The organism is Microcoleus sp. PH2017_05_CCC_O_A, from assembly GCF_020738785.1.
In the GTDB taxonomy this organism is placed as follows: Bacteria; Cyanobacteriota; Cyanobacteriia; order Cyanobacteriales; family Microcoleaceae; genus Microcoleus.
Genome location: NZ_JAEQCB010000013.1, coordinates 511 through 115853, shown reverse-complemented (window position 1 = coordinate 115853; position 115343 = coordinate 511). Strand labels below are relative to the sequence as shown.

The window sequence follows — 115343 nt, the reverse complement described above, 5'->3', positions numbered from 1 at the left end:
AAAATTCATTACTCATATCAAGGTACGTTGTTGCGCTTCAGCGCTCTTGTGCACAATATAAGGAGCCCAAATTAAATAATTTACACATATTTTGTGGGATGGGCGTCCCGCCCGTCCTTTCTTGACGGGCGAGACGCCCATCCCACGATGATGTAAAATTTGTTACTCAAATTAAGGTACGTAGTTGCGCTTTAGCGCTCTTTTGAATATATAAAGAAAGAGCGCTGAAGCGCAACTACTTACCTTTGTTGCGTCCAGGGTTGGATGAATGACCACTAACCATTTTGGCTCATGAACTGTTCGACAAAGTTCGTGTAAACCTCGCCGCTGAGAAATTCCGGGCTATCGAGGATTTTTTGGTGGAAACTGAGGGTAGTGGGAACGCCGGTAATCGCGCATTCCCGCAATGCCCGTTTCATCCTGCGAATGGCTGAAGGTCGATCGCGCCCCCAGACAATCAATTTACCAATTAAAGAATCGTAGTAAGCAGGTATTTCGTAATCGGTGTAAACGTGAGAGTCCATCCGCACGCCAGGGCCGCCAGGAGGCAAAAAGCCGGTGATTCTGCCGGGATGGGGTCGGAAGTTGCGATCGGGGTCTTCAGCGTTGATCCGACACTCGATCGCGTGGCCGCTGAGAATTACTTGGTTTTGCTTAATTTGCAGTTTTTCTCCTTGGGCGATCCGAATTTGTTCGGCGATCAAGTCGAGCCCTGTAATCATCTCCGTGACGGTATGTTCGACCTGAATCCGGGTGTTCATTTCCATGAAGTAGAACTTGCCCGATTTGTCAAGCAAAAATTCAACAGTTCCAGCACCCGTGTAGTTAATGGATTTAGCCGCAGCAATCGCAGCGTGACCCATTTGATCTCGCAGTTTCTGGCTGAGGGCGGGGCTGGGCGCTTCTTCCAGGAGTTTCTGGTGTCGGCGCTGAATCGAACAATCTCTTTCGCCGAGGTGGATGACATTACCGTAGTTGTCGGCGAGGATTTGAATTTCGATGTGGCGCGGTTTTTCGATGAATTTTTCGAGGTAGACTCCGGGATTGCCGAAGGCTGCATCGGCTTCGCCTTGGGCTGCTGAGAAGAGTTTGGGGAGTTCGGATGGTTCTCGGACTAGCCTCATACCGCGGCCTCCACCGCCGGCGGTAGCTTTGATCATCACAGGATAGCCGATCTCGCGGGCTATTGCTAGAGCTTCGCGATCGTCCGCCAGCAATCCGACACTACCGGGGACTGTGGGAACTTTCACCCGCTGCATAGTTTCTTTGGCGGTGGATTTGTCGCCCATCGCCCGCATCGCAGCCGGACTTGGGCCGATGAAAGTAATTTGATGATCCGCACAGATTTCGGCAAATCGGGCATTCTCCGCGAGGAAGCCATAGCCAGGGTGAATCGCTGCGGCGTTGCGCGTCAGGGCGGCCGAGATGATGTTGGGGATGTTTAAATAGCTTTTGCTGCTGGTGGGGGGGCCGATGCAAACGGCTTCGTCTGCCAACTGAACGTGTAGGGCGTGTTTATCTACAGTGGAATGAACGGCGACTGTGGCAATCCCCATTTCCTCGCAGGTGCGTAGTATGCGGAGGGCGATTTCCCCCCGATTAGCGATTAAAATTTTCGAGAACCCCATCTTCGCTGCTTAATTCACTCAATATTCTGTAGAATAGTCCCTTTCGGTATGTTCTGGATAATGGTTTCCCATAAATTCTTAATAAAAATTTATTTTACAATTTGGTGGTAGTTGTGCTATGGTTTTAAATCGGTGGTCTAAAAGGGCTAGTCACAAGTTAAATTTCAGGAACCTCAACCTGTGAATCTTTAACTGGTAACGCAAAAAATCCCACAGATTGTCAGAAAGAGCGGATGTGGCGGAATTGGTATACGCGCACGCTTGAGGTGCGTGTGGCATTATGTCCTTGCGAGTTCGAGTCTCGCCATCCGCATTGAATATATGAAACAACTGTTGACAGTTTTGACTGTTGGCGGTTGTTTTGTTTTTGATGGGTGGGTAGTCAGAAACCGGGTTTTTGCGAGAATATTTGGTTACAGGCGAAGATTCGGGAAAAAACCCGGTTTCTTGGATTTTAGTTGCTATACTGTAGACACTCTGTATATACATCCTCAAAAAAGGGTGAAGTCCTCAGAATAATATCACTAGCTAGAGGATTGGGCTATGGTTGGGACGATCGCAAAGTGGGGAAACAGTCTTGCTGTTCGGATTCCACAGCATTTAGCTAAAGAGATTAACTTAGTGGAAGGTTCCCAAGTGCAGCTTGTCTTGATAGATGGTAGGCTGACGATCGAGCCGATAACTCGTCGGCGGTATTCGCTTGAGGAGTTGATTGAGGCCATTACCCCAGAAAATCTTCATACTGAGATTGACAGTGGAGTTGCTGTGGGGAATGAAGTTTGGTGACACAATCAAATCCCTACATTCCGAGTCGAGGCGATATTGTTTATTTAGACTTTGACCCCACTAAAGGACACGAACAAAAAGGACTTAGACCTGCTTTTGTGCTGTCGCCTCGTGCTTATAATCAGAAAAGTTCTTTAGCTTTATTTATGCCTATTACCAAGCAACAAAAAGGGTATCCTTTTGAAGTTGCTTTACCAATTGGATTAAAAGTTCAGGGAGTTATTCTTGCAGATCAAATCAAGTGTCTAGACTGGAAAGTTCGCGGTGTTCGATTTGTTGAATCTGTATCTGAAGATGTGATTGAGGAGGTACAGACCAAAATTGAGCCGTTGTTATTCTAAAAGTGGTGGCGAGAAACCGGGTTTTTGTGACAGACTTGGTGACAACTCCTAGATTTCGGGAAAAACCCGGTTTCTTAGATTTTGGATTGTGGGTGGGTGGCGAGAAACCGGGTTTTTGCGACAGACTTGGCGACAACTCCCAGCTTTCGGAAAAAACCCGGTTTCTGTGGTTTTGATGCGCCCACAAATATCAATTAAGAGGGAGGTAGACTTTCGCGACTAGATGAAATTGCCTCCACAGGTGATGATTTACTCTGGAGGTGGCGTTTAGTGAAAAACCAAGCCAACCATCCCAAGCCACCACCGCACAAACAACTCACCACAACCGCAATAACGAAGGGATGAGGCGGTAACACAGGATGTTGAGGAGAGGGAAAATCCCAAGGTTTTTCGATTAAGGGGTAGCCGGCGGCTAGGATTCCCGCAAAGCCGACTCCGACACCGATACCGGTACCGACTGCTTGAATCGTATTTTCTAATTCTCGATCGCGATTCTTCTCATTTATCTCCTTATCCTGTAAAGTTTGTTGTAATTGGCGATCGGACTTAGCTTGTTCAATTTCCACCAAACCCCGCAATGTACTGATAAATTCGCTAATTAAGTCTTTACCCGGTTGGATATAGCTAATATGGGTTTCTATCTGATCTAGGTAGCGCTTACAGGTAATTTCTTCAAACTTTAGCCAACTGGAAATATCGCCCGGTTGCGCTATTTTGTCTAAGTAGTTTCGATGGTTGATTTTATTGACTTTAATTGCGGTATAGTCTGCTTGCAAATTTCGGAGTTGCCGTTGATATTGCAGAGATATTTCTGGGATTGATTCAAGCAGTTTTTGCAGTTCCTCTAATGGCTTATTTTGCTTAAATTCTTTAATCTTTGCTTCTATGTTACTATAAGCTTCTCTGGCTCTAATATAACTTTCTCGCCCTTCTTGGTAGACATATTCAATTTTGTGGCGAGTCCAGAGTGACCCAAATAAAGCATCATAAACTGCGGGAATATCTGGAGATATTGCTTGATTATCGATCCAAACTAGAATCCGATAGAGTTTATTAAGTTGATTTCCTTGGCTAATTTCATATTCAAATAAGGGAACTTTGAGTAATTTGTCTTCATTGACTAATCTAGCTGTAAATTTAGTATTTTTCAGTAAACTTGCAACTAATTCATTAGCGATGCCTTGACATTCTGCATCACCTACTTCTGTTTCTCCATAAAGCCAGATGGTTTCACCGAGAGTGTTTTCTGAATAGTCTAAAAAGAGGCTGCTAGGTTCAAATAAATGAAGTTCTTCTAGTGTGATATCTTGGTCAGGATTTTCGAGAAATAAACTTAGATCGAAAGCATAGGTATCATTCAATAAAAACGGTTGTAAGTTCCCGCTAATCGCTAATCCATTGTGGCTGATAGTAGCAAAGTCGATCTGTTTTTGCTCTTCTGTTAGCCATTCGTTGATTAAATTTAAAGCTTTTGTCTGATGTTTGAAAATCTGTGATTGTTCATCTAATTCATAACAAACTAACTTTGCTTTCAAATCTTTTAGTTCAGTGAAAGGTAGTTTTTCACTGATTTTAATCAGATTTTCCCAAATCAAATCAGCTTGAGGTGAAACTCGATCGAGAGATTCACCTAAAGTCTGATTGAGATGGAAAAAACAAACACTGATACTAAAATTTTTCATGGAGAAGACGGTGTATCTGGCTTTGGTTCAGGAGGTTTTTCTTTAGCTATAATAGCATTCTCTATGCTTTCTTTCGTAATTTCACTTTGTTCTCCCGGCTTAGTCGATGATTTCCCTTTTCTGCCTAACTTCTCTATATTTAATTGATAATATTCATATTTTCCTCGTATCTTGTTTTTATCATTTCGTGGTAGTTCCTCTATCCATTTTTCAATGAGTTTGATATTATCTTCATCGTTACCTGTCCATTGCTCTTTAAGAGAAACTAGGGCATCTTTCAGATTGACAAATAAATCTAATTCAATTAGTTTCTGGAAGATTTCTAATTTTGTGATGCTATTACTCATATTTTTGCTCTCCTTTGCCAGCCGCACAGAACCCGGCCCAGTGATAGGGATTTTGATATATTTTATCATTGGTTCCCAGATTTTCCAATTCTATGTCCATATTACGTTGTAATATTCCTCGACATTCTTTGTTTAGGAGGTGACATTGCTCTATCCAGTCGAGGAAGCCTTGGATGTCGGTGTCTCGCATCCAGATTTGGGCTTGGTTTAATGACAGGGCGAATTTACCGGGTTGCTGGGAGAGGTTTTCGTAGGTTTTGATCATTAAAATTGCTGTGGAAAAGGCGTTTACTGACCACAGGGTGACGTATAAACTGGGACTACCTGCCAATAGGAAACCGCTGGTGAAGCTGATGTATTCGTCGGTGTCGTCGGGTTGAACTTGTCCGGTTTCGCAGGCGGAAAGGGTGACTAGGCTGCATTCGCTGAGGTTGAAATAGCGGATGATTTCTTCTAGGGTGAGAGTGCCGTCTGCTAGTTCTAAACCAGATTGTAGCGGATCGTTGGGGTTGAAGGAACCGTGACAGGAAAAGAACAGATGGTGGCTGTCGGCGACTCTTTCGGCTATTTCTAGTTTTGACTCTGATAGTTCGCCTTTTTTGGCATTTCCTTTAGCTAAAATTTCTGAGTTGAGGAAGATATTTTTGATGGTTTCTACTTCTATGTCGGCAGCTAACAAGTTATCTGTGGGGTTTTGGATGGCGAATAATTTATCGAATTTACTACGTTTGTATTTTTGGACTTGGTGTAATAGTTGACAACTGGGGGCGTAGGAAACTCCACCGGGAAAGGCATCTATCAAACATTTGGCGGTGTTGTTGGTGAGTGGGAGGGCGTGGAGAGGGAACAGGTGGAGGTGACGATGGGGAATCAGGATTAGTTTGTCGCAGGTTTTGGGAATGGCATTAACTATTTGATCAATATGCAGAATTTGGGCTAGTTTTTTGAGCTTATCACTTAAAGGTATCTCCCATTTTTCATCGCGGAGTTGCTTGAATTGTTCAATTTGTTCTTTTTCAGGTAAATGTCGATCGATATCTGCTGGATAATAATCTCCTAAATATTCCCTAGTCCAATCAATTAATTTATCTACATCAGACTCAGAAAATCGTAAAACTTGTGGTTGTGGGTTATGCTTAGTGATGATGAAAGCACAAAAACTATTACTCAAAATATACCATTCGACAATTGCTGTTTTTTTATCGGCTAACTGCTGAATTTCACCAAAATTGAGAGGTGTATAAGGATATTTTGCAGCCAAATCTTGGCGTAGTTGGTTGATGATGTCATAGTTTTTTTCTTCAGCTTGTTTTAACCGTTCATTTTCCTCAGCAATTCTCCGCGATAGCAACTCGATTAAGTTTTGCCCCTTAGAACGATCGGCATATTCCACAGCTTCGGTGTAGCGTTTCAGTTGGATGCAAACTTCTACCATACCCAGATAGAGTCTATTCCATTTTTCGGCTGATTTCTGTTTGCTTTCATCCCCAGATTGAATCTCACCCCGTAATAATTCTACTGTTTCAATTGCTAGGGCATAAGTATCGTAAGCGAGTTGCCATTGCTGGTTGCTTCGGTAAAGAGTACCTAAATTAGATAAAGTTTCTGTATAACCTTGCGGGAAAGCCTCACGAGTTCTGATAGTTAAAGCATTTCCATAACACTTTGTCGCCTGTTCGATATTCTCAGCTTTCTCTCCCCTGATTCTGTCACTGTAGGCTATTGCCAGATTATTTTGCGTCATTGCCCATTTTTCGGGAAAGGCATTGCGGGTGTAGATGGTTAATGCAGCAGTGCATGATGCGATCGCCAGTTCGATATTCTCAGCTTTCTCTCCCCTGATTCTGTTTCTGTAGGCTATTGCCAGATTATTTTGCGTCATCGCCCAATCTTCGGGAAAGGCATCGCGGGTGCGGATGGTTAATGCAGCAGTGTAAGATGCGATCGCCCGTTCCACATTATCCGCCCGCGAACCCTTGATTCTGTCTAAGTAGGCAGTAGCTAGGTTATTTTGAGTCATTGCCCATTTTTCACGGAAATCCTCAAGGGTATAAACTGTTAAAGCAGCGTCAAAAAAGCTGATCGCCTGTTCCAGATTTTGGGCCTGATCGCCTTTGATTCTTTCAATATAAGTACCAGCTAAGTTATTTTGAGTCTCTGCCCATTCTTCAGGGAAATCCTTAAGAGTACGAACTGTTAAAGCAGCGTTATAAAAGCTGATCGCCCATTCCAAATTTTCTGCCTGATCGCCGTTAAGTCTGTCACCGTAGGCATTGGCTAGGTTATTTTGAGTCATTGCCCAATCTTTAGGGAAATCCTTTAGGGTGCGAACTTTTAAAGCCTCGTTATAAAAGTTGATCGCTAGTTCCAGATTTTGGGCCCGCGAACCCTTGATTCTATCACTGTAGGTATTGGCTAAGTTATTTTGAGTCAATGCCCATTCTTCAGCGAAATCCTTTAGGGTATAAACTGTTAAAGCTGCGTTAAAAAAGTCGATCGCCAGTTCCAGATTTTTCACCCGATCACCGTTGATTCTGTTTTTGTAGGCAGTGGCTAGGTTGACTTGAGTCATTGCCCATTCTTCAGCGAAATTCTGAAGAGTGAAAACTGTTAAAGCTGTGTTAAAAAAGCAGATCGCCTGTTCCAGATTATCCGCGCGCGAACCGTTAATTCTGTATAAGTAGGCATTGGCTAGGTTGACTTGAGTCCTTGCCCAATCTTTGCTCCCCGGTTCCCGATAACTTAAAACTATTTGATAACCAGTAATGGCAATTTCAATATTGTTCGTTCTGTTTGCACGGGGAAATTGAAAAATACGAACACTTAAATTTTCAAAGATTCCGATAATTAAGCTAATTTCTTTTGTATTTTTGCTGATGACAATTAACTTCTTGACCACTTCCTGTAAAATCTCGCCAAAACGGGCATTGAGGAGATGTTGTCGTTGACCGAGGATGGAGTGAATTACTTTAATATCGCTACCGCTAGCTGCTGCTGCTTGCAATAATTCTAAGATAAACTTTACATATTCTTGGGAATTTTCACCTTCTGAGTCATCGCTATCTCCCTCATCCTTCCCATCCAAGAATTGCCCTACCTGACTGGCCAGATTTCGCAGGAAACTAGCTGGATTTTCCTGTCCTTGTTGTGTCAAGTTTTCTGCTACTGACTCGCAAGCTTGGAGAAATCCGCGATCCAATAATTCTAAGTTATCTTGTAATATCTGTGATTCGTCTCCGTTAGGGCAAGTCAGGAGAGTCTGAATTAGTTGTTGGTAGGCTTCGGCGCGGGTTTCGTCCATTGTGGGGAGTTATCAATAACACCGATGATTATTTTAGCATGATTGTACGATATTTTGTAGGGGCGGGTTCACCAACAATATATAACAATTATCAACAATCTGGATAAACCCGCCCTGTCACCACCGACAACCTACATCAACCTGAAATTTGCATCGCATAGAAAAATTGTACATGATGATTTATCGTTGGGTTGGGGCGGGTTTTTGAGATTGTTTGTTTCAGGCGATTATTGTTGGTGAACCCGCCCCTACAAAATACTGAACCGTATCAATTTCTACCCAATCTCGTGCAAGAAATCGAAATTACCGTCTCCCACAGACTTTTTAAGCGTATTGATAATTTTCGTTGTATTATCGTAAGGCCCTTCAACATAACAAGGTTCTCCATTGCGACCGAAATTCAAGCCGATTTCGCTGGTTGATTCTCCTAAATGAGCCTTCGACTGCTCGAAATCGCGATGCGGTTCAAAGCCTAATTTTTTGGCATAGGCGATCGCACCCCAAACCAAAGCTTGTGCTTGCTCTAAACTAATCTCCTCGTATCCCAGAAACTGCGAGTAAGCATTCTCAACAAGATTTTTATATTGGCTATCGTTGCAGTTACGTGGCGGCATGGCATCCTTCACTCCCAAGCACCAGTAGTCGATCAAATAAGAGGTTACAACAAAACGATTGTAGCCCTTGGAACGGGTAACCATCACTAAACCCAAACCGCTCATTTCAGAGGTTTCATTGCCCAACAATACCTTCGCAAAATTTACATCGACGAGACATTGAGCAACGGGCAATAACTCTCCTTTTTCGGCGCTAGCGAGGGCTGTTTGTTCTGCCTGAGATATCAGAAATGTACTGACTTCGGATGCTTTCAATCCTAACTTTCGGGCAATTTGTTTGGGCGTTAATTGGCGATCGCGCAGGGTGAGAATCTCTTGTTCTTGTTCGGGTTCCATGGTTTTTCTACTGCTGTTAGGGCACGGTTCGATCTGAGTAGATCATTGTATCGCGTTTTTGCGACAAACTTCTTAAAATTGCAAAGTTCCAGGAAAAACCCCGGTTTCTTTGATGGTATTATACGATATTTTGTAGGGGCGGGTTCACCAATAATATCTAACAATTACCAACCATCTATATAAACCCGTCCCCACACCACCGATCGCCCACGTCAACCTGAAATTTACATCGCATCACCAAAATTTATATGATGATTTATCGTTGGGTGGGGGCGGGTTTTTGAGATTGTTTGTTTTGGGCGATTATGGTTGGTGAACCCGCCCCTACGGGGATGTATGAAAGAACCTAGTTTTGTCCTAATTCTGGCGGCCGCCCCATCAAACCTGTCATCAAGCGCAATGCTAAAAACCTCACCGGCGGAATTGTCCGCAAACACCACAATCCGAAGCGACGAAATGCTACAATTGGCATCCAAGTATTGGAAAACAATCTATCGAGAAAATCGGTAAATCCCAACACGATTAAGTTTTCTTTTTTTCGCCAATTGTGATACCGTTTTAATACTCGCAAATCGCCGATGTCTTCGCCTTTCTGGTGGGCTTGCTGCAAGATTTGCCCGATCGCACCTGCGTCTCTAATACCCATGTTCAATCCCTGTCCACCCACGGGATGGCAGCAGTGGGCGGCGTCGCCAATGAGTGCTAGTCTGGGCAATACGTATCGATCGCTCTGCATTAACTGCACAGGAAACAAAAAGCGATCGCTCTCCAATTCCAAACGCCCCAAAAGCCCGCCCGTGCGCTGTTCCAACAAAGCTAAAAACTCTTTTTCGTCCATAGACTGCAAAGCTTTTGCTTCCGCGTGGGGTGCTGTCCAAACTACTTGACAGCGGTTCCCTGGTAATGGTAAGACTCCCATCGGGCCGCTCGGCCAAAAGCGCTCAAAAGCAATATCGTTGTGCGGCTTTTCAGCTTTAATAGTAATGGCAACGCAGGATTGCCAGTATTTCCAGCCGTGGGTGCCGATGTTGGCTTCGCTGCGGATGCGCGATCGCGAACCGTCAGCAGCAACTAATAATTTGGTGCGAATTGTGCGAGTTTCGCCCTGTTGTTTGATTTGGATTTCGGCGCAATTAGTTAAATATTTTACCTCGACTACTTCCGCAGGACAAACCCAACTAAAATTTGGGTTTTTTGCTAAGGATTCTTGCAAAGCTGACAGCATGACTCGATGCTCGCCAACATAACCTAATGCTGTTTTTGGTACGGGTAATTTGCCAGTATTTCCTAAATCCGGGCGGTGGAATTCGACGATACCGGGATAGTCGCCGTCGCAGAGGCTAATTTGCTCGAAGGTGGTGATTTGCGGCAAGATTTGCTCCCACACGCCGAGGCCTTCTAAGATCATTCCCGATAGCAGGGTGATTGCATAGGCTTGTTTTTTGGCTGCTGCTGCTGCGGGGAGTTGGGTTTCTATGATGGCTATTTTTAATCCTGAATCTTTGAGGGCGCACGCTAAGGTGGCGCCGACTATGCCGCCTCCGACGATCGCGATATCAAAGTCTAATTCCTGGGTTTGCGCGGAGGCTGTTGTTGCAGAAAGTTGGTTTATGGGCATTTTCAAGGGATTTTTTTAAGTGAATAATTATATTTACTCTTGTATTGTAAAGAATTATTTCGATTTTGGGCGATCGACTGAGACGGGGAGATGACTATTTTGCAAGGTGCGACGCTTGCTACTGCGGAGTGTTTTCTGTGGCGATCGCAATTACTGGGTATGTAGTTGGGCTTTAGCCCCAAGAGCGCTGAAGCGCAACTACGTACCTGGTTGGTATGTTGTTGGGCTTTAGCCCCAAGAGCGCTGAAGCGCAACTACGTGCCTCGGAGCGCTGAAGCGCAACTACGTACCTAAGAGCGCTGAAGCGCAACTACGTACCTAAGAGCGCTGAAGCGCAACTACGTGACACTCAGAAATTAATGACTGATGACTAATGACTGATTACTGCTCACCATTTCCTTTTCCTTGATGTTTTCCGTTGCTTGGGCTGATAGATTCTGGGAAATGGGAATCTCTATGATAAACTCTGCACCTTTCCCGGGTGCAGAAACACATTTCAATTTTCCTCGGTGTTTTTCAACTATAATTTGATAGCTGATTGATAGTCCTAAGCCAGTGCCTTTGCCGACGGGTTTGGTAGTAAAAAATGGATCGAACAATTTGCTCATAACTTCAGGATTGATTCCCATCCCGTTGTCGGCAATCCGAATGGTTACTGTGTCTGAATTTGCACTGGTCTTAATCTCAATGGTGTTGGGGCTAGCATATATTTCTGTTGGAGAACGCTTGCTGTTGTATTCTTCGAGGGCATCGATCGCATTTGCTAACAGATTCATAAATACTTGATTGAGCTGACCTGCATAGCACTCGACTTTGGAGAAGCTGCCGTAGTTTTTGATAATCTCGATCGCCGGACGAACTGCATTAGCTTTGAGCTTGTGCTGCAAAATTACTAAAGTGCTTTCGATTCCTTCGTGAATGTCTACTCGCTTCATCTGCGATTCGTCGAGTCGGGAAAAGTTACGCAAGGATACAACTAAGTCGCGGATGCGATCGGCTCCTACTTTCATTGATTCCAAAATCTTCGGAAAGTCTTCTATTAAGTAATCAATTTCTATCTCTTCGGCTGATAAAGCAATTTCCGTGACGGGATTTGGGTATTTTTCCTGGTAAAGGTTGAGCAGATTTAGCAAGTCTTTGGCGTATTGGCTGGCGTGGGTGATGTTGCCGTAGATGAAGTTAATCGGGTTGTTGATTTCGTGGGCGACTCCGGCGACTAGCTGGCCGAGTGAAGAGATTTTTTCGGTTTGGATTAGTTGCGCTTGGGTTTCGTGCAAGTCGCGGAAAGCTTTTTCGAGCTGGGCTGCTTGCGATCGATACTGTGCTGCTGATTGCTTGAGTGCTTCCAATACTTGGACGCGATCGCTAATATCCGTGTGCGTGCCCACCCATTCGCGAATGCTGCCGTCTGTTGCTAAAACTGGGACTGCGCGCACCCAAAAGTGCCTGTAGCTGCCGTCAGACGCCCGCAAGCGGTGTTCGACTTCATAGAGGTTTTTGGTTTCGACTGCGCGCATCCAAGCTTGCAGCGTGAGATCGCGATCGTCTGGGTGAATTGCCGAAAACCAGTTGTTTGTGGCTTCCTCCAAGCTTTGGCCTGTATATGCCATCCAGTCTGTGGGCGCGATCGGCTTTCCTTGTGCGTCTGTGATCCATACGAGTTGCGCGGTAGCAGCGATCAGCGATCGGTATCTTTGCTCGCTTAAACGCAGGGCTGTTTCGGCTTGGAAGCGATCGCTGATGTCGCGGGCGATGGTAGAAATATATGCGAGTTGGCCGTCTGGTGCTGAGTGGGAGATGATGACTTGGCTGACGGGAATTTCAACTCCCGAGGCTGACACGAAGGCTGTTTCTCCACTCCAAACACCGCCTGAGATTGCGGTGGCGATCGCTTGCTGGAAGGTGCTGCGGGCTGAGGCTGCGGCAAATTCTCCAACTTGTTTGTTCGATATATCTTCGTTTTCGTCGATACCCACCATTTTTCTGCCTGCTTTGTTCATGTAAACAGCGTGCCCGTCGAGATCGCAGATACCTACAAAATCCGGCGTTGCTTCGAGAATTGCTGCCAGACTTCTGTTGGCGACTTCTGCTTGTTTGCGATCGGTAATATCCCGCGCGATGCTAACTATACCGCTGATTTTTCCTTGCCCGTCTCGGTAAGCGTTTTTTGTCGAAAGAAATGTCCGTAATTTTCCTTGAACTGGCAATTCTTCTTCCATTACTTGCGTTTTTCCCGCTGTCACGATCTGGCGATCGGTTTTGGTAATATTGGCCGCAATTTCCGCAGGAAATAACTCGCTGTCATCTCGGCCGATAATGTCGTCAAAAGACTTGCCAATGATGCTAGCTCCCGCAGCGTTGAGCATCATGTAGCAGCCCTGAATGTCTTTGACAAATAGGGCGGTCGGCGTACTGTTAATGACTGTGAGCAACAGGTTGTAGTTTTTTTGGAGCGCCTGCTCTGTTGTGTGAGAATCGAGAATTTGCTGCTGCAATTGCTCGTTAGCAAGTTGGAGTTCAAGAGTCCGTTTCTCAACTTGACTTTCTAAGTCTGATTTAGCTTTGATCAGCCCCAGTTGGGTTCGATAGCGCCTTCGGTCTGCGGTGCAGAGACTTTTCGCATTCTGCCAAATCAGAACAGTAAAAACGATCGCGTTCAATACGCTTAACAGCGATATTCCTAGCTCCGGGGAGTAGGCTTGCAACCGCTCTCCCGAGATGATGAAGTAACCAGCCAAAGTCGGAATAACCATCGCCTGTGGCAACAACCGCCTTGCCATGATGCCGCCCGCGCGATCGCTCACAATTACTGCTATCAATCCTCGCTCTGGACTGGCAAATAAAATCCCCAGGCTCAGTAACATAAATGCTACGGAGGTGTGCAAAGCCATTCCTGTATAGCCAATTGTGTAAAAGAAAGGTTTGCCGTAGATGTAGCCGATCAAACCCAGATATGCAATTAAAAATGCACAACAGCTTAAGATTTGAACCCGCAGGTATTTGGGGCGGCGTAGAGACAGCAGCAGCAAGGCAGTTCCCTGCAATAAAAAAGCAGTGGCAGTATTCGGCGCCATCCGTCCCGGTGCTGAGATACTTGTGAGGTTAGAATTGTCTTTAAATAGCAGTTGGTCGATGCCTAAGTCTAAATTAGAGCTATATTGAATTAGGGTGAATAGACTGATTAATATAATTAAAAGTGAACTGGAAACAATTAAAGCTTTATCTATTTTTTGAGCTTTAATTGTTGTTGATTTGGCACGCCTGCGCTGTTGCAGAAACAGAGACAATCCGCTCAAAATAAAGCAGACCGCTGTGTTGGCTTTCATGCTCGGGAGTTCTGGAAAAATGCTCTTTAAGAGTTGCAGGTCGAAGATCCAACCCAACATGACTGTACAGCCGATCGCGATTACTGCAATACCAGCCTTTTTGGAAAAAGACTGGAGTGCTGCAATTGGGGTTGAGGGCGGCTGCACTTTTTGCGATCGTTCAAAAAATTCCAATTTCTCGCTCCCTCAAATTATGTGGGTTTCTAGGTGTTGAAGGTAACAATAAACACTCTACTTATATTGTTGCTAGATATACCAAGCTGCTTAAGAGATTGTTAAAACTGCGTAGATAGCACATAATACTAACTATGTTATCTAACTTGAGATAGAGTGTCAACTAAAGTAACAGGCTTTGATGTATAAGGCATTGGTCAGAATTCAATAATTTTTCTTGATTGTTAGTTAAAATAAAAAATTCTTTTTTCTTTCGGATTTGTCCTTATTGTTTGTTACTTATTCCTTGTTCCTGCGAGGTGGTAAAAAGTGCGATCGCCCGATTCATCTTCCGGGCAGAGTGTTTTTACTCACTCATTCGAGGGGTAATGGTAAAGGATTGTGCGATCGACTCCGCAGGGCGCTAACAACAAAAATAGCAGTCGGATTGTCAACCGGCTGCTGTGGCTGTGGTTCGTGTTCTGCTATCAGTTGGCTCCGCTAACCTCACAAAAGATAAAACTGTCCGCTTGAAACCAATCCTAAACAAACTTTCGTCCGCTTTCGCAGACTCAAGAGGGGGATATTCAAGCCGGATTTGGTATCAAATCTGACATCAACGGTGTTGGGTTTCCTTCTTTCATTAATGACTGTTGACTGTTGACTGCTGACTGCTGACTGTTGACTGTTGCTAGTAATTAGTTAACGGTTGTGTGTTGTTAGTAAGTAATTAACGATATTACTGGTTATTAGTTACTGGTTATTAGCACGAAATAACCAATAACTAATAACCAATAACCAATAACTAATAACTAACAACCAATAACCAATAACCAATAACCAATAACTAATGACTAATGACTACAGACCAAATTTTGAACTGCTTCCAAAGCTTCGGTTGCTGACTGGTAACGCTGGGGGAAAGAGTACAGCACCATCTGGTCTAAAATGCTAGCAAGCTCCGGCGTCACGGTTGCATTTTTCTGCCAAATAAGATTGCCTAAATTATCGACTTTGAGTTGTTTCGGGCGCATCCCTGTCAAGGCTTGAATCCCGATGATCCCAACAGCATAAATGTCGCTGCAAAATTTCGGTGCGCCGATGGCTTGTTCGGGAGGAATGTATTCTTGATGAGTGCCGCCGCCGCGCGATTTGGTTTGACCGTTGCTATTTTGGGAGGTATTAATTTCTTTGACGGCCCCAAAGTCAATTAATACAATCTTGTTATCTGGTGAGCGCTTGATTAAGTTTTGAGGGTGCAAATCGCGGTGAATTACATTTTCTTTGTGAACGAAGACTAGCACTTCTAAGATATCTTTCAACAAAGCAATAACTTGATGTTCTTTCCAGGGTTGACCTTCGATGAGTTCTTGATACAGTGGTTGTCCTTCGATGAATTGATAGACTAAATAAAAATATCCATCTTCTTCAAATCGAGCTAACAATTCTGGTATGCGATCGTGTTGGCCTAAGCGATATAACACTCGCGTTTCTAGATCGAATAGCTTGCTGGTTTTCTCTGACTGGCTTTTCAGGCGCTTGACGAGACACAAAGGTCGATCGGGCAAATTTTCATCTTCAGCGAGATATGTATCGCTGTACTCGGTGCTGACTAAGTGTTCTCGGATTCGGTAACGCATCCGCAGCAGCCTTTGCAAGATCGGATCGACAGATTTAACAGGTTTTGTGCCTTTTTCTAGAGATCTCATGATACAGTCCCAAAGATTTGCTCCGACTACTCTTTCTTCTGGTCGAATAATTTCTGCTTGCTTCAATACCTTGGTGAGGTCTTTCCACAATTTGTAGCCGACATATCGCCCCAGGTATCCCACTGTGTACCCGCGGGCGATCGGATCGTTTTGCTGAATTTCTTGGTACGTCAAACCAGTTAAAACTCCTTTAATTATCGACTGCTGCAACCGACTCAGGTTTTTTTCTGTTTGTTGGTATACCAGGTTGTCCAAAAAAATTATTGCTTCTTCTACCGTCATAGGCTTCATATTTTAAGTGATTTGTACGGGAGTCACGCATTTTTCTATGCTTAAGTTTCTGTTATACATGATTTGACTTAACTTTGATAGCTTTGTCTACTGATTGAAATATATTTTTATAAATATGACTTTTATGACTTTAAGTTATGACTTTTATGAATTGACATGATTCATAGTTGCGATTATTGTATCAAGTACAAGTTTTAAATAGAGAATATATTCCCAAATTAGCACGTTGCAATTTTGACTGTACCCAATTAAAAAAAATCCTTAGTTAGCTTTTTACCCAGAGCGAAGCCGAAGGGCTGTCTTCCTTCTATAACTACAGCAAAGTGCGATCGACTCGGTACCGATCGTAGCGTTACTTTAATCGGCGCCAGCGGTAACGATTTTATCAGCGGCAGATAATCAAGTGTTGGCAACGGTGACTGGGTTCAATAGTTTGGTTACTGCATCGGATTTCGTGTTGCTGTAGATTCATTTTTGAGATTCCCTACTTTTTTAAGAAGTGGGGAATCTCGCAACTACGATTTTTTCTGGATGATTTTACCGCAGAGGCCGCAGAGAGCGCAGAGAAGAAGAGAGAGATAATATTAAAAAGGCAGAAGGAAGTTCGGCAACGGATTGTGTAACGGATGTAACGGATGGAATTCCGATGGAAGAATGAATAAGGAAGAGGGAAGAAGGGAAGAATTGGACAATTGAAGAGAGGGAGAAACGGCTATTAATGCCCAATGCCCAATGCCCAATTCCCAATTCCCAATTCCCAATTCCCAATTCCCAACTACTTAATCTTGTTTACGTAGCCCCACAAACTGTAATCGCGACTCAGCCAACCCCGGAAAAAAGCCATTTGACTCGGATCTTCTTGCACTCGTTTGTAGCGGTAAATAATCCGTTCGTTAATCATTTGCAGCGCCGTATTTTTGTTATTAGCAGATTTTAGTGCATCCCTCGTGCGCGCATCAAAAACACCAGTTTGCGGCAATCCTAAAGCTTGCTGCAAAAATGTAATAGAATTGTTAATACCAAAATTAACAGCAGTGTCAAACATGACGATCGCCAAAGCAGGCTGCATCGTACCCGACAGGCTCGAATCCCAGTAATATTTATAAATTTCCATGAGCTCTGCTTCCGACATCTGCGTCACGTCGAGGGGTGGCAGCCCGCGACTGTAGCGGTAGGAGTTGTATTCCGTTTGCAGGATGCCCCGATAGGTTCTGCCGCCCTTATCTGCGGGGTGATTGCTGAATCCGCCCTCAAAATATAGGGTGAAATAAAGGGCTGTTTGAAATAGTCGCTGCCGAAAGTCGGCTGTCTGCTTTTGCGCGAGAGTCTTTTGGGCAAAGGGTAAGGGGATTGCTAAGGCTAACAAGAGTATCCCCAGCAGGAGGTTTGGTTTCCACTTGATGTGATGTTGGCGCTGTGTCGCTTGCTTCTCGCTCATAAATTATCTGTGACGATCGCCCGTAGTTCCGATAAAACTGCTACTCTGCAAAATAATCTAAATTCAACCTTTAACTTGATAGCACAGATAGGGCGCCAAATGAATTCCGATTTTCGCAACCAATCCGAAACACCCCAATTAGAAGATGCTGCATCGCTGACTGTCGTTGCAGAAACTTATTACTCTGAAGGCAATTTAGCAGCCGCCGTGGCTGCTTGTCGCCGAGCTCTGGAATTGCAACCGAATTGGGCGGCGGCTTACGTGACAATGGGCAATGTGCAGCAAGCAAGCGGCCAGATTCAGGAAGCAATGCGGTTTTATTCGGAGGCGATCGCCCTGAATCCCGATTTTGCTGAGGCTTATGCTAATTTGGGGAGTATGCTCTACAAACAAGGGCATTTCGTGGAGGCGATCGTCAATTACCAAAAGGCGATCGAACTTAAACCAACTTTGGCTGCTGCTTACTGGAATTTGGCAGGCGCACTGAAGCAGCAAGGGCAGTCGGATGCAGCCGTAGCCTACGAGCAAAAAGCCCTAGAACTCAATCCCCATCTAGCTCAGGTAGATTTTCACATAAATTTAGGCGATAAATTAGCGCGGCAAGGGAAGTTAGACGAGGCTGTGGCTGCATGGCAACAGGCGATCGCATTTAAACCCGATTTACCCGAAGCCTACTGTCAAATTGGCATAATTTTGCGCCACCAGGGCAAAGCAAAAGAAGCCATACCCAACCTGCAAAAAGCCCTAGAAATCAAACCAGATTTTATTGCCGCCCACCAACATTTGTGCGGCATCCTCAGAGATACTAGCGATTTAGCAGCCGCGCGGCAAGCCGTACACAAATACAGCCAAATGTGCGCCGAAACCGATCCAATTATGACGGCGATTTACTACGTCAGCACCTATCAAGTCTCGGGATTGAATCAAATTGCGCGCGATCGATTTTTAGAGTTAGAGTCGTACTTGCAACAAAACTTAGAAACGGCTAGCTCGGTAGAAATTAAATCGCTTTATGCAAACTTCTTATTCAGCACGCCCTACGTGCGAGATGACTTAGCAGCCAACTCTAAACTTTACAGATTAATTGCCCAAAAGTATATCGAAAAATGTATCAAACCTAATTTTTCTCAACCCGCAAATTACAGTTTTAAACCACAATCCCCAGCCAGCAAATTAAAAATAGGGTTTTTGTCCAATCACTTCAGCCGTCATTCTGTAGGTTGGTGCAGCGCTGACATCATTCGCGAATTGTCCGAGTTCACACCCAATTTATATCTGTACGCTTCCGAAAGAATTACTCCTGACGATCGCACTCAGCAATTTGATAGTTTGGGCAAACTCACTTTCCCCAAAACTTACCCAAACGGACTTGCCAATTCCGCAGAAATTATCAACCAAATTCAGCAAGATGAATTGGATATTTTAGTCGATTTAGATTCTCTCAGCGTCCCAATTCACGCTGAAATTCTTCACCAAAAACCCGCACCAGTTTGTGTCTCTTGGCTCGGATTTGACGCCCCTTACATATCCTCAGAAAATTACTTTCTTACCGACTGGCATTCGCACCCAGCAGGTAGGGAAAAATATTATGACGAGCAGCTAATTAGAATGCCGGATTCCTTTGTCGCAGTGTCAGGTTTTCAGAGGTATGGAGTCGATCCGGTGGCGTTGAGAAAGTCGAATCGCATCGGTTTAGATCAAATAGTTTACTTGTGCGTCACTCCCGGCAGAAAATTCAATTCCGACTTAGTAAAAGCACAAATTGCGATTCTCAAACAAGTGCCGAACAGTATTTTAATTCACAAAGCTTTGGGCGATGCTGCCGTATTTGAAGGTGCGTACCATCAAGCTTGTGAAGCTGAGGGAGTTAGCCGGCACAGAATTAAGTTTTTGCCCAGGTTTGCTACGGAGGAAGAACACAGAATTGTCTATTTGCTGGCCGATGTTTTGTTAGATTCTTATCCTTATAATGGAGGTACTCACACTTTAGAGGCTTTGTGGTTTAATTTGCCGGTGGTGACTCGCACCGGAGAACAGTTTTTGTCGAGAATGGGTTATTCGTTTTTGCAGGCTTTGGGAATTGAAACTGGTGTGGCTTGGTCTTGGGCTGAATATGTGGATATGGGTGTAAAATTGGGTAAAGATGGTGAATTAAGAAAGGCAATTCAAGCACAGTTGATGAAATCTAAAGACGCAGCCAATTTGTCGCCGTTGTGGAATCCGAAAAAGTTTGCTGGTGATATGTATGCGGTGTTTGAAAAGTTAGGTAAAGTCAATTCCCAGAAGTAGGAAAACGGCACAGTAGATTGTCCTCGGTTGCCTATCCTTACCGAGGCAAAAATAAACTAGATTGTATCAAATCTGGTCAATAGATCGTGATTGTTGTAGGGGCTGGTTCACCCTGATATTCAACACAAATCCTAAATCCAATAAACCCGCCCCGACCGGATATTACGATCGACCGGACATGATATCATATCAAATCAAATCCGGTTACATCGTCGGGCGTAGGGGCGGGGCGGGTTTATATAATTTGTCGATACTTATCTAATATTTCGGCGAACCCGCCCCTACAGAACTCGATCGAATACCAGGACGAATTAAACGGAAATGATCTAAAATCTCACATCTAAAATGTCAAATAATATGAGTTCAACACTGCCAACAATTAAGTTTTTGAAACAGCCGACTTCGCCAGCTTGGATCGAACAGGCGATCGCCCATTTGGATACAATCTCATTAGATCATTCCCACTGCGAGCGGAAAGCGGCCGGAGTAGCGTTAAATTTAATGTTTCGCTACCCAGCGCGGGAAAAATTGGTGCGGATGTTAACCGCCATCGCCCGCGAAGAATTGGAGCATTTCGAGCAAGTCAACCAGCGCTTAGAAGAGCGCGGGATCGCTTTGGGCCCTTTGGCTGCGCCTCCCTACGGTGGGGGTTTGTCCGCCCAAATTCGCAAGCAGGAACCGGAAAGACTTTTGGATTCTTTGTTGGTTTCTGGTTTGATTGAAGCGCGGAGTCACGAGCGGTTGGGGCTGCTAGGCGAACACTGTCCCGACGCAGAATTAGCTAAGTTTTACCGCAGTTTGATGGCTTCGGAAGCGCGCCATTACGGGGTATATTGGATTTTGGCAACAACTTATTTCGATCGCGCTCTTGTTATTGAGCGGCTGGAGCAATTATCATTGATAGAGAGCGAGTTGCTGGCAACTCTTTATCCTGAACCGAGAATTCATAGTTAAAAGTTGGGTGCATTTCCAGACTGTAAAACACTAATTATCAGTAAAATTACAGTTGCCAAAGTCCAAAAATAAGTATAATTAGTAACAACTAATGAGAACCCAACATCGGGATTTTTTAATTCGTTCGTGGGAAACGCGCGATCGGGCTGAGGCATTCCATTTAATTCAGAATGTTTTGGTAGAGTACGGTTTACAATGCGAAGTTCATGGCGCAGATCGAGATGTCTATGATGTAGAACTACACTATCAGAAGAAGGGCGGGGAATTTTGGGTAGTTGAAAAGCACGATCAAATAGTCGGTACGGCGGCTTACTATCCCATCGAGCGCGGGAAGAATGCTGTGGAAATTCGCAAAATGTATATTTTGCCAGCAGCAAGGGGACAAGGTTTGGGGAAATTTTTACTGCAAGAATTGGAAAGTAAAATAATGGCTCGCGGCTTTGATGAAATCTGGATCGAAACTGCTAGCGTTCTCAAAGAAGCTGTGAAAATGTACGAAACTAGCGGATATCTACCGACAACGGGTGTGGAAACAGCAAGGTGCGATCGGGTTTACGTAAAATCTCTCGGCGTCAACAAGCTAGAATAGAGATTCGCGATCGCTTGGAAATAGTAATAATGCTTTCAGTCATCTGAAACAACAAAAGCAGGATAAAAACCAATGACTATCCTCACAGAAAATTCTCAATCTCAAAATAACACTAGCAACAAATTGCTAGACGGCCCTAAACAGGGGAGATTTGTTCAGACAGTCCGGGGGATTTTAAATCCCCTCTATTATTTAGAGAAAAATTATAAGACATACGGCGACATTTTCACCACCCAATTCAGCAACTTTCCGCCCCAGGTAGTTATTAGCAATCCTCAAGCAATTCAAGAAATTTTCACAGCGGATAGTAAATTCTTTGAATCTGGTACGGGAAACCAAGTAACGTTACCTTTAGTAGGCCCCAATTCCTTATTGTTGTTAGATGGCGATCAACATTTGCAGCAGCGCAAGCTTTTAATGCCACCTTTGCACGGTGAACGTATGAAAGCTTACGGAGAAATCATCCGCGACATCACCGAAAAAGCAATTAATACTTGGACTCCTGGTAATACTTTCGTCGCCCAAGCAACCATGCAAAACATTTCTTTGGATGTGATTTTGCACGCAGTTTTTGGGCTGAGCGAAGGAGAACGCTACCAACAAATTCACCAATTAATGGTTGATATGTTCAGCGTGTTTAGTAATCCATTAAATGCTACCTTTTTGCTGGTAAAGTCACTGCAAAAAGATTTGGGCGCTTGGAGTCCTTGGGGACGGTTTTTGCGGCAGAGACAGCGTTTGGATGAACTGCTTTATCAAGAAATTCGCGATCGCAAAACTCAATCTCAACCCTTGGGCGAAGACATCCTCAGCTTGTTGGTTTCAGCCCGCGACGAAGCCGGAGAGCCGATGAGCGATGTTGAATTGCGCGATGAATTAATGACAATGTTATTCGCGGGACACGAAACTACAGCTACAGCTTTAGCCTGGGCTTTGTATTGGATTCACTATCTCCCGGAAGTTCGCGAAAAACTGCTGCAAGAACTCTCTTCTATTGATGTTGACAATTGCGATGGGATGGAAATTGCTAAACTGCCGTATTTGAATGCTGTCTGTTCGGAAACGCTGCGAATTTATCCGATCGTATTTTTTGCATTTCCGCGCGTTCCGCAAGCTCCGATGCAGTTAATGGGTTATGATATTCCTCAAGGAGTGATGCTTTCTACCTGCATTTATTTGGTTCATCACCGAGAGGATCTTTACCCCGAACCAAATCGTTTTAAACCAGAACGTTTTCTAGAAAGGCAATTTTCACCTTACGAATATTTGCCGTTTGGGGGAGGGAACCGTCGCTGTATTGGCGCGGCATTTGCGATGTTTGAAATGAAGTTAGTTTTGGCGAAAGTGCTGTCGCGATATTCTTTGGAACTTGCAGAAAATCGTCCGATTTTGCCAGTACGTCGCGGTTTGACAATGGCGCCCGCTGGCGGTGTGCGTCTGGTGGTAAAGGGTAGTTTGTCGTAGTGTCGTAGGGTGCGTCAGTATGCGCGATATTTGGTGATGTTGAGAAGCTAGTGGCTGACGCACCATAGTTTGTTGAAAGGTGCGTCAGCTTACAGGATTTTCTGGGGAGCATCTCAGTTTTGTATTTACAGTGCTGTCCCCGCTCGCGTGCTTACAAGCACGCGAGCGGGGACGCTCGCACTACAAGAAAAAATGCTTCTTGCAAAACTGAGATGCTCCCATTTTCTGTGCTATTTGAATCCCTAACTGACGCACCCTACGAATAACCAATAACCAATAACCAATAACCAATAACCAATAACCAATAACCAATAACCAATAACCAATAACTAATTTCTTTTTTGCCGCAGCGGAATCTCGATCGCAAATTCGGAACCTTCTCCCAATACAGAATTGCAGGTCAGCTCGCCTCCGTGTTTTTCTACGACAATAGAGTGCGAAATCGCCAATCCTAAGCCTGTGCCTTTGCCGATGGGTTTTGTGGTGAAAAATGGGTCAAACAAGCGCCGTTTCACGTTTTCGCTCATCCCGGGGCCTGTGTCAGCTATCCGCATCATTACGCAGTTATTGTCGGTTACTTCGGTGCGAATTCTAATTGCTAAATCCTTCCCTTCCTTGCATTCTGGTTTATTTGTCTCCATTTCCAATGCGTCGATCGCATTGCTCAACAAATTCATAAATACTTGATTTAACTGGCCGGGATAACATTCAACTAAAGGCAAGTTACCGTATTCTTTAATAATATTAATTTGCGGGCGATCGGCTTTATTCTTTAGGCGATTTTGCAAAATCATCAGCGTGCTTTCTATGCCTTCGTGAATGTCAACTTGCTTCATTTCGGCTTCGTCCAATCTTGAGAAAGTCCGCAGGCTCAAAACTATGTCGCGGATGCGATCGGCTCCGACTTTCATAGATGTGACAATTTTTGGTAAATCTTCAAAAATATAATCAATTTCCAAGGATTCTCTGGCATTTAAAATTGCTGCACTAGGCTCGGGGTATTCACGCTGGTAAAATTGCAGCATTTTTAGCAAGTTTTGAGTGTATTCGCTGACGTAGCTGAGATTACCGTAGATAAAGTTAACTGGGTTGTTGATTTCGTGGGCGACACCTGCTACTAATTGTCCCAAACTAGACATTTTTTCACTTTGAATTAATTGAGTTTGGGTGCGTTGAAGTTGGTGTAAAGTTTGTTCTAGCTGTTGAGTTTGAGCTTGAGCTAATCGAGCGGTTGTGCGGGTTTGGGTGTACAATTTTGCGTGGTCGATCGCGATCGCAATTTGAGCAATCACCGCTTGCATCAGTTCGACTTCTGAGTCGCTCCAATGTCGCACATACAAAGCCTGATAGCACGTAATCGCCCCAATATCGCCGGAAGCAGTGTGAATTGGTAGCGACAGCACTGAGTTAACTTCTATTGCCTGGAAAGCTTGGCGCAATTCTACATTGTCAAAAGTGCTAACATCATCAACTTGCAGAATTTCTCGGCGCAAAATTTGTTCTACTCCTGCACTAGATGTGTCCTCTACAACATAAGTACCTAGGAAACTTGGCAAAGCTACATTTTTGGCTTCGCAGACTATATTCCAAACCGGAGGATTGCTGTTGGGACGGTACCAAGTGAAGATGCACCAATCTGGCTGCATGAGATTGTGAATTTCTTGAACGGCGGTTGCTAAAATTGTGTCTAAATCTAAAGAAATGCGAATTTGGTTGGCTATTTGATTGAGTAGTTGTTCTCTCTGAGCTTGCTGTCTGAGGGCTTGTTCCGATCGCACTAATGTTTCTTCTGCAAGGAAGCGATCGGTTAAATCTTGGACGACTGCTTGAATAACGCTTTCATTTCCAACTTCGATGACTGTCAGCACGACTTCTGCGGGAAAATTCGTACCGTCTAAACGCTGGTGAACCCAATCAAAACGGTGATTACCACATTCAAAGGCGATCGCCATCATCTCATTCGCCATGCTCAAAGAGTCTCTGCCGTTGGGTTGGAAAGGAGGCGACAATTCGCCTGGATTCTTGCCGACAAACTGCCCTTGGCTAGTGGCTCCAAATAGTTCTATGGTGGCGTTGTTGACATTGCGGATACCGTTTTCATCTAACATTAAAACAGCCAAGCTGGTTGATTCGTAAAGTAATCGAAATTTGGCTTCTGACTGCTGTAATGCGGCTTCTGTTTGCTTGCGATCGGTAATGTCGGCAACCATTGCCAAAGCGCCGATATAGCGCCCTTCTTTGTCTGGCAATGGATTAGTAGAAAGCATCGCCCACAACTCGCTCCCGTCTCGGCGCAGGAACTTAAAATCGTGCTGTTCGCGAATTCCTTGACTGCGGCGGTTGAGATTGGCTTGGGCGATCGCGATGCCTTCTGCATCCATGAAAGCAAATAGTGACTGCCCGATCGCATCCTCTGCGGTGCAGCCTAGCATATCAGCCATTTTTTGGTTAACAAAAGTAGTTTTACCCTCCGCATCGATCATCCAAATGCCTTCATCGGCTGTTTCGACAATGCAGCGATATTTTTCTTCGCTTTCTCTGAGGGCTTCTTCTGCTAATTGGCGAGCCGTAATGTTTTGAGTCATTAGCAATCCGCCGGTGATTTCTTGCCGTTCGTTTCTGACTGGCAAAGTATAAGCGAGGTAAATGCGATCGCCATAGGTAAATTCTGTAACAACTGTTTCTCCAGCCAGGGCCGCCAGATAATTTGGCTCGACAGCAGCGCAAAAATCCGGCTGGAATACTTCCCAGATTGTCTTGCCTTCCATTAACTCTTTAGAAAGCCCCACTCCTGCTAATTCTGTGCCTTCTACCAGGGTAAAGCGCATTTCGCGATCGAACAGCATCACCGCACTGTTGGGAATGTTGCTTGCCATAGTGCGGTAGAGCTGTTCGCTTTTTTGGAGGGCTGCTTCTGCTTGTTTGCGATCGCTAATGTCAATAACCAGTGCACCCATGCCGATCGCCTCACCGTCTTTGTCGAGTAGAGGAAAATAAGAAGCTGTCATGTGTCGCATAATCCCCGGATTTCTGGGATTCTCAGCGCTCATTTCCATGTTAATTAGAGGTTGCTTGGTTCTCAATATTTGTTCGTATAAAGGCTCTACCATTGGAGCGATTTCCGGCAATATTTCGCGTAAAGTCTTGCCAATGTGTTCAGCAGGACTCAAGCCATTTATGTCGGCTAGAAATTGATTGATTTGCACGTACCGCAGTTGGGAATCAAAAATACAAAGTCCTGCCGGCGCTTCCTGCAAAAAGGAATCAAATAGTGCTTGTCTCTGTGCTAATTCTTGTTCTATTTTTTTGCGATCGCTAATGTCTCTGATGCAGCCGACACTTCCAATAATTTCGCCACGAACGTCTTTTAACAGAGAAAGTGACAAGTGCGAGTAAAAATTTTCTCCAGACTTGCGCTGCATGGTAATCTCTAGATCCGACTCGCCTGTTTCTTCTAGCTGTTGAGCCACTAATATAGATAGTAATTCTCGCTGTTCTTGCAGATAAAGTAGAGCAATATTTTGACCGATTACTTCACTATTCTCATATCCGTAGAGTCTTTGAGCCTGTTTATTCCAACTGGTGATTGAGCCGCCAGCATCCGTGCAAATTACGGCTTCGCGAATTTGCTCTAAAATCTGATTTTGGAGTTGCAGTTGCGATTTTGCAAGTTCGAGTTCGGCGATTTTTTCTTGGAGTAGTTCGTGAGTTTTTGCCAACTCAGTATTCTGGTTTTCCAGCAATTTTTCTAGATGACAATTGCAGTGCGACGGCGCTGATTCCAGCAGCTCGCTATTTTCAGGCTCCCAATTAACAACTTGTTCAGCACTCAACCAAATCGCCCACTCTCCGTCTGTTTCAATTGCCCGCTCCGACACTCGCACGGGTACGAGATGGTTGTTTTTATGTTTGTATGCTGCTGCACACGTGCCCGCGCACCTATTTTTGGTTGGAATTTCTAGATACTTGTCTCTGGCAGTACACTGTGTTTGCACAATTTCCCAGTAGTTGAGGTTGAGAGTTTCTACAACTGTCCGACCAATAATATTCGCAAAAGCTGGATTTACGTCAAGAAAAGTCCCGTCCGTCCGGCACAATGCCAGCCCGAGCGGGGACGGTTCTAATAATTTGCTGTTGCTGCGCTCTTCTCCTAACTGGCTTTGCATCTGACCTAGCTGGGCTTGGGATAATTAATTATATCTTTATTATGTCGATTATCTGGTTTATTGGTGTGATTTTTATCACTCAGCAAAAAAGCAGGAAGAAGGAAGTTCGGCAACGGATTGTATAACGGATTTCATTCAGTTGACAGTTGACAGTTGACAGTTGACAGTTGACCGCTTGAGGGCAACTTCTACCTGGAAGTCCGAGGATTGGAGTAATGAATCGTCTGATTTTAATTTATCCCTAAAACGGAGAGGCTTTCAACCAATGATTTCTGGTAAGGGATAGATGTTGAGGTTCGGGGGCAGAAGGAAGAGGTTAAAGGTTCGAGGTTCGAGGGAAGTTCGGCAACTAGCAGTGTACGGAATTTAATGCCGATCCGCTGAGGGAGGAGAGAGGGACAAAGAGAGGATGGGGAAGAAAAAAGGAGTAAGAATGAACGGGAAGGAGGAAACGGAGAATGAGAATAAACCAGAAAAATCCCAAAACAAGAAGTACAAAACTGCGACAAAGACCATGAATTTATACATGGTATCTTCCCCCTTCCTTCTTCCCTCTTCCCTCTTTTCTCCCTCAACTGTCAACTATTCTCGACTGTCAACTGCTTTCCTGCTTTCGGAGTCAACTGTCAACTGTCAACTGTCAACTGTCAACTGTCAACTGTTCCTTCTGTTAATCGCGGGCGATACCTTCGGATCGGGCGGCCAACTGCACTGCACCGGCGACAGCAATGGCAACTCGCTCGTCAAAAACTGAGGGTATAATGTGTTCTTTGTCAAGCTGCGAAGGACTGACTAAAGAGGCGATCGCGTAAGCTGCACCTAGATACATACTGGTCGTAATTGTGCGAGCTTTGCAGTCCAAAGCGCCTCGAAATATCCCCGGAAACGCCAAAACATTGTTAATTTGATTCGGGTAATCGCTGCGTCCGGTAGCAATAATCGCCGCATCCTCCATAATTAATTCTGGCTGAATTTCGGGAATGGGATTTGCCATGGCAAAAACGATCGGATTCTCGGCCATCGATCGCACCATCGATCGCGTGAGCACGCCAGGGGCGCTGACACCTAAAAATACATCCGCACCGGCGATCGCATCTTCCAAAGTACCGCTCGAAGCTACAGCAAATTCCAGTTTTTCTGGGTTCATATCCGTGCGATCTTTGGAAAGGACGCCTTTGGAGTCGCACATGATGATGTTTTCGGCACCTGCTTTCCGCAGCAAACGGGCGATCGCGACTCCGGCCGCACCGGCGCCGTTAATTACGATACACACTTCTGCCATTGTTTTTTTGACGAGTTTCAAGGCATTAATTAATGCTGCCAAACTAACAATCGCAGTTCCGTGTTGATCGTCGTGAAAAATCGGAATATTTAAGGTTTCCCGCAATCTTGCTTCAATTTCAAAGCAGCGAGGTGAAGAAATATCTTCGAGGTTAACACCACCAAAAACCGGGGCGATATTCTGCACTGTGCGAATAATTTCGTCAGTATCTTGGGTATTCAAACAGATAGGAAAGGCGTCAATTCCGGCAAATTCTTTAAATAGCATGGCTTTGCCTTCCATGACTGGCAGGGCGGCTTCGGGCCCCAGGTTTCCCAGTCCCAAAACTGCGCTACCGTCGGTAACAATGGCAACAGTATTTTGTTTGATTGTCAGGTTGTAAACTTGTTGGGGGTCATTGGCGATCGCGGTACAGATGCGAGCGACTCCTGGAGTGTAGGCCATTGCCAAATCTGACTGGCGTTTGAGGGAAATTTTGCTTTCTACGCTGATTTTACCGCCGCGGTGCAGGTTGAAAGTGCGATCGTACACGTCGATCACTTTGATATCCGCTAGCGCTTTCACTGCTTGGACTATTTCTTCGCTGTGCTCGGTGCTGTAAGCATCGACGGTGATATCGCGAACTGTAGTGGCGCGGGTTTGCTCGATCAAGTCGATTTGGCCGAAGTTGCCGCCCACAGAGCCGATCGCACTGGTGACGCTTGCTAGCATTCCCGGCTGGTTCGGCAGAGCAACGCGAATCGTTAAACTAAAGCTAGGGTTCGGTGTCAGTTTTACCATGATGGCTTGATTGGAGATTTGAGAATTGCAATCTTAGATTTTATCGCCAATGCTAGGCATAAAATTTAATAATTCAATTTTTCAACTTAAATTTTTAACAAATTCTATGAGCCTGGGATGCGATCGCACTATATATCCCCTTCAACAGTTGACAGTTGACAGTTGACAGTTGACAGTTTGAGATCGACCTCTACCTAGAAGTCCGAGTATTGAAGCAGTAAATAATTTTGTTTTATTTCCCCCTGCTTAAGGAGGAGGCTTTAAACCCATTCTTCTTGGTAAACTGCGTCAGTTTCTCTGTGTTTAAATTGTGTCAAAACTTGGGACTGATGGGGTGCATCTCACTTTTGAAGAGGGCGAAGCATGACCGCATATAAATTATTAGTTATCATCCCATATTTTCTGCGGTCATGCTTCGCCCCTACGGATGTATTCGCCAAACCCAGATGCACCCGACTGATGCACCCTACTAACTACTAACTATCTATTTTTTCCAATATTTCTGCTCGCTGCAAACTTAATGAATGTCAAGCAAAACTCTCTTTTGCAACGAGCAGTAAATGCACCTAATTCAACCTAAAATATCTCTTGTTAAAAAGCTTGCTGTGTATATCTTCTGCCCTCGAACCTCTTCCTTCTTTTGACGCGATCGCGTAGCCGAAGCAAGCCTTCTTCTCTCTTCCTTGACTTTTAAATCCGTTACATTCCGTACATTGCAAGTTCGGATGAACTTCCTTCTTCCTGATGACTGATGACTAAGACGGCGGGCCTGCACCATCCACCGCCCCTACCAACTAACTAACAGCTAACAACTGTCAACTGTCAACTGTCAACTGTCAACTGTTTGCTATCTTTTGAAGCGAGACACCGAGGAAAGTTAGTGCGGCTTTTTGGCGGCTTTGATTGGGGAGCTAAAAAGTAGATGCACGGCTGCTTGAGCCGGCAGGTAAAAATCAGATCGACTGATAAGCGGGCATGAAGGTATGTTAATTGTGCCTGCTTGTTGAACAATCTTTGATAGCGAGTGCAACCTTGCTTTCGATCGAATTACCTGCACGCTTTGCCCTGATGATTCCAGGGATTGTTACTAAGTAGGCAATGTCTCCCGCGCCGGTACTGGCACAGGTTCGGCGCAACACAGCAAGTTGCTGGTTGCTAAGTGTCAATTTTACCGATCGCTCGCAGCATCAGCACACATAATTGTAAAGAATTTGCAAGCGAGACAATCGGGGGGAACTTTTTCTAAGTTTTGCAGATCTACTTGTTCCTCGACCTCGCTGCCGGGGGGAACGATGCACAGGGCAACTTGTCCGACTCCAGCCATGAGTTCGGCAACTCGCTCTAAAATGTTGTCCATTTTGCCAATTAGTTGCTCGGCAGCCTCCAGACTCGGCGCGATAATGAAAAAGGTTTTGACTCCCTCGGGACAAGGGGCGAAACCGAGGGTACACTCTCGTAATAGTGCTTGAGTCGAAAGACTCAGAGGGTCATCGAAGCGATCGATTACAGCTTGATAAAAGGCTTGGGTCAGAGAACGATCGCCAAAAACAGGTTGAGATAACATAACTACTTCCTTGGGTAGAATTTTCGGGAGCATTAAAAAAATATTAACATACGTTAATGTAACTCATTTAAATAAATTATCTAGCGATCGCGATCGTTGACTAGATGTGATCTTTTTTGCTTTGTGTAGCGATCGCAACTGTGATAAAATGTACTATGTGTTAATGCGGTCAGTGATTTCGACTGCACCAGCAGCTCAAACCTAAGCACACAAAATTTTATTGGGAATCGGGAAAGAGGGGGAGAGGGAAAGAGGGGGAGAGGGAAATTGCCTGAGTTGTAAGAGTATTATTGACACAAAGTGCTTAATCTAGAGTTTAAAATAAGTATCCAATCAAAATATAAAAGATGAACTCGATCGCCCAACAGTTAAAAACAAGATTTGAAAAAGCCTTCACCTCCGCATTCGGCGAGAGTTATGCCGATACGGATCTGATGCTAGCGCCTGCGAATAATCCCAAGTTTGGGGATTTTCAGTGCAACGCGGCGATGAGTTTGGGCAAAAAGTTAGGCAAGCCACCGCGGGCGATCGCCTCTACGATCGTCGAAAATCTAGATATTGCCGACATCTGCGAAACTCCAGAAATCGCCGGCCCCGGTTTTATCAATTTGAAGCTGAAACCGGCTTATTTGGAAGCACAGATCAGCGCGATCGCCGCCGACACCCGTTTGGGGATTTCACCGACTCAAACGCCTCAGAGAATCGCGATCGACTTTTCGAGCCCGAATATCGCCAAAGAAATGCACGTCGGACATTTGCGATCGACAATCATCGGAGATGCGATCGCCCGCACCCTCGAATTTCAAGGCCACGACGTAATCAGAATCAACCACATCGGCGACTGGGGCACCCAATTCGGAATGCTAATCGCCTATTTGCGCGAAGTTCACCCCGAAGCTTTAACAACTGCTGACGCCCTAGACTTAGGCGATTTAGTTGCATTTTACCGCCAAGCAAAACAGCGCTTCGACGCAGACGAAATCTTCAAAGAAACCGCGAGACAAGAAGTCGTAAAACTGCAAGCCGGCGCCGAAGACACCAGACGCGCCTGGAAACTGCTGTGCGATCAATCCCGCCGCGAATTCCAAGTAATCTACGATTTGCTCGACATCAAATTAACCGAACGCGGCGAATCATTTTACAATCCATTATTGCCCGGAGTAGTCGAAGATTTAACCAATCTCGGTTTGCTAGTAGAAAGTGACGGCGCCAAATGCGTATTTGTAGACGGATTCACCAACAAAGAAGGCGAACCATTACCGCTAATCGTCCAAAAAACCGACGGCGGCTACAACTACGCCACAACAGACTTAGCTGCCATCCGCTACCGCATTCAAAACGACAAGGCAAAGCGCATAATTTACGTCACAGATTCCGGACAATCCAACCATTTCGCCCAAGTATTTGCAGTCGCCAGAAAAGCCAATTGGATTCCCGAAGATGTCGAGATTGTCCACATTCCCTTCGGTTTGGTATGCGGAGAAGATGGCAAAAGATTAAAAACTCGTTCTGGGGATGCAGTGCGGCTGCAAGATTTGCTCGATGAGGCGATCGTGCGAACCCGCGCAGATTTGGAAAAAAGATTAGCAGCAGAAGAAAGACAAGAAACAGAAGAGTTTATAGCCAACGTATCTCACGTAGTTGGTTTGAGCGCCGTTAAGTACGCCGATTTAAGTCAAAACCGGGCGAGCAACTATGTATTTAGTTACGACAAAATGCTCGCATTGCAAGGAAACACCGCACCTTATATGCTGTATGCTTACGTGCGCGTGCAGGGAATTCGTCGCAAAGGTGAGATTAATTTTGACAACTTAGATGCTAGTGCAAAAGTAATTTTGGAGTCGGATGCGGAGTTAGTTTTAGCCAAGCATTTATTGCAGTTGAATGAAGTTGTAAATGCTGTTGGCGGCGATTTGTTGCCGAATCGAATCTGTCAGTATTTGTTTGAATTAAGTCAAAAGTTCAATCAATTCTTTGAGCAATGTCCGGTGTTGAAAGCGGAGGAACCGTTACGGACTTCGCGGTTAATTTTGTGCGATTTGACGGCACGGACTTTGAAGTTAGGATTAGGATTGTTAGGGATTCAAGTGTTGGAGAGGATGTAATCTAAGGTTTGTAGTGAGGACTTTAGTCCTTATCTTGTATTTCTTCTGTCGTTTCTCCTGCGTCTTCAATCAACTCGTTAAATTCGCTGATAATTGCTAAAACTCGATCGGCGGCAATATCTGATTGTTCTGATTTTGAATAAATGGCAATCAAGATAACGATCGTCATTGTTTGAAGGTAGTAAATGAATCTATATCCACCGCTTTTTCCTTTTTGAACATCGCTGTTTTTAACACGCACCTTAAATATTTCGTAACCAATCCCAGGTATCGGAACTCCCAGCAACTCTCCAGCTTGCAGTTTTTCAATAATTGGCTGAACATCCGATCGGATATGGCGGTACTTTTTAGAAAGAGCGATTCTGCATCAATTCCATCCCACAGTTCAGAAAGCGGTATAGTCTGCCCTGTCATTGCTTCGTACCATCCTTGGCGAAAACACTCTTCTGCTGACTTCAACGTTTCGTCGCCAAGAACAATTTCTTGTTTGGCTTGTTGAGCAGCAGCCACAAGTTGCGGTTGCGTTTTCTCGAAAGATTCGTCCCATTGAAGCTCATCTTTTAATTGTGCGATATACTCTTTCAAGTATTCTGCTACTTGCTGCTGTAAATTTTCTGGCAGAGACTCCATCATCTCGATCGCTGCATCAATACCTTCCCACAGTTCCGATACAGGTCTAGTTTTTCCGGTCTTTATTTCCAGCCATGCTTGCCGAAAGCTCTCTTCTGGAGATGGGAGTGCTTCTTCGTCTTCGTTAGCAAGAAGGATGATGCGAACTCTGCGTCCAGCAAATTTTTCGGATAGGGCTACAATCTCTTCCCACGTACCCTCTACTTCTAATACTTGTCCTGTCATTATGTTTTCTTGTGTAATTGTTGGATTTAGTTAATTGTAGCGCATCTCTAAAATCGAACATTTACGGCTTTTGATTAATAGTCAAGCTCTCCAACATATCTTTAAACATCTTTACAGCAATCCGGCGATGATTATCTCTCACAAAAATCTCAAAATTAGGACTTGAATTAATTTCAATTAACCAATATTTCCCATTTGTATCTAGCGCAATATCAAACCCACCATAATTAATCCGAATCTCTTCAAAAACAGGGCGAACAAAATTTTCAATTTCCGAAATAATCTCTGAGTCGGTAATATGCTTAGCTTTTGCACCCTCCCAGTGCAGCGGGCTTAAATTCCCCGCAAATTTAGCGTCTGATTTATCTTTTTCATACAGCAAAACCAGCTTGTGATTGAAAAAAACCGCCCGATATTCGTGTCGGATATCAATGTACTCTTGAGCTAGACAAACATAGTCATAATCTTTGCTATTGACATTAAATACAAGTTCAATCGCTGCTTGAACTTGCTCTTTCGTTTCACACAGCAATACATTGTTTCCAGCCGAACCGCGATTTCTTTTCACAATCACGGGTAGCGAAAATGTTTTACTCACTTCGGCTGCAATTTCTGCACAATCTTTAAACTCTAAATATTTGTGATACTTTTCCTCGCAAAAAGGCGAGAGAAATCCTAGGGTGTGAGGAGTTTGAATCTTGCCTTTTAGCAAGTGATAGGTATATTCTTTGTCTTTAAATATGTGTACGATTTGCTCGTTGTTAAACGGCATACTGAAATTGACAAAATAATAGTCTTGACCGTTCAGTTTGATTCTAACTAAGTTTTGGTTTGGTGCGAGGATTTCATAACTGATATTTAACTCTTGACAAGCTTCGAGAATCAGACTGATATTTGTCTGCATAATTTGCACAGTATATTTGTTTATGAGTTGCGCGCGCCGCTCCAGAAACCGGGTTTCTTCGACTATTTTTCGTCACTCAACGTAAAAATTGTAGAAACCCGGTTTCTAGCCACCATGCTTCAACAGTTGACAGTTGACAGTTGACAGTTGACAGTTGACAGTTTGAGAGCGACCTCTACCTAGAAGGAAGAGGATTGGAGTAATGAATAGTCTAATTTTAATTTCTCCCCGCTCCGGCTTGGGGCTTTCAACCAATTCTTTCTGGTAAGCCCTGATTTTTTTCATTCATACTGTACCACAGTAGGAAGCAAGGAACCCAGAAGGGCGATCGCTCTTTGTGCACAAGGCTATGCCCCTCATGCTGCTACTGCTTCATCCGAGGCAGTCTCCTCTGGCAAAACATAAAAATCTACATCAATTGCCGCATTCAATTGATGTACCTTTTCAACGATACTTTTATCAAAATGAATCGCTGGCACACTGCCACTTCTGTAATAAATGACGCAAGCAATCTCCGCAGCATAAAACTTGCATAACTCTCGCAAAGGACTCCACCCAGGCTGAAGCTGTTCTAAAACCGAATTAATGTGTTCTTCTAAGTCGGCAGATTTTTCAATTTTAGAATACACACTCCAACCATTTTCTTTATGCCGTCTAGTACCCCTGGCACTAATTAAGTCCCCTTTCCTCCAACTTTCAGTTGGATTGATGCTTACCTTTGCAGTCACTTCGTCGGGATCGAATTCCATTCCAGTCAACATAAAGTAAGCGTAAATTTCTGACTCCATTTGCCCGCTCCTCTTTGATTAATTAAAAATCATTAATATTCAAATCAGTGAATTCACCTGTTCCAATACCACCTTTAGGTTTAACATAAATATTTCCTTCTGTGTCTTTGTAGAGGTCTCTTTTTGAAGCATTGCGTTTACCTTTGAGTAGATGAATATTTTCACCCCCTTTTTGAAGCCTCTCAATCTCATCAATAGTTAGCAGCTTGTCTTGTCTCCAGTTTCGCTCTTCTTCAGTATTCTCTAAATCTGTTTCCGTCATTCCTCACACCCTCAAAAGATGATAGAGATTTGAAATAAACTCTCAAATCCCATCGTACTTTATCCGAACAACCGCTGCTGACCGTTTGCTGCCTCTTTCCCGGCATAAATTTCGCGGGTTCCCTTGGGAATGTAAATCCAGCCAAACTCTTGCAAGCGGTTTGTCAAATTGGAAATGCTCACTCCCAATTCATCTCTCATTTTGTATAAATGCGACCACTTTGTTAAATCCCGTCCCTGTCTTTTATCTTCCAAAATACATCGAGGCATTAACAAGCAACTTGCAAAATATTGGGCTTGCCATTCGATCGACAAAACCTTATTATCCGCACCCGCGCCCCTACATACAAACGGTTCCTCGACATCCTGAGCGGTTTTTTCTGTATCGCCCAGGTTGAGTTCCAACTGTTTCACAGTCCCGTCTGCTTCGTCTTGATTGACGTGCAGCACCCAGTGGCCGATTTCGTGGGCGATCGTCGATTCGATGAACCCCGGCGGTTTTTCGAGAATCAATTCGTTGATTTCGATTAACCGCTGCTGGGGTAAAATTCTGGCGGCGATCGCACCTTCCTCATCGGGCTCAATGCAGTCCCAGACTACGCCCAAATCCAGGAAATCAGCCACCGTTGTCGCTTCAAAAGGCCATTTCGGAGCAAAATTTTGCGTTTTCTGCATCTGCATCAGGATGTCCGAAGCCAAACGCTCGATCGATTCTTTGGGATAGAAGCAATACGGTTTAAAAATACTCACTGTGATAGGCCTCTGTTACGCTTCAAAAGATTGTTTGAGCCAATCTGGATTTTCTTGCATCCGCCGGAAAAGAGCCTGCATTTCCTTCGGATTCTGCTTCAGCAGCGCTTCGTACTGCTGAGGCAGTCTCCCCGCCAGAAAAATCAATTCCTCTTCGTTGATATCGAGATTCCGCGCTAATGCTCGGATTACCTCCTCTTTTGGCGCATAATCGGCGCGATCGTTCTCCAGCTTCGACAAATAAGTAAAATCCACACTTAACATACCCGCTAGCTCACGTTGTGAGTAAGCTTTGTCCTTGCGAGCTTGACGGATCAGTCTTCCAAATGTTTGTTCCACGGTTTTTCGCCTCCTGACAGGCATTCTAGCCTGTTTTGATGAAAAGTTCAACAAAATACTTGACGGGAAAATCAACACAGGCTACCATAGGTTTAGTTGACGGTTTAATCAACCAACTTAACCGCACAGGTATGGTTGAGGGTGCAAAATATCCCAGACAAAACACTAGATATAGCACCATTAACTTTAGAGGAGCGATCGGCGCTGGGCGTCAAAACGCTTGTACGCAGCAAATTAAGGAGGAACAGATAGCAAATGCTGAGAACCTGGACAGACACGCATTACAAGCTCGAAGACGATGACTGGCTATACATCGCCACCCACGAAGAACAAAGCTCGGCCTCACTGGTTTGTCCGGGCTACGCACGGGATGGCGAAGGCTTCAGCATCCACTTCACCCCAGCGCACTTAGAAACGTTAGAGCATTTGCTCACCGCGCTGCGAATTATTCAAGCTCAACAAGAGGCGATGCTTGAGTACACATATCCAGAACCAAAAGCGACAACACATCTTATTCGGTAATCAATCGAAGGAAGAAGGAAGAGGGAAGAAGGAAGAAGGAAGAGGAAAGAGGGAAGAGAAATAATTAGATTTTTGTGACTTACCCATTACCAATTCCCCATTACCAATTACCCATTACCAATTACCAGCAAATAAATAACCAAGGAAAAACGAACAATGACTACTACAAAAGAAAGACCTACATTTTCAGTATTTGGTGCCAAACCGAGCAATGCTTTGCTAGTACCAGAAATTCCGATCGCAGTTCGCAACAACTGCCAAAGCGGCCAATGGGCGATCGGCGACACAGACTACGGTTCCAAGTGTTCGATCACCATCCTCAAATTTGCCAAATTCTTCGGTTCCCTCGGTCAAACTTCCCACACACTTTGGGGTCAACTTTGGTTCGTCGCAGAAACAGGCGAACTGCCCCAAGGAGTTGTGATGGTGACCTACATCAAAAACCGCAGCTTGAACGATTTTAACCGTTTAGTCGCATCAGTTCAATCGCGCGGCGTAGAGCCAGCAACCGGAATTTTTATCCCCGAATTTGTCAAACATTCCGGTCAAAAACCCGACGACAGCGGAGTAGTAAAACCGATTAATTACTACAGTTTAAAATGGTCGTGGATGGAGCGAAAAGACTGGGGAGTTATCGATCAAGCAGCAGCAGTTTTATCCGATCTGAGCAATCAATCGCGGATGATTGACTTGGAAGGAACCAGGGCTATGATTTGTTTAGATAACCTACCAGCAGCACAAGTTGCATCCTTGATGGCCGCTCACGCCAACGGTGAAAGCGATGCTATTGCTTTGAATTCCAACGGTAATATGTCGCTGCCATCAGCGGAAGACAGAGCAACTGCTGACTTGTTCTAATTTTGTGGAAAAGGCGCGATTAAATCGCGCCTTTTCCGTAACTGTGACAGCGAAAAGTAAAATGAAGAAATTAACGAAAATTAAAACCAAACCCAACCTGCAAGAAAGCCGTTTGCGAGAAAATTGCGAGCTACTCGACCAAATTCGGGCAGATACAATTAACGACATCGAAAGTCTCACCGAAGACTTCCAGCACATGAGTGTAGTTGCCGAATCTATCCGGCGAAATTACCAAGCTTTGCTCTCGGAAAATCAACTGCTTAAAGACACACTTGTAAGTATAGTTGACGATTGCGAGTGCTGGCAAGCCAATCGGTGCGCTCGCTGTAAAAAAATTCTCAAATCTCTTGAGAGCAATCATCCAAACTTCCCACCAAATGCAGCCAAAAAATATCGATCTATTCTCAGCCAACTCCGGAACTTAGGATAGTTCAACACGTCTTAGTAACAAGGTCTCGAAAAGTTTGAATCAGGAGCAACAAGCATTATGACACTAGCAAATGTTAAAGATAGCAAAGCCAAAATTTTGCAAAGTTTTCAGCAGATTTTAGCAGAAAAGAAAAAGATTGAATCTAAAGTCGAAACGAAAGAACAATCAGCCGAAAAAGCTAAAAACAAACAACTCCTCGAAGTCGCCTCTACCTACACAATTGACAGCATTGTCAAAGGCTTGGCCGACTTACAATTAGATTTCGGTAGCATCACCAGCGGACTTTCCGAAAAACTGAAGGCGGAATCTTCAAAATTAGATGAGTTAAAAAAGGCGATCGACATTGAAGCTCAACAATTACAGGAGTTGCAGCAAATTCGAGTTGTAGCAGATGCCCTCCACATTTTAACTCAAGAGCATCAAGAAAAATTGACTGTACTCGAACAAAATGCTGCGAACCAACGTGAAATTATCGAAAAAGACACGACCCAAAAACGCAAGACTTGGGGGAAAGAACAGCAAGAATTTGACACCGCAGTTTCCGAAAAAACTGCATTCACAACTAAACAGCGCCAGCAGGAAGCGGCAGATTATCAATACGAATTGCAGCGCGATCGCAAAATTGAAACCGACGAATACGAAGAAACGAAGCGCAAACTAGAACGGGAATTGCAAGAGTCTACCCGCGAAAAAGATAAAAACTGGGCAGAAAGAGAAAAAGTCCTCAGCGACAATCAAGCGGAGTTTGAAAAGAATCAGACCAAAGCTGCGGGATTTGAAGAAGAACTCAAACAGGCTTACATCAAAGCTAAAGAAGAAGCAATTCAAGAAGTTTCCCGCGAAGCTAAAGTCAAGGCAGATTTAGCGGATAAAGAATGGGAAGGAAGCAAGCAGGGATATGAGTTGAAAGTACAATCTTTACAGCAGACAATGCAGCGCCAAACTGAACAAATCGCCGAAATTTCTGCACAACTGCAAGCTACGATGAAGCAAGCACAAGATTTGGCAATGAAAGCTTTTGCGAGCAAAGCTTAAAACCCGGTTGGTAGTGAGGCTTTTAGTCCTTTCCCCGGTTCGCAGTGAGGACTTTATTCATTATTTTCTCAACACTTGAGGACTGAAGTCCTTACTACGAAACAAATTCCCAAATATTAACAAATGAAAAGCCATGAACAAAAAACTTACGGACAAAAGCACTAAGGCTGAAATCTTAGAAGCGTACAAGGAAGCCGCGCAAGAAAAAGCTGCGTTAGAATTGCAAATTAAACAGCTAAATGCTTCTCCAAAACAACCAGCAGCAGCAGCAGCAGCACCAGAAAAACCTATTGTGGAGGCACAAAAACCAATGGCTTTAACTCAATCTCAACAAAAAATGCAGTCCACAATTGATAATTTAATCTTGCTACAATTTGGCTTTGGTGGCGCTGTCAGCGAGTTGTCGGAAAAATTAACTTCGGAAGCTGCTAAACTGGAAGAATTGCGGCGCACAGTGGGCGACGAAATTCAACAACTGCAAGAGTTGCACAGTTTAGAAGATGTTGCGGAAGATACGCTGGATAATTTGATTCAGCAGTACGAAGAAAGTGCGAAAACTTTTACTAACGAACTCACCGAACAGCGCGATACTGTTGAACAGGAATTGCTGGAACAGCGTCTAGCTTGGGAAAAAGAGCAGGAGTTGCAAAAGTTGGCTGTTACAGAACGCAATGAGAATCAGCAAAAAAATTGCGATCGGGATGAAGAGTTGTATGATTACGATCTGAATCTTCAGCGAGATTTGGATATCGAAGGATACGAACAGCGTCAGAAAAGGCTGTATCAAGAAATTGAAGAGTTTCGTCAGGAACAGGAGAAACAGTGGGCGGAACGGGAAAAATCTATTTCGGAACGGGAAAAATTGTCTGCTGAAGTTAAGGCTAAGGTGGAAGCTTTCCCGAAGGAACTGGAAGCTAATATCAAGAATGGGAAAGATAATGGTCGCAATATTGGCAATTATCAAGCTAAGGTTAAGGCTGATTTGTCGGCTAAGGATATCGAGGGACAAAAGCAAAATTATGAATTGCAAATTCAAGGAATGTTGCAGACAATTCAAAATCAGGAATCGCGGATTGCGAGTTTGTCGAAACAGCTTGATTCTGCTTTGAAACAGGTTCAAGATTTGGCGGTGAAGGCGATTGAGGGTTCGTCGAATTTGAGTTCTTTCCAAGCTGTGAGGGAAATTGCGATCGAACAAGCCAAGACTCAGCAGAAAAATAAGTAATCCGCAGCGCTGTCAGCAGCTAAATAGGTTGCTTTAGATACCCGGTTTCTTGAAGAAGTCGGGTATCTGGGTATGGTCGGGAGAGATTTTTGCGATCGCCCGCGAACTGTGCAAAAATATAAGTATTTAGAATTAGGACAACTGCTATGGCTGATACTAACAACTTTGAACTGCGGGATATTCCGATATATTCTATCCCTCAAGCAGCACAATATCTCAGGCTGCGGAGAGATATGTTGCGACATTGGGTTGTTGGCTGGTACTCGCAAACAAAAACGGACAAGCACTTCTTTGAGCCGTTGATTGAGTTACCTCAACACAATAATCTTGAACTGCTGCCCCAGTCCAAAACTAGACTACTTTCTTTCACCAATTTGGTAGAGGCTCATGTGTTGATTGCTATTGTTAAGGCTACAGGCTTCTCCCGCCAGGAACTTAGTACGGCTCTCAAATGCGTCAACCGTAATTTTTCTAATCCTCACTTATACGCTCGAATTGAGTTTCAAGTCGAGGGAATTGCTCTTTTGTTTGAGAAATGCGGACAGAAGCTTGCAACATCGGACAGGAAGCAGGAAGCGAGGCAGATTCTAGACACTTATTTCGATCGCATTGTACGAGATGAAGCTGGATTACCTATCAAACTCTTCCCTTTCACGAAGCTACCAGGTTCCGACGAACCTAAAACAGTGATGATTGACCCCACAATCTCCTTTGGCCGCCCTGTTTTAGCTGGAACTGGCATTCCCACAGCTATGCTGGCAGAACGTTACAAGGCGGGTGATTCCATAGACGAACTTGCCGAGGACTACAATTGCTCGCGCCTCCAAATAGAGGAAGGTATTCGCTGCCAACTTCCGCTAGTAGCATGAATGAGATATTTTTTATTGACAGATGTTTAGGAAAAAAACTGGCAGATTCATTACGAAATTCGGGAGCTACAGTAGAAATTCACGACGATCATTTTAGTCAAGACCTCAATGATTAGGATTGGCTGAGGATAGTTGGAGAACACAATTGGGTGGTACTTACAAAGGACAAGAAAATTGCTAGTCGTCCTTTGGAGTTATTGGCTGTGGCTCAAAGTAATGTACGGCTGTTTGCATTTGTGGGTGGCGATGTTTCTGGAGTTGTAGTCGCACAAGCTTTTGTAAATGCCTTGGAAAATATGCAACGATTTATTCGTGGGAATCAATCACCTTTCATCGCTAAGGTGTACCAGTCGGGTTTGGTAAAGCCCTGCAAGAACCGAAAAGAACTTTTGAGAATGCTCTAAAACCAGTGAGTAAATCATCCCAAATCAATCTCCCTTAGTGCAGTTTCCTAACTGTCTACTCCCACCAAGTCTTTAGAGAGCCTTAAACCCTATCTACAGCGATCGCATTTTTACTAAAAATATCGATCGCCCTGTGCACTTATCCAAACTGTCCCTATCTCTCCCGATCGCTTCATTTATACTCTCTATTCTTAAAGTTAATGAACCAAAAGATATATTTTAGATAGAGGCATTATGCAGCAACAAATTGTACGTCAAAGAGATACTAATGCTTGGATTTTACAGTGCTGGGTTTCCTTTATTCTAGCTATTTCCACTACGGCTATAGGTGTCATTTATCTGCCCGTAGATATCTGGGTAAAAAGTTTCGTGGGTATGGGTTTAACTTTTTCGGTTGGTTCGTCTTTTACTTTAGCAAAAACGATTCGGGATAACAATGAGGCAACTAGATTGACTGCGAGAATTGATGAGGCTAGAGTTGAGAAAATTCTCGCGGATCACCATCCTTTGAAATAATCTGTTGTTCATAACTTGGGGGTTGACTCGGCGGTTGAAACCGCTGCTATACAAACGAAGTCCGCCTCCGCGGACTAAGAGTCGGAGAAAGTTATATTTTGTATAAAAAATGCCCGCGCAGGCGGGCTTTGTTTTTGTCGCTACAGGTTTCAAGCTGTGGATTTTGATTGTGGGTTTCAATGGTTGTGTTTGGAGTTACGATCGCCCTTAGCCTTCTGGCGCTGGCGAACACCCGCCTGAACTGTAGCCATATCCACGGGAAAACCAACTACGGGAATCACCTGATCCTTACGCTCTTCTTCGAGGTTCTTGAGTTCGGTGTAGTCAACCCAGTGAATGCAATTTACCGGACAAGTGTCGATCGCCTCAGCAATCAACTCTTCGGAATCTCCGTCTTGTCGGACTACGCGCGATCGCCCGTAATCCGGCTCAATGTAGAAAGTATTGCGAGCAACATGGGCGCAATGCTTGCAGCCGATGCAGGTAATCTCGTCAACATAGACGCCTTTTTGGCGCAAAAATCCGCCCAACTCCGGTTCTAAACCAGTGCGATCGGGCGCATCCCGCAAAAATCCGCCCAACTCCGGTTCTAAACCAGTGCGATCGCCTGCTGTATCTATTCCGAGTCCAGAAAGCTCAGACATTTAGATCCCTCACAATATTGACACTCCCCGACCTAAAGGTACGGGGATTCTTAAGACATTTCTGTCAAAATATCCCGCGCAAGCGTGGGTTCCCAGGCTGACTACGTTTGCACTCTCAAGTGCGTAGTCATATCTCCTCAAAAATGTTTTGGGCGTAGACTTTCCCCCAGTCCGGGGGTAGGTTTTTAAATCTTGTCTGATTTGTTTATCCTACCATATTCATTTTTAAACAGTTGACAGTTGACAGTTGACAGTTGACAGTTGACAGCGAAGTGATAAGAACGGAGATTTAAACTCCGTTCTTATCACAATCTGCCTAAAGGCAGGGGCTTCAAACCCCCGCTATTCGGTGAAGATGGATTTTTTCTTTTACTTAAAAATGGCAAAAAGCCGTGCTACAAGGACAGGGTTTTCAACCCAATTTTCTGATAATAAATAAGTCCGCACGGGCGGACTTGAGATGAGACTTGAATTGTAAAAATCTCAAACAACCCTTAAGCGCACCAGCGCTGAACCACCAAGCGGATCGAACCGTCTTGATTTTGCTTTTGCTCAGAAACTTGGAAACCCTGCTTAGCGCTTTCATTCACCACAGTATGGTAAGCGTAGCGCTGAGTCACCTTATTCAGAAAACGATCGACAGACCAAGCTTGCTGCCAAAATTGCAAATCCGCCACCAATTCATACTCAGTCCCGTTCCAGCTAAAACCTAAGTCATAGCCGTTTTTTTGCTCAATCACCACCTCAGCAGTGCTGGTGAGGCCGCGATAGCCGCGCACCTCAGTGGGGCCAGACTTCCAGTCGATACCCAAGTCAGTTAAAGCAGCTTCCAAAGAATTCAAATTGCGGATCTGGGTTTTAATTTGGCTAAAGTGTGACATGGTGGTTCCAAAAAAATTTAAGTGAACTGAACAAAAAAGATTACCAATCGCTAAAAGCCACTTGGGCCGTCGCTTCGGCTGACTGATGCAGCACTTGCGCGAAATATTCAGATGTTGACTCTTGATGAAGCACCACACCGAGCTGGGCTTCAATTGCTGCCGTTACCTCAGCGCAGGAAGCACCGACAATGCCGGTGACTGTTTCCTGTACGCGGCCATCTGGATAAATGACAAATTCTAGTGTTTCCATAATCCGGGCTGACTGAATAGGAACAATAATGACACCGACACCAGCAAGCCGGGGACGATGCCTCCTGAGGTCGCTTCTTAAGAGTTGGCGGACTCACAAACCGCTATATCAATTTTGACTAATTGATAGGTTTTGAGTCACAACTTAACAGAAGTTATTAATAGGTAGAAGCAATACATCAGTTGTATGTAAAGTTTCGCGTACATTGTGACACCAGTCAAGTTGATTTTAGATTTTAGATTTTAGATTTTAGATTTTGAAGCCAAAAGTATAAATTCTCCCACTGTCCGACTCTCCCCTTTAATTCCCCCTGGGGTCTAAAACGTCTCGCAGCCCGTCGCCTAAAAGGTTGAAACCCAGAACTGTCAAGGTAATCAACAAACCGGGAAACAAAATCGTCCAAGGAGACGAAAGAGCGTATCCGCCTTTGAAAGCATCGGAAAGCATCGTCCCCAACTCTGGGGCTGGCGGCTGCGCGCCCAAACCGAGAAAACCCAAACCAGCAGCTTCTAGCGTCGCTGTACCTGTGGAAAGAGTTGCTTGTACAACAAGCGGGGCGAGACTTCCCGGCAAAATGTGGCGAAAAATAATCCGCAAGTCGCTGGCGCCTAAGGCCTTGACAGCTAACACAAATTCTTGTTCTCGCAGGGATAGCACCATGCTGCGTGTGAGGCGGATGTAAATCGGAATTTGGACGACGCTGACGGCGATAATTACGCTTTGCAAGCTGGGCCCGGTGACGGTAACAATGGCGATCGCCAGTAAGATCGAAGGGAAAGCTAGCAAAATATCCGCCAAAATCCCGATCGCACCTTCCACCCATCCGCGAAAATATCCAGCCAAGAGCCCCAACAGAGAGCCCACAAATAATCCCGCACCCACAGAAACCAGGCTGACGAGCAAAGATATCCCCAATCCGTGCCATACCCGCACTAACAAATCCCGCCCCAAACCGTCGGTTCCGAACCAATGTTTGACGCTAGGAGCCACTAATCGGGATAAATAATCGCGATCGACCGCAGGATTGTAAGGGTAAATTAGGGGGGCTAACACTGCCACAACAATCAGCGCTACAGTCAAAATTAAGCCGATTTTCCCGGAGGTCGATCGCCCAAATCGCTGCCAAGCAGGCTGTGAAAATATTAAATTTTTATGCAATTTTCGATTGTCCATTGAGTGCTGTCACCAAAAAACTGAGGACTTTGCACAAATTATTAAAATAAATTAACGATCGCGATCGGCAACGACGGAGCAGCCATCGCAGAAATCTTAACAGGACTTCCGCCTAGGAGTGAGGAAAAAACCCGGTTTCTCGCAGAATATTCGGTTTGGTAACGAGGTATCTAGGAAGAAACCGGGTTTTTAGCCATTTGGTGCGTCCAAGAGTGAAAAACCAGAACGATCGCAGTTTTTATAGCCAATGGCAGATGCCAAATGCCCGATCCCTTCGTAAAAGACCCTTTAAGATATAGATAACAAGATAATTTTAAAAGCGCATGACATCAACCCTACTCAAAGCCTCCTCCAAATCGCCCCTCAACGCCCCAACAGTGCGCCATTTCCCCAACGGCCTCACAGTTATAGCCGAACACTTGCCGGTCGATGCCGTTAACCTCAGCGTGTGGATGAATTTAGGCTCAGCCGTTGAATCCGACGAAATCAACGGTATGGCGCACTTTTTAGAACACATGATTTTTAAGGGAACTCCCAGCATTCCGAGCGGAGAATTTGAGCGGGCGATCGAACAACGCGGCGCTGTCACCAATGCAGCTACCAGCCAAGATTACACGAACTATTACATCACTACAGCTCCTAAAGATTTTGCCGAACTAGCTCCCCTCCAAGTCGATGTCTTGCTCAACGCCAGCATTCCCGACGACGCCTTCGATCGCGAACGGCTGGTAGTATTGGAAGAAATTAGACGATCGGAAGACAATCCGCGCCGCCGCACCTATCAGCGATCGATGCAATTAGCCTTTGAAGTCCTGCCCTACAAACGACCCGTACTCGGCCCGACTTCCGTCATCGAAAATCTTACCGCCCAACAAATGCGGGATTTTCACAGCAGCAGATACCAGCCAGGGGCGATGACAGCAGTCGCTGTAGGTAACTTGCCGGTCGATCGACTAATTGAAATTGTCGCAGAAAGTTTTGCCACCAAAAGCACAGCACAAAACAGCACCATAAATCTGCCCGCCGTCAGCAGCTTTCACCCAGAATCGGAAATTCTCAACTACGGCCAAGAATCGCCATTTACCGAAACAGTCCGCCGCGAATTTGTAGACTCAGCCCTCCAGCAAGCTCGACTGATCGTCATGTGGCGGGTGCCCGGTTTCGTGGAAATGTCTGAAACCTATGCCCTCGACGTTTTGGCGACAGTCTTGGGCCACGGGCGCACAACTCGCTTGGTTAAGGATTTGCGCGAAGACAGAGGGCTAGTCTCGTCAATTTCTGTCAGCAACATGACTCAGCGACTCGGCGGTGTATTCTCGATTTCTGCTCAACTAGCGACAGAAAATATAGAAGAAGTGGAAGCAGCTATCGTCGGACACATCCGCACTCTACAAACCGAACTGGTGACAGATGCCGAAATTTCCCGCATCCGCACCCAAGTAGCAAATCGGTTTATCTTCGGTAACGAAACTCCGAGCGATCGAGCAAGTTTGTACGGTTACTATCAGTCGATGGTAGGAGATATCGCTCCCGCCCTCAACTACGCAGCCTGCATCCAAGCTCAAACTGCGGAGGATATCCGGGAAGCCGCCGTCAAATATCTGTCTCCCGACGCGATGGGTGTGGTGGTAATTCGCCCCAGCGAAGCATAAAATCGACTTTTTGCTAAACAGCGCGATCGTTTCATGGCTAAGCTAGGGAGACTTGCAACGGCACCAAAAAGTTAAATCACCGTCATGTTTAATTAGAGAATACTCCGTCAAGTCCGATCGGCTGTCGCCTTAAAGGTTTGTATCGAATCATGAATACAAAGCCCTTAAGGTGCGGACGATCGGTAAAATTGCCGTAAATTTCTGAGAGGATAAACTTGGAATCATTGAAGCGCGCAGGGAATCATGAAATTACAAAACTTTCTCAAGTCAAAAATTAGGTATGATTCTAGGGCGATCGCTGCGGACGACGAACTGAGCCGCCAAATTCAAAGTCGCCTCATTGACCTAGGTTTACTGAAACCTCCAGTAGACGGCATCTTTGGCCCTCTTTCTACCGCAGCCCTCCACCGATTTCAAACCCTGATGAAGTGCGGCGAGCCGGGTTTTTTGGGAGCAATCACAGCCCAAAAGCTGATCGAAACCAAACCGGCGGACATTCCCAAACCTCGCCCCATCCTGAAAATCCTCAAAGACACAATTTTTAAATCAAAACCGCTGGCGTCTTCTCAACTTCAGGAAGCGGAAAAACAAGTAATCCCAGCGGGAAAAGAGTTTGAACTGCTGGCTTTTGCTCCGATTCGCGGCCATATTAGAGTTGCTCTCCGCAACGAGTCTTTCAAAGGTTCAGGGATTTGGTATGTTTACGGAGGACACGCTCAAGTTACTCTAGACGGCGTTTTGCTGTATCCCAAACCGAATCCGCCGACTGTCAGACTGGGCATTCCTTATCGATCGCAAATGGATAACTTGTACAATCCTACAGGTTCTTGCAATGTTACTTCCATCGCGATGTGTTTGGACTTTTTGAGAGTTCCCCGGCGCCAAAAAACCGGACAATATGAAGATGAACTCTACCAATATGCGATCGACAAAGGTTACAGTCGCTGGGAACCGAGAGATTTAGCCAAAATTGTTAGAGATTACGGCGCTCAAGATTACTTTACCGAGAATGCAACGATTGATGACGTTCAAGATTGGCTCGCCAGCGGAAATCCCGCTGTCATCCACGGATACTTCACATCTTTCGGTCACATTATAGTTGCCACAGGCTACGACAGCGAAGGATTCTTCGTTCACGATCCCTATGGCGAATGGTTCCCCACGGGTTATGACACAACTGTCAGCGGTTCTTACTTGCACTATTCCTATCGCTTAATCCGCAGCGTTTGTATGGCTGATGGGAATTTTTGGGTGCATTTTATCTCGAAGTAGTTATTGGTTATTGGTTATTTGTTATTTGTTATTGGTAATAACTAACCAATAGAACCCTCCCAAAATGCCAATTTTGAACAGGCAGGATGCCTGTTCCACAACAATTATGGGAGATGTCTAATAATTGACTGTTAACAGTAGTCAGTTGATAGTTGTAAACCGGAGTATCTCATTTTTATAAAAAGCATTTGTCTTATTATAGTGCTGTCCCCGCTCGCGTATTGTACAATACGCGAGCGGGGACGCTCGCACTATAGATAAAAAACGCGAGCGGGGACGCTCGCACTATAGATAAAAAACTGAGATGCTCCCACTGACAACTGTCAACTGTCAACTGTCAACTGTCAACTGTCAACTGTCAACTGTCAACTGTCAACTGTCAACTGATTTTCATACTTAAATCCAGCCAAGTCGATCGCGTAATTGGAGCACTCGTAGAAATATAGTCAACTCCGGTTTCCGCCACACTCCGAATAGTTTCCAAAGTCACATTCCCGGAAGCTTCAATTTTTACCCGATCGCTCTTTTCGCGAATTATTGCCACAGCCTGCCGCATCAAATCGAAGGACATATTATCCAACATGATAATATCCGCCTTGTGCTGCAAAGCTGTCTCCACCTCCGCCAGAGTTTCCGTTTCAACTTCGATTGTCAGCGGATAGGGGATAGAATTGCGAATTAGGGCGATCGCCTCTGCAATTCCCCCAGCCGCCGCAATGTGATTATCTTTAATCATCACCGCATCATCTAATCCCATCCGGTGATTGCAAGCACCGCCGATTTGAGTCGCGTATTTTTCCAACAATCTCAATCCTGGTGTTGTCTTGCGGGTATCCACCAATTGCACGGGCAAATCGGCAATTTTGTCAACATATTTCTGAGTTAAAGTAGCGATGCCGCTCAAACGCATTGCCAAGTTTAATGCTACTCTTTCTCCCGTTAGCAGCGCATCGAAATTGCCGGAAATCTCGGCGATTACTTCTCCTTTTTCGCACAGTTTCCCTTCGGGTACTTGGGGGATGAAACTGAGGCTGCTGTCTAAAAGTTTAAATGTGCGATGTGCGATCGGCAATCCGGCTATGACTCCAGCTTCTTTGACTATCCATTTAGCAGTACCCTGGATGCTGGCTGCGGGAAATAAGGCCGATGTTGTGCGATCGCCCCTACCGATATCTTCTAGCAGCCAGTTGTGCAGTAGGGAGTCTAAAACTATCCAAGGTGGCAATATTGCTTTCATGTTTTCTTTCTATTAATTGACGCATCAAAACCAAAGAAACCGGGTTTTTGCCAGAGAATCTGGCTGTAACAAAGCATCTCGGAAAAAACCCGGTTTCTGACTACCCGTGCGTCTAGGACTGCTACTAGGAAGAATAGTCGATCGGGTAATTTTCGGCAAGTTGCAGAATGATGATGGTGTTAGTGCGATTTTGGGCGATCGGGCCAGATAATCGGCTATTCTGTTGCTGACATTGGGTTTTGGTGTTTTAATGGAGTAGAAAGGGCGATCGCGAGTAAAAACAATGATACAGCCAGTCATTTTAGAAAAATTAGCAGAACTCCCTGAGTCTCTTCAGACAGAAGTGCTTCATTATATTGAGTTTTTGCTCGAAAAACAGGCTAAAAACTCAACTCAAGAAAAGCCAACAAAGCGAGGTGGGCTTGGAATTTGGAAAGGTAAAATCTGGATGTCTGATGATTTTGATGAACCTCTCGAAGATTTAAAGGATTAATTGTTGTAATTGGTAATATGGTAAATGCGAACGTCTACTAAAAATAAAAACTATGTATTTCTCTGAAAAAGAAGTTACCTTAAATCTTACCTCTCGTCCCTTACGACTTGTTTATTTAGTTGGCAATCGAGAGGAGTTTCAAAATGCAGTAAAGCTTTATACTCATATCTGGGGAGGATTAACTAACACAATTATACCAATTCATGAAGAAGATCTAGATATTAATTTATTAAAAAATAAAATTATTTTGATTAATCCTGATTTTATTTTTAGATCAACCACAAATATTTCTGAAGCTATATCTACAAATCTTAAGGAAATTCTACCAGTCAAAATTATTAATATTGACACAGAAAAAATTCAGAAACATATTGAGGGAACAGAATTAATTAATTTGCCACATTATTCTGCTAGAGCTAGGCATTTTACAGCAAAATTATCTCATATTGTTTCTGTACTTCAAGAGATTTACGCTAACCCTCTACCTGACAGTCATATTTGGGGTATAGAACAAGGCAATAGTTTTGACTTTGAGCTATCAATTCAGTATGGAAAGATATCGACTATGTATAGAAAATATTTAACAGAACATTTAGCAGCTAATTTTTTAAGATTACCCCAAAATTTTGAAGAATTAGTTAAAAGTAGCTTGTTGCTTGCAAGCAGCTATAATCCTATTTGTTTAACAGAAATTAAAATTAGTAAAAAACAACCATTGGATAACCCAATTCAACAACTAATGGATTGTTCAAGCCTACTAACTATTTTTTTGGGTGATGACCAAGATATTGATATTGCTGCTGCTTATTGGAATACTCGTTCTTTCGGTCTAGAAAACACGAATAAGCTTTATTTGCCGAAATCAGAAGTGCTAGATAATATCGAGCGATTAACTGCACTAATTTTGGAATGTATGCCTTCGATAGCAGAAATATTAATTGTTATTAATACAGACCTAAAAGAGGCAGAAAATTTAGCACAGCAGGTATACCAAGCTTTTGTTAGAGTTGTTCCTCATTTCAGACTAGAAGTTATCTATCAAAATTTTCATTTAAATTTTTTCAGAGGTCAAGCTTACAGCGGGAATCCTATTAATACAACTTATATTAAATTTGAAGATGGTTCGATTCGCTTTAGTCCTCCAGTACCAATAGGGCATCAAAATAGAGAATTTTTGTTTGGCTGGGAAGCCGAAGTTCGTTTAGCATCAAGCAGGCGGTTATTGCTACCTATTAACAAATCGTCTGCCGTTTTTCTATCGAATAGTCAGCATCAAATCGAATGGGCAGATAAAAATCCTGATAGAAGCGAGCTTAAAGGACTATCAACCAGAGCGAGTAGTAAGGGAATTACTGGAACTATAAGCTATAAAAACGACTGCTGCCTTTATATTCCTACTGACGAAATGGTAATTAGCCAAAGATTTAAGGATGCTGGTTTAAAAATTGAAATTAATGAACATACCCGCTATGCGAAGGGGTTTATTAAACGTTTTGGAGGTTTCAGAAAAACAATTGCTTTTGTCAAAAATAATGGTTTAGGAATCAGCAAAGCATTAGAACGTCGAACACAGGAAAACAATCGACAAGTTAAGCAAGGAGGGGTGAAGTTAGGAGAAATTTATCGATGGTTGGCTGAAAATAGAAAGATAACCAACAAAGAAGTAAGACAAATTGTTAAACAACAACTTCCTTTATTACTATCAGCCGGATTAGTTCGTCGTGGTTATGATTTACCTTGTCCTCATTGTAATTTTAATGATTGGTATGCAATAGAACGAGTACAAGAATTTATTGACTGTGTGGGCTGTGCCGAATCTTTTCAGATTCCAGAACTGGAGAAGATAGACTTTACCTATAAGCTGAATGAATTAGCTTCACACTTTTTGAGGAGTGGAGGTGATGCTGTACTTATGACTGCTGCTGTTCTGTATCAACTAATGCCTTATAGCTGGATGCAGTTTGGAGGGAATATTCATCGCCAACGTGAAAAAAATGGTTTTGCCGAAATAGATGTAATTGGGTTAGAAGCAGATACTTTGGTATTAGCCGAGTCGAAATCTTATAGCCACATTGAACAACAGCATCTCGAACAAATTAAAGAGTCTTTGAAAAAGACAATAGAAGTAGCTGCTTTAGTCAAAGCACAGGTTGTTTTACTGAGTATTACTACAGCTTCATCCAACTCAGAGTTACATACTTTACATACTTTAGTAAGTGAAATTTCCGATGAAGCTAAAGATTCTGGAATTGGTGTACATTTAGCTATAAATGGAAAATTGCATCCTTGGGGGAAAGCAGTAGGAACTGAACCCTACAATTTTCGTGACTGTTTAGAGGAACTAAAAGTTGATATAGAAACTCCAGAAGAACAGGTATTAAGTGTTGTTGTAGGAGAATTACCAGCTCAGCGATCTTTTTTTAGCGAGCCATTATTTGATGATGAAGCTATGCAGCGTTGGTGTTTGGAATTAGGAGGTAATCAAGCCAATCCATAAATATTACCGATCGCACTTAAAGCAAAAAACTCATATCAACTTGGAAAAAATCAGCTAACTTTCTGGCTTCATCTATTTCGATCGCCCTTTCACTAACAAAAACTTTCTCAACCTCAGTTTCCGTTCCCAAAACAGGAATCAAATCAGATTTGTCCAAATCTCTCGCATCCATTAAATGTTGCAACATTGAAGCAGCATTTCCTGCGGGAATTGGATAATTTTCAGCTTCAAACTTTTCAATCAGCGTTATCAAAAGCTCCAGAAATAGCTCTTCCTCCAGCGATCGCATAGGGCCGTGTTCCAGTTCGCAAGCAAGAGCGATCGCGGCATCATTTTCTGCTTCATTTGCGATCGGTTTTGGTTGATACCGAACAAGTAAATCTGTATAAGATTTTGCATCAAAAGTACGGATCATTTTTCCACTCATCCTTACTTAGATTTGCATAGGTAGCGATCGCTCTTTCTATTTAAGCTACAGTAAAAGCTATATTTTCTAGCACTACATTAGGTACATTTCCACTACCTAAAACCTGTTTAGCATCTAAAACTTCTATCCCTACCAATAACTCATTTTCCCCAATATTTAAAGCAATTTCGTCAGTTAACTGTAAAGTTCGGCACTCATGCTTACCTTCTACAAGTCTAATGTATAGAGCGTCAATTTCGGAATCATAACTAATCTTCATAAAGTTTTACCTCTTATTCTTCAGTCCGCGAAGGCGGACTTCGTTTGTGTAGAAGCGGTTTCAACCGCCGAGTGATAAAGATAATGACTAACAACCGCCATAGCAACGTTTAACAACCGAGTTCGGGATGGATCGGAGTGGTTCCATTACATCATAAGCACCAGGAAAGCTTTGAAAACTTTGAATCCTGTGTCTGCGTTAAATTTGATGTTTTGCATCTCTTTCGCTCGACATCCATTACATTACCAAACTCCCCTAAGTTTGTCAACCCCTTTTTGAAAGATTTTTTGCTGAGATGTTGCACCTTTCTCACTGAACAGGCAAGATGCCTGTTCCACAAAGACACAAAGAGTAAATTTTCTTGTGGGGTGGGCATCCTGCCCGCCCATCAGTCCTATCACAAATCCAAAAACGCCGCATCCACACCCTGTTCTCTGCGAATCTTCCCATCCTTTACAAACCACGCCACAACCTGCTTAACTGTTAATTGCTCGATCGCCCCTCCAACTTCCACAGCAATTTGCCTCAAAGGCCGCAAAGACGCAACCACCAAATTCGTAAAAAAGTTTTCAAAACTAGCATCAACTTGAATTGACTGCTGAATACTCTCATCATTCTTAACCCAATCCATCACCTGCCCATTAGTCACCTCAGCCACCGGCAAACCAGTCTCCCCAGCAATTTGCTTCAACACCCTCAAAGCATAAATTGCCAGCCGCGCCGAAAACTTTTCCTTCGACGACAACAGCGCCATATCAACTTCCGCACACTCTTCCGGCTTTAAAAAATCAGCTAATGGTTCCATAGTTATTAGTTACTTGTTATTTGTTATTTGTTATTTGTTATTTGTTATTTGTTATTTGTTACTTGTTACTTGTTATTTGTTACTGCTAATCCATGACATCCGTGACATCCGTTAAATCCGTTACAAAATCCGTTACAAAATCCGTTGCCGAACTTCCTTCCTTGCAATAATCAAATAACCGCAGCGGTGTTCCCCATCAATAATCCAGTGAGTGCGCTCTATCGTACAATCCGGCAACACAGCAGCAAACATCTCCAACTCATTACCACAAACACTCGGAAAAGTTTCAGCCACATTAGAAATAGCACAATTGTGTTCCATAAACACAAATCGATCGCCCTTATCGCGATCGCACAAATCATCATCCACAGAATCTACAGGATACCACTCAGCCATGTAACCTTCATCCCTGCGAAGCTCCATCAACCTAGCCACCCGCTCTTGCAGCGAACCCGCACCCATCACCCTGCGGTACTCCATCGCCTTACCTTGCCACTGTTTTCGCAGGATAGAAATCACTTGCTCGCGGCCAACAGTCTCAGCCAAAGTATGCAGAAAAGAAACCGCAAAATCGCCATAACGATTCGGGAAGCGATCGCGCCCCAGACTGGTAAGCTCATAAATGTGCTGCGGTCGCCCCATCCCAGCCTGAACCGACCGATACTGAATCAGCCCCTCCCCCTCCAAATCCTTCAAATGACGGCGAATCGCCTGGGGGCTGACATCCAAAGACTCCGCCAACTGGAGAGCCGTCCCTTGACCCCCCTTGAGCAAAAACTGCAAGATGTCTTGTTTAGTGGAAGTCTGCTGAGTCTGCATCATCTTCACAAAAAAATATTTCTGAGACTTTGACAATATCACTATTGTTAATGTAGCTTAAAATATAGTAAAGCAACAGATTTGTTGTTTAACTCAACAGAGCAGTCCAGCAAAACTCGCTCAAGCCCAGACAGCCAACCAATTTTGGATTTACGATTTTGGATTTTAGATTTACTCCACCCGCTCAGTGTGAAGCTTAGAAATTTTAGATTTACTATTTACGATTGTTCCGTCCTTAAAGGACAGGGCTTGCACCAAGATTCCCCAATCCAAAATCCAAAATCTAAAATCTAAAATTCCGTTGATTGCCCGTCTGCCATCTTTGAGAGCATTATCTAGAACACTGAACACGCAAAATAATGAGTTCTACCACAGCCCAAACCCTAGTCAACCAGCCCTACAAATACGGTTTCGTCACCGACATCGAGTCAGACACCATCCCTCGCGGCTTGAGCGAAGATGTAGTGCGGCTGATTTCCTCCAAGAAAAACGAACCGGAATTCTTACTGCAATTCCGCCTCAAAGCATACCGCAAGTGGCTGACCATGACCGAGCCGACCTGGCCTCATGTCAACTATCCCGCGATCGACTACCAAAACATTATCTACTATTCCGCGCCCAAACAAAAGCCCAAAAAGCTCAACAGTTTGGACGAAGTTGATCCGACACTATTAGAAACCTTCGAGAAACTCGGCATTCCCCTATCCGAACAAAGACGGCTGGGAAATGTCGCCGTCGATGTTGTTTTCGACAGCGTTTCAATTGCCACAACCTTTAGAGAAAAACTAGCAAAAGACGGCGTTATCTTCTGTTCAATCACAGAAGCCGTCAAAGACTATCCCGAACTAATCGAAAAATATCTTGGCACTGTCGTACCAGTCGGCGACAACTTTTTCGCAGCCCTCAACTCCGCCGTATTCACCGACGGTTCCTTCGTTTACATTCCCAAAGGCGTCAAATGCCCAATGGAATTGTCAACCTATTTCCGCATCAACAACGAAGATTCCGGCCAGTTCGAGCGCACCCTAATTGTTGCAGAAGAAAACAGTTCTGTATCTTACCTGGAAGGCTGCACCGCACCGATGTTTGACACCAACCAACTGCACGCCGCCGTCGTCGAATTGGTAACAATGGATAATGCCGATATCAAATATTCAACAGTGCAAAACTGGTACGCCGGCGATGCTAATGGGAAAGGCGGCATTTACAACTTTGTGACAAAGCGCGGTTTGTGTCAAGGAGTCAATTCCAAGATTTCTTGGACACAAGTAGAAACCGGTTCCGCGATTACTTGGAAATATCCCAGTTGCGTGTTAGTTGGTGACAACTCGGTGGGCGAATTCTACTCGGTAGCGCTGACAAACAACAAGCAGCAAGCTGATACCGGCACCAAAATGATCCACGTCGGCAAAAACACTCGCAGCACGATTATTTCCAAAGGAATTTCGGCGGGGAATTCTTCTAACAGTTATCGCGGCTTAGTGAAAATGGGGCCGAGTGCGAAAGGCGCTCGCAATTATTCCCAGTGCGACTCGATGCTGATTGGCGATAACGCTCAAGCGAATACTTTCCCTTATATTCAAGTGCAGAACCATACTGCTAAAGTGGAACATGAAGCCTCGACTTCTAAGATTGGGGAAGAGCAATTGTTCTTCTTCGCGCAGCGGGGAATTTCCGCAGAAAATGCCATTTCGATGATGATTAGCGGTTTCTGCAAAGACGTTTTCAATCAGTTACCGATGGAATTTGCTGCGGAAGCTGATAAGCTGTTGAGCCTGAAACTCGAAGGAAGTGTCGGGTAGAACTCACATCTTGCACTATTATCAAAAAACCTGTAGGGGTGGGTTCACCAAAAACCTTAAAAGGTGCAAACAGGTTAAATAAACCCGCCCCCACCCACCAAAAAGCCCCTGATAGAACTCACATCTTGCGCCATATATCAAACACCTGTAGGGGCGGGTTCACCAAAAACCTTAAAAGGTGCAAACAGGTTAAATAAACCCGCCCCCACCCACCAAAAAGCCCCTGATAGAACTCACATCTTGCACCATTATCAAAAACTTGTAGGGGCGGGTTCACCAAAAACCTTAAACGGTGCAAACAGGTTAAATAAACCCGCCCCCACCCACTGTAAACTGCATTGAGGCCAAGGAAAAAAAGAGATGATTGTTGAAAATAGTCCAGTAATTCTATCCGTCCGCAATTTAACTGCGAATGTTGAAGATACCCAAATCCTGAAGGGTTTGAACCTAGAAATTAAATCCGGCGAAATTCACGCCATCATGGGCCCGAACGGTTCAGGGAAAAGCACATTATCCAAAATATTAGCCGGCCATCCCGCTTATACAGTAACAGGTGGAGAAGTGACATTTTTAGGGCAGAATCTACTGGAATTACCGCCAGAAGAACGCTCTCTGGCTGGTGTGTTTCTAGCATTCCAATATCCTTTAGAAATTCCCGGCGTTAGCAATGTCGATTTCTTGCGCGTGGCTTACAATGCTCACCGCAAACATCGTGAATTGGAAGAATTAGATGCTTTTGATTTCCAAGATTTAATCGAGGACAAGCTGGATATTGTTAAGATGAATCCGGCTTTCTTGAGCCGCAGCGTAAATGAGGGTTTTTCCGGTGGTGAGAAAAAGCGGAATGAGATTTTGCAAATGGCGCTGTTGGAACCGAAGTTAGCTATTTTGGATGAGACTGATTCTGGTTTGGATATCGATGCTCTCAAAATTGTTGCTGGCGGTGTGAATCAGTTGTCAAATGCTGAAAATTCGATGTTGGTGATTACTCACTATCAGCGGTTGTTGAATTACATTATCCCTGATTTCATTCACGTCATGGAAGCTGGTAGAATTATCTTAACTGGCCCGAAAGAGTTGGCGCTGGAATTGGAAGAGCGCGGTTATGACTGGGTTGTGGAAGAAGAAGCAGCAGGAGTTGGCGCGCGATGATAAATACTCAGGTTGCTACTAGGGAAATGTTTTTGGCTGATTTGGTTAATCAGTGCGGTAAGTTGGAGGTTGCTAATAGCGAAAGTTCGACTTACGGGTTGCAGGATTTGCGGGATGCGGCGACTGAATATGTGCTGGCTGCGAGTTTTCCAACTGTGAGGGATGAGGAATGGCGCTTTACTGATTTGTCGCCGGTTTTGCAAGTTCCTTTTCATGTACCGCAGAGCAATCAGTCAAATGTTAAGCTGACTGATATTATTATGCCTGTGAAAAATCGGGATGATTTACCATTAAGATTGGTATTTGTTAACGGTTTTTATGCGCCGGATTTGTCAACGGGGAATTTGCCGGACTTTTATGTAGGTAATCTATCCAATGTACCGGAAAAATATCGATCGCGCATCACCGATGTTTTGAGCAAGCACAAACAGCAAACTGAAGTGTTCACAGCCTTGAATACTGCGGGTTTGGTGGATGCTGCGGTGGTGTTCGTACCGGCTAATATGTCGATCGACCTTCCGATTCATTTGCTGTTCTTGACCGCACCAGGTGCATCTGGGACGATGTGTCAGCCGCACTGCTTAATCATAGCTGAGGCTGGCAGCAACATCACTGTCGTTGAGGATTACGCAACTATCGGCAATGTACCCGCTTTTACGAATGCTGTGACGGATGTTGTTGTCGGCGAAAACGCCACTGTGAATCATGTTCGGCTTCAGCGCGAAGGTTTGGATGTGGTGCATATTGGCAAAAGCGCGATCGAGCAAGCGCGCAATAGTCGTTATACTTGTCATGCTATCAGTTTGGGCGGCAAAATATCGCGGCACAATTTAGAAGTATTTCAGCGCGGCGAAGGCACCGAAACAACTTTAAACGGCTTAACCGTAGCCTTTGGCGAACAGTTGGCGGACACTCACAGTTTAATCGATTTCAATCATCCCCACGGCACAAGTCGGCAATTGCACAAGTGCATTGTCGGTAACAAAGCCCGCGCCGTATTTAACGGCAAAGTTTTTGTTCGCAAAGCCGCACAATTAACAGATGCCGGACAATTGAGTCGGAATTTGTTGCTGTCGCCGAGAGCACGTGTCGATACAAAACCGCAGTTGGAAATTGTGGCGGATAACGTTAAATGTTCCCACGGTGCAACTGTCAGCCAGTTGGAAGATGATGAACTTTTCTACTTGCAAAGCCGCGGCTTAGATTTAGAAAGAAGTCGCTATTTGCTGATTGATGCTTTTGCGGCGGAAATGCTCAATCAATTGCCGATTGTTGGAGTGGCAAAAATGCTTTCTACCTGCATGGCTATCCAAGAATAACTGATTGGTTAGCATACAAATTAGGACACAGCAATGCTGTGTCCCTACCCATAAATCTTGTACAATTTTCAACAAATCTGTAAGGGCGGGTTCACCAATCACATTTACTTCCCACAAACAATCTATATAAACCCGCCCCACCACCACAGACAACCTAGATAAACATAGATTTTTATTTAAATCAAAAATTGTGGTTGTCAATTTTTGATTTATTCAACTAAATGTAATCCCCGTCTGTTTTACCAGAAAGAATTGGTTTCAAGCCTCTCTCCCTTGTAGGAATAAACTAAAATCAGACTATTCATTGCTCCTATCTTTTTCCTTCTAGCTCAAGTGCTGTCAACTGTCAACTGTCAACTGTCAACTGTCAACTGTCAACTGTCAACTGAATGAAGGCGGGTATATGTGAAAAGATGAATTATCTTTTGAACACAAGTGAAGCTTTTTATTCACCGCATAAACGAACCGACAACACCGTTCAAATCTTCAGCCAAAGGATTTCCCAAGGCCTTAAATTTCCACTCGCCACCTTCTCGATAAACTTCTCCCATCAACATATTTAATTTGCCTTCATAGGAAGGATCGCTTGACAAGCGATAGCGAGCAATTTCTTTTCCGGCTGCATCTACAGCCCTCACAAAAGCATTTTCTACCATGCCAAAATGCTGTTTTCTGTTTTTTCCATCGTAAATATTTACGCCCAAGATAATTTTGTGATATTCTGCTGGTAAAGAGCTTAGTTTCACAAATATTTGTTCGTCATCTCCGTCTCCGGCTCCGGTGAGATTGTCGCCGGAATGAACAACTGTTTTATCCTTCGACTCTAAATGAGAGTAATAAATTACATCTTCTTTGTAAGTTTTTAATTTGCCATTTTCTCCCAGCAACAAAGCGTAGGCATCTAAGTCAAAATTTGCACCGCTGCTTCTACCGAAAAGACCTGTTTTAGCTTGCGCTACATCCCAGCCCAAAGCTAATGTTAATCGGGATAAGTCGAATTCACTTTTGCTGAGTACGATCGATTGTCCTTTTGTCAAGTTAATAGCCATATCTTTGTAATTGTGTAAGGTTTATCGTGCAATACAGTTCTGATCGGATTTAGATTGAAACCGCGCCTATACAAACAAAGCTCGATATCAGCGGGTTGAAGAACGGGCGATTGAAATTACCTGACTTTCTTCAGTCCGCCTCTGGGGACTTTGTTTTTTTAGACGAGGTTTCAATCCTACGTCTTCTCTATTTCCTTCTGATCAGGCGTACTTATCTACAAAGCTTTGCAAGCCGGAATTATAGCCTTGTCCGACAGCTTGGAACCTCCACTCGCCATCTTTCTTGTAAAGTCTGCCAAACTCCACCGCAGTCTCCCGAGAAAAATCCTCGTCCAAATCGTATTTCGTTACTTCTGTATTAGTAGTGGTGTCGTAAATCCTGATAAAAGCATTCCGCACTTGACCAAAATTTTGTCTTCTCGATTCCGCTTCGTGGATTGTCACGACAAACACAATCTCTTCTACCGCTGGATCGACTTTGGTTAAATCAACTGTAACGGTTTCATCGTCGCCAACTCCTTCTCCGGTTCTGCTATCTCCCAGATGTTTTACAGAAGAATCCGGCGACTCGTTGTTATTGTAGAAAACAAAGTATTTTTCGCTAGGAATTTTACCAGCAGCGCCCAGCATAAACACGGAAGCGTCTAAGTCAAATGCCCCTCCGGTGTCTGTAGCGTTGATATCCCATCCCAAACCGATCCCGGCATTTTTCAGCCCCGGTGCTTCTTTAGAAAGATTGATTCTTCCGCCTTTTTCCAAGTTAATTGACATTTGCTCTCCTGTTCGCGACATCACTGATGTTATTTAACAATTATACGACAAATTTTAAATGTCAAGGATCATATGTCTTCTCTTTAAACGATTGATTTAGGAGCGCGCATTCGGCACATAGCGATGTCAACTCACTGATTCATCTTGTAAATGTGCCAAAATCCGATCGACCGTTTCTGAAACCGTTAGATGGGTTGAATCCAGCCAATAACCGAGATGAGGGGTTTCGGTGCGGAGGATGCGATCGAATTCATAAACCATGGTTTCGTTGGCATATCCGGTCTTCAATCGTGCTGCATCCCTTGCCGCTACAACCTCTGCCGAGGGACACAGAACGATCGCACACAACGGCACATCATGAAACGAGGCAACTATCTCAGCAAGTGCCGAACCAATGATAATGTCTTGATAGACAACGGTAAAGCCAGCCTGGAGATATTGTCGCGCTGCCATTGCTGCCAGGTGATAGCGCAATTGAAGTTGCTGATATGCCTCTGCTGACAAATTTAACGTCATTTGGGCCTGCCCATTCACGATCGCGCGACGAAAGATATCCCCGCGCAGGTGAACGCTTTTGGGCAACCTTTCGGCAAGTGATTGGGCAACTGTTGATTTTCCAGCAGCCATATTTCCGGTAATTAAAATAATTTGTGGCTGATGATTTTCAGGTTGTTGATTGCTGTTCATAATGTTAAAAATTATACCACCAACTTTTAATATCAATAACAACTATACAAGAAAATGAGTGATAAAAATATTTTAAAACGTAAACGTTTGTGAATATTGTAGATACTTGCTTGCCATTATTTATTATGAGGGATATTCTAGTTACATCGATTAGAGAGCGAGTTGATTAGGGACTTCATTGAAAAGTTATGACCAATAATACTCGAAACATACTGGCAGTTTTAGCAGGGACAGCGATCTGCTACGGAGCAATTTCAATAGCCGATATGCCGATCGCCCGCTCGGCAGTTCTCACGTATAATTTGAAGGCGCCCGGATTTGCCAGCGGTTTGGTTAAGTTTAGCAACTCTGGGATTGCAGGAATAGGCATAGAAGAAGCTACAGTTTCTGAAGGGAGATTAAATACTGTATTTGTTGCCGGATTAGCTGGACCAAGTTCGCCAGAATATCGATTGCCACGCAGAGAATATTATGATTTAGCAGGAGCAATAGCTTTATTTTTTGAAGGGGAATTTCGCGGCATAAAAGCTAGGGGTTCAGACAGATTAACCGAAGTAGTTGACATTCCAGACACAGGATTTGGAGAGTATTACACGAGATACGAGTCAGGAGCAGCCTGGTCTTTGGATACCAATGGATTATCTAATCCCGGTCGGTGGATATCTGGATTTGAGGGATATACTGAAACTTATATCTACGCTCGCACTCATTTTCTTGGTGTTGAGCGATCGCCCTATCGCTCTGGTAACACTATGTTGTATGAACTGGCAGACACGGCAGCCGAACCAGTTCCCGAACCAATGACTGTTGCGGGAACTGCTTTAGCATTGGTTGGTTTTGCGGGTTTCAAGCAAACAAAAAAGATGGCATCTTGAGGATGCAATCGCCGTACTTATGTAATCTCAAAATCTCGAATTTACTACTTTGTATAGGTTGCACGAACAGTCTGCTCACCAGTACAATGAGTAACAATCGGCTAACAGTATTGCACAGCTAAAGTAATTTAACAAATTGCTTTTGGTACTCATCCTCTGTCATCAGTTCTGTCGTGCTTTCCACCCTGTCTAAAAACACGATCCCATCTAAATGGTCGTATTCGTGCTGAAAAATCCGAGCCACAAAGTCTGTCAATTCTTGTCTGTGGAGTTTCCCGTCTCTACAAGTGTATTCAATTTCGATCGCCCTACTTCTCGGCACCAATCCCCGAATCCCCGGAATACTCAAACAGCCTTCCCAGTCTTTGGCTGTATCTGTTGATGCAGCGACAATCCGGGGATTAATCATCGCTGTCGGTTCCATGTGCGGTGCTTGGGGATACCGCAGGTTGGGGCGGGATGCGACGATGAACAGCCGATCGCACATCGCAGCTTGAGGGGCGGCAATTCCCACTCCGTGCGCGTGTTGGACGGTAGAAATTAGGTTGTCGATTAGCTGTTGAATGCGATCGTCCTTCACATTCTCGACAACTTGCGACGGTTGGCGCAGTACCGGATTTCCTAATTGTGAAATTTGCAAGATTTCTGGCATAGTTATTGGTTAGTTGTTATTTGTTATTGGTTATTTGTTATTTGTTATTTGGTTATTGTTAAATAACTACTGCCAACTGCCAACTGCCAACTGACAACTGATTATCGAACTTGTTGAACGGGCAAACTCCCCGGTTTCACACTCAAATTAACTATTTGCCCGTTGCGGTTGATTTCCATTTGCAAATTGCCGCCAACCTTCGCATTTTGCACGAAGTCCTGAACAGCTTCCGACTGAATAATCGGCTGATTATTAATCTTTTGAATCACATCTCCAGCCCGCAAACCTGCGGCGGCTGCGGGAGAATTAGGAACAACACTCACAATCGCCACACCCCGATCGACTGCAACTCGCAAATTGCTGTTAGCATTGCCGTTAATTTGCTGCTTCACCTCCGGAGTCAGCGTCGCCATTTCAATACCCAGATAAGCGTGTTCGACTTTCCCCGTCGAAATCAGTTCCTGCGCCACCTCTTGCGCCGCCTGAATCGGAATCGCAAACCCCAATCCTTGAGCACCTTGAATAATCGCCGTATTCATCCCGATCACTTCACCCGAAGCATTCAGCAGCGGGCCGCCGGAATTTCCCGGATTGATTGCAGCGTCTGTTTGAATAAAACCAATGCGCTTGTCGGGTACGCCCACCTCGGTACTCGATCGCCCTGTAGCGCTAATAATCCCCGCTGTCACCGAATTGTCCAAACCCAAAGGATTGCCGATCGCGATCGCCCATTCCCCAGACAGCAGCTTATCAGAATTGCCGATCGTCACCACAGGCACATCATTCGCCTCAATCTTCACCACAGCAACATCCGTCACCTTATCCGCCCCCAACACCCGCCCCTGATAGCTGCGGCCGTCCTTGAGAGTGACATTTACCGTATCCGCGCCCTCCACAACGTGAGCGTTAGTGAGAATCACGCCGTCAGTCCCGATCGCAAAACCCGAACCAGTACCCCGTTCGATTCCGCCCCTGCCGCCCGAATTTGGTTGTCCACCAAAAAAATCCTCCGGCGAAACCCCTCTATTTCCTGGTTTCACCTTGCGCGAAGCATCGATCCGCACCACAGCCGGCCCCACTTTTGCCACCGCAGCCACAATAAAATTCACATTAGCCGCATCCCCCGACAAGGGAACAGGCGGCAAGACTTTGCTAGCTTGAGGCTTAGTATTAGCAGGCGGCACTTCCAATCTCGGTTGCAGGGTTCTTTGTCCCCCATCCCCCGAATTTGCACGCAATTGAGAAACCGACAGCCGATCGCCCAACATGGCGGCTCCTGCTCCCGTTACCAGCAGCAATATATAAATTGCCGGTTGCTTCCAAAATTTGCCAGTAGAACTCTTCATCGCTACGTTTTAAGGCTTTCGGGCCAAATTTAAATACTTGCCTAGCAGCTCTTTGATACCTGCTATATCCGCAGAGCCACAAACAAAATTTTTGGGCGATCGGCAGACTCCCTTAAACTCTAGCATTGACCGAAAGTAATTTGGTCAGCCGATTGTAGATTTTAGCTAAGGTTAATATTTCAGACAACTTGTTGATCTACACTCATGTTTCAAATTTTTTCTCATTTTTTTTCGTCTCCCGGCTCTACTTGGGGACATAAATCGATCGGCTCTACCTCCCGTGAATCAGACACAAGCGAGGAAGAGCCTGGGAAATAAGGGCTATTTGTGTTTTTTGTTCAGGGTTTTAGGCAGTTGCCAAAATACATAGGTTTGTCTAGGTTTTCTCAGAATTTGACGAAAACCAACAATAATTGTGATAAACTGGGGAAACGCTTGATTAGTGCGGGTTGCTAAAGCTTACTGGGTATGAAAACCACAGAAAAACACTTGGCTCAAACTGATCGTCAAAAAACCAAATATTTCAAGTCCTCTGCTAATCAAGGCAGTCTCTAACTGGGAAGAGTAGGCCAACCTGAGCAAAAAGGCAAGCATATAGCACTTGCTCTAGGCAAAACATAGACCGCTAAGTTTGATTTACAGATTTCTGTAGGTTTTTAGAAGCGGCATATAAACTCCTTGGTCTGTACAAAGACCATAAAAATGGGAAATTGACGAGCGTTTTTGGTGGCAGCCAGTCGCTCTGAAAAAAACAAGCGATCGAAAGCGTCTCTAGTAACAGCTAGGGGCGCTTGTTTGCTTGTTAAGGTGAGTCTAACACTGCTTTAGCGTGTATATAATTGTTACGGAAAATATTTTGGGCAATTGTTTTACTCCACTATCAACGAGGCAGAGCCTCTAGATATGGGTTCCCAAACAGATCCCAAGCCGACACCATGTCGCTCGATCGATCGACATTCAAAATCGCCACTTCGATTAAACTGAGTTCTGTGAGAATACAAATTGAATCTCTTGAATGCCGATCGGCAAAGGTAAGCAGTGGACATTACGCTCGAAAGTCTGTGGAATCAGATACTTGAACGTCTCCAGGTACAACTGAGCAGGCCTAGCTTTGAGACGTGGATCAAAACGGCCAGAGCCGAACAACTCGAAAATAACTGTTTGATCGTCAGCGCCCCCAACCCCTTTGCTCGCAATTGGTTGCAAAAATACTACGTCAAAACGATCGCCGACGCAGTTGAAGAAATTCTCGGCTATCCCGTAGAAATTTACTTGACAATTGCCGGGGGAAATGAAACAGGTGGTAGCAACGACTCCGCCATGATTTGGCCATCCCCGATCGCCGATAGCCCCGAAAGCCACTCCCTACACCCGCCGAAACCTGCCCATTTAAACCCCAAATACGTATTTTCCCGCTTTGTCGTCGGTTCCAACAACCGCATGGCCCACGCAGCAGCCCTCGCAGTAGCCGAGTCTCCGGGCCGAGAATTCAATCCCCTATTTTTGTGCGGCGGCGTTGGTTTGGGCAAAACTCATCTCATGCAGGCGATCGGTCATTATCGCTTAGAAATTGACCCCAGCGCCAAAGTTTTTTACGTTTCAACTGAAAAATTCACTAACGATTTAATCGCTGCCATTCGCAAAGATAGTATGCAAACTTTCCGCGATCACTATCGCGCAGCCGATGTTTTATTAATAGATGACATCCAATTTATCGAAGGCAAAGAATACACCCAAGAAGAATTTTTTCACACTTTTAATACATTGCACGAAGCCGGAAATCAGGTAGTTTTAGCTTCCGATCGCCCGCCGCAGCAGATTCCCCGCCTGCAAGAGCGCTTGTGTTCCAGATTTTCGATGGGATTAATTGCCGATATTCAATTGCCAGACTTGGAAACACGCATGGCAATTTTGCAGAAAAAAGCCGAGTATGAAAACATGAGGCTGCCGCGAGATGTCATAGAATACATTGCTTCTAGTTACACTTCCAACGTTCGGGAATTAGAAGGTGCTTTAATTCGAGCCGTAGCATATCTTTCTATTACCGGTTTGCCGATGACTGTGGAGAATATCACCCCGATTTTGAACCCGCAAACTGAAACCGTAGAGGCGACACCCGATGCAGTCATTGCAGTTGTGGCTGAGGTGTTTGATGTTTCTGTGGAAGACTTGAAGGGTGTTTCCCGCAGGCGAGAAATTAGCTTTGCCCGTCAAATCGGGATGTATTTAATTCGGCAGCATACCGATTTGAGTTTGCCGAAGGTTGGCGAAGTTTTCGGCGGCAAGGATCACACGACAGTGCTTTATAGTTGCGACAAAATTGCTCAGTTGCGGAATACCGATCCGACTTTAGCCCAAACTTTGCGTCAATTGAGCGATCGAATTAACGCTGTCAGCCGCAAAAGTTAAGAAGAAGAAAGAAGGAAGCCATGACAGGGATTCGGACGGGTGCATCTCAATGAGTGCAAATATATTCGTAGGGGCGAAGCATTTCGGTAGTCAATCTCTGGTTCTCACTAATAAATTGTCTACCGAAATGCTTCGCCCTTGTAATATCATGCGTGAAAAAATGTTGCAACAATAAAATTGTTGGGCGATGTGAAACGGAGGGTTGTTTCGTTCACCCAATGTGTAAGGTGCGTCGCCCCACCGATTTTCACTCTTTTTTAGAGATTGTTTAGGGCGACACACCCTACATATACTCTCAAACTGTCAACTGTCAACTGTCAACTGTCAACTGTTGAAAGCCTGCGGTAAAGACGCTAACCAATCTTCCCAGAACTTCGCTGCTTGAGCTGATAAATGTCCAGCATAACGAATTGTATCCTCTCGAAGTTTAGCGACTGTGATATCAGGCGTTGCTCCAATTTCACACGCATGACCAATGAACCACCGTTCTAATCCTTGAGCTGTGACTTCTGGATGAAACTGCAACGCCAATCCTCCTTTTTTCCATGAAAAAGCTTGGTTTTGATAAATCGCACTAGCCGCTAAATGAGTGCTATCAGTAGGCAGATCGAAGGTATCTCCATGCCAATGAAGAACGGCTGTTTTATCTCCTGCTAAGTGAGCAAGTGGTGTTTGCTGACCTGCTAGACTCAGGTTTAGAGGAGACCATCCAATCTCTTTTTGCAATCCAGGATAAACTTTCGCTCCTAAAGCACGAGCCATCAACTGTGCCCCCAAACAAATCCCTAGCGTAGGCAAATCGTTAGCAAGACGATATTCTAATAGACGTAACTCATCAATTAGAAACGGATAATCCTGCTCATCGTAAGCTCCAATTGGGCCTCCAAGAATTATCAGCAGACTTGTGTTGCGATCGATCTGAGTCAAATCATCCGATCCAGCTTCTAAATATCTGACTGTGTAGTTTTGCTGATTCAATGCTTCAGCTAAACTTCCCAGATCCTCAAAGGCAATATGTCTAATGACAGTGGCGTGTTTCAAAGTAGTCACCCTTAAATCAATTCGTAATCTGCGAAAACTTGCTCAATTGTACGATCGTCCAACACTCCAGCGGCTGCAAACATTTTTAAGGTTGGATTGGCAGCTTGTCGAACAAATTTAGCAATTTGGCTGGGTACGTAAACCTCTTCTAGAATTCCTTCCGAATCCTTTGCATTAAAGCCTAAGCGCCTCAGAATACTGTATTCGAGTTGGCGATCGGGGCCCAGAAATGCCCATACCAGTTGTGGCAGTAATTGTCCCATTTCCTCTTGCTCATAGGATCCAAGGCTTTGCCAAAGGATGGGGAACAAGCCACGAAAATAAACGCTGTGCAACGCTTCGTCAGCCGCATGATCGCCGATAACCGCACGGACAATAGGAGAGACTTGAGGATCGTGGGGAACATTGTTAAGAACCTTTGTCACCAGAGTTTCTGAGATTGTGACAAAAAACAGTTGAATGAGATGGGGCGACAGCCGAGTTTGATGTTCAGCAATAATTTTCTCGATGATGCGATCGAAGTGTGGACGACCAATAACCGATCGATCGAGTCCGAATGCCTCCTCCACCTGAGTTGAAAATAATTCAACAAAGAGAGCGTGTCCTCCTTCATCGCAATAAATTCGCAGAGCATCATTGCGCTGAAGCGTGCTTAAAAAAATGGGTGCATTTCCTTGAGCCAGACTGCTGCAAACAGGATTGACATGACTCAATTCCAACAAAGTTGTGAATTGTAAATGAGCAAGGAGTCGATAAGCTAGAACCGTTACCCGATGAGTTGAATCTGACGCAATGGCAGGATGATCGGCTAACGGGACGAGATCTGGAGAAAAGGGTAAACCTTCAATGTTACCTTCCCGAAGAGGTTTGTTCCGTATCCAACTTGATTCATTCCATCGGCCCAAAGGGCTTTTGTAGTTTTCCTGAAAGATAGATGCACCTAGCTTGTTCACTGTCATCATGAAAAAGTTCCTTGACATTAAGGGAAACAACGTTACAGGCAATAAATATTTACAATTCCTAATCAACTCCGTTTCATTAGTAACAAACATTTACTACTATATATGATGTGGCGTCATTGGAGCTAACTAATGCTCCAATTAAAGATATTTTGAGTGTACCATTGCTGGAATATTTCGTCTTGTATGATTTCTAACGAAAAAGGATACTAAAAATCTAGCGATACCAATCCTAGTATCAACACAACGCCCAAATATATGGTGCTTTGTATGGGCAAACCCTCTAGTGGTTACTATCCATAGGATGCTTACCCTTAGTCCTAAAAGTTTCGTTGAAAGTTCGAGAACGAGACTCGATCGCTACGTATAGCCTTTCTCAAAAAGATGAGGTATAACTGACAGCTTACATAACCGTTTAAACCAAGAGGGCCCAAGCCCAACAACGTCCGCGAATCTTTCTGATAACCGCTGTATTTACGAGAGTTGTTTCCAGAGTGGAGTTGGCAACTCCCTGGTGGTGGTATGCAGTTTTGGATTAAGCTTCCACCTAATCAGCCCGCAGACGAGATTGTGGATCTCGCAGCAGAACGAGGAGTGGGTTTGTGGTCAGGGGCAGCTTACTTTGAGCCTGATGCAAAAGAGGCAAATTATTATTTGGTACTTGGATATGGTGCAGTTACAGAATCTGATATTCATCAAGCATTCAATATACTTAAGGGTTTGAGGCTTTGACGGTAAACAATGATGTCCTCACTAGAATTAGCTGGATGCTTAAGTAGGGAGGCGACTTTTTTGTTAAACGGATTCTATGATATCGAGGTTTGGCGACTGTAATATCAGGCGTTGCTTCAATTTCAAATATATCTCGGCTGAATAAGCTGTTTCGCGTCTAAATTGTATTTTTCGGGCGGGCTTTCTGGCCCACCCCACAGAACTTTTTTTAAACTTGACTATACAATTTAAATGCACTTCAGCTTGTCTTGCTCGAATGTAACGATCGCCAATTGTAGGAAAACGGTACACCGTCGTGTCCTGACTGTGGGTAATCTCAAATCCGGTGGCATCGGATTTGAGATTAGCTGTGGAAAAACCTGTGGACAAATCACCGTAAGTTTGTGGAAAATATCACGGATGCTTTTAACCTGGACATTCTTCGATATCATCGACACCCTAAAGATCCTTAACTCTCTGGCTGAAAAAAGTTTTTGAGGATCGAGGGGCGGGCGATCGACTTTTTCCAGCTTTTCCACAAGTTTTCCACAGGCAAAAAGCAACTACAAGCCTTTTCAGACAAGCATTTAATTTTGTTTTCCACAGTTTACACAGAGCGAACCCCAGAAAAATAATTCAACAAATTAAAAATGAATCTGGTGCTGTGTGCACACCTACACACAGAAAAACCGAGCCACCGACTTTCTGTGATACGATTTGTTTCTATCTCAAATCCGGTTAATTAACCTTCATCTCATGAAATTGGTTTGCACCCAAAGTGACCTCAACGCCAACCTCTCGTTGGTAAGTCGGGCCGTTCCCTCCCGCCCGACACATCCCGTACTAGCCAACGTGCTCTTAGTAGCGGATGAGGAAAATCAGCGGGTTAGCTTAACAGCTTTCGATCTCAGTTTGGGTATTCGCACCAGCTTTGCAGCAGAAGTGACTGGCGGCGGTAGTTTTACCATACCCGCGAAATTGCTCAACGATATAGTTTCCAGACTCCCAAATGGAGAGATTACTTTAGAAGACGAAGCCGGAGATACCGTCGCTTGTCTCACTTGCAGTTCTGGCAGCTATCAAGTCAGAGGCATGGGCCCCGAAGAATTCCCAGAATTGCCGGCAATCGAAGCAGGAACAATCCTGAAATTGCCGCCCGAAGCCTTGATAGAAGGACTCAAAGGAACTTTATTTGCTACTAGCCCCGACGAAGCAAAACAGGTACTGGCAGGCGTGCATTTAAAGGTACTGAAAGATTGCCTAGAATTTGCAGCTACAGACGGCCACAGATTGGCAGTAGTTCAAACTGCCAACGAAAAAGCAGAAGGTGAAGAAACCGAAGAAGAATTTGAGGTGACTGTACCCGCTAAAGCATTGCGGGAAGTAGAAAGAATGCTGGTGATGCGACAGTGGACTGAACCAGTCACCCTACATTTTGAACACGGTCAAGTAGTGTTTGAATGGGCCGAGCAGCGCCTGACAACCCGCACCTTGGAAGGGCAATATCCCGCCTACCGACAGTTGATTCCGCCCTCTTTTGAGCGGCAAATTACTCTTGAGCGGCGATCGCTCTTAGCCGCAGTCGAAAGAATTGCTGTTTTTGCAGATCAAAAAAATAATATCCTCAAATGTAGCATCGACGAGGAAAATCAGGAAATTACTTTGTCAGTAGACGCCAAAGATGTCGGCTGCGGTAAAGAGTCAATGGCGGCACAGATTTCGGGAGAAAGCATAGATATTGCTTTCAACGTGAAATACTTAGTTGACATTTTGAAAACGGCTCAATCTCCCGAAATTCAACTGCAATTAAACGGTGCTCTTGCCCCTGTAATTTTTCAGCCTTTGGGCGGAGTCAATGCCACATTCTTAGTAATGCCTGTTCAGCTTCGACCTTAATTGCTGGAAGAAGATAGGATCCGGCGGTTGGAAACCGCGTCTACACAAACGATGTCCGCCTCCGCGGACTGAAGAATAAAACGTAATTTTAACAACTCGTTCTTCAACCCGCGGAGGCGGGTTTTGGTTGTATAGACGCGGTTTCAACCGCCGGGTATTCTTCATCCTCAACTGCCTTCAAATTAATGGCAACAATATCTCAAATTCCGTACCAGTACCGGGCGTTGAATGCAAGTTCAACTTACCTTTATGCTTCTCCGTAACAATTTGATGAGTAATTGCCAAACCCAAACCAGTACCTTTCCCCGCTGGTTTAGTAGTGAAAAATGTCTCAAAAATCCGCCGCTGAATTTCGGGCGCAATTCCCGGCCCGTTATCGGCAATTCTGATTGCTATCCAAGCATTATTGGGATTTTTTCCCGCTGCTTCTGGGCTGAAGTCTCCATTTTGGCTGGCGGACGATCGCAATTTTGCATTTTGTCGTAGCTTGCGGGGCGGGACGCCATCGCCCAAAACATAATTTTGCATTAATTCTGAACTTACGCAGTCTCCGTCAGCACTGTTTATTACCTCAGTTTGAATAGTAATCGCAGGTACAAAACCTTTGGTTCCTTTTAGCTCTTCCAAGGCGTCCATCGCATTGCTGACAATATTCATAAATACCTGGCTTAACTGACCAGAATAACACTTCACCAAAGGCAAATTTCCATAGCTTTTAACTACTTTAAACCCGTACTTGAGACGGTTTTTCATAATTAGTAGCGTACTGTCAATACACTCGTGGATATTAGATTCTTTCAAGTGGGTTTCGTCCATGTGAGAGAAGGTGTGCAGGCTGGTGACAAGTTCCGTCAGTCTCTCGGATGAAACCTTCATACTTTTGAGAATTTCCGCCCAATCTTCTTGTAAGAAATCAAATTCTATGTCTTCTTTGAGTTCGTCAATTTGTGCGCTAGGGCCGACAATTTGTTCGTAAGCAGTCAGCAATTGCAAGATGTCTTTTGAGTAGTTTGACAAAAAACCGAGATTTCCGCTGATGCAGGTGACGGGGTTTCTAATTTCGTGGGCAACTCCAGCAACCATCTGCCCCAAACTGGCTAGTTTTTCGGTTTGAATTAGTTGAGATTGAGTTTGCTGTCTCAGTAATTTTGTTGCTAGTTCGTGAATATTAGATTGGGCTACTAGCAGTTCGTGTACGTCTACCAAACTATAATTTTGAGGCGACACTTGAACGACAATTGGTTCATAAAGCAGTTCTTTCGATCGCAGCAGCGACTTCCGGGCTGCATCCACGATTAAAGTATTGCTGGGGAAAATTAAAGTCTCAGTTTGGGCAAAGCGGTACAAAGCCCTCACAGGTCGCTTTAAAAATAATTCTCGCCCAAAAGGACGGCTGAGAAATTCTAAAAATCTCCGCCTGGAAATCATCCCCGCAAATTCACCTCGATCGGTTAAAATGACTCCCGGTAACAGCGGATTGGCTTCTAACATCTGGGAAATTTGCATTCCCAAATCCGTAGCTTCTACGTTAAAAGCGTAAAGCGACAATTCCACGAGAGTAGAATCTAAAGAAAGTTCTCCTAAGTCAGCCTGGGAGAGCGGTTGGACTGGTCTTTCTATGCAGGAGGTATTTAACATAAATTCATCAGCACGCTTTTTTGGGGTTATATTTGCCAACAGATATTTAGCCACCAAAGCTCAGTCGATGAGTAGCTGAGTGCTTTGGCCGACATTCTCCTGGGAAACGGAATTTTAAATTACACAAAAAACTTACGGTGGTAAATGAGATTTTACCACTTCCAGTATTAGGCAAGTTCGAGTATGACCGAGATAGATGCGCCCTGGCAATTATGCCTGACTTTATTTTATATTGGCTTGAGGGGTATTAACGCTTTGTTCGAGTATTTAACTCTTAATTAACCTTGAGTTATAGTCTTAACCTATTGTTAACAATAACCTGAGAGGGCTGAAAAATAATTAATTAAATATGGGAACATAGAGATTGTAGGCGAGCATCTGTAGGGAAACGGCACTGCCGTGTCCTTACCAGAATCTGGAAATTCTAATGATTGCTATAAGATTGAGGACGATCGCAAAAAAGTTTTAACTGAATCTTAACTTAGCGCTGTGAAGAAGGTATGATCTACAGGGGCTCAGCCAAATACGTGTAACGAGATAGCAATTTACCAGTAGGCGATCGATGCAACCAGTCCTAACGAATCAGTTAAACAATGCTTTTACCCTGTTTCTCAGCTTGTTAGTAGAAGCAATACCTTTTCTGCTGCTGGGAGTTTTATTCTCAGGTTTGCTGCTGGGTTTTGTAGACGAACGCAAACTCGTATCCCGCATCCCGCGAAACCCGCTGCTGGCGGCTTTGATGGGTAGTTCGATCGGCTTTTTGTTTCCGGTGTGCGAGTGCGGTAACGTCCCCGTAGCCCGCAGGTTGCTAATGCAGGGAGTTCCCGCACCAGCCGCGATCGGCTTTTTACTCGCGGCCCCCACCATCAATCCCGTGGTAATTTGGGCGACTTGGACGGCATTTCGCGATCAGCCCGAAATTGTAGTTTTGCGGGTAGTCTTTTCTCTCTTGATAGCCACAATTATCGGCTGGGTGTTCAGCGTCCAAACAGATTTGCGACCTCTGTTACACCCTTCTGTAGCCCGCGCGATTCCTCTCCCAAAACCAGAGTTGTCCGAAACAGAACTCGCCCCAGCCGACACTCCGCTACTGTTGCAGTCGGGAACTTTTATGCTAGGTCAGGGCGGTGCAGTGCCGATCGAATCTTTGCTAAAAGACCAGCGGCAGCCCTTAAAAACAGGCAAAACTGACAAAACCTCGAAACGTTCCTCGATGTTCCACCGCGTTTCTAAAGAGCGCCTGCGCCTGCTTTTAGATACTATGGTACAGGAGTTGCGGGAATTGGGAGGAGTGTTGGTTGTCGGAAGTGCGATCGCCGCCATCATTCAAGTTGGCGCACCCCGCGAACTAATTCTCAACCTCGGCCAAGGCCCTGTTTCTTCGATTCTGGCGATGCTGCTATTAGGGGCAGTCGTATCGATTTGTTCTACAGTAGATGCTTTTTTTGCCCTTTCTTTTGCTTCCACATTTACCAGCGGTTCGCTGTTAGCATTTCTCATTTTCGGCCCGATGATTGACCTCAAAGGCATCGGTTTAATGCTATCTATTTTTAAAGGTCGCTCTGTAATTTACTTAATGGTCTTGGCAGCTCAGTTAACATTTTTAATGACCCTCGCTGTCAATTTGTATCTAGGTTAATAAATGAGCCTAGACGGAAAAATAACTAGAGATTCCCAATGACCAATAAACAATGACCAATAACCAATGACTAATGACCAATGACTAATGACCAATGACTAATGACTAATGACCAATGACTAATGACTCTTAAAAAATGAATTTCAAGAAAATTAGCCCCTGGCTGGACGCCCTAGCTATCTTAGCGTGGGGAATATTACTCCTCAAATATTGGATCACCGGGAAATTAAGCATTCTCATTCACCCGAATTACTTTGGGTTGACTGTAGCGGGAGGAATCGGCTTAATGATTATTGGCGGGTTAAAAACTTGGGAACTCTTAAAGGTCGATCGCGCCAAAAAGCAATCCCGGACATCGCCAGCAAATAAATCTCTCAGAAGTACAGAAGTTGAACACATTACTTTATTTCCCCCCAGTATCGGCAGCACCTTAATGTTGAGCGTCGCATTGATCGGTTTAGCAGTAACGCCACGCACATTTACCAGCCAGACAGCACTCGAACGAGGCCTCACCGAATCCCTGCCCATCACCAGACTGCAACCCCAAGAATTTCGCAATACTACAAAACCCGAAAGGCGATCGCTCATCGAATGGGTGCGGCTGTTAAATTTCAATCCCGAACCCGATACATATAGAGGTCAAAAAGTCAAGGTTCAAGGATTTGTGATTCACCCGCCCAAGGTAGCAGAACAATATATGTGGATCGGGCGTTTTATCATTACCTGCTGCGCGGCGGACGCCTATCCGATCGGGTTGCCGGTAAAATTACCGATCGGTCAAAGTCGCACCGCGTTCGCCCCAGACAGTTGGCTAGAAATAGAAGGAGAGACGATCGTAGAAGAACTGCAAGGCAAGCGCAAATTAATTATTCAAGCATCCTCCCTCCGATCGATTCCCGAGCCTAAAAACCCTTATGATTATTAGACAGCCAGCAAGTTGGAGATTAAATTTTACCTTGGCGATCGCGAGATGGGCATCCCGCCAGTGGGCAACTTTAATCTCGCGACTTGAAATCTGTTGTATTTGAGATTGTGGCATGGGCCAGAAGAGCCCGTCCTCCGTAGGACAATTAACATCAAGTAAAGTCAGCTATAAAAGTAGCAGCAACATCCTGTAGCAGTTGCCAACAGGAAATTCAGCAACTAGACTCGTAATTAGAAAATAAGTTCTCCCTATATGTCATCTGAATATGTCATCTGAAAAAAAATTAGCGCTTAAAGGTGCTTTCTGGACGATCGCCAGCTATGGAAGCAGTCAAATTATCCGATTCGGCAGCAACCTAATCCTGACGCGCCTGCTGTTACCAGAACTATTTGGTCTAATGGGTCTAGCCTACGTTTTTATCACAGGTGTCCACCTATTTACAGACATAGGTCTTGGCCCAAGTATCATCCAAAACAAGCGTGGAGAAGAACCAGAATTTCTCAACACCGCTTGGACAATGCAAGTTATTCGCAGTGTTTTTATTTGGTTTTGTTTAATTTTAATCACCTGGCCAGTCGCTACTTTTTATGGAGAACCCCGTCTCCTGTGGTTGATTCCGGTCATAAGTCTAACTACTCTCATAGGAGGATTTAAATCTACTTCCGTATCCATTCTCGAACGCAAAATGACAGTTAAGAACGTAGTAATGTTTGAATTGGCCATACAGGTCATTTCTACTACAGTCATGATTGTTTGGGCATGGTTCGATCGCAGTATCTGGGCTATCCTCGCAGGGGGTTTCGTAGGCTCTGTAGTGGAATTAGTATGGAGCCATTTTTTGATTCGCGGTCATAAAAACCGCTTTGCTTGGGAGCGAGAGGCAGTTAAAGAAATATTTTCGTATGGAAAATGGATATTTTTGTCTACAATTTTATATTTTCTGTGTTCTCAAGCCGATCGCCTAGTTCTCGGAAAAATATTTAGTTTAACAATGTTGGGCATTTACGGCATTGCTTTTACCCTCGGCGATATGCCCCGTCAAGTAATGATAGCCCTCGCAGGTAGGGTAATTTTTCCCTCGATTTCGATGCTAGCAGACTTACCTCGCGAGGAATTGCGCGCCAAAATCCTCAAAAACCGCAACTTGATTCTGATCCCTTTAGCCCTAGGCTTAGCAATTTTTGTGAGCTTTGGAGATCAGATAATTTTAACACTGTACAGGAAAGAGTATATGGCAGCATCTTGGATGATGCCAATCTTGGCTTTAGGTATTTGGCACACGACTATCCACAATTTGATGGGTTCTTGTTTGTTAGCTATCGGAAAATCTCAGTACGCAGCTATGGGCAATCTGGCAACTTTCTTGAGTATCGCTATCGGCATCCCAGTAGGATATCATTTTATGGGTAATTTAGGTGCTGTGATTGCTGTAGCTGTCGGTGACATTCCTACTTATTTAGTAGTTACCTACGGTCTTAGGAAAGAAGGGCTAACTTGTTTTTGGGAGGACATGAAGTTGACAGCAATGTTTTTAGGGACACTAGCAATCATACTTTTGGTGAGAAAGTCTCTGGGTGGCGGACTACCTATCGATAAAATATCACCCGAGGATCTGGTACGAACTCATGACATATTTAAATATAGGTAGATTTTTCATAGGTCTATTTTATTCAGTCCAAGACACACCACAACTTTCAAAAATGAGTTTTTTCTAACCAAAAAGAAGTAGCAGCCATTACTGTTGGTGAAAAAAATAGCTTTCTAAGAGTTGGAAGCGCGTCCTGGCCTGAATGAAATAGAAAAAATGGGCGGTTAATTTTACAGCAGGAAAAGGAGAGAAACATTTGTGAGTATTTTTAACAAAAAAATTAATCCTTCATCCTTCGCTATTGGGCAATTCAAACAGCCGATCGACCGGGTAGCGATTTTCCTCATCCTACTGCTGAGCGTCTTAATGGGACTGCTGCTGCTGAGTGGCGATCGCACAGCGCCCAGAGTGCGAGATTTTACTTGGGAGAACAAACAAATCGGCGCCGCAGATACCGGCTTTATTCTCAACTTCTTTCGGCCGATGAACCACTCCACCGTCGAGGAAAACTTAAAACTAGAACCGCCCCTCCCAGGTAAATTCAGTTGGGCCGGCAGGCGGATGGCTTACACCCTCAAAGATCCAGCACCCTACGGTGTTACCTACACCTTAAAACTCGCCGGCGCCACCGACAAGTATTTTGGAGAAAACAACCAAAACAAAGGAACGCCAATTCAACCGTTTAGCAGTTCCTTCCGCAGCCGCGATCGAGCTTTTGTTTACATCGGCGTTCAAGGCGAAACAGAAAGCAGATTAATGCTAGTCAATCTCAGCAGCAGCAACTCGAAACCGATACCGCTGACTCCCAAAGATTTAGTTGTCACCGATTTTAAACCGTATCCCGAGGGCGATCGCATTTTATTCTCCGCCACAGATCGATCGATCGCCCGCACAGGCGGCACCCTAAATCAAGAACTATTTACAGTCACCACCGGCCTCAATCCACAATCCCCCGGATCCCAAGCCCAACCAGCACAACCAGCAGGTAGAATCGACAAACTCTTAGACTCCAAAGACTACCAAAACCTCAAATTCGACCTCTCAGCCGACGGAAAAATCATCATTATCCAGCGCGTCAACCGCCGCAATCCCGGCGATTTCAGTCCTTGGATTTTGGAAGAAAAAGTCGCGCCCAAACCCTTGGAGAACCAACAAGGCGGAGATTTTATGATTCGCCCCGACAGCAAATCGATGGTAATATCTCAAAAACAAGGATTAGCGATCGTCCCCCTCAAACCAGAAGCAGATCCAGTAGAATTTTTGCCGAAATACGAACAAGTATTGGGGATGGCCCGCGACAACTCCGCCGCCGCCTACGTTAAATACAACAGCGACTACACTCGATCGCTCTTTATTTTAGACAACCAAGGCGCAGAACAAGAAATACTGCGGATTCCCGGTAGCATCATCGCCGTTTATTTCGATCCGCGCAAAGACAAAGACAACCAATTCCAGCGTCTCTACTGCTTGCTAGCCGAACGCCTCAAAACCGCAAGCTACAAAGAACAGCCTTTCATCGCCGCCATCGACCTCAAAAAAGAGGGCACTCGTTTGGTAGGAACCATCAAACCGCTGCTGGTTTTGCCAAACCAACTAGATACCCAAATCAGTTTATCTCCCGACGGGCTGGCATTAATTTTCGACCAATCAGTCACAACAGCAAAACCCACAGCAGCAGACACTCCCCGCAACGATAGCGGACAGTCGATCGCCACCAGTCGCCTCTGGCTGCTACCCTTATTAGAAATACCCGCAGACAACTCTCCCGCAAAAGTACAGCCAGAAGAACTTCCCTTTGCCGGCTATCACCCCCGCTGGCTGCCGTAAACAGATTTTAGATTTTAGATTTTAGATTTTAGATTCACTTGATACTAAGCCATACTTGAAGTATGTGGTAAACATCAAAAACTTTAAAAAGAACTCCCCAGCCTACAATCTCAAAGCTAAAATCTAAAATTACCATGACTCCCGAAGAAATTAGTAATACCCTTAAAGACTTATTTGGCGAAAATGTTGAGACGCCTGCTGCCACTTCTTGGCAAGTCCAAACCCCTAAATTTCGGCTTTTAGTCCTGCTTTCAGAAGACGGAAGTTGGTTGCGGATTTTGCTACCCATCGCCGATGCCCAAGAAGCTCAACCGTTTTTCGAGAAACTGCTAGAAGCTAACTTTGACACCACCCTCGAAACTCGCTACGCCATACATCAAAACGTTTTGTGGGGAGTGTTTCAGCACAGTTGCGCTACACTCGCCGCCGCCGATTTCTCGGCCGCCATCACCAGACTGCTAGCTTTGCAAGAACAAGGTTTGTCCGACTTTTTCGGCGGTTTAATCGAAAGCCGCATCCGTCAAATCATCAAAGCAGCCAAGATGCAGGGACAATCCATAGAAACCACCCTTCAGACTTTAGATCGTTTTTACGCAGAGGGATTGATGGGCGAAATGGAACTCGGGCGAGAGTCTCGCGAACAGACTCTCGGCGCTTGGCGCTATCAGCTAGAACGCCTCTGGCCCGAGGTGGAACCCTGAGAGGATTTTAGATTTTAGATTTTAGATTTTAGATTGCAGATTGCAGATTGCAGATTGCAGATTGTAAATTGCAAAAAATAAACGGTAGTAAGACGGTAATCGGAGTTGGGAAGTTCCCTAAAGTTGCATTTATTTAGAGTGGTAGGGCAGCAACGCCCGACGGTTAGGACTTTCTTAATTCCTGAAACCCTTGCATTTGATTGCTTCTTGTTTCTGGCTGATTCCGATTTTACCTTTGCCCTTAGGGCGCGGATTGGACGATCGCCATCCGCCCCCTAGATCCCTCGATCCATGCCCGTATATTCACCAATTGCCCGCTATCGCTGCTCTCCAATTCCCTACCATCACCCAAAAATGGTATAACGCATAACCAAAGTGCCTTAATGATTTTTTAAGATTTCCCAAAACAGGCGATCGCATGGTATATCATGGTAAAAAGTTAATAACAAAGCTCCGTAAGTTCCACAAAAGCTTCGATCGTTTAACATTAATTCAGAAACCAAATCTTTAGCAGACAATGCCAGGGCGATCGAGTTTTCCAATCCGGTGCTGCTGTAATTTTTTAAATTAATAATTACCCACCACCAATTACCAGTTACCAATAAATAGCAACTAAAGTTATCCATCATACAAAATTTAACAGGAGTTTCATCTATGTTGGCTGTGCATCAGATTAGCTCGGAGTTATCAGTGCTACACATACCTGCAATTTGTACTTGGAACATCTCCTTAGAATCAACTCTCCTCGACTTGCCTCTCTACAACTGCCAAATAGAATTAACTCAACAGGCAAAAGAAGTAGCCCAGGCTTTTGAAGAAAATTCCATGCTTCCAGGCGTCATGTTGACCAATATGGGTACTTTTGTCGGCATCATATCCAGGCGTCAATTTTTTGAAAAAGTTAACCGTCGCTACGGGTTAGAAATGTTTTTCAAGCGACCGATAGAGGTATTGTACAGATTTTCTAGGCAAGAGCTACTGGTGCTTCCCAGCAGTAAATTAATAGTAGAAGCCGCCCAGGAATCGCTTTACAGATCAGTAGAATTAGTTTACGAACCTGTAGTAGTCGAAGTGGCACCCCAGACCTACAGACTGTTAGACGTACACCAATTAATGGTTGCTCAATCAATAATTCATCAATTGACAAATAAATTGCTCCACGAACAAACCCAAGCCAAACTTATCCAAACCGAAAAGATGGCGAGTCTGGGGAGGATTGTAGCAGGTGTAGCCCACGAAATTAGAAATCCGCTCAACTGTATTTGGGGAAATTTTACTTTTCTGCTGTCCTATTTTGAAAACTTGCTTCAGCTAATCTCGGTTTATGAAGCAGAATATCCGGAACCGTGTCCCCGAATTGATGCCCTCAAAGAAGAAATAGAATTTGATTTTTTACAAGAAGATTTGCCAGTCACCTTAGAAGGCATGAAGTGGGGAGCCTCACAATTACTAAAAATAGTCAACGGTTTGCACCACTTCTCTCACATGGATGAGACAAAGCCAGTAGAAATAGACATTCACGAATGCGTGGAGATTACAATGTTAATTCTGAAAAATCGCTTTAAAAATGGCATAGAAGTGGTAAGAAAATACGGCGAACTGCCGCTAGTTAACGGTTACTCGGGTCAATTGAGTCAGGTGTTTTTGAATTTGTTAGTTAACGCTCTAGACGCCGTGACAGAGTATGCAGCCGATCGCGAACTAGATACAGAGTGCGCGGATAACTGGCAGCCCCAAATCCAAATTACGACTAAAGTGGTAGAAACCGCAGAGGGCAAGTGGGCCGCCATTGGGATCGCCGATAACGGGCCCGGCGTTACCCCAGAAAATCAGCAGCACATATTTGACACATTTTTTACCACTAAACCAGCAGGCAAAGGCAGCGGTATGGGGCTGGCAATCAGCCATCAAATCATCACAGAAAAGCACGGCGGCAAACTCAAATTGCGATCGCAGCCCGGCCAGCACACCGAATTTGAAATACTCCTGCCGATCGTTGGCAAAACATGATTAACTCAAGAACAGCCTTCAGGTTCGGCCATCCAAGTTAAGCGCGATCGGCTAGCTTAGTAGTTAAGTCCTCATTTTGCTTTAAGAGCGTGTTTCGGCAACTAAAAGTTTCAGTGGCAAATACATTAAGTCCCAAACTCCTCGGCCCTTCACTCTCCGAAGGCAGCCATCAAGATCTTTCCCTAGAGTCTACCCTCCAAGATTTGCCCCTGTATCAATTTCAGGTTAAATCGAGCTGCTTGGCCGTAGTAGTTGCCGAAATCTTTGAACAGAATCGCCCAATCCCGGGAGCCGTATTGATAGAAGCAGGAAAATTGGTCGGGATGATATCCCGCAGACAACTGCTGGAATATTTGCTCAAACCCCAAGGCCCCGAGCTATTTTTGCACTTACCGCTGAAGGTTCTCTACAGTTACGCTCGCGTCGAAATATTATTGCTTGCAGAGAGTACAACCATTTTGGCAGCGGCTCAACAAGCTCTGCGTCGATCGCCCGAATTGCAGTCAGAACCAATCGTAGTCCAAATCGACTCCCAATCTTACCGACTCTTAGATCCTCACGCACTAAACATCGCCTACTGGCAAATTCGCGGCATAGAAACTCAAGTCCGCTACGAAAGAGCCCAAACTCAAATGATTCAAAGCGAAAAAATGGCCAGCTTAGGTCGTTTAGTCACCGGAGTAGCCCACGAAATTTTAGATCCGGTAGGCTTCATTTGGGGCAATTTAACCTACATCAGCGAATACAGCAAAAACTTAATGCAGTTGCTCTCAGTTTACGACGCGCACTGTACCAATCCCCCGCCAGAAATAGCACAGCTAAAAGAAGATATAGACTATGACTTTTTGCAAAACGATTTTCTCCGAACAGTTACCAGCATCAAAGCCGGAGCCGAACGTTTGAGGAAATTAGCAAGCAGTTTGCAAAACTTTTGCCACATCGACGATGTTTATCCCAAACCAGCCGACTTGCACGCCAACATAGATAGCATACTTTTGCTGCTCAAAAGTCGTTTGACCAGGGAAATCAGAGTAGTCAAAAACTACGGATACCTGCCGCCAGTTCAGTGCTATGCAGGACAGCTAAACCAAGTATTTATGAATATCTTGACCAATTCTATTAATACATTAATTAACGAAGCAGTCGGTCAAGAATTGGCGAAAGAGTTCAAAGGTGGAGTAATAAAAGACTTCGAGCGCCAGCCTCAAATTGAAATCACAACTCAAGTCTGCTGTCCCGAACCTGCGAGTGATTTGGATAAACTACACGTTCGCTGGGTTTCGATTCGCATAGCAGATAACGGCCCAGGAATGTCAACTAACAAGTACAATAAAATCTTAGAATCATTCTCTACCGAAAAACGTGCCCTCAAAGAAACTAGCTTAGCCGTTAGCTATCAAATAGTGACCGGCAAACACGGCGGCGCCTTCAGAATGCGATCGCAATTAGGCATCGGTACCGAATTTGAAATCTTGTTACCGCTAGCTTAAAGAAGTCATTAGTCAGTAGTTATTGGTTATTAGTTATTAGTTATTGGTTATTGGTTATTGGTTATGAGTTATTAGTTATTGGTTGGTTCTAATAACCAATGCCCAATGCCCAATGCCCAATGCCCAATGCCCAATGCCCAATGCCCAATGCCCAATGCCCAATGCCCAATGCCCCATTCGCAATTACCTCTTACCATTATCTAACTGAGTGCCGCATATTTTACAGAATTTAGCATTAGCATCATGTACAGACCAACCGCAACCCGTACAAACAGTTTCTACCTGATTAGCACTTTTAACTAACTGCTTGATCAAATCCCCCAATTGCCAAGGAATCAGAGCAATCCCCGTCACAATCATCAAAATAGTCAGAAAACGACCAGATTCCGAAATCGGAGTAACATCACCGAATCCCACAGTCGTCATCGTCACAACCGAGAAATAAACAGCGTCCAAAAAAGTCCCAAAACCTTCAGGATTTTCGGGATGTTCAACTTGATAAATCAAACCAGAATAAACAAAAATTATCGCCAGCAAAGTAAACAGAATTCTGGAAAAAATCACTCCATCTTCGCTGCTGATGCGAAAAACAGAATTTTTCAATTCCAGAAAGCGGATGAGTCTAAGAATTCTAAACCAGCGAAAAATCCGAATAAAACTGACATTGACAAATCCAAAAAAGAATGGTAAAATCACCAGCAAATCGACGATAGAGAAAAAACTAAAAATAAACTTAATTTTATAGTCAGCGCACCAAAGTCGCAGTAAATACTCGACAGCAAAAACAACTAAAAGGGCGGTGTCGAGAGTTTGTAATTTGATTCTAACGGATTGGGAAATCGGATAAGTTTCAGCGATAAAGCTGGCGGAAGAGAGGAGAATTAGTCCGGTAATAATTAAACTAACGGTTCTCCCTGTGGGCGTTTCAATATCTTCTAGATAAAATGCAATTTGTTTCCGGTTTAACATAAATAATCTGTATTGTAGGCTGGGTAGGGACACAATATTGTTGTATCCTCTCTAACTAATAGCTTAAAATATTTAAAGCGCTAATTTCAAATATCAGGTAATTATTGAAGATGACTATCGAATTAACGAAGGGTGACAGATTTAATCTTTCTAAGGAAGCTCCTGATTTCAATAAAGTTGCGATCGCCCTGGGGTGGCAAGTCAGCCAGACAGCACAAAATTACGACATTGACGCATCTGTTTTCATGTTAGGCGCTGACGGTCGAATTCCCGACGAAAAATATTTTGTATTTTACAACAATTTGACATCCCCAGACGGTGCAGTGCGACATTCGGGAGACAGTGCGACTGGACAAATCGAGGGAGATGACGAGACGGTTTATGTGGATTTGAGTCTGATCGATGCTGCTGTTGAGGAAATTGTGTTTGTTGTTACCATTCACGAGGGACAGGCAAAGAATCAAAATTTTAGTCAAGTCAGAAATTCGTTTATCCGGCTTTACAATCTCAAGACTGGTAGCGAACTGGTTCGGTATAATTTAAAAGAGGTTTTTTTGCAAGAAACGGCTTTAGAGTTTGGACGTTTGTACAGAAAGAATGGTGAATGGAGATTTCAGGCTGTAGGACAAGGATATAATGCTGGATTGCAAAGTTTTGTGGACAAGTATCATGTTGAGAAAGCAGTTGAGAAGGGCGCGAATGCTGGTGGGAAGGTTGATGATGCTGAGGTTTTGAGGCGTTTTTGCGATCGGGTGGACAAGCAATTGCGAGAAGAGGCGGCGGGAGAGTCTGTTGCTAATCCTGTGAATGCTGATAATTTAGAAGTAGATGGGGATGTAGATAGTTCAGTTCAAGAAAGTCAGGAACCGGCACTGACTGCTGAGGAATTTTGGCGGCGGTGTAGAGACGGAGAACGAGATTTTACAGGCGTTAACTTAGCAGGAGTGGATTTGAGCGGAAAAATTCTGGAATCTCCCATTAGTTTCAGTCAAGCAAACCTGAGTAATGCCAACCTGAGTAATGCCAACCTAGTCAAGGCAAACTTGATTGGAGCTAACCTGCAAGAGTCAAACTTAAGCTCAACCAATCTGCAACAAGCTGATTTGATAGAGGCAAAGTTAAGCAGTGCGAATCTAACTAAGGCAAAATTGGAGTATGCAAAACTGATTCAAGCAAATCTCCGTCAAGCAATATTAAGCGATGCAAACTTCACAGGAGCAAACCTCACAGGGGCAAATCTCAGTGGAGCAAACTTAACAGGGGCAAATTTTGCGGCTGCTAACCTAACTGCTACCAATCTAAATAGTGCTAACCTAACTTCTGCCAATCTAAATAGTGCTAATTTGGCAGGAGCAGATTTAAGCAAATCAAATCTAAACAACGCAAGCCTAAGTGCTACTAATCTGACAGGCGTTGAATTGACAGGTGTAAGTTTTATGGGAGTAGACCTTACGAACGTTAACTTGAAGGTCGCTAACCTCACAGGTGTAAGCTTTGTTGGAGCTAACTTGAAGAGAGCTAACCTCAGAGGTCTTGACCTGAGAGGTGTTAATCTTATTGGGGTAAGTTTGGTCGGATTAACCCTAGATAGCATCAACTTGAGCGGGCAAAACTTAAGGTGGTTCAATCTATGTGGAACTAGCTTGAGCGGTGTCAATTTGAGTGAAGCCGATCTAACTTCAGCAGACTTGCGCGGGGCAAACTTGACAATGGCAAACCTAGAGAAAGCTAATCTGAAGGAGGCTAATTTGGCGGGAGCAAACTTAACAGGAGCAAAGATGGAAGGTGCAAAACTAACGGGCGCAATTATGCCAGACGGCAGAACTTACAAGAGAACTCGCAAATAAATTAATGTGTGTAATAAAAACTTCAATCCTTATATTTCTGGAGTGACGCATTGCGACTAAAGAAACCGGGTTTTTTGCCGAATCTGTCGCCCCAAACCCATATTTTCGCGAAAAAACCCGGTTTCTGGCCCCTGTACTGGATTTAAGCACTGCGACTCTGAGAAACCGGGTTTTTTGCCGAATCTGCGGGCTGAAACGAAATATCTCGAAAAAACCCGGTTTCTGGGCCCTGGCGCGCAAGTCGTTCTAGTTGCCTTGTTCCATTAGTTCGGTGAGAATTCTAAAAATACGATCGCACTCTGAAGAAGCCTTGCGAACTTTGTCAGCATCCAACAGTTCTAACAGCTTGGAAGCGTGCTGTATCTTTTGATATTCGCCTTTCGATTTTGTGTCGCGGGTAGCTGCTTTCATACTTGGTTCTAACAAATCCTTTTCAATCATCTCTACATTCCTATTTTTAGGAATCGCATTTTCTTTAAATCCCTGCCCGTAAAATCTTTTCAAAGTATCAATATCAGCAATTAACCAAGCTTCCATCGCTTGAACCATCAGATAGCAATAAGTGTCATCCACCCCAGGCGAATCCCAATTATCCCTCGACTTCAAATGCTCCCAAGGCGACTGCTTTACAGGTGCTTCTGAGTCAACTAAAAGGATGACAAAGGCATTTGGGTGATCTTCCAAAGCATTCTTAAAATTCCTGAAAGCATGATTCCTAGAACCGCAGAGAATGATCTGCCACTTGATTTTCTTGCTTTGGGCAACCTGCACCAGTTCTTTGAAAAAACTGCTAAATCCTTGTCGGAGCAATTGCTTTGTATTCTTGCCATCGCCGCCACCTTCGATGTAAATGCGAACCTCCTTTACCATCGGTTTCCCCCGATTTCTCCCATCCGCCAGAGGTCTCCCAAACTGTAATTCTCAAGCCATTTTTTTAGTCGATCGCCATCGAGACGATTTAGGTGACTTCCTCTATCATCTCGATCGCATATTAACACAGACTCAGGACTCAGCGCCGACACTAAAGCATCGGAATGAGTTGTCACAATCAATTGCGTGCGCTGTGAAGCTTCGATTAGCATTTCAGCAATCGCAGGCAAAATGTCGGGATGCAAGCCAATCTCCGGTTCTTCAATACAGATAAGTGGCGGTGGAGTTGGATCTAGGAGTAAAGCTATTAAGAATAAATAACGCAGCGTACCGTCTGATAAACGGGTTGCGGGAATTGGCTGAATCAATCCGGTTTCGCGGATAAATATCTGGACAGTACCGCCATAAATCTTGATACTCAGTTCTTCGGCTGCATCGTAAAATAGTTTTAATTTTTCAATAATCTGCCTGCTTCCTAATTGATACTGTAAGTTGTTTAAAACCAGTCCTAAGTTGCCACCATCTTCTAAAAGTGGATGTTCCGGCAAATCAGTTTGTTGAGCTTTTCTCGATACTGAATCTCTCCCTGTCTGCCAGTTACGATATAAACCTATTTGGGAAAATGTATTACCCAGATATGATAGCTCTGGATATTGTTCTGGATCTTTTCTTTGAGATAAGATTGATTGATCGGGAATGATGTCTTCTCGCCGCAGAGTCCGCAACTTTCTTGTTTGCTCGTTGTCCTCTGTAACGTTGATAACTGGGCGCCCCCAATTATTATGACGGTAATAAAAAAATGGCTCGCTTTCTGAACTATAGCGCGGTTCCATATCTTCTATAGCTTCGTCCACTACCTCAAGTCTCTGACCGGATGTGGTAAAACTAATCTGATAGCGCAGTGGCATCGCTCGTTCTGGGTAATCTAAAATAGCCTCAATTTTTGCTGTAGGAATACCTTTTTCACCTTTCCACAAAAAATCGCTGATGCCTCCGCCTTGACGGATCGGAGCAGGTAAGTCTGTAGGTGTTGCCTTCAACACTCCCATCGCTTCGATTAAGTTAGACTTGCCCGATGCGTTAGTACCGATCAACACGTTTAATGGTTGCAGTTCAATTGTTTCCCCCTCACTTCCATAGGAAAGGAAGTTTTGCAGTTGCAGGGAGTGAATAAATTTCTTGCCTTCCACCTTGTCCTCCTAGGCGAATTCTCAACTATTATACATTGCGAATGCTTTCGTTTTTAGTGTTGAATTAAGTAAGTCTCAAAACTAAAATGTTTGTAGTAAGGACTGAAGTCCTTAAAAATAGAAGGACTGAAGTCCTCACTACGAACCTGACTGCGAACATGAAAATACGATCGCCCTTCCCCCCTTTCCCCCTCTTCCCCTCTCTCTTCTTTTGCGACAAGAGTGCTTACGCGCGGCTTCGCCTAACACGTCTTCGCGGTTCAATCCTCCTCATCCCCAGTTCCCCGCGCATCTCCCAGCCATTACAATAGGTTCAGGAAAAAATCTTTACAAATAAGAACTCATGCAGCTCAAGTCCACCACCCGCCATATTCGCATATACACCGCCATCCTCGAAGACAACGAACTCGTACCCAGCAACGACCTTTTGACGATCGACATTGACCCAGATAACGAACTCAACTGGAACGACGAGTCAGTCAAACAGGTATATGCCAAATTTGACCAACTCGTAGACTCATACGAGGGCGAAGACTTGACGGAATACAACCTCCGCCGCATCGGTTCGGAATTGGAACACTTGGTGCGATCGTTCTTACAAAAAGGCCAAATCAGCTACAACCTCAACAGCCGCGCTGTCAACTACAGCATGGGACTTCCTCAAGTTGATGCCAAAATTCACCTCTAAGGGGAGACGGGGAGACGGGGAGACGGGGAGATTAAAAAAATCTTCCCTCTTCCTTCTTCCTAATGACTAATGACTGCTGACTAATGACAACTGACAACTGACAACTGACAACCGACAACTGACCGAAATCATCCAGGATACAAGCCCCCGGATTCATCCGTGGAGAAATAAAAAACCTGTATCCGATGAAACTTGCCCCCCGAATTTATCCGTGGGGTCAATGCTTCAATCTAAAATTCTTCAATCTAAAATCTAAAATCGATTGACCGAAGAAATGGGTACAAGCCCCGTCCTTCCTGGACGGCTTTCAAGTCTTAGTCAAGCAGAATCAAAAGCTTCATCGAGGATTCTGAATAAATACATATCCGTTTATTCAGAGGAAGGCTAGAATGGTTTTATGCTGAATTTAACCTACGAGTACAAACTCATTCCGACCGACGCGCAGCGCGAAACCTTCGACCAGTGGCTTGATATTTGCCGCAAGGTCTACAACTTTGCATTGCGTGAGCGAAAAGATTGGGTTAACTCCCGTAAGTGCGATGTTGATTCATGCAGCATCAAGCAGGAGTACATCATCACGAATGATGCACCCCGACCCACTTTTGCTCGTCAGTGCAAAACACTCTTCGAGGCAAAGAAATCAATCCCTGAATTGAAGCTGCCTCATACCCATGTCTTGCAGCAAGTGTTGCGTCAACTCGAAGCAGCGTTTGTCGCAATGTGGGAACGGGGTCACGGTTTCCCTAGATTCAAAAAAAGGATGAGATCGTTTGTCTTTCCGCAACTGAATTTAGAATCCGTGAAACGATTCGATGGTGAGGATTGGGTCAATCTTCCTAAGATTGGTTTGGTCAAAATGCACTTGTCGCGTCCCATTCCTGATGGCTTTGAGGTCAAGCAAATTCGTGTTGTGAAACGCGCATCTGGCTACTATGCGATGCTCACGTTGCAGTGCGATGTCGAAGTCCCTCAAGTTTCACCATCAGGTCACGGACTAGGCATTGATTTGGGGTTGGAACATTTTCTAGCAACGTCTGATGGTGAGTTGATTGATAGACCTCGATTCTTTGTGGATGGACAACGCAAGCTGAAATTGCTGCAACGTCAACGGTCGCGCAAGAAAAAGGGTTCTAGAAAATTTCGTCAACTCCAACATCAAATTGCTAATCATCACGAATACATCTCGAATAGCCGCAAGGACTTTCATTTCAAAACCGCTCATCATCTATGCGACCAAGCGCAGACTGTGTTTGCTGAGGACTTGAATCTCAAAGCGATGTCAGCCGGAATGCTCCGCAAGCACACTCTGGATGCAGGGTTTGGACAGTTCCTCAACCTCTTGAATCATGTTTGTTTCAAGAGGGGTGCATACTTTGCTAAGGTCAATCCTAATGGAACAAGTCAAACTTGTCCTAGATGCCAGACGCACACAGGCAAGAAGGAACTGTCTGAACGGATGCACAAATGCCCTGAGTGTGGGTTTGAAACGAATCGAGATGTAGCAGCCGCGCAAGTGGTTTTGCAACGTGGATATACAGCGGTGGGACACATCGCAGTGAATTTTGGGGAGGGCAAGTAGCATGAGCTATCCTGATGAACCAAGAATCCCCAAGCTGCAAGGCAGGGGAGTTGTCAATAGATCAATCTTCCTCACTCCCCACCGTTTCTGCGTCTTTCCCGCTATTCTTGGGAGTTACCGCACAATTGGGATCGCGCTGCAAAAACTGTTTTACCGCAACTTGGCGGTTGGTCATAAACTGACCCCAAGCGCCCGGAAATAGCCCATCCAAGGTTTCCACCAGCGCCCATACCTCAAGATTCATCACTTGGTAATAAAAACCGTGAGAATGCTTAATCTTAGTCAGCATTTCGTCTACCTCGACGGTCGGGAGCAGCTTCGGATCGGGCAAATTCTCGGGAATGGTACTGGACTCTTGTACGGGCATGGTTAGTAACTCAACAGCTTGCAGAGGCCGATCGATTTTAAATTTGAGATTTTAGATTTTAGATTGATACCACAGATGAATCTGGGGGCTTGAACTAATATCTAATTTTTTGTGCTGCTTGCGACTCCTGTCGGGGGCTGGCATCGGTATGCGGGTAACGTTAAATTTAACTAGACAGGCGAAACTCAGGCACTAGGCACCGATCGCCCTTCGCGACAAAAGTGAGAATTGATACTTATTTATACCTGCTGGCTCAGGGGACTTCTACGTACCTGCATCCTAGCATTACAGTCAGTTCAAAGTCTCTATTCCCGCTCAAAGTCGCGATTGCTTCGTCCATTGGCACGATCGGGAATATGCTAAAAACATCGCGCCCTTCAGCTTCCTGACTTCGGTTCCGTCGCGCCTGAGTCAAGCTATGAAAGCCGATCGCCAGATTTATCCGAGCGCCCACAAAATGGTAGACTGTTTTTGTCAGTACAAGACATTAAAACTAACTGCTGGACTGGGGGAAAGTCACGCCTAAAACATTATCTGGAGAAATCACAGAGCACCGAAAAGTGCTAGCTTGGTGAGCCTAGGAACCTGAAAAATCAGGAGATTAGCACTGTAAAGTCTTAAGAGTCCCCGCGTGCTGAGAAAGCGGGGGTGTAAAATAATCGCCACGTATCAACCCATCGAGGTTCAAGCGCTAGAATAGTTCAGATCAGCACTGGGCCCAAAGGCGTCAGGAACCCTTATGCAAAACTCTGTGCCAAAACACTATTTGTGGGCTGTAGGTGAAGGGATCAAAGCTTGTAAGCCGGGCGATCTGATCGCGGGTCGCTATTTGCTCAAGCGCGATCGACTTCTTGTCGATACTCAACCGGAACAGTTGCCGGAAATGCCCGAAGAGATTCCGAGTTCGATCGCTCCTTATCTGAGACTGTTTGCCTATCAGTTGCACGTACCTCAAGTATACGGACTGGTATCGTCCCGGCTCAGCAAGCTCTCGGGAGATATCTGGCTGCTGGAAAACGCACCTATTTTAAAGGTGACGGAATCATTAATGCCGGAATTGGCGGACACCTGGAAAGGGGCAGCCGCCATGCGACAGCTCAATTGGCTGTGGCAAATTGCCAAAGTTTGGCAGCCGTTTATCGCTCAGGGCGTGGCTGCGACGCTGCTGACTCCGGAACTGCTACGGGTGGAAGGGCAATTAGTTCGGTTTTTGGAATTGCAGCCCGATCCCAAACCGCCTAGTTTGTCGCAATTGGGCAAATTGTGGCAGCAGTGGATCGATGATGCTCACCCCGCAATCGCCAATTTTTTGCGACAGCTTTGCCAGCAAATGGTGGCCGGTCAAGTGCGCCACGGCGAACAACTGATGGGCCAATTGGATAAAGCTTTGGCAAAATGCGGCCGATTTTACGATCGGACTGTGGAAATTGCCACGGGCACGGATGTCGGTAGAGCGCGGGCTCACAACGAAGATGCTTGCTATCCGCCCGATGGTACGGTGTTTGCCGGAATTCCGGGATCGGAAGCTTGTGCGATCGTCTGTGACGGTATCGGCGGACAAGACGGCGGCGAAGTCGCTTCGGAATTGGCGATTACTGTGCTGCGGGACAAGTTGCTGCAAATGCCCCTGCATCAAGCTAATTGGGACCCGCTGAGCCTGACTTCCAAGCTGGAACGGGCAGCTTGTGCTGCTAACGACAAAATAGCGGGTCGCAACGACACGGAACACCGCCAAGGCCGCCAGCGCATGGGTACTACCCTGGTGATGGCTTTAGCGCACATTCACGAGCTCTATGTCGCCCACGTGGGAGACAGTCGGGCTTACTGGATTACCCGCACCGGCTGCTATCAAGTTACTCTCGATGACGATGTGGCTTGCCGCGAGGTGCGTTTGGGCTACTCCCTCTACCGGGATGCTTTGGAACAAGTGGCCGCCGGAGCTCTGATTCAAGCTTTGGGCATTACTTCTTCCAACACTCTGCACCCGACGGTGCAACGTTTTCCGGTGGATGAGGATTGCGTTTTGCTGCTGTGCTCCGACGGTTTGAGCGATAAAGACCGGGTTGAGCAATGTTGGGAAGAGGAGATTTTGCCGATTCTCGACGGTAGCATTACTGTGGCGAAGGCGCGCGATCGACTGATCGAGATTGCTAATACTAGAAACGGTCACGATAATGTCACTGTAGCTTTGATTCACTGTCAAGCACATTTGAGGGAAGAAAGCAATACTTTGACAGAATTGTCTGTCGCACCTTTAGAAGTGCCGATGGAACTAATTGCTGACAGCGAGGATATGCCAACCGATTTGACGGAAAGCCCCAGCCTTAGCGATACGAATTCTGAAGTGAAAACGCAGTTAGTACGATCGCCCGACAAAGGCAAAAGTATATTTACGCTGCTGGTAAAAATAGTATTTTTGTTGGGTTTGGGGGGTGTATTTGCTTATTTTTTCATTCCTCCGGTGGGTCGGGCGATCGATACTGCCGGGGAGTCGCTTTTCGGTAAACGCCGTTTAACTAATCCTATAAACGGGTCGGGGAAAATAGTTGAATCTGCACCTACTGCGAGCAAGTCTTTAGAAAAAGGCACGTTTATAGAGATTAAAAGTTCTGCGACTGGGGAATTGGATCCATTGGGCGATCGCTTGAATTTGCGAGTCGCCATCGGTGACTCGCCCATTAAGGGAACAGTCCCCGCGGGCAGCATTTTGCAGGTAACAAACAAACAGCTTACGCCTCAAGGCAACTGGCTGGAATTGAAAGTTTGTTCTATTCCTGAAATAGGGCGATCGAACTCTCCCAAGCCCAAGTTAAATAAGGATTTTTCTAATGTTTCAACACCAGCAGTCAGTCCATCTCCGGCGGTAGCAAGTTCCTCGCCATCTCCGGCGGTAGCAAGTTCCTCGCCATCTCCGGCGGTAGCAAGTTCCTCGCCATCTCCCACGGTTAAACCAACAGTGGGAGTAGAAAGCGCCAAATTGCAAGCGGGGGAAATCGGATGGATTCAAGAACAAGATGCTGTTTCTCAGATAGCAACTAATCCGAGTCCCAACCCGAATCAACAGGGGAAATGCGCTGTTGCTTCTGACTCAAATCCCAAAACTAATTAAACTGTTAAGGCTGGAGTTTCAGTTGACAGTTGACAGTTGACAGTTGACAGTTGACAGCTTGAGGGCTACCTCTCCATAAAAGGAAGAGGATTGAAATAGTGAATAATTTTGTTTTATTTCCCACCTAAAAGGAGGAGGCTTTAAACCCATTCTTCTTGGTAATCTTTTTCTAAAAGATGAGGTGTTCGACGGTAATGCTAAATAGTAATTGGTAATTCGTAATTCCTTGTGCCTGTTAGCTTTGTCAGTTTTCTGGAGATAAAGACGCTCTTCGTACTATCAACCAGTCACAAAAATTGTCATACTTCATGGAGAGTGAGAAAAGCTATGTGTTGAGCAGATTTGATGAAGTTACCAATAAATATTACATGGATCGAGCCGATTTCACTAACAATCTTTCATTGATATCCACAATATCTATAAAGCGCCCCCAGCGAGCGAAAAAACTTTCTAACAGGCAATTGAACCGACATGATATGAAATAATTTTAGATTTTAGATTTTAGATTTAATTATGCCAAATCTAAAATCTAAAATACTTTTAAACTTCTTATCCTAATTTCTTAGAGACTTCTGCAAGTTTAGTTACCATTTGGGCTACGGCTTTGTCAACTGCTGCGCTCAAAAGTCCATCTTCATTGCTACTCCCGGAATTGCCGCCAACGCCTCTGACAGAAAAATTGGAATCGCTTTGATCTGCTTCTCCTACTGCTTTGGCGGTGGCAAGAATATCTCCGGAAGCTGTTCCTATTAATCGCACGTCTATTTGCACGGTAGCTTTGGTTTTTTGGGAACCGCCACCGATACCCATGAAACTGCCGCCGCCGGATTGTTTGTCGATATTAAATTTGGTAATGGTGCCGATGAGTACGGCGTCAACTCCTAGTTTTTTGCCAATTTCGGCTGCGGTGCCGGCATCCATTGAACCGCTGCGATTTTCTTGTTTGAGGACTTGTTCGAGTTTGCTGCGATCGACTACTGTGTAAGTGCCATTGTTAACGAGTTCGTTGATTAGCAGTTCGCTGATGCCTTTGGCTGCGCCGACTCCTCTGTAGGAACTGTAATAGCTGTTGGTGGTGCCGTAGTCGAAGTCCATGACGACGAGGCGCTTTTTGGCGGTAGCTTGGGCTAGTTGGGTTGCGGGTTTGATGTTGGCTGGTGTGGCGATCGCATTTACTGAAACGCCGACTAGCATGAGGGTAGCTAGGGAAATGCTGGTTAAGCGAGACATGGTGGTTGTTTTCATAAAGTTTTCCTCACAATGGTTTTGTTCCGACTCTAGAATAGTGCACGGAACCGCCGGATGTCAGGGTTGCGGGTGATTAATGTTGGTGTGGGCGATAGAGTTTTACTTTATTCTGACGCTAAAAATCTTTAATTTTTGTTAATTAACGGCAGATAAAAATAGAAACTGAGCAAGACTTTGATCAATGTTTCAATCCCTAATATTCGATACTTTCTTAGGATCGCGAATTAAATAATTTACACAAGCTTGTGGGATGGGCGTGCCGCCCGTCTATAAAGAACGGGCGGGACGCCCATCCCACAATCATTAAAATTATAAGTTATTTAATTCTTATTTATTACCAGAAAGAATTGGTTTAAAGCCCCAAGCCCGATCGGGGAAAAATTAAAATCAGACGATTCATTACTCCAATCCTCGGACTTCCATGTCAACTGTCAACTGTCAACTGTCAACTGTCAACTGTCAACTGAATGAAGCCCCAGCCTCCAAAAAACCCATCAACCAATTAGCCATCGTCGCCCTGCGAGTCTGTCTCGGCCCGAATTCCCCAATCTTATAGCCCTTAAATCCCAATTTTTCCTTCAGCAACTGCTTGTTTTCTGGAAGAGTCGATCGCGTCAATTTCACCGTCGCAGGCCTAGAATCAATAAAATCCGGCGGTTCCGGATAATCTTCGCGCCACTCGCTAGCAACATCAGCGCTATTCCACTTACCAGTCTCCGCATCAAAGCGGTAGCCTAGATACAGCCAAACTAATTGGTTGACAGCAGCATCGTCCATTTCTTCGTTGAGGATAGCCCAAATAGTTTCGTTGTTCAGCGGTGGCAGTTCAGACATAATTCGAGTTGGAGTGCGATCGACAATAACAACAATTTAACCCATGGCGGTCTACCCAGATGGTAGGTTCGGCGCGGGAAAATCTCGATTTATTCGTGTTCGCATTCGATCGCCCCGCCGAACCACCCTACAATACTACTTACCCAAAATTCCGTCCTTCTCGGCCATCGAGATCATCAAATCAATGACGCGGTTAGAATAACCCCACTCGTTGTCATACCAGGAAACGACCTTAAAAAACTTAGAATTCAGTTCAATACCCGCACCTGCATCAAAAATGCTCGATCGGGCATCGCCCTGAAAATCCGTCGAAACCACCGCATCCTCAGTATATCCAAGAATACCTTTCAGTTCGCCAAGAGAAGCTTTCTTCATAGCTTCGCAAATTTCTTTATAGCTAGTTTCCTTCCCCGTTTTGAAAGTAAGGTCAACCACAGACACATCTGGAGTCGGCACCCGCAAAGCCATACCCGTCAATTTTCCTTTCAATTCCGGCAACACCAAACTAACAGCTTTCGCCGCACCAGTCGAAGAAGGAATAATATTTTGAGCCGCACCGCGTCCTCCCCGCCAATCTTTTTGGCTGGGCCCGTCTACAGTTGGCTGAGTAGAAGTCATCGCGTGAACAGTCGTCATCAAACCTTCTTCCAAACCAAAATTATCATTAATAACTTTGGCAATTGGTGCTAGACAATTAGTAGTGCAGCTAGCATTAGAAACAACAGTATCTGTGGCCGGGTCAAATTTGTGGTGGTTGACGCCTACTAGAAAAGTTGGAACTTTTTCTGGATCTTTAGTCGGTGCGGAAAGTATTACTCGTTTTGCTCCCGCCGTCAAATGTTTTGAACCGCCGTCAAAATCCGTAAACAATCCGGTAGATTCTACAACATAATCCGCACCCGCTTTACCCCACGGCAATTCAGTCGGATTTCTAATCGAAGTGCACGGAATAAAACGTCCGTCAACGACAATCCCGTCTGGTTTCCCTTCAACTTCGCCGTCATAAATACCGTGGGTAGAGTCGTATTTGAAAAGATAAGCCAGGTTTTCTGGCGAAACTAAGTCGTTAATACCGACAAATTCGATGTTCGGGTTTTTGATGCCGGCACGCATGACTAGCCGTCCGATGCGACCAAATCCGTTGATGCCGACTTTTAATGCAGCCATGTTTAAACTCCTATTGAAAATATCGCTAGTCGATCGCGCGATAGCCTGTTGTGGCTTAGAATTTACCACGCTAACGGATTTGGGCTACTGATTCTTTTCTATATCTTAAGAATTCTGAATTTGGTGCGGGCGGCGAAATGCAATTAATCCTGAAATGACCGCTGGCTAATGACCGATCGCTGATGATTTTAAAATTGTAAAATTGCTATAATCAACACAGATTTTTATCACATTATCGTTGATTAAATTACTCTAAATTAATTAAAAAAAACTTATGTAAAAGCTCAATCCGATTTTATGTAGGAGCAATGGCCGATTTTGATAATGTGAAATGGCTATATAGCGTTTCTCAGAAAGATGAGGTATGCCGAGGTATGCTGCAACCCTTATAGTATCAAGCTTTCGATCGCAAAATGGGCACCTCACTTTTCAGAGAAAGGCTATATAGCGGTTCTCAGAAAAATGAGGTATGTTGTTGGGCTTCAGCCCTCTTAGTTTAAGAGTTATGTGGGCTGTCAGTTATACCTCATCTTTTTGAGAAAGGCTATATATTCAGAAACCCGGTTTATTAAATAAACCGGGTTTCTAATGACAGTTGGTAGTTGGCAGTTGGCAATTGTTATTTGTTATTTTTGAATATAGCGATTCTCAGAAAAATGAGGTATGACTGGCGGCTTGTATAACCGCTTAGACGTATAGGGCCCAAGCCCAACAACGTACCTCATCTTTTTGACAAAGACTATATCTGCCAATAATCAGTAACTACTTACTAATAACTACTGACTACAGTCAACAGTCAACAGTCAACAGTCAACAGTCAACTGTCAACTGTCAACTGACTACCCAACGCACTTAGTAGTGAGCAATTCCACTGCATCCGAAATAAAACAAGCACCACCAAACTTATTTAGCACCGGTCTAATATTTTCTGCAACTGCCGATATTTTATCGGGCTCGCAGAAAGCCAGCACATAAATATTATCCAGCATACTCATTGCTAAATCGTCCGATTTGCGTCCCCTAGTGGTTTTGCCGGCGACACCGCGAATCACCGAATAACCAGGGACGCCAGCTTTGTCTAAACCGTCTAAAATCTTTGGGAGCTCCACCGAGTTCGCAAAAATTTCTATCCTTTTAACTGCGTCCATAAGTTCACATCCAAAACATATTGATTGCGTATAAATACATGGGAATGCCTACAACGATGTTAAACGGAAACGTCACTGCTAAGGCTGTTGAAATGTAAAGGCTGGGGTTAGCTTCGGGAACTGTCAGCCGCATTGCTGCTGGTACTGCGATGTAAGAAGCACTCGCACACAATACCGAAAATAACAGGCTATCTCCCTGCGGCATTCCGATTAATTTTGCTATCAGTAAACCAACTGCTGCATTAACTATAGGAATTAGGATTGCAAAGGCGATCAGGAAAATTCCTGTTTCTTGCAAATCTTTAATTCTGCTAGCAGCAACCAGACCCATGTCTAGCAAGAAAAAAGTCAGAACCCCGTAAAACAAATCTTGAGTAAATGGACTCATAACTTCCCAACCGTGTTCTCCTGTCAGAATGCCCATAATGAGGCTGCCGACTAGCAGAAAAACTGAACTGTTGAGGAAGGCTTCTTGCAGCACTTCTGACCAAACTATTTCGCGTTTTCCTTCCTCTCCACCGAATACACTCACCAGAATTAGACCGACGATAATTGCAGGGGATTCCATTAATGCTAGCGCTGCTACCATGTAACCGTCAAAGTCGATTCCTAGTTCTTTTAGGAACGAAGTTGCGGTGATAAAGGTGACGGCGCTGATGGAACCGTAGGTGGCGGCGATCGCCGCGGCATTGTAGGAGTCGAGTTTGATCTTCAGTATGAAGAAAGTATAAACTGGTACTAGCGCTGACATCAGCATCGCTGCGAAGATTGTCAGGGCGACTTGCTGGTTGATTCCGCTTCGGGACAGTTCGACGCCGCCTTTAAATCCGATCGCAAACAGCAGGTACAGCGAAAACAGTTTCGGGATGGGCGCAGGAATTTCTAAGTCAGATTTTAGGAAAATCGCCAGCATTCCCATGAAAAATGCTAATACTGGTGGATTTAAGATATTTGACGCTACGAGGCTTAAATCCACGATCGTTCACTCCCATTTCTGATTTTTTTAATATTACTTCACAAATAATTGTTACACGAGAATGGATCAATGGTGCGATCGAACTCTGGGAATGGCGATATATATTCCTAAAGACGGTTGCAGGTTGGCAGCGTACACCTACAACAACAGAGTAAGGTGTGCGCTGCCAACCCGCAGCCTAAGTATTTTTCCCTAACTAAGCAGTTGCCAAATAAGACTCTAGAGCTTCGGAACCGCCGATCAACTTGCCGTCGATAAACACTTGCGGCACGGTTGTAGCGCCAGTCACCGCCCGGAGCGATCGGGTTGTGACATCCCGGCCCAAGACGATTTCTTCATAATCCAAGCCCTTTTCAGTCAGCATTTTCTTAGCCTTGGCGCAGAAAGGACAGCCCATTTTTGTAAACAGCGAAACTACCTTCGGCTTAGCTGCTGCGGAGTTGATGTAGTGCAGCATCGTCTCGGCATCGGAAACCTTGAAAGGGTCGCCCGGTTCCTCCGGTTCAATAAACATTTTTTCAACCAAGCCATCTTTGACTACCATCGAATAACGCCAAGACCGCTTCCCAAAGCCTAAATCAGTTTTATCTACCAGCATTCCCATGCCTTCGGTAAACTCACCGTTACCGTCGGGAATTAACGTCACATTGTCTGATTCTTGGTCTTTTGCCCACTCGTTCATTACAAAAGTGTCGTTGACGGAAATACAAACGATTTCATCTACGCCATTTGCTTTGAAAACTTTGGCCAATTCGTTGTAGCCAGGGAGGTGCGTTGACGAACAAGTGGGAGTAAAAGCTCCCGGCAGAGAAAACACTGCTACAGTTTTGCCTGCAAACAAATCATCGGTGGTGACATCCACCCACTCGTTGTCCTTGCGAGTGCGAAACGTGACTTTGGGTACTCTTTGACCTTCGTGGTTCGTCAGCATGATTTTGAATCCTTCGGTACTTGGGTTAAATTCCTTTGCTTGTTATAGCGTACTCATAACGAGTATGACTTGTCAAGGGCAGTGGGTTTTTTCTTGGGACTGCTGGGTGCGCGCGAGTCAGTTGCTCGTCTTTGCGACAGCTTGGCGATCGAGCAGGGTGCATCTGGCTTTTGGCAAATATGTTTGTAGGGGCGAAGCATGACCGTAGTCAATATGGGATGATAACTAATAACTTATATGCGGTCATGCTTCGCCCTCTTCAAAGGTGAGATGCACCCATGGATAAGATTGAAAAATTGCTGTTTAGGAATGAAAATTAAATAACTTACATTTTTTATTGTTCTTGTGGGATGGGCGTCCCGCCCGTCCAGAAAGGACGGGCGGGACGCCCATCCCACAAATATGTGTAAATTATTTAATTCGCGATCCTTAGTTCGATCGCAAATTTCGCCTCCATGCCTTTGCTGCTGCTAGCGGGTGAGGATTTTTGACACATTCTGTCAACATCTCGATATCAAGTTCTGGTAGCAATTCGCTGTTTGCGATCAATTCATAACCGCAGTTTGATACAAACTCAACCGGAATCTCTTCTCGCAAATGGTAGATCGAAAATCTCTCATTTCGCCAGAACCAAACCTCTCGCACATTCAACCTTCTGTAGAGTTCTAGTTTATTGATGCTGCCACTGGTAACAATCACTTCAATTACCAAGTCGGGAAATTCTTTATCTGTGCCAATACAGTAAGCTTCATCCGGTTCCGTACCGCCACTTTTTTCCTCTTGCCGCAGAGTTGTAGACCCAAAAGGGAAATATTCAATGTCAGCTTCTACAAAATAAATTTCCAGCAAATTCCCAATGCGAGTTTTACCATTTTCATGGCGACGAGAAGGTGACATAATTTCTAAAAGCCCATCTAAATAAGTAACTCGATATCCCGCAGCATCTCCAATTCGATTTAGCACTGTATCGTATTCTTCCCAGTTCACCCTATCCGTGATGTAGCGCTCTTCAGGATCTTGGCGTTGGAGTGCTTGTTGTTTAAGTAATGTATCTAGCTCGATTGTCAGCATTAGTATTACCTCCTTACAAGTTGTTCTAATTTTAGCAGACGGCGGTTAAAACCGCATCTACACAAACGATGTCTGCCTCCGCAGACTGAAGAGAACAACCCAAATTTAATCGCCTTTGGTATTCGGCGAGCGAAGTCGAGTCGCAGGTTTTGTTAGCAGACGGCGGTTAAAACCGCGTCTACACAAACGATGTCTGCCTCCGCAGACTGAAGAGAACAACCCAAATTTAATCGCCTTTTATTCAACCTGCGGAGGCAGGTTTTGTTTTTATAGACGCGGTTTCAACCGCCGTGTTATCTTATTTCCAATCAAATTTCCGCCCCAAATACTCCTCTAATTCCTGATTGTAAGGTTTAAAATAATCACTCAACAGCTCGCGAACTGACTCATTTACCCGCTGATAAGAACCAGGATTAGCATTTTGGTATTCAGACAATTGATATTCCGGTAAATCTAAAAATGCTAAAACTTGCTGTACAGTCGCCGCCGCACCTGCATACAAATCTTCGCTTTGCAAAACTAACAACTGTTCTCGGGGGAAGAAAGCCAGCCAATTTTTAATAAATTCTATATACCTACCGCGAGCTAAGTAATTCCCAGGTTCTTCGCCGATGATGTATTCTGGGTTTTGATTCAACCGTTCGATTTCGTCGCTAATTGCCCGATCGAGCGATCGCCCTTCCCAGTTTAGGCCCTTTAAGCGGTAAAAATGAGAAATCGCGCGATCGACCGGATTTCGCAACAGCACAATCAGTTTCGCCTCTGGACACGCGCTGTAGAGACGTTCCGGCGCTTCCCGAAAGTCAAAATAACTGGGACTTGCCTCACCCGTTACAAACTCCTCTCCGGGCGGCATTAGGGGAAAATGCGCCCAATACCAATCAATCCCTCTGTGGAAGTGCCAGGAGAAAAAATCCATCTCCTTTTTAATCGGACTCAAAATTTGCGGGTGTTCAGCTAAATAAGTATACAGAGAAGTCGTCCCGCAGCGCTGAGAACCAATAATTATAAACTTAGGAAATTTGACTGGTTTTAAGTTCCAATTTTGTGGCACAGGCATCTTGCCTGTCTCTGTATTTTGTGGCACAGGCATCTTGCCTGTCTCCATATTTTGTGGCACAGGCATCTTGCCTGTCTCTGTATTTTCTGCCACAGCTACATTGCTTGTTCTTTTATTAATAACAGATGCAAAAATTTGTTTGTAACTGACAGTTTGATAACAGCTAATCGCCTCAGCAATTTTGCCTTGCCTCGTCAAAACTTCTCCCAAATTCAAATAAGGCCAAAAAGCCTCCGGTTGAGCATCAACAACTTCTCGGCAAAAGTTCTCAACTCGATCCAGCTTGTTTTGCTGAATCAAAACTTCCCACAAATTGTAATAAAACCACCAAGGAAGATCGGGATTTATTGCCATTGCTTGCAAAAATGCCGCCGCCGCTTCCTCCCCATATTTTTGCTGGCTCAAAACCGCACCTAAATTGTAATAAGACCAGCAATCATCCGGTTTTTGGGCGACTGTGGCGCGGGCTGAGGCTAAAGCGCGATCGCACTCGATGGCTTCGCTAACGCACTTTTGCTGCTCCTGTAACAACCGCTCCAAGTCTGCTGATGACACCCCACAATCTGGGATAATTGTCAAGATTGTTTGGTAAATAATTGTTGCGCTTTTTGGGCGATCGCGCTTTGCTAAATTCTTTCCTAACTGTAAATAAAACTGCAAATTTTCCGGTGTAACTTGCAATTGAAATTGTTGTGATAATGACTTTGAGTCAGACTTTGTTTGTCCGAGAGCATATCCAAGCTTCTCGTAAATTCCCGGCAAATTTCCGTCAATTTGAATAGCTTTTAAATACGCGACAATAGCTTCATCCCACTCTTTAAGTTTAGTTAAAGCGTTGGCTAAATTGTAAAAAGACCAAGCAAAATCTGAGTTGAGTGCAATCTCGCAGCGGTAAGCAGCGACAGCATTCTCCCAGCATTCGAGTTTCAGTAAAGCATCACCCAAATTATGATAAGACCACGAAAAATCTGGATTTAACTCAACAGCTTTTTTGTACGCCGCGACAGCATCCTCCCAGCGTTCTAGTTTCAACAAAACATCGCCCAAACTGTGATGAGACCACGAAAAATCTGGATTTAATTCAACAGCTTTGCGGTAAGCAGCAACAGCATCATTAAACTCACCGCTTTCTTGCAAGGAATTACCCAACTTGTGGTAATCGTGACTATTCATGCACAACTCCTGCAATATTCATTAACTTCTCTAGCGAGTTCATATCCACCCGCATATCTTTATGTCCCGAATATTTATGAGTTTGGTCATCAAACAATTCAGCAATTAAATAGTAATGTTCCAACTCACACAAATTACTAATAGTCCAAAAACAAGTTGGCACATAAATCGGAGAAAAAATCTCAATTACTTTAGTTCCCGGAGTGCAGAAAACTAAATTAGTCAATCCACCTCCGTGGGGTGCGACAACTACCTCAGCCGCAGCCAAACAGGCTGCTTGTTCCGCTACCGACATCATTTCTAACTTAACTGTACTAAACCCAATTTTTTCTAGATAGGCGACAACCTCTTCGTCATTGACTATTCGCCGATAGGATGCTCGATTTCGACTGATATAAATTCGTTTTGAATATTTTGTATTTTGGGAATTATCTTGATTTAAAAATATTCGTTTCAGATATTCGCATTTCCATTTAGAGGTTCCCGAACCACCATCACAAATTGAAGGAACTATTAATTTGTCCGCTGTAAAGTGAGGCAGGTAGCGACTTTCTAAAATTTTATCTAGTGGAATTCCTAAAGTATTTAAACTTTCTTTTTCATAAGACAAATCGCAAGCATTGATAACAAACTTATCAATAGTGTCTATCAATCCGCAGCGCTGCAAAAGCTCGAACCGTGTAACCACATCAAACATCCAGTGAAAATAAGCTGCGCCTCCCCAGCGAGCGGATAAAAAAGCTACATTTCCCTCGATGTGTTCGACGGGAGAGACAAGTTTATTGTCTGAAGTGATGACGGCGGTAGTAGCAATATCTGCCCAAGCTCGTCCTTTTGGTATGGTAGCAACAAAAGATTTTTTGATATAAAAGATTTCATCTTGCCAACATTTGCTGTTGCTATGGATTGTTCTGGAATCGGATAAATTGATTTCACTTGCAGGATAGATGTCAATGCAAGTAATGTTCGGTTCTGACTCTGCTGTAACTGCTAAGTCGTCAGTAAATCCACAGTGTTTTTGGAGAAAACTCAACGGTAGCATTTTATAGCCTAATCTGATGATGTCAGCTTGATCGACTTCTCCTTGTTGTTCCAAAGTATAAGCGATATGATAGTAAATTCCAAACAAATCTGGTTTGATTTGCAGGGTTTGAACCAAGTTAGATATTGCCTTGTCCCACATTGATGCCTTGCTCGTAAATTGCGATCGCCCTTTCGAGTTCCCCTTGCTCCCGCAGCGCATCGCCCAGCTTCTTGTACAGCCAACTGTGCTCGGGTTCTAGCTCAACAGCACGAGCAAAAGCAACCGCTGCTTCTGACCAATTTTCTAGTGATTCCAGAACTTCCCCCAAACTATTGTACAGCCAACAATCATCGGGATTTAATTCAATAGCTTTGCGGTAAGCCGCGGCCGCCTCTTCCCAATTTTCCACTGCAATTAAAGCCTTGCCCAACCTGTCGTAAGACCAACAAAAATCGGGATTTAACTCAATTAACTTGCGGTAACTAACAACAGCCTCCTCCCACTCAGAAAGCTCCATCAGCACATCGCCTAAATTGTTGTAAGTCCAACAAAAATTTGGATTTAATTCAATGGCTTTGCGGTAAGCAGCAGCAGCTTCGCCGTATTGCTCAATCACCTGCCAAGTTTCGCCCAAAAAGTGGTAAGACCAGCTAAAATTAGGGTTGAGTGCGATCGCCTGTTGGTAAGCCGCCGCACCTCGCTCGAACATTTCTTTTTCTTGCAAACTTTTGCCCAACTTGTGGTAAGTTGAGTAGTTGCCAGACTTAATTTTAATAGCTGTTTGATACCGTTCGATCGCCTCATCCACATAACCTGCATCTGCCGCAATATTCCCCAACTTTTCCCAACCCAGAGACAAAAGAGTTTGCTCCTCGCCCAAACTTTCATTGCCGATTTTTTTAACAATCAGTTGATAGCCTTTGTGGACTAATTTTAACTGACTTCCAAACATCTCCAGAAAAACATCAATGCCGATTTTAGTATCTTGCTCCGGGCTGTCGGGAAACGTAAACTGATAATCGTCAAAAATCATCAATCCCCCAACTTTCACCAACCTCCAAGATAAAATCGCATCTTGCAGAGCGCTGGTGGGTTTGTGACAGCCGTCAACGTAAGCAATATCGTAAAATTCTGAATCCAAGTTTACTAATAAATCTTGAGAGTAACCTTCCAATTCAATTACCTTCTCACCAACCCCCGTTTTAACAATATTGCCCTTAAAAGTTTCTTGAAAATATAAATCGATGCAAGTGATTTTGGCAGTCTGATGAGTTAAAATATTATCTAGCAGCCAGCAAGCCGACATTCCTTGAAAACTACCGATTTCCACCACTTGAAAATCTGCAATTCCTGTAAGCGGCTGCAAGTGCCGTTGCCAAATAGGAATATTGTGGGTAAACCAATCTTGAGTAAATTGATAATCTTTCTGTGCACACTCAGGCCAACCCCTCAATGCGCTCGCTTGTTGATGGCAAACGATCGCTTCTTCCAATTCCCCTAATTGCGGTAAAATATTGCCTAAATCATTGTAAGCCTTAGAATTAGTCGGATCGATCGCAATTTGGCTGCGGTAATTAGCAATTTGTACGTATAACTCCTGTTGTTGCGCGCGAACTTCCTTGAGTTGCGCGACAACTTCCGCAGCATTGGGTTCAATCTGCACGGCCATGCTATAAAATACGATCGCACCTTCGAGCTGCTTCTGTTTCGCTAAACTATTGCCTAAATTTATAAAAAAATCAGCTCCATCTAACTCAATTTTTAGCAATTTATGGAAAAATTCCCCGCTACCAAGTGCCTCAATACCTTGACAGAAAGTTGCGATTGTGCTGTCTAACCCCGATTCACTGCGCTTCCGCAAAACATATCCCAACCTCTGATTAATTCCTCTCAAATTAGGTTCAAGTTGAATCGCGCGCAGGAAAGCAGCAACAGCTTCATCCCAGGATTTTTCGCAGGTTAAGGCAATTCCCAAATTGCAATAAAACCAAGGAATATCTGAATTTAGTTCGATCGCTTTGCGGTAGGAAATAACAGCTTCTTGCCACAGCTTTTTGTGAGCAAAAGCTTCTCCTAGATAATTATGCGCCCAATAGGAATTATTATTAATTGCCAGAGTCTGGCGGTAACATTGAATAGCTTCATCAAACTCACCTTTCTGCACAAAAACATTGCCCAAACCAAGGTAAGCACGAGCATAATTAGGATTGAGTTCAATGCTTTTGCGGTAACAGGCGATCGCCCGATCGCCTTCTCCTCGCTCTGCCCAAGTTTGACCCAAGCTGTGGTAAGATTCAAAAGAATCTGGATTGATGGCAATGGCTTGTCGGTAATTGGCGATCGCCTCATCCCACCGTTTCTGTGCGACCAGCATTTCGCCCATATTGTGATAAGCTGTTGCCAGTTGCGGGTCTAGTTCAATTGCCTGCGAATAACACTCAGTAGCGCGATCGAGCTTTCCCAATTCAACTAAACTATTTCCCAGAGTGACGTATTCCTCAGCCGTTGCCCAATTTGGCTCGATCTTGAAAGCTTGATACCAACAGTCTGCCGCCTGTGCTCGCCGATCCAACTGCATCCAAATTTTCGCCAACAGCCGATAAGCCGCGGCAAAATTCGGTGCTAGGGCGATCGCTTTTTCACAACTGGCGATCGCCTTTTCCCACTGTTTTCCTTGAGAATACAAACTGCCTAGATTAGCATACACTTCCGGCAAATTCGGATTGCGATCCAGTGCCGCTTCATACCACTGTTTAGCCTGCTCGACTTCACCTTGAACCTGCATTACCTTCCCAAGTGTCTGACAAGCCACCGCCAAATTCGGTTCAATTTTCAGCGCTGACTCGCAAGCAGCAACTGCCTCATTCAACCTTCCTTCAACCAAATAAACTTCTGCTTGCCGATTCAAATCAACCGCTGCTTTTTCCATCTTCTCAATCGAGGGCATAAATAAACTTACTCCAGACGCCAGCTAACGCAAACCAACTACTTCAACCATCCTTTTCAGCGAACTCAAGTTCACCAAAATATCCTCAGTCAGCGAATTTTGATACATTAACTGTCTAATAGGATAACATTCAAAAGCCTCACCAGCTAAAAAGTAATGTTCCAACTGCAAATATTGACTAATTCCCCAGTAATAATGACTGATATAATGAGGCGACACCAACTCAATTACTTTAGTTCCAGATTTACCAAAAATCGTATTTGTTAACCCGCTACCGTGGGCAGCAACTATCACCTCAGCATGGTAAAAATGAGCAATTTGCTCTGCCAAAGACATCGACTCAGGTAAAATAGAAACAAAGCCCGATCGTGCCAAAACCTCAACCACATCTTCCTCGTTCAAAACTCTGCGATATCTGGCTTTGCTGCGACTGATGTAAATGCGCTTTGGATAACTTGAACCAGGTATAATTCCCTTGAGAAACTCCCGCCTCAAAAAATCGATCGCCCATCCGGACGGCCAGCCCAAATATCCCGCAAAAGAAGGTACAATTAACTCTGTTGCTTGCAGGTGAGGAATGCGATCGCTCTCCAAAACCTTTTCCTCGGGAATCCCCAGAATCCGGAGACTTTCCCGTTGAAATTCGTGCTGACAACTATTCACCAAAAACCAATCAATTTCCGCCAAATCCCTACCGCTGCGCCGCAGCAATTCTATCCTCGGCAAAACGTCCACCATCCAATGAAAATAGACATTTCCCGATAAACCAGAAAGCACCGCCACGCTGCCGTCTATCTGCTTTAAAGGTGGAAAGGATTCTAACTTAAAAACGCTATGTTTTCTGATATCATGCTTCTCGCATCCCGGCAACAAACCCGGATAATCTCTCGACACATCAGCCAGCAAATAATTATCAGGAGTCATGACAGCAATCGCCTTGCAAATCAGCCAATAATTTTGCTGCGGCACAATCCAAACTCGCCCGTTGGGAATCTGTGCGACAAAAGTTTTTGGGGAATCCACAGGTATCGGCTGCGAGTTAGACAAACGGCAAACTCCCCAACCCAAATGCACCGGATCGAACCACTTAGAAATTCTGTGCAAACACAGCCCGCAAGTTAAACCGGCACAATCGGAATTTGCCAACTGCGAATTAACAGAAAATTTAGAAGTCTGAATATTTTCTACCCTGGCTTCTGTTGCAGATTCCCAAACAATTTCCACATAATTGCCAGCATCCAACTTAGCATTAACCAGCCAATCCCAACTCGATAAATAAATACCGCGCGGACGTTCTAAATAATTGCTTTCTGAGGATATAAAAGTCTGTTTCTCCCACTGTTTGGGGTCTCCATACCCGTGCAATTGCAACTCTAAAACCTGTTGATAATAATCGATCGCCCTTTCCAAGCGTCCCTGTTTTTCCAGCAGTTTCGCTAACTCAAAATAAACATGAGGTAAAGCTGGTTGAATTTTCAAAGCCATGCGGTAAACGACAATTGCCGGGCCGAATCGGTGCTGCTGGGCCAAGCAATTTCCCAGCCGCCAGTAAAGCTCTGCATTTTTGGGCTGAATTTGCAAAGCTTTTTGATAATAAGCAGCGGCTGATTCATATCCGCCATACTCTGTTAAAGCATTCCCTAAATGCAGGTAAATTTCTGCTAAATAATCGCATATTTCACCAATCGGTAATTGGGCATCGGGAATTGGGAATTGGGCATCGGGAATTGGGAATTGGGCATCGGGAATTGGGAATTGAGCATCGGGAATTGGGAATTGGGCATCGGTAATAAATCTTCCTTCTTCCTTGTTCGCTTTTCCTTGTTCCTTGTTCCTTGTTCCTTCTTCCTTCTTGCTTCCAGTTAGCGCTTTCAGAAATCGATCGCACGCAGCGATCGCCCTTGACAACTCATCATCCTCTACAGTGGCAACTTGCCTCGTTTCTCCCAAACGGCAGTAAGCCTCAACAAATTCTGGCTTGAGAGCTACCGCCTGCTGAAAATAAGGCATGGCTTCGGCAATTTTGCCCAAAAACATCAAAGAAAATCCGGCGTCCGTATAGCCCGAAATATGTTGGGGATTGAGTTCGATTACCCGATCGAAACAAGCAACCGCCGCCAAATGTTCCCCCTGCAATTGCCAAGCTTTCCCTAGATTGTAGTGAGCCAAAACCATCTCCGGCGCTAGCTCGATCGCGCGACGGTAAGATGCGATCGCCTTTTCGGGACTTTTTTCGTGGAACACCTGGCCCAAATTATTGTGCGGCGTTGCCCACTCCGGCTTAATCTCGATCGCCCGCTGGTAAATCTCGATCGCCTCAGCAGGGCGATCTTCCTTCAGCAAAATCACGCCCAAATTGCTGTAAGCTTCTACATAATCGGGCCCGAGGGCGATCGCCTGACGGTAGCTATCAATTGCCGCTTCTAGCTGATTATTTTCATTTAAAACCACAGCCAGATTGAATACAGCAAGTAAATAATCGGGTTTTTGGGCGATCGCCTTTCGGTAACAGTCGATCGCCCCCAACAAATTACCCTGATTGTGAAAAACATTTCCCAAGTTATAATTTAACTCCGGCCAGTCTGGCTTCAACTCCAGAGCTTTGCCGTAGTGAAAAGCCGCCTCATCCAGCCAGCAATACTCACTGTAAAGTTGACCCAAGTAAGCATGGGCCAGCACAAACGTTGGCGAAATCTCCAAAGCTTGCACAAAAGCATCTCTTGCTGCCGTCGGATCTCCGCTCGCTTCGAGGATTTCGCCTAAAGTGGTGTAAGCTAGCGGCGAAAATGGCTGTCGTTCGATCGCCTGATGGCAAAAATCGATCGCCTGACTTAACTTTCCCTGCTTCAAATAAACTTGGGCTTGCCGGATGTATTCTTGAGTGGTCATTGCTTGCCGTGCAGTTGCGGTTGCTTTACCGCTTCAGGAAAACTTATAAATTCTGATTTGAAAGTTTGATATTTTCAGACTATCTATATTTTAGGCGATCGGGTTCACAATTTTTATTACCCGGAGATCCTCGTAAATCCCCCTTAAAAAGGGGGACTTTGATGAAGTTCTTGTCCCCCCCTTTTTTAAGGGGGGCTAGGCAGGGTGGTTTTATTGTCGGGAAAAGAAATCTGAAACTACCAAAATTATCGCTCAAAGATTGGCTCACGCTTGGGCGAAGGTACGTAGTTGCGCTTCAGCGCTCTTTATAAGATTAGGAAAGAGCGCCCAAGCGCAACTACGTACCTAATTTGTGTTACCACAATAAAACCACCCTGCTTTTTAAGGGGGAGTAGGGGGCAAGCTAAGGGGGGATCTGGCTTAACCCAAGGGTCTTGATTTATATTTTGTGCGATCGGGCAAAATATTAATTCGGTCGATCGGTGTTGGTCGATTTTTTTTAATGCCCTTGCTTCACTTGAGCCACTGAATATTTCAACCTCACCCCGCTGTTGGCAGAATGAGGTTGAAATCCTTTCAAACTATCAGCTTTTGTGAGAACAGCCCCGGATAAAATCCGGTGTCGCCCCACAACCGCCAGTTGTTTTAGAACAGCTCGAAGTTGTTCGAGGTAATAGTCAGGCCAGGCTGCAACTGAGCAACCTGTAACACTCCGTTGCCACCGTTGAAGAACAACGCACCGTTTGTCGGGTCGTAGATCAACTTGTTACTGGTGGATCCTGGGCTGCTGGCGCTGAAACCAGAAACGACGACAAACTCGCTCGCCTCGAAGCTGGTGCCCAAACCAGCGAACACACCGCCCTGCTTCAAGCGAATCTTATCTTCACCCGGTGTAAAGTCAGTGATCGTGTCTATGCCGTCTAATGTGCCGGTAGCGGCGGAGGTGGCGAAGTAGAACGTGTCGCTGCCAGCACCGCCAGTCAGGACATCGCTGCCTCTGTCGCCAGAGATAAAGTCATTGCCAGCGCCACCATCGACAGTATCGCTGCCTTTACCGCCCCAGAGGGTATCGTTGCCATCGCCACCGCTGACAGTATCGCTGCCTTCGCCGCCGAACAGGGTATCGTTACCAGTTCCGCCGAGTACGAGATCGTTGCCTTTGTCTCCAGAAACCAAGTCATTGCCAGCACCGCCGTCGAGCTGGTCATTCCCTTTGCCGCCAAAGATTCTATCATCGCCGTCACCACCAGAGACAGCATCGTTGCCACTGCCTGAAACGAGGGCATCGTTACCGCTGCCGCCGCCGAGACTGTCATTGCCGCCACCGGAAAAAATGATGTCGTCCCCACCGTTACCGGCGATGACATCATCGCCCCCAAAGGTCAGGATGATATCGTTGAGATTGCCTGCACTTAATCTGTTTGCGCCTGTGGTGCCGACAACACTGGAGCCGCCAGCTCCTGGCAAAGAAACTGCTGGTTGTGTTGGATTAGTTACCTGTGTCATTTACACTCCTCCTAAAAGATGAATCACTTTTCTACAATACACTTTTCCCTCCAAAGGGATTCAATAAATCGAACCGGACATCGGTTGAGACCCTAATTGACCCGGCTGCTATAAGCTGTCATGTAATTTAATTTTTGACATACTCACCGCCCTAAAAGTGCGGTGATTCTTGACGCTTCATCGACTGATGCTGGTCGTAGTCTTACTCTGTCTCTGCGTCCGTTTAGAGTCTCCCAATGCCCTATGGCGACTTTTTACTCTGCTATCCTACGGTTGGAGCTAACCATTGCCCTTATAGCCGTCTCTAAGTTTGCCCGCATCGTAGCTGTTTCAACGCGTCTTGGGCCTAGAAATCTTTTGAGTGTTGTTATATTACAGGCTTTGCCAATAAAATTAGGAACAATTAAAACCGTCCTAAAAGGACGGGGCTTGTATCCCAAATTTTTGGTCAGCAGGGAGCCGGGAACCGCGAGTTGAATCTTGTATTCGTTGAGCAGCAAGTATCAGTTGTTTTCTGCCTTGGACTCTCGGCTCCATCACTCCCTCCTCTAGCACGAAAATATTCCACTTAAACGTTTGTGAGTCTACCATACGTACCTTGGGTGCGGCTACTTATTTTTTAAACTGTAGCCAGAAATACACATAGACCATTTGTTAATGGGAGTATGCTGCTATACAAATCCTAGACAAGTCTAGACATTTGCTTCTTACTTCATCGGGAGCATGGGAGCGGTTATCCCTCGGTAAGCTTTCACGATGAAAGCCAAGCGCGATAAATTAATTGCTCTCAAGATTGAGAAATTGCACCGCAGTCCTTGGCAACTGTCGATCGCCCGAAAGTTCGATCGCCCGCAATCGAGCTTAAACTGAGTTGCGATTTTTCAGTAGACTCTGAATCACGAGACTTTTAAGTTCCGCCCAGAGTTCCCGAAAAATAAAATTTGTTGAGCAGCACATTATTCCCTGGAAATTCAGCCCATCGGCGTGAACCCCCAGAGTTATGATTTGAGATTTTTATACTCTAAGATTATTTATATTTTGGCGATCGATTTGGCGATCGATTACTTAAGCACATAGCATCACTTTCTTAAGATTGAAGCCTTCAAAATTGTCAGACTGCCGCGTGAGAACAGCCCCGGAATCTGTCCGGTGCTGTTCTGGCAAGAGCTAGTTTTTCTAGAACAGCTCGAAGTTGTTCTTGCTGACAGCAGTGGAGCTAAGATTGAGCCCCGGTTGCAGTTGAGCCACAGTCTTCACTCCGCCGTTACCTGGATTGTAGTACAACAAACCGTTTTGCGGGTCGTAGACGATCTTGTTCAAAGTATTTGCTGGTGCGCTTCCGGGAGCAAAACCAGCAACCACGATAAAGTCGGTAGCATCGAAAGAGCCACCCAAACCAGAGAAAGCATTGCGATCGAAACTGAGTTTATCTTCACCGGGGTTAAAGTCGGTAATTGTGTCAATTCCATAATCGCCACCAACACCAGCAAAGTAGAACGTATCGCTACCGGCGCCGCCAGTCAGAAGGTCAGATCCTCTGTCGCCAGAGATAAAGTCATCCCCTCTCCCACCATCGACAGTATCGTTCCCTCGACCGCCGAACAGACTGTCGTTGCCGTCACCGCCCAAGACGATATCATTGCCGTCACCGCCCAAAGCAGTATCGTTACCCGATCCGCCAAGTACCGTGTCATTGCCCCGATCTCCGGAGACGAAATCAGCACCATCACCGCCGTTGACGAGATCGAAACCTTTACCGCCGAAGAGTGTGTCGTTGCCGTTACCACCATCGACTACATCGTTGCCTGTACCAGCGTAGATAGTATCATTGTCGCTGCCACCACCCACACTATCATTGCCACCTCCTGAAAAAATCAGGTCATTCTCACTGCCACCAGCAATGATATCGTTGCCCCCAAAAGTTAGGATGATATCCTCTTCGATCGTTCCACGTATCCTGTTATCGCCTTGGGTGCCGATAATATCAAGTCCACCCCCACGATTTTCAACTGCCGATTGTGGCTGAGTTGGATTAGTTACCTGTGTCATTTACATTCCCCCCCTAAATTATTTTTTCTACTTGTTCCCTTCAACGGGATTTCATCAATTAAACGGGACATCGGTTGAGACCCAGATTGACCCGGCTGCTATAGGCTTTCATGTACCATTTTTAATGGGACTATGCTCTTTGATAGAACTTGCACGCCAGATGGCAAATAATGATCGATCGCACAAATTGCGATCGTCAGGATTGCGTAATAATTAACAGAGTGCCATTTCTTAGTACGCTTCAATCAACCTGACTGTTCAGTTAAAATATTAGTTCCCCAAAAAAACAAAAACACTAGATTTATCTCCAAAGCATTAAGCAGCAAGGTTTTAGAGGCCGAAATGAGTTATCCCCACAAGTTATCTGTGGGAATGGCCCGTGCATAAGATATTTTCTGTCATGGGAAGCACGTCAACGCAGCCTTCCACAACAAATCAATAGCAGCCCTTTGTAAAAGTGTCAGTGCTGCCTAAGTCTTAGGTAAGTTGGAATACAGCTATATTTAAAAAATTAATTTTATAAATTATAGTTTTCAGCAATTATTTATTGCTAATTGCTAATTCCGACGCGCTCGAACACAATAAATTAACAATTAGCAATTTCCCGAAAAAATCGTTGGCATTCATAGACAAGCTGTACTATTTACCCGCTCAGTGTGATTCTAAGTCTGCTGGTGACCCGTTGACATAGCTCTGGCTGTCGTAGCTGTAGATGTGAGCGTCAGTTTGGAAAAGATAATTGATTGAACTAGCTGCATAGTAGGTCAGCACTAGCAGCGACACTGCGTTAAGAATTCCATAAATTCGCTTCTCAGACATTTCGTTCATTTTCACTCCTAGGGTTTGTGCAAATAGTGAATTTTGATACTGTGACGGCACTTTTTTGGGGAAGTTCCCAAAAATGCAGCACCAGATCAAAATTCCATCGCTCGCCTTATAAACTCACTCGTTATTCCTCCCATAAAACAAGTCCTGCTTGAGACAAGCAAGAGTTTTGTTGGCTATTTCATATTGAAGTCTCTGCCTTTAATTGTGTATCTAACTGTGGTAAGAGTTTCGGACTTGTGGCGATGTCGAACTCTACAATTTTCTGTTGGAAAGCTGCTACAATCTGTCAATATCTAACATCAAAAGCTTACAGGGTAAAGAGTATAGCTTTTTATCAAAAACCAGCAATGATTTTCGCCAATTCGATTAATGGTACGCAGAAGCCGGAAATAATAAAAATCATTAAGTTGTCAGCCGAACGCTAAAATATGTCTGAAGTTATACTCTTGCCAGCAAGA

99 protein-coding genes and 1 tRNA gene (1 of these 100 running past the window's edge) are annotated in these 115343 nt (G+C 44.7%); 40 read left to right on the top strand and 60 right to left on the bottom strand.

Going from position 1 to position 115343, the window contains the following annotated elements; genetic code table 11:
- Window positions 1–2, top strand: a 2-nt sliver of a protein-coding gene (locus JGK20_RS04755) for a YggT family protein (protein WP_293175276.1). The gene continues 283 nt to the left of window position 1, outside the view; only 2 of the gene's 285 nt are visible here; its start codon lies beyond the left edge, outside the window; the stop codon is cut by the window's left edge — 2 of its three bases fall inside, at window positions 1–2.
- A gap of 273 nt (window positions 3–275) precedes the next feature.
- Here JGK20_RS04755 and accC read toward each other — a convergent pair whose 3' ends face one another.
- Window positions 276–1628, bottom strand: a complete 1353-nt coding sequence (accC, locus tag JGK20_RS04750) for an acetyl-CoA carboxylase biotin carboxylase subunit (protein WP_293229548.1) — start codon at window positions 1626–1628, stop codon at window positions 276–278.
- A 229-nt stretch (window positions 1629–1857) separates the two neighbouring features.
- Here accC and JGK20_RS04745 point away from each other — a divergent pair.
- The 3 genes from JGK20_RS04745 (at window position 1858) to mazF (ending at window position 2755) form a co-directional block, all read left to right on the top strand.
- Window positions 1858–1941, top strand: a tRNA-Leu gene (locus JGK20_RS04745).
- A gap of 230 nt (window positions 1942–2171) precedes the next feature.
- Entirely contained in the window at window positions 2172–2414 is a 243-nt protein-coding gene (locus tag JGK20_RS04740) for an AbrB/MazE/SpoVT family DNA-binding domain-containing protein (protein WP_293148968.1), read from the top strand.
- Window positions 2411–2755 carry an endoribonuclease MazF gene (gene mazF / locus JGK20_RS04735; protein WP_293175280.1) on the top strand — a complete coding sequence of 115 codons (345 nt, stop codon included), beginning with the start codon at window positions 2411–2413 and terminating at the stop codon, window positions 2753–2755. The genes JGK20_RS04740 and mazF overlap by 4 nt, the downstream gene beginning before the upstream one ends.
- Before the next feature lie 194 nt (window positions 2756–2949).
- Here the strand turns inward: mazF and JGK20_RS04730 are convergent, their stop codons facing one another.
- From JGK20_RS04730 to JGK20_RS04690, 9 genes are all read right to left on the bottom strand, one after another.
- Entirely contained in the window at window positions 2950–4437 is a 1488-nt protein-coding gene (locus JGK20_RS04730) for a hypothetical protein (RefSeq protein WP_293229546.1), read from the bottom strand.
- A complete protein-coding gene (locus JGK20_RS04725) occupies window positions 4434–4784 on the bottom strand; it encodes a hypothetical protein (RefSeq protein ID WP_293208164.1) in 351 nt (116 codons plus the stop codon). The genes JGK20_RS04730 and JGK20_RS04725 overlap by 4 nt, the downstream gene beginning before the upstream one ends.
- Entirely contained in the window at window positions 4777–8085 is a 3309-nt protein-coding gene (locus JGK20_RS04720; RefSeq protein ID WP_293229543.1) for a CHAT domain-containing protein, read from the bottom strand. Before JGK20_RS04720 ends, JGK20_RS04725 begins: the two co-directional genes overlap by 8 nt.
- Window positions 8086–8360: 275 nt before the next feature.
- A complete protein-coding gene (locus JGK20_RS04715) occupies window positions 8361–9035 on the bottom strand; it encodes a DNA-binding response regulator (RefSeq protein ID WP_293229540.1) in 675 nt (224 codons plus the stop codon).
- 346 nt (window positions 9036–9381) lie between these two features.
- A complete protein-coding gene (locus JGK20_RS04710) occupies window positions 9382–10653 on the bottom strand; it encodes an FAD-dependent hydroxylase (protein ID WP_293229537.1) in 1272 nt (423 codons plus the stop codon).
- Between the two features lie 356 nt (window positions 10654–11009).
- A complete protein-coding gene (locus JGK20_RS04705; protein ID WP_293202704.1) occupies window positions 11010–14153 on the bottom strand; it encodes a PAS domain-containing protein in 3144 nt (1047 codons plus the stop codon).
- An 833-nt stretch (window positions 14154–14986) separates the two neighbouring features.
- Window positions 14987–16132 carry a serine/threonine-protein kinase gene (locus JGK20_RS04700; RefSeq protein ID WP_293223683.1) on the bottom strand — a complete coding sequence of 382 codons (1146 nt, stop codon included), beginning with the start codon at window positions 16130–16132 and terminating at the stop codon, window positions 14987–14989.
- Between the two features lie 248 nt (window positions 16133–16380).
- A complete protein-coding gene (locus tag JGK20_RS04695; RefSeq protein WP_293175292.1) occupies window positions 16381–16545 on the bottom strand; it encodes a hypothetical protein in 165 nt (54 codons plus the stop codon).
- A gap of 362 nt (window positions 16546–16907) precedes the next feature.
- Window positions 16908–17570, bottom strand: coding sequence for a glycosyl hydrolase 108 family protein (locus tag JGK20_RS04690; RefSeq protein WP_293175294.1), 663 nt, complete (start codon window positions 17568–17570; stop codon window positions 16908–16910).
- A gap of 99 nt (window positions 17571–17669) precedes the next feature.
- Here JGK20_RS04690 and JGK20_RS04685 point away from each other — a divergent pair, with 99 nt between their 5' ends.
- The 4 genes from JGK20_RS04685 to JGK20_RS04670 all read left to right on the top strand — a co-directional run bounded on the left by JGK20_RS04685 (window position 17670) and on the right by JGK20_RS04670 (window position 22866).
- Window positions 17670–19859, top strand: a complete 2190-nt coding sequence (locus JGK20_RS04685) for a tetratricopeptide repeat protein (protein WP_293229534.1) — start codon at window positions 17670–17672, stop codon at window positions 19857–19859.
- 357 nt (window positions 19860–20216) lie between these two features.
- On the top strand, window positions 20217–20813 hold the full coding sequence (miaE, locus tag JGK20_RS04680) for a tRNA isopentenyl-2-thiomethyl-A-37 hydroxylase MiaE (protein ID WP_293196621.1): 597 nt from the start codon (window positions 20217–20219) through the stop codon (window positions 20811–20813).
- A gap of 91 nt (window positions 20814–20904) precedes the next feature.
- Complete coding sequence (locus JGK20_RS04675; RefSeq protein ID WP_293189440.1) at window positions 20905–21402, top strand: GNAT family N-acetyltransferase; 498 nt, start codon at window positions 20905–20907, stop codon at window positions 21400–21402.
- A 72-nt stretch (window positions 21403–21474) separates the two neighbouring features.
- Window positions 21475–22866, top strand: a complete 1392-nt coding sequence (locus JGK20_RS04670; protein WP_293189442.1) for a cytochrome P450 — start codon at window positions 21475–21477, stop codon at window positions 22864–22866.
- A 329-nt stretch (window positions 22867–23195) separates the two neighbouring features.
- Here the strand turns inward: JGK20_RS04670 and JGK20_RS04665 are convergent, their stop codons facing one another.
- The 3 genes from JGK20_RS04665 to JGK20_RS04655 form a co-directional block, all read right to left on the bottom strand.
- Window positions 23196–27032, bottom strand: a complete 3837-nt coding sequence (locus tag JGK20_RS04665) for a PAS domain S-box protein (protein WP_293229531.1) — start codon at window positions 27030–27032, stop codon at window positions 23196–23198.
- A gap of 670 nt (window positions 27033–27702) precedes the next feature.
- Window positions 27703–29094 (bottom strand): malic enzyme-like NAD(P)-binding protein, encoded by a 1392-nt coding sequence (locus tag JGK20_RS04660; RefSeq protein ID WP_293175307.1) that lies wholly within the window; start codon window positions 29092–29094, stop codon window positions 27703–27705.
- A gap of 1168 nt (window positions 29095–30262) precedes the next feature.
- Complete coding sequence (locus JGK20_RS04655; RefSeq protein WP_293196618.1) at window positions 30263–30658, bottom strand: hypothetical protein; 396 nt, start codon at window positions 30656–30658, stop codon at window positions 30263–30265.
- 347 nt (window positions 30659–31005) lie between these two features.
- On the opposite strand from JGK20_RS04655, the gene argS reads away from it, so the two are divergent.
- Complete coding sequence (gene argS / locus JGK20_RS04650; RefSeq protein WP_293223695.1) at window positions 31006–32763, top strand: arginine--tRNA ligase; 1758 nt, start codon at window positions 31006–31008, stop codon at window positions 32761–32763.
- 22 nt (window positions 32764–32785) lie between these two features.
- On the opposite strand, the gene JGK20_RS04645 is transcribed toward argS, so the two are convergent.
- From JGK20_RS04645 to JGK20_RS04610, 8 genes are all read right to left on the bottom strand, one after another.
- Entirely contained in the window at window positions 32786–32932 is a 147-nt protein-coding gene (locus JGK20_RS04645; protein WP_293229528.1) for a hypothetical protein, read from the bottom strand.
- A complete protein-coding gene (locus JGK20_RS04640; protein ID WP_293229526.1) occupies window positions 32929–33618 on the bottom strand; it encodes a hypothetical protein in 690 nt (229 codons plus the stop codon). The genes JGK20_RS04645 and JGK20_RS04640 overlap by 4 nt, the downstream gene beginning before the upstream one ends.
- Window positions 33619–33679: 61 nt before the next feature.
- Window positions 33680–34522 (bottom strand): YheC/YheD family protein, encoded by an 843-nt coding sequence (locus JGK20_RS04635; protein ID WP_293196614.1) that lies wholly within the window; start codon window positions 34520–34522, stop codon window positions 33680–33682.
- Window positions 34523–34627: 105 nt separating this feature from the next.
- A complete protein-coding gene (locus tag JGK20_RS04630; protein WP_293175319.1) occupies window positions 34628–34807 on the bottom strand; it encodes a hypothetical protein in 180 nt (59 codons plus the stop codon).
- Window positions 34808–34878: 71 nt separating this feature from the next.
- A complete protein-coding gene (locus JGK20_RS04625) occupies window positions 34879–35310 on the bottom strand; it encodes a DUF4279 domain-containing protein (RefSeq protein ID WP_293175321.1) in 432 nt (143 codons plus the stop codon).
- Window positions 35311–35332: 22 nt separating this feature from the next.
- Window positions 35333–35572, bottom strand: coding sequence for a polymorphic toxin type 33 domain-containing protein (locus tag JGK20_RS04620; protein WP_293175323.1), 240 nt, complete (start codon window positions 35570–35572; stop codon window positions 35333–35335).
- Between the two features lie 59 nt (window positions 35573–35631).
- Entirely contained in the window at window positions 35632–36321 is a 690-nt protein-coding gene (locus JGK20_RS04615) for an ImmA/IrrE family metallo-endopeptidase (protein ID WP_293175325.1), read from the bottom strand.
- Window positions 36322–36336: 15 nt separating this feature from the next.
- Window positions 36337–36660: a helix-turn-helix transcriptional regulator gene (locus JGK20_RS04610; protein ID WP_190739559.1), complete on the bottom strand. Its 324-nt coding sequence runs from the start codon at window positions 36658–36660 to the stop codon at window positions 36337–36339.
- A 38-nt stretch (window positions 36661–36698) separates the two neighbouring features.
- Here JGK20_RS04610 and JGK20_RS04605 point away from each other — a divergent pair, with 38 nt between their 5' ends.
- The 9 genes from JGK20_RS04605 to JGK20_RS04565 all read left to right on the top strand — a co-directional run bounded on the left by JGK20_RS04605 (window position 36699) and on the right by JGK20_RS04565 (window position 42519).
- Complete coding sequence (locus JGK20_RS04605) at window positions 36699–36962, top strand: hypothetical protein (protein WP_293175327.1); 264 nt, start codon at window positions 36699–36701, stop codon at window positions 36960–36962.
- Window positions 36916–37182 carry a hypothetical protein gene (locus JGK20_RS04600; protein WP_265234661.1) on the top strand — a complete coding sequence of 89 codons (267 nt, stop codon included), beginning with the start codon at window positions 36916–36918 and terminating at the stop codon, window positions 37180–37182. Before JGK20_RS04605 ends, JGK20_RS04600 begins: the two co-directional genes overlap by 47 nt.
- Before the next feature lie 156 nt (window positions 37183–37338).
- Window positions 37339–38040: a hypothetical protein gene (locus JGK20_RS04595; RefSeq protein ID WP_293175332.1), complete on the top strand. Its 702-nt coding sequence runs from the start codon at window positions 37339–37341 to the stop codon at window positions 38038–38040.
- A gap of 61 nt (window positions 38041–38101) precedes the next feature.
- Window positions 38102–38470 (top strand): hypothetical protein, encoded by a 369-nt coding sequence (locus tag JGK20_RS04590; protein ID WP_293175334.1) that lies wholly within the window; start codon window positions 38102–38104, stop codon window positions 38468–38470.
- A gap of 57 nt (window positions 38471–38527) precedes the next feature.
- Complete coding sequence (locus JGK20_RS04585) at window positions 38528–39505, top strand: hypothetical protein (protein ID WP_293229524.1); 978 nt, start codon at window positions 38528–38530, stop codon at window positions 39503–39505.
- Window positions 39506–39638: 133 nt separating this feature from the next.
- Window positions 39639–40730 (top strand): hypothetical protein, encoded by a 1092-nt coding sequence (locus JGK20_RS04580; protein ID WP_293210553.1) that lies wholly within the window; start codon window positions 39639–39641, stop codon window positions 40728–40730.
- Between the two features lie 146 nt (window positions 40731–40876).
- Window positions 40877–41599 (top strand): DUF433 domain-containing protein, encoded by a 723-nt coding sequence (locus tag JGK20_RS04575; protein ID WP_293210551.1) that lies wholly within the window; start codon window positions 40877–40879, stop codon window positions 41597–41599.
- 122 nt (window positions 41600–41721) lie between these two features.
- The gene (locus tag JGK20_RS04570; protein WP_366038516.1) at window positions 41722–42003 is read left to right on the top strand and encodes a hypothetical protein; all 282 of its coding nucleotides are present in this window, start codon (window positions 41722–41724) and stop codon (window positions 42001–42003) included.
- Window positions 42004–42237: 234 nt separating this feature from the next.
- A complete protein-coding gene (locus tag JGK20_RS04565; protein ID WP_293149023.1) occupies window positions 42238–42519 on the top strand; it encodes a YiaA/YiaB family inner membrane protein in 282 nt (93 codons plus the stop codon).
- 176 nt (window positions 42520–42695) lie between these two features.
- Here the strand turns inward: JGK20_RS04565 and JGK20_RS04560 are convergent, their stop codons facing one another.
- From JGK20_RS04560 to JGK20_RS04545, 4 genes are all read right to left on the bottom strand, one after another.
- Complete coding sequence (locus tag JGK20_RS04560; RefSeq protein ID WP_293204444.1) at window positions 42696–43163, bottom strand: ferredoxin; 468 nt, start codon at window positions 43161–43163, stop codon at window positions 42696–42698.
- Window positions 43164–43657: 494 nt separating this feature from the next.
- A complete protein-coding gene (locus JGK20_RS04555; RefSeq protein ID WP_293175346.1) occupies window positions 43658–44044 on the bottom strand; it encodes a DUF1257 domain-containing protein in 387 nt (128 codons plus the stop codon).
- 40 nt (window positions 44045–44084) lie between these two features.
- Complete coding sequence (locus JGK20_RS04550) at window positions 44085–44294, bottom strand: DUF2997 domain-containing protein (RefSeq protein ID WP_194071124.1); 210 nt, start codon at window positions 44292–44294, stop codon at window positions 44085–44087.
- Between the two features lie 300 nt (window positions 44295–44594).
- The gene (locus JGK20_RS04545; protein WP_293204441.1) at window positions 44595–45467 is read right to left on the bottom strand and encodes an ABC transporter permease; all 873 of its coding nucleotides are present in this window, start codon (window positions 45465–45467) and stop codon (window positions 44595–44597) included.
- A 323-nt stretch (window positions 45468–45790) separates the two neighbouring features.
- Here JGK20_RS04545 and JGK20_RS04540 point away from each other — a divergent pair, with 323 nt between their 5' ends.
- Both JGK20_RS04540 and JGK20_RS04535 read left to right on the top strand, forming a co-directional pair.
- Window positions 45791–47119: a pitrilysin family protein gene (locus JGK20_RS04540; protein ID WP_293229521.1), complete on the top strand. Its 1329-nt coding sequence runs from the start codon at window positions 45791–45793 to the stop codon at window positions 47117–47119.
- A gap of 243 nt (window positions 47120–47362) precedes the next feature.
- A complete protein-coding gene (locus tag JGK20_RS04535; protein ID WP_293189462.1) occupies window positions 47363–48391 on the top strand; it encodes a C39 family peptidase in 1029 nt (342 codons plus the stop codon).
- A gap of 379 nt (window positions 48392–48770) precedes the next feature.
- On the opposite strand, the gene nadC is transcribed toward JGK20_RS04535, so the two are convergent.
- On the bottom strand, window positions 48771–49628 hold the full coding sequence (gene nadC / locus JGK20_RS04530; RefSeq protein WP_293229518.1) for a carboxylating nicotinate-nucleotide diphosphorylase: 858 nt from the start codon (window positions 49626–49628) through the stop codon (window positions 48771–48773).
- Between the two features lie 24 nt (window positions 49629–49652).
- A complete protein-coding gene (locus JGK20_RS04525; RefSeq protein WP_293229515.1) occupies window positions 49653–49928 on the bottom strand; it encodes a hypothetical protein in 276 nt (91 codons plus the stop codon).
- Between JGK20_RS04525 and JGK20_RS04520 the strand changes: the two genes are divergently transcribed.
- Both JGK20_RS04520 and JGK20_RS04515 read left to right on the top strand, forming a co-directional pair.
- The gene (locus tag JGK20_RS04520; RefSeq protein ID WP_293229513.1) at window positions 49912–50121 is read left to right on the top strand and encodes a DUF2281 domain-containing protein; all 210 of its coding nucleotides are present in this window, start codon (window positions 49912–49914) and stop codon (window positions 50119–50121) included. The two genes, JGK20_RS04525 and JGK20_RS04520, sit on opposite strands and share 17 nt — an antisense overlap.
- A gap of 52 nt (window positions 50122–50173) precedes the next feature.
- Window positions 50174–52618 carry a hypothetical protein gene (locus tag JGK20_RS04515; protein ID WP_293216815.1) on the top strand — a complete coding sequence of 815 codons (2445 nt, stop codon included), beginning with the start codon at window positions 50174–50176 and terminating at the stop codon, window positions 52616–52618.
- A gap of 16 nt (window positions 52619–52634) precedes the next feature.
- Here JGK20_RS04515 and JGK20_RS04510 read toward each other — a convergent pair whose 3' ends face one another.
- From JGK20_RS04510 to sufR, 4 genes are all read right to left on the bottom strand, one after another.
- Window positions 52635–53045 (bottom strand): transcriptional regulator, encoded by a 411-nt coding sequence (locus JGK20_RS04510; protein WP_293216812.1) that lies wholly within the window; start codon window positions 53043–53045, stop codon window positions 52635–52637.
- 40 nt (window positions 53046–53085) lie between these two features.
- Window positions 53086–53304 carry a DUF2283 domain-containing protein gene (locus JGK20_RS04505; RefSeq protein WP_293175366.1) on the bottom strand — a complete coding sequence of 73 codons (219 nt, stop codon included), beginning with the start codon at window positions 53302–53304 and terminating at the stop codon, window positions 53086–53088.
- Between the two features lie 397 nt (window positions 53305–53701).
- On the bottom strand, window positions 53702–54109 hold the full coding sequence (locus JGK20_RS04500) for a hypothetical protein (RefSeq protein WP_293229511.1): 408 nt from the start codon (window positions 54107–54109) through the stop codon (window positions 53702–53704).
- 132 nt (window positions 54110–54241) lie between these two features.
- Window positions 54242–54931 (bottom strand): iron-sulfur cluster biosynthesis transcriptional regulator SufR, encoded by a 690-nt coding sequence (gene sufR / locus JGK20_RS04495; protein ID WP_293229508.1) that lies wholly within the window; start codon window positions 54929–54931, stop codon window positions 54242–54244.
- A 356-nt stretch (window positions 54932–55287) separates the two neighbouring features.
- On the opposite strand from sufR, the gene sufB reads away from it, so the two are divergent.
- The 3 genes from sufB to sufD all read left to right on the top strand — a co-directional run bounded on the left by sufB (window position 55288) and on the right by sufD (window position 59201).
- Window positions 55288–56730, top strand: coding sequence for a Fe-S cluster assembly protein SufB (gene sufB, locus JGK20_RS04490; RefSeq protein WP_293229506.1), 1443 nt, complete (start codon window positions 55288–55290; stop codon window positions 56728–56730).
- A gap of 360 nt (window positions 56731–57090) precedes the next feature.
- The gene (gene sufC / locus JGK20_RS04485; RefSeq protein ID WP_293175376.1) at window positions 57091–57882 is read left to right on the top strand and encodes a Fe-S cluster assembly ATPase SufC; all 792 of its coding nucleotides are present in this window, start codon (window positions 57091–57093) and stop codon (window positions 57880–57882) included.
- Entirely contained in the window at window positions 57879–59201 is a 1323-nt protein-coding gene (gene sufD / locus JGK20_RS04480) for a Fe-S cluster assembly protein SufD (RefSeq protein ID WP_293229503.1), read from the top strand. Before sufC ends, sufD begins: the two co-directional genes overlap by 4 nt.
- Before the next feature lie 449 nt (window positions 59202–59650).
- On the opposite strand, the gene JGK20_RS04475 is transcribed toward sufD, so the two are convergent.
- The 3 genes from JGK20_RS04475 to JGK20_RS04465 form a co-directional block, all read right to left on the bottom strand.
- Window positions 59651–60250 (bottom strand): TerD family protein, encoded by a 600-nt coding sequence (locus JGK20_RS04475; RefSeq protein WP_293229500.1) that lies wholly within the window; start codon window positions 60248–60250, stop codon window positions 59651–59653.
- 201 nt (window positions 60251–60451) lie between these two features.
- A complete protein-coding gene (locus JGK20_RS04470; RefSeq protein ID WP_293175382.1) occupies window positions 60452–61021 on the bottom strand; it encodes a TerD family protein in 570 nt (189 codons plus the stop codon).
- A 126-nt stretch (window positions 61022–61147) separates the two neighbouring features.
- A complete protein-coding gene (locus JGK20_RS04465; RefSeq protein WP_293189485.1) occupies window positions 61148–61708 on the bottom strand; it encodes an AAA family ATPase in 561 nt (186 codons plus the stop codon).
- A 188-nt stretch (window positions 61709–61896) separates the two neighbouring features.
- Here JGK20_RS04465 and JGK20_RS04460 point away from each other — a divergent pair, with 188 nt between their 5' ends.
- Window positions 61897–62583, top strand: a complete 687-nt coding sequence (locus tag JGK20_RS04460; RefSeq protein ID WP_293175386.1) for a PEP-CTERM sorting domain-containing protein — start codon at window positions 61897–61899, stop codon at window positions 62581–62583.
- Between the two features lie 118 nt (window positions 62584–62701).
- Here JGK20_RS04460 and def read toward each other — a convergent pair whose 3' ends face one another.
- Both def and JGK20_RS04450 read right to left on the bottom strand, forming a co-directional pair.
- Window positions 62702–63235, bottom strand: coding sequence for a peptide deformylase (gene def, locus JGK20_RS04455; RefSeq protein WP_293229497.1), 534 nt, complete (start codon window positions 63233–63235; stop codon window positions 62702–62704).
- Between the two features lie 101 nt (window positions 63236–63336).
- Window positions 63337–64581, bottom strand: a complete 1245-nt coding sequence (locus JGK20_RS04450; protein ID WP_293229494.1) for an HhoA/HhoB/HtrA family serine endopeptidase — start codon at window positions 64579–64581, stop codon at window positions 63337–63339.
- Window positions 64582–65619: 1038 nt separating this feature from the next.
- On the opposite strand from JGK20_RS04450, the gene dnaA reads away from it, so the two are divergent.
- Entirely contained in the window at window positions 65620–66990 is a 1371-nt protein-coding gene (gene dnaA, locus JGK20_RS04445) for a chromosomal replication initiator protein DnaA (protein WP_293175392.1), read from the top strand.
- 324 nt (window positions 66991–67314) lie between these two features.
- On the opposite strand, the gene JGK20_RS04440 is transcribed toward dnaA, so the two are convergent.
- Window positions 67315–68040, bottom strand: coding sequence for a glutamine amidotransferase (locus JGK20_RS04440; RefSeq protein WP_293229492.1), 726 nt, complete (start codon window positions 68038–68040; stop codon window positions 67315–67317).
- A gap of 2 nt (window positions 68041–68042) precedes the next feature.
- On the bottom strand, window positions 68043–68993 hold the full coding sequence (locus tag JGK20_RS04435; protein ID WP_293175396.1) for a diiron oxygenase: 951 nt from the start codon (window positions 68991–68993) through the stop codon (window positions 68043–68045).
- Between the two features lie 519 nt (window positions 68994–69512).
- Here JGK20_RS04435 and JGK20_RS04430 point away from each other — a divergent pair.
- Window positions 69513–69722, top strand: coding sequence for a hypothetical protein (locus tag JGK20_RS04430; RefSeq protein WP_293175398.1), 210 nt, complete (start codon window positions 69513–69515; stop codon window positions 69720–69722).
- A gap of 227 nt (window positions 69723–69949) precedes the next feature.
- Here JGK20_RS04430 and JGK20_RS04425 read toward each other — a convergent pair whose 3' ends face one another.
- Window positions 69950–70240 carry a hypothetical protein gene (locus JGK20_RS04425; protein ID WP_293175400.1) on the bottom strand — a complete coding sequence of 97 codons (291 nt, stop codon included), beginning with the start codon at window positions 70238–70240 and terminating at the stop codon, window positions 69950–69952.
- Between the two features lie 217 nt (window positions 70241–70457).
- On the opposite strand from JGK20_RS04425, the gene dnaN reads away from it, so the two are divergent.
- Window positions 70458–71597 (top strand): DNA polymerase III subunit beta, encoded by a 1140-nt coding sequence (gene dnaN / locus JGK20_RS04420; RefSeq protein ID WP_293175402.1) that lies wholly within the window; start codon window positions 70458–70460, stop codon window positions 71595–71597.
- 177 nt (window positions 71598–71774) lie between these two features.
- Here dnaN and JGK20_RS04415 read toward each other — a convergent pair whose 3' ends face one another.
- Window positions 71775–73235 carry an ATP-binding protein gene (locus JGK20_RS04415; RefSeq protein WP_293189490.1) on the bottom strand — a complete coding sequence of 487 codons (1461 nt, stop codon included), beginning with the start codon at window positions 73233–73235 and terminating at the stop codon, window positions 71775–71777.
- Window positions 73236–73797: 562 nt separating this feature from the next.
- Here JGK20_RS04415 and JGK20_RS04410 point away from each other — a divergent pair.
- From JGK20_RS04410 to JGK20_RS04390, 5 genes are all read left to right on the top strand, one after another.
- The gene (locus JGK20_RS04410; protein WP_293229490.1) at window positions 73798–74874 is read left to right on the top strand and encodes a permease; all 1077 of its coding nucleotides are present in this window, start codon (window positions 73798–73800) and stop codon (window positions 74872–74874) included.
- A gap of 136 nt (window positions 74875–75010) precedes the next feature.
- Window positions 75011–75799, top strand: coding sequence for a TIGR03943 family protein (locus JGK20_RS04405; RefSeq protein WP_293175408.1), 789 nt, complete (start codon window positions 75011–75013; stop codon window positions 75797–75799).
- A 265-nt stretch (window positions 75800–76064) separates the two neighbouring features.
- On the top strand, window positions 76065–77447 hold the full coding sequence (locus JGK20_RS04400; protein ID WP_293189492.1) for an oligosaccharide flippase family protein: 1383 nt from the start codon (window positions 76065–76067) through the stop codon (window positions 77445–77447).
- 198 nt (window positions 77448–77645) lie between these two features.
- A complete protein-coding gene (locus JGK20_RS04395; protein WP_293189493.1) occupies window positions 77646–79214 on the top strand; it encodes a hypothetical protein in 1569 nt (522 codons plus the stop codon).
- A 134-nt stretch (window positions 79215–79348) separates the two neighbouring features.
- A complete protein-coding gene (locus tag JGK20_RS04390; RefSeq protein ID WP_293175414.1) occupies window positions 79349–79915 on the top strand; it encodes a hypothetical protein in 567 nt (188 codons plus the stop codon).
- A gap of 380 nt (window positions 79916–80295) precedes the next feature.
- Here the strand turns inward: JGK20_RS04390 and JGK20_RS04385 are convergent, their stop codons facing one another.
- Window positions 80296–80544: a hypothetical protein gene (locus JGK20_RS04385; protein WP_293204400.1), complete on the bottom strand. Its 249-nt coding sequence runs from the start codon at window positions 80542–80544 to the stop codon at window positions 80296–80298.
- A gap of 25 nt (window positions 80545–80569) precedes the next feature.
- Here JGK20_RS04385 and JGK20_RS04380 point away from each other — a divergent pair, with 25 nt between their 5' ends.
- Both JGK20_RS04380 and JGK20_RS04375 read left to right on the top strand, forming a co-directional pair.
- Window positions 80570–81925, top strand: coding sequence for an ATP-binding protein (locus JGK20_RS04380; protein WP_293175416.1), 1356 nt, complete (start codon window positions 80570–80572; stop codon window positions 81923–81925).
- Window positions 81926–82038: 113 nt separating this feature from the next.
- Window positions 82039–83415, top strand: coding sequence for an ATP-binding protein (locus tag JGK20_RS04375; protein WP_293223734.1), 1377 nt, complete (start codon window positions 82039–82041; stop codon window positions 83413–83415).
- A gap of 183 nt (window positions 83416–83598) precedes the next feature.
- On the opposite strand, the gene JGK20_RS04370 is transcribed toward JGK20_RS04375, so the two are convergent.
- Window positions 83599–84384, bottom strand: a complete 786-nt coding sequence (locus tag JGK20_RS04370; RefSeq protein ID WP_293175420.1) for an ion transporter — start codon at window positions 84382–84384, stop codon at window positions 83599–83601.
- A 110-nt stretch (window positions 84385–84494) separates the two neighbouring features.
- On the opposite strand from JGK20_RS04370, the gene JGK20_RS04365 reads away from it, so the two are divergent.
- Window positions 84495–86231 (top strand): pentapeptide repeat-containing protein, encoded by a 1737-nt coding sequence (locus tag JGK20_RS04365; RefSeq protein WP_293229487.1) that lies wholly within the window; start codon window positions 84495–84497, stop codon window positions 86229–86231.
- A gap of 246 nt (window positions 86232–86477) precedes the next feature.
- On the opposite strand, the gene JGK20_RS04360 is transcribed toward JGK20_RS04365, so the two are convergent.
- Complete coding sequence (locus JGK20_RS04360) at window positions 86478–87101, bottom strand: DUF4276 family protein (RefSeq protein ID WP_293175424.1); 624 nt, start codon at window positions 87099–87101, stop codon at window positions 86478–86480.
- Window positions 87095–88291 carry an AAA family ATPase gene (locus tag JGK20_RS04355; protein WP_293175426.1) on the bottom strand — a complete coding sequence of 399 codons (1197 nt, stop codon included), beginning with the start codon at window positions 88289–88291 and terminating at the stop codon, window positions 87095–87097. Before JGK20_RS04355 ends, JGK20_RS04360 begins: the two co-directional genes overlap by 7 nt.
- A gap of 343 nt (window positions 88292–88634) precedes the next feature.
- Between JGK20_RS04355 and JGK20_RS04350 the strand changes: the two genes are divergently transcribed.
- Both JGK20_RS04350 and JGK20_RS04345 read left to right on the top strand, forming a co-directional pair.
- Entirely contained in the window at window positions 88635–88979 is a 345-nt protein-coding gene (locus tag JGK20_RS04350; RefSeq protein WP_293175428.1) for an NAD(P)H-quinone oxidoreductase subunit M, read from the top strand.
- Window positions 88980–89376: 397 nt separating this feature from the next.
- The gene (locus JGK20_RS04345; RefSeq protein ID WP_293175430.1) at window positions 89377–90558 is read left to right on the top strand and encodes a transposase; all 1182 of its coding nucleotides are present in this window, start codon (window positions 89377–89379) and stop codon (window positions 90556–90558) included.
- Window positions 90559–90619: 61 nt separating this feature from the next.
- On the opposite strand, the gene JGK20_RS04340 is transcribed toward JGK20_RS04345, so the two are convergent.
- Together JGK20_RS04340 and JGK20_RS04335 are read right to left on the bottom strand one after the other, a co-directional pair.
- Entirely contained in the window at window positions 90620–90925 is a 306-nt protein-coding gene (locus JGK20_RS04340) for a hypothetical protein (RefSeq protein WP_293175432.1), read from the bottom strand.
- A gap of 253 nt (window positions 90926–91178) precedes the next feature.
- Window positions 91179–91379, bottom strand: a complete 201-nt coding sequence (locus JGK20_RS04335) for a hypothetical protein (protein ID WP_293175434.1) — start codon at window positions 91377–91379, stop codon at window positions 91179–91181.
- A 285-nt stretch (window positions 91380–91664) separates the two neighbouring features.
- Between JGK20_RS04335 and JGK20_RS04330 the strand changes: the two genes are divergently transcribed.
- Window positions 91665–94034 carry a protein phosphatase 2C domain-containing protein gene (locus JGK20_RS04330; protein ID WP_293229484.1) on the top strand — a complete coding sequence of 790 codons (2370 nt, stop codon included), beginning with the start codon at window positions 91665–91667 and terminating at the stop codon, window positions 94032–94034.
- Between the two features lie 549 nt (window positions 94035–94583).
- On the opposite strand, the gene JGK20_RS04325 is transcribed toward JGK20_RS04330, so the two are convergent.
- The 14 genes from JGK20_RS04325 to JGK20_RS04260 form a co-directional block, all read right to left on the bottom strand.
- On the bottom strand, window positions 94584–95279 hold the full coding sequence (locus JGK20_RS04325; protein WP_293229481.1) for a CsgG/HfaB family protein: 696 nt from the start codon (window positions 95277–95279) through the stop codon (window positions 94584–94586).
- A 462-nt stretch (window positions 95280–95741) separates the two neighbouring features.
- Window positions 95742–96116 (bottom strand): DUF1823 family protein, encoded by a 375-nt coding sequence (locus JGK20_RS04320; protein ID WP_293189498.1) that lies wholly within the window; start codon window positions 96114–96116, stop codon window positions 95742–95744.
- A gap of 135 nt (window positions 96117–96251) precedes the next feature.
- Complete coding sequence (gene gap / locus JGK20_RS04315) at window positions 96252–97283, bottom strand: type I glyceraldehyde-3-phosphate dehydrogenase (protein ID WP_293175471.1); 1032 nt, start codon at window positions 97281–97283, stop codon at window positions 96252–96254.
- An 839-nt stretch (window positions 97284–98122) separates the two neighbouring features.
- A complete protein-coding gene (locus tag JGK20_RS04310; RefSeq protein ID WP_293153759.1) occupies window positions 98123–98431 on the bottom strand; it encodes a P-II family nitrogen regulator in 309 nt (102 codons plus the stop codon).
- Between the two features lie 4 nt (window positions 98432–98435).
- The gene (locus tag JGK20_RS04305; RefSeq protein ID WP_293153762.1) at window positions 98436–99407 is read right to left on the bottom strand and encodes a sodium-dependent bicarbonate transport family permease; all 972 of its coding nucleotides are present in this window, start codon (window positions 99405–99407) and stop codon (window positions 98436–98438) included.
- Between the two features lie 196 nt (window positions 99408–99603).
- Window positions 99604–100338, bottom strand: a complete 735-nt coding sequence (locus JGK20_RS04300) for a glutathione peroxidase (RefSeq protein ID WP_293175442.1) — start codon at window positions 100336–100338, stop codon at window positions 99604–99606.
- Window positions 100339–100767: 429 nt separating this feature from the next.
- Window positions 100768–101409, bottom strand: a complete 642-nt coding sequence (locus tag JGK20_RS04295) for a Uma2 family endonuclease (protein WP_293175444.1) — start codon at window positions 101407–101409, stop codon at window positions 100768–100770.
- 298 nt (window positions 101410–101707) lie between these two features.
- A complete protein-coding gene (locus JGK20_RS04290) occupies window positions 101708–103642 on the bottom strand; it encodes a tetratricopeptide repeat-containing sulfotransferase family protein (protein WP_293229478.1) in 1935 nt (644 codons plus the stop codon).
- Window positions 103635–104825, bottom strand: coding sequence for a glycosyltransferase 61 family protein (locus JGK20_RS04285; RefSeq protein ID WP_293229475.1), 1191 nt, complete (start codon window positions 104823–104825; stop codon window positions 103635–103637). The genes JGK20_RS04290 and JGK20_RS04285 overlap by 8 nt, the downstream gene beginning before the upstream one ends.
- A complete protein-coding gene (locus JGK20_RS04280; RefSeq protein ID WP_293229473.1) occupies window positions 104803–107613 on the bottom strand; it encodes a tetratricopeptide repeat protein in 2811 nt (936 codons plus the stop codon). The genes JGK20_RS04285 and JGK20_RS04280 overlap by 23 nt, the downstream gene beginning before the upstream one ends.
- A gap of 24 nt (window positions 107614–107637) precedes the next feature.
- A complete protein-coding gene (locus JGK20_RS04275) occupies window positions 107638–110502 on the bottom strand; it encodes a tetratricopeptide repeat protein (protein ID WP_293204387.1) in 2865 nt (954 codons plus the stop codon).
- Window positions 110503–111147: 645 nt separating this feature from the next.
- Entirely contained in the window at window positions 111148–112008 is an 861-nt protein-coding gene (locus JGK20_RS04270) for a calcium-binding protein (protein WP_293229470.1), read from the bottom strand.
- Between the two features lie 1176 nt (window positions 112009–113184).
- Window positions 113185–114057: a calcium-binding protein gene (locus JGK20_RS04265; protein ID WP_293175453.1), complete on the bottom strand. Its 873-nt coding sequence runs from the start codon at window positions 114055–114057 to the stop codon at window positions 113185–113187.
- Window positions 114058–114708: 651 nt separating this feature from the next.
- Complete coding sequence (locus JGK20_RS04260; RefSeq protein WP_293189505.1) at window positions 114709–114885, bottom strand: hypothetical protein; 177 nt, start codon at window positions 114883–114885, stop codon at window positions 114709–114711.
- Window positions 114886–115343 lie beyond the last annotated feature (458 nt).

Excerpts from the sequence above, each read along its gene's own strand:
- accC (WP_293229548.1), bottom strand. The coding sequence starts at position 1,628 with ATGGGGTTCTCGAAAATTTTAATCGCTAATCGGGGGGAAATCGCCCTC.
- JGK20_RS04740 (WP_293148968.1), top strand. The coding sequence starts at position 2,172 with ATGGTTGGGACGATCGCAAAGTGGGGAAACAGTCTTGCTGTTCGGATT.
- JGK20_RS04730 (WP_293229546.1), bottom strand. The coding sequence starts at position 4,437 with ATGAAAAATTTTAGTATCAGTGTTTGTTTTTTCCATCTCAATCAGACT.
- JGK20_RS04725 (WP_293208164.1), bottom strand. The coding sequence starts at position 4,784 with ATGAGTAATAGCATCACAAAATTAGAAATCTTCCAGAAACTAATTGAA.
- JGK20_RS04720 (WP_293229543.1), bottom strand. The coding sequence starts at position 8,085 with ATGGACGAAACCCGCGCCGAAGCCTACCAACAACTAATTCAGACTCTC.
- JGK20_RS04715 (WP_293229540.1), bottom strand. The coding sequence starts at position 9,035 with ATGGAACCCGAACAAGAACAAGAGATTCTCACCCTGCGCGATCGCCAA.
- JGK20_RS04710 (WP_293229537.1), bottom strand. The coding sequence starts at position 10,653 with ATGCCCATAAACCAACTTTCTGCAACAACAGCCTCCGCGCAAACCCAG.
- JGK20_RS04700 (WP_293223683.1), bottom strand. The coding sequence starts at position 16,132 with ATGAAGCCTATGACGGTAGAAGAAGCAATAATTTTTTTGGACAACCTG.
- JGK20_RS04690 (WP_293175294.1), bottom strand. The coding sequence starts at position 17,570 with ATGAGCGAGAAGCAAGCGACACAGCGCCAACATCACATCAAGTGGAAA.
- JGK20_RS04685 (WP_293229534.1), top strand. The coding sequence starts at position 17,670 with ATGAATTCCGATTTTCGCAACCAATCCGAAACACCCCAATTAGAAGAT.
- miaE (WP_293196621.1), top strand. The coding sequence starts at position 20,217 with ATGAGTTCAACACTGCCAACAATTAAGTTTTTGAAACAGCCGACTTCG.
- JGK20_RS04675 (WP_293189440.1), top strand. The coding sequence starts at position 20,905 with ATGAGAACCCAACATCGGGATTTTTTAATTCGTTCGTGGGAAACGCGC.
- JGK20_RS04670 (WP_293189442.1), top strand. The coding sequence starts at position 21,475 with ATGACTATCCTCACAGAAAATTCTCAATCTCAAAATAACACTAGCAAC.
- JGK20_RS04665 (WP_293229531.1), bottom strand. The coding sequence starts at position 27,032 with ATGCAAAGCCAGTTAGGAGAAGAGCGCAGCAACAGCAAATTATTAGAA.
- JGK20_RS04660 (WP_293175307.1), bottom strand. The coding sequence starts at position 29,094 with ATGGTAAAACTGACACCGAACCCTAGCTTTAGTTTAACGATTCGCGTT.
- JGK20_RS04655 (WP_293196618.1), bottom strand. The coding sequence starts at position 30,658 with ATGTTATCTCAACCTGTTTTTGGCGATCGTTCTCTGACCCAAGCCTTT.
- argS (WP_293223695.1), top strand. The coding sequence starts at position 31,006 with ATGAACTCGATCGCCCAACAGTTAAAAACAAGATTTGAAAAAGCCTTC.
- JGK20_RS04645 (WP_293229528.1), bottom strand. The coding sequence starts at position 32,932 with ATGACGATCGTTATCTTGATTGCCATTTATTCAAAATCAGAACAATCA.
- JGK20_RS04640 (WP_293229526.1), bottom strand. The coding sequence starts at position 33,618 with ATGACAGGACAAGTATTAGAAGTAGAGGGTACGTGGGAAGAGATTGTA.
- JGK20_RS04635 (WP_293196614.1), bottom strand. The coding sequence starts at position 34,522 with ATGCAGACAAATATCAGTCTGATTCTCGAAGCTTGTCAAGAGTTAAAT.
- JGK20_RS04630 (WP_293175319.1), bottom strand. The coding sequence starts at position 34,807 with ATGAAAAAAATCAGGGCTTACCAGAAAGAATTGGTTGAAAGCCCCAAG.
- JGK20_RS04625 (WP_293175321.1), bottom strand. The coding sequence starts at position 35,310 with ATGGAGTCAGAAATTTACGCTTACTTTATGTTGACTGGAATGGAATTC.
- JGK20_RS04620 (WP_293175323.1), bottom strand. The coding sequence starts at position 35,572 with ATGACGGAAACAGATTTAGAGAATACTGAAGAAGAGCGAAACTGGAGA.
- JGK20_RS04605 (WP_293175327.1), top strand. The coding sequence starts at position 36,699 with ATGAAAAGTTCAACAAAATACTTGACGGGAAAATCAACACAGGCTACC.
- JGK20_RS04600 (WP_265234661.1), top strand. The coding sequence starts at position 36,916 with ATGCTGAGAACCTGGACAGACACGCATTACAAGCTCGAAGACGATGAC.
- JGK20_RS04595 (WP_293175332.1), top strand. The coding sequence starts at position 37,339 with ATGACTACTACAAAAGAAAGACCTACATTTTCAGTATTTGGTGCCAAA.
- JGK20_RS04590 (WP_293175334.1), top strand. The coding sequence starts at position 38,102 with ATGAAGAAATTAACGAAAATTAAAACCAAACCCAACCTGCAAGAAAGC.
- JGK20_RS04585 (WP_293229524.1), top strand. The coding sequence starts at position 38,528 with ATGACACTAGCAAATGTTAAAGATAGCAAAGCCAAAATTTTGCAAAGT.
- JGK20_RS04580 (WP_293210553.1), top strand. The coding sequence starts at position 39,639 with ATGAACAAAAAACTTACGGACAAAAGCACTAAGGCTGAAATCTTAGAA.
- JGK20_RS04575 (WP_293210551.1), top strand. The coding sequence starts at position 40,877 with ATGGCTGATACTAACAACTTTGAACTGCGGGATATTCCGATATATTCT.
- JGK20_RS04565 (WP_293149023.1), top strand. The coding sequence starts at position 42,238 with ATGCAGCAACAAATTGTACGTCAAAGAGATACTAATGCTTGGATTTTA.
- JGK20_RS04560 (WP_293204444.1), bottom strand. The coding sequence starts at position 43,163 with ATGTCTGAGCTTTCTGGACTCGGAATAGATACAGCAGGCGATCGCACT.
- JGK20_RS04555 (WP_293175346.1), bottom strand. The coding sequence starts at position 44,044 with ATGTCACACTTTAGCCAAATTAAAACCCAGATCCGCAATTTGAATTCT.
- JGK20_RS04550 (WP_194071124.1), bottom strand. The coding sequence starts at position 44,294 with ATGGAAACACTAGAATTTGTCATTTATCCAGATGGCCGCGTACAGGAA.
- JGK20_RS04545 (WP_293204441.1), bottom strand. The coding sequence starts at position 45,467 with ATGGACAATCGAAAATTGCATAAAAATTTAATATTTTCACAGCCTGCT.
- JGK20_RS04540 (WP_293229521.1), top strand. The coding sequence starts at position 45,791 with ATGACATCAACCCTACTCAAAGCCTCCTCCAAATCGCCCCTCAACGCC.
- JGK20_RS04535 (WP_293189462.1), top strand. The coding sequence starts at position 47,363 with ATGAAATTACAAAACTTTCTCAAGTCAAAAATTAGGTATGATTCTAGG.
- nadC (WP_293229518.1), bottom strand. The coding sequence starts at position 49,628 with ATGAAAGCAATATTGCCACCTTGGATAGTTTTAGACTCCCTACTGCAC.
- JGK20_RS04520 (WP_293229513.1), top strand. The coding sequence starts at position 49,912 with ATGATACAGCCAGTCATTTTAGAAAAATTAGCAGAACTCCCTGAGTCT.
- JGK20_RS04525 (WP_293229515.1), bottom strand. The coding sequence starts at position 49,928 with ATGACTGGCTGTATCATTGTTTTTACTCGCGATCGCCCTTTCTACTCC.
- JGK20_RS04515 (WP_293216815.1), top strand. The coding sequence starts at position 50,174 with ATGTATTTCTCTGAAAAAGAAGTTACCTTAAATCTTACCTCTCGTCCC.
- JGK20_RS04510 (WP_293216812.1), bottom strand. The coding sequence starts at position 53,045 with ATGAGTGGAAAAATGATCCGTACTTTTGATGCAAAATCTTATACAGAT.
- JGK20_RS04505 (WP_293175366.1), bottom strand. The coding sequence starts at position 53,304 with ATGAAGATTAGTTATGATTCCGAAATTGACGCTCTATACATTAGACTT.
- JGK20_RS04500 (WP_293229511.1), bottom strand. The coding sequence starts at position 54,109 with ATGGAACCATTAGCTGATTTTTTAAAGCCGGAAGAGTGTGCGGAAGTT.
- sufR (WP_293229508.1), bottom strand. The coding sequence starts at position 54,931 with ATGATGCAGACTCAGCAGACTTCCACTAAACAAGACATCTTGCAGTTT.
- sufB (WP_293229506.1), top strand. The coding sequence starts at position 55,288 with ATGAGTTCTACCACAGCCCAAACCCTAGTCAACCAGCCCTACAAATAC.
- sufC (WP_293175376.1), top strand. The coding sequence starts at position 57,091 with ATGATTGTTGAAAATAGTCCAGTAATTCTATCCGTCCGCAATTTAACT.
- sufD (WP_293229503.1), top strand. The coding sequence starts at position 57,879 with ATGATAAATACTCAGGTTGCTACTAGGGAAATGTTTTTGGCTGATTTG.
- JGK20_RS04475 (WP_293229500.1), bottom strand. The coding sequence starts at position 60,250 with ATGGCTATTAACTTGACAAAAGGACAATCGATCGTACTCAGCAAAAGT.
- JGK20_RS04470 (WP_293175382.1), bottom strand. The coding sequence starts at position 61,021 with ATGTCAATTAACTTGGAAAAAGGCGGAAGAATCAATCTTTCTAAAGAA.
- JGK20_RS04465 (WP_293189485.1), bottom strand. The coding sequence starts at position 61,708 with ATGAACAGCAATCAACAACCTGAAAATCATCAGCCACAAATTATTTTA.
- JGK20_RS04460 (WP_293175386.1), top strand. The coding sequence starts at position 61,897 with ATGACCAATAATACTCGAAACATACTGGCAGTTTTAGCAGGGACAGCG.
- def (WP_293229497.1), bottom strand. The coding sequence starts at position 63,235 with ATGCCAGAAATCTTGCAAATTTCACAATTAGGAAATCCGGTACTGCGC.
- JGK20_RS04450 (WP_293229494.1), bottom strand. The coding sequence starts at position 64,581 with ATGAAGAGTTCTACTGGCAAATTTTGGAAGCAACCGGCAATTTATATA.
- JGK20_RS04435 (WP_293175396.1), bottom strand. The coding sequence starts at position 68,993 with ATGATGACAGTGAACAAGCTAGGTGCATCTATCTTTCAGGAAAACTAC.
- JGK20_RS04430 (WP_293175398.1), top strand. The coding sequence starts at position 69,513 with ATGCAGTTTTGGATTAAGCTTCCACCTAATCAGCCCGCAGACGAGATT.
- dnaN (WP_293175402.1), top strand. The coding sequence starts at position 70,458 with ATGAAATTGGTTTGCACCCAAAGTGACCTCAACGCCAACCTCTCGTTG.
- JGK20_RS04415 (WP_293189490.1), bottom strand. The coding sequence starts at position 73,235 with ATGTTAAATACCTCCTGCATAGAAAGACCAGTCCAACCGCTCTCCCAG.
- JGK20_RS04410 (WP_293229490.1), top strand. The coding sequence starts at position 73,798 with ATGCAACCAGTCCTAACGAATCAGTTAAACAATGCTTTTACCCTGTTT.
- JGK20_RS04405 (WP_293175408.1), top strand. The coding sequence starts at position 75,011 with ATGAATTTCAAGAAAATTAGCCCCTGGCTGGACGCCCTAGCTATCTTA.
- JGK20_RS04400 (WP_293189492.1), top strand. The coding sequence starts at position 76,065 with ATGTCATCTGAAAAAAAATTAGCGCTTAAAGGTGCTTTCTGGACGATC.
- JGK20_RS04390 (WP_293175414.1), top strand. The coding sequence starts at position 79,349 with ATGACTCCCGAAGAAATTAGTAATACCCTTAAAGACTTATTTGGCGAA.
- JGK20_RS04385 (WP_293204400.1), bottom strand. The coding sequence starts at position 80,544 with ATGATGGATAACTTTAGTTGCTATTTATTGGTAACTGGTAATTGGTGG.
- JGK20_RS04380 (WP_293175416.1), top strand. The coding sequence starts at position 80,570 with ATGTTGGCTGTGCATCAGATTAGCTCGGAGTTATCAGTGCTACACATA.
- JGK20_RS04370 (WP_293175420.1), bottom strand. The coding sequence starts at position 84,384 with ATGTTAAACCGGAAACAAATTGCATTTTATCTAGAAGATATTGAAACG.
- JGK20_RS04365 (WP_293229487.1), top strand. The coding sequence starts at position 84,495 with ATGACTATCGAATTAACGAAGGGTGACAGATTTAATCTTTCTAAGGAA.
- JGK20_RS04360 (WP_293175424.1), bottom strand. The coding sequence starts at position 87,101 with ATGGTAAAGGAGGTTCGCATTTACATCGAAGGTGGCGGCGATGGCAAG.
- JGK20_RS04350 (WP_293175428.1), top strand. The coding sequence starts at position 88,635 with ATGCAGCTCAAGTCCACCACCCGCCATATTCGCATATACACCGCCATC.
- JGK20_RS04345 (WP_293175430.1), top strand. The coding sequence starts at position 89,377 with ATGCTGAATTTAACCTACGAGTACAAACTCATTCCGACCGACGCGCAG.
- JGK20_RS04340 (WP_293175432.1), bottom strand. The coding sequence starts at position 90,925 with ATGCCCGTACAAGAGTCCAGTACCATTCCCGAGAATTTGCCCGATCCG.
- JGK20_RS04330 (WP_293229484.1), top strand. The coding sequence starts at position 91,665 with ATGCAAAACTCTGTGCCAAAACACTATTTGTGGGCTGTAGGTGAAGGG.
- JGK20_RS04325 (WP_293229481.1), bottom strand. The coding sequence starts at position 95,279 with ATGAAAACAACCACCATGTCTCGCTTAACCAGCATTTCCCTAGCTACC.
- JGK20_RS04320 (WP_293189498.1), bottom strand. The coding sequence starts at position 96,116 with ATGTCTGAACTGCCACCGCTGAACAACGAAACTATTTGGGCTATCCTC.
- gap (WP_293175471.1), bottom strand. The coding sequence starts at position 97,283 with ATGGCTGCATTAAAAGTCGGCATCAACGGATTTGGTCGCATCGGACGG.
- JGK20_RS04310 (WP_293153759.1), bottom strand. The coding sequence starts at position 98,431 with ATGGACGCAGTTAAAAGGATAGAAATTTTTGCGAACTCGGTGGAGCTC.
- JGK20_RS04300 (WP_293175442.1), bottom strand. The coding sequence starts at position 100,338 with ATGCTGACGAACCACGAAGGTCAAAGAGTACCCAAAGTCACGTTTCGC.
- JGK20_RS04295 (WP_293175444.1), bottom strand. The coding sequence starts at position 101,409 with ATGCTGACAATCGAGCTAGATACATTACTTAAACAACAAGCACTCCAA.
- JGK20_RS04290 (WP_293229478.1), bottom strand. The coding sequence starts at position 103,642 with ATGAATAGTCACGATTACCACAAGTTGGGTAATTCCTTGCAAGAAAGC.
- JGK20_RS04285 (WP_293229475.1), bottom strand. The coding sequence starts at position 104,825 with ATGTGGGACAAGGCAATATCTAACTTGGTTCAAACCCTGCAAATCAAA.
- JGK20_RS04280 (WP_293229473.1), bottom strand. The coding sequence starts at position 107,613 with ATGCCCTCGATTGAGAAGATGGAAAAAGCAGCGGTTGATTTGAATCGG.
- JGK20_RS04275 (WP_293204387.1), bottom strand. The coding sequence starts at position 110,502 with ATGACCACTCAAGAATACATCCGGCAAGCCCAAGTTTATTTGAAGCAG.
- JGK20_RS04270 (WP_293229470.1), bottom strand. The coding sequence starts at position 112,008 with ATGACACAGGTAACTAATCCAACACAACCAGCAGTTTCTTTGCCAGGA.
- JGK20_RS04265 (WP_293175453.1), bottom strand. The coding sequence starts at position 114,057 with ATGACACAGGTAACTAATCCAACTCAGCCACAATCGGCAGTTGAAAAT.
- JGK20_RS04260 (WP_293189505.1), bottom strand. The coding sequence starts at position 114,885 with ATGAACGAAATGTCTGAGAAGCGAATTTATGGAATTCTTAACGCAGTG.